Origin of the sequence: Methanosarcina sp. MSH10X1 (assembly GCF_004099695.1) — an archaeon.
Lineage (GTDB): Archaea > Halobacteriota > Methanosarcinia > Methanosarcinales > Methanosarcinaceae > Methanosarcina.
Genome location: NZ_SCHL01000012.1, coordinates 1 through 83959, shown reverse-complemented (window position 1 = coordinate 83959; position 83959 = coordinate 1). Strand labels below are relative to the sequence as shown.

General features: G+C 41.8%; 66 protein-coding genes and 1 tRNA gene. 27 read left to right on the top strand and 40 right to left on the bottom strand.

Features of this window, described 5'->3' with window-relative positions:
- Positions 1-82: 82 nt before the first annotated feature.
- Positions 83-289, bottom strand: a complete 207-nt coding sequence (locus EQO05_RS10630) for a TRAM domain-containing protein (RefSeq protein WP_128506359.1) — start codon at positions 287-289, stop codon at positions 83-85.
- A 528-nt stretch (positions 290-817) separates the two neighbouring features.
- On the opposite strand from EQO05_RS10630, the gene EQO05_RS10625 reads away from it, so the two are divergent.
- A tRNA-Lys gene (locus EQO05_RS10625) sits at positions 818-891 on the top strand.
- 289 nt (positions 892-1180) lie between these two features.
- Positions 1181-1351, top strand: coding sequence for a type II toxin-antitoxin system ParD family antitoxin (locus EQO05_RS10620; RefSeq protein WP_128506349.1), 171 nt, complete (start codon positions 1181-1183; stop codon positions 1349-1351).
- 244 nt (positions 1352-1595) lie between these two features.
- Here the strand turns inward: EQO05_RS10620 and EQO05_RS10615 are convergent, their stop codons facing one another.
- From EQO05_RS10615 to EQO05_RS10585, 7 genes are all read right to left on the bottom strand, one after another.
- A complete protein-coding gene (locus EQO05_RS10615) occupies positions 1596-2630 on the bottom strand; it encodes a methionine synthase (RefSeq protein WP_128506346.1) in 1035 nt (344 codons plus the stop codon).
- A gap of 292 nt (positions 2631-2922) precedes the next feature.
- Entirely contained in the window at positions 2923-3969 is a 1047-nt protein-coding gene (locus EQO05_RS10610) for a methionine synthase (RefSeq protein ID WP_128506344.1), read from the bottom strand.
- A 145-nt stretch (positions 3970-4114) separates the two neighbouring features.
- Positions 4115-4525 carry a hypothetical protein gene (locus EQO05_RS10605; RefSeq protein ID WP_128506342.1) on the bottom strand — a complete coding sequence of 137 codons (411 nt, stop codon included), beginning with the start codon at positions 4523-4525 and terminating at the stop codon, positions 4115-4117.
- A 243-nt stretch (positions 4526-4768) separates the two neighbouring features.
- Complete coding sequence (gene argS, locus EQO05_RS10600; RefSeq protein ID WP_128506340.1) at positions 4769-6478, bottom strand: arginine--tRNA ligase; 1710 nt, start codon at positions 6476-6478, stop codon at positions 4769-4771.
- A 239-nt stretch (positions 6479-6717) separates the two neighbouring features.
- Positions 6718-7965 carry a peptide chain release factor aRF-1 gene (gene prf1 / locus EQO05_RS10595; RefSeq protein ID WP_128506338.1) on the bottom strand — a complete coding sequence of 416 codons (1248 nt, stop codon included), beginning with the start codon at positions 7963-7965 and terminating at the stop codon, positions 6718-6720.
- Positions 7966-8736: 771 nt separating this feature from the next.
- Positions 8737-9765: a 4-demethylwyosine synthase TYW1 gene (twy1, locus tag EQO05_RS10590; protein WP_128506336.1), complete on the bottom strand. Its 1029-nt coding sequence runs from the start codon at positions 9763-9765 to the stop codon at positions 8737-8739.
- Between the two features lie 106 nt (positions 9766-9871).
- A complete protein-coding gene (locus EQO05_RS10585; protein ID WP_128506334.1) occupies positions 9872-11950 on the bottom strand; it encodes a DNA-directed DNA polymerase II small subunit in 2079 nt (692 codons plus the stop codon).
- Between the two features lie 542 nt (positions 11951-12492).
- On the opposite strand from EQO05_RS10585, the gene EQO05_RS10580 reads away from it, so the two are divergent.
- From EQO05_RS10580 to porB, 6 genes are all read left to right on the top strand, one after another.
- Positions 12493-13050: a signal peptidase I gene (locus EQO05_RS10580; RefSeq protein WP_128506332.1), complete on the top strand. Its 558-nt coding sequence runs from the start codon at positions 12493-12495 to the stop codon at positions 13048-13050.
- A gap of 540 nt (positions 13051-13590) precedes the next feature.
- The gene (gene dusB, locus EQO05_RS10575) at positions 13591-14559 is read left to right on the top strand and encodes a tRNA dihydrouridine synthase DusB (protein ID WP_128506330.1); all 969 of its coding nucleotides are present in this window, start codon (positions 13591-13593) and stop codon (positions 14557-14559) included.
- Between the two features lie 556 nt (positions 14560-15115).
- Positions 15116-15670 carry a pyruvate ferredoxin oxidoreductase subunit gamma gene (locus EQO05_RS10570; protein ID WP_128506329.1) on the top strand — a complete coding sequence of 185 codons (555 nt, stop codon included), beginning with the start codon at positions 15116-15118 and terminating at the stop codon, positions 15668-15670.
- Positions 15671-15707: 37 nt separating this feature from the next.
- Complete coding sequence (gene porD / locus EQO05_RS10565; RefSeq protein ID WP_205793783.1) at positions 15708-15998, top strand: pyruvate synthase subunit PorD; 291 nt, start codon at positions 15708-15710, stop codon at positions 15996-15998.
- Positions 15998-17206, top strand: coding sequence for a pyruvate synthase subunit PorA (porA, locus tag EQO05_RS10560; protein WP_128506325.1), 1209 nt, complete (start codon positions 15998-16000; stop codon positions 17204-17206). Before porD ends, porA begins: the two co-directional genes overlap by 1 nt.
- A complete protein-coding gene (porB, locus tag EQO05_RS10555) occupies positions 17203-18093 on the top strand; it encodes a pyruvate synthase subunit PorB (RefSeq protein ID WP_128506323.1) in 891 nt (296 codons plus the stop codon). Before porA ends, porB begins: the two co-directional genes overlap by 4 nt.
- Before the next feature lie 79 nt (positions 18094-18172).
- Here the strand turns inward: porB and EQO05_RS10550 are convergent, their stop codons facing one another.
- From EQO05_RS10550 to EQO05_RS10505, 10 genes are all read right to left on the bottom strand, one after another.
- Positions 18173-18925, bottom strand: a complete 753-nt coding sequence (locus EQO05_RS10550) for a nuclease-related domain-containing protein (protein WP_164888531.1) — start codon at positions 18923-18925, stop codon at positions 18173-18175.
- Positions 18926-20077: 1152 nt separating this feature from the next.
- Positions 20078-20533 (bottom strand): hypothetical protein, encoded by a 456-nt coding sequence (locus tag EQO05_RS10545; protein ID WP_128506319.1) that lies wholly within the window; start codon positions 20531-20533, stop codon positions 20078-20080.
- A gap of 570 nt (positions 20534-21103) precedes the next feature.
- Positions 21104-21940, bottom strand: a complete 837-nt coding sequence (locus EQO05_RS10540) for a metal ABC transporter permease (RefSeq protein ID WP_128506317.1) — start codon at positions 21938-21940, stop codon at positions 21104-21106.
- Between the two features lie 38 nt (positions 21941-21978).
- Positions 21979-22743: a metal ABC transporter ATP-binding protein gene (locus EQO05_RS10535; RefSeq protein ID WP_128506315.1), complete on the bottom strand. Its 765-nt coding sequence runs from the start codon at positions 22741-22743 to the stop codon at positions 21979-21981.
- Between the two features lie 88 nt (positions 22744-22831).
- Positions 22832-23845: a metal ABC transporter solute-binding protein, Zn/Mn family gene (locus EQO05_RS10530; protein WP_128506313.1), complete on the bottom strand. Its 1014-nt coding sequence runs from the start codon at positions 23843-23845 to the stop codon at positions 22832-22834.
- 198 nt (positions 23846-24043) lie between these two features.
- On the bottom strand, positions 24044-24505 hold the full coding sequence (locus EQO05_RS10525; RefSeq protein WP_128506311.1) for a metal-dependent transcriptional regulator: 462 nt from the start codon (positions 24503-24505) through the stop codon (positions 24044-24046).
- A gap of 167 nt (positions 24506-24672) precedes the next feature.
- Positions 24673-26052 (bottom strand): GntP family permease, encoded by a 1380-nt coding sequence (locus EQO05_RS10520; RefSeq protein WP_240664573.1) that lies wholly within the window; start codon positions 26050-26052, stop codon positions 24673-24675.
- The gene (locus EQO05_RS10515) at positions 26009-26521 is read right to left on the bottom strand and encodes a chemotaxis protein CheW (protein ID WP_128506308.1); all 513 of its coding nucleotides are present in this window, start codon (positions 26519-26521) and stop codon (positions 26009-26011) included. The genes EQO05_RS10520 and EQO05_RS10515 overlap by 44 nt, the downstream gene beginning before the upstream one ends.
- Before the next feature lie 28 nt (positions 26522-26549).
- Positions 26550-28619: a methyl-accepting chemotaxis protein gene (locus tag EQO05_RS10510; protein WP_128506357.1), complete on the bottom strand. Its 2070-nt coding sequence runs from the start codon at positions 28617-28619 to the stop codon at positions 26550-26552.
- 375 nt (positions 28620-28994) lie between these two features.
- The gene (locus EQO05_RS10505; RefSeq protein WP_128506306.1) at positions 28995-29369 is read right to left on the bottom strand and encodes a response regulator; all 375 of its coding nucleotides are present in this window, start codon (positions 29367-29369) and stop codon (positions 28995-28997) included.
- Between the two features lie 1014 nt (positions 29370-30383).
- On the opposite strand from EQO05_RS10505, the gene EQO05_RS10500 reads away from it, so the two are divergent.
- The 7 genes from EQO05_RS10500 to fhcD all read left to right on the top strand — a co-directional run bounded on the left by EQO05_RS10500 (position 30384) and on the right by fhcD (position 37981).
- Positions 30384-30749, top strand: a complete 366-nt coding sequence (locus tag EQO05_RS10500; RefSeq protein WP_128506304.1) for a response regulator — start codon at positions 30384-30386, stop codon at positions 30747-30749.
- 300 nt (positions 30750-31049) lie between these two features.
- The gene (locus EQO05_RS10495) at positions 31050-32135 is read left to right on the top strand and encodes a chemotaxis response regulator protein-glutamate methylesterase (protein ID WP_128506302.1); all 1086 of its coding nucleotides are present in this window, start codon (positions 31050-31052) and stop codon (positions 32133-32135) included.
- A gap of 68 nt (positions 32136-32203) precedes the next feature.
- Positions 32204-34060 carry a chemotaxis protein CheA gene (locus EQO05_RS10490; protein ID WP_128506300.1) on the top strand — a complete coding sequence of 619 codons (1857 nt, stop codon included), beginning with the start codon at positions 32204-32206 and terminating at the stop codon, positions 34058-34060.
- A gap of 156 nt (positions 34061-34216) precedes the next feature.
- Entirely contained in the window at positions 34217-35167 is a 951-nt protein-coding gene (locus EQO05_RS10485) for a protein-glutamate O-methyltransferase CheR (protein ID WP_128506298.1), read from the top strand.
- Entirely contained in the window at positions 35154-35792 is a 639-nt protein-coding gene (locus EQO05_RS10480) for a chemotaxis protein CheC (RefSeq protein WP_128506296.1), read from the top strand. Before EQO05_RS10485 ends, EQO05_RS10480 begins: the two co-directional genes overlap by 14 nt.
- Before the next feature lie 98 nt (positions 35793-35890).
- Positions 35891-36370 carry a chemotaxis protein CheD gene (locus tag EQO05_RS10475; RefSeq protein ID WP_128506294.1) on the top strand — a complete coding sequence of 160 codons (480 nt, stop codon included), beginning with the start codon at positions 35891-35893 and terminating at the stop codon, positions 36368-36370.
- A 717-nt stretch (positions 36371-37087) separates the two neighbouring features.
- Positions 37088-37981, top strand: coding sequence for a formylmethanofuran--tetrahydromethanopterin N-formyltransferase (gene fhcD / locus EQO05_RS10470; protein WP_128506292.1), 894 nt, complete (start codon positions 37088-37090; stop codon positions 37979-37981).
- Between the two features lie 919 nt (positions 37982-38900).
- Here fhcD and EQO05_RS10460 read toward each other — a convergent pair.
- From EQO05_RS10460 to EQO05_RS10445, 4 genes are all read right to left on the bottom strand, one after another.
- Entirely contained in the window at positions 38901-40436 is a 1536-nt protein-coding gene (locus EQO05_RS10460) for a TraB/GumN family protein (protein ID WP_128506290.1), read from the bottom strand.
- Between the two features lie 639 nt (positions 40437-41075).
- Complete coding sequence (locus EQO05_RS10455; protein WP_128506288.1) at positions 41076-42170, bottom strand: CBS domain-containing protein; 1095 nt, start codon at positions 42168-42170, stop codon at positions 41076-41078.
- A gap of 707 nt (positions 42171-42877) precedes the next feature.
- Positions 42878-44080 (bottom strand): tyrosine decarboxylase MfnA, encoded by a 1203-nt coding sequence (mfnA, locus tag EQO05_RS10450; protein ID WP_128506286.1) that lies wholly within the window; start codon positions 44078-44080, stop codon positions 42878-42880.
- Positions 44081-45589: 1509 nt separating this feature from the next.
- Positions 45590-45787 carry a hypothetical protein gene (locus EQO05_RS10445; protein ID WP_128506284.1) on the bottom strand — a complete coding sequence of 66 codons (198 nt, stop codon included), beginning with the start codon at positions 45785-45787 and terminating at the stop codon, positions 45590-45592.
- Positions 45788-46903: 1116 nt separating this feature from the next.
- Here EQO05_RS10445 and EQO05_RS10440 point away from each other — a divergent pair.
- The 4 genes from EQO05_RS10440 (at position 46904) to EQO05_RS10425 (ending at position 50877) form a co-directional block, all read left to right on the top strand.
- Complete coding sequence (locus tag EQO05_RS10440; RefSeq protein ID WP_128506282.1) at positions 46904-48148, top strand: ORC1-type DNA replication protein; 1245 nt, start codon at positions 46904-46906, stop codon at positions 48146-48148.
- Between the two features lie 654 nt (positions 48149-48802).
- Positions 48803-49360 (top strand): dephospho-CoA kinase, encoded by a 558-nt coding sequence (locus tag EQO05_RS10435; RefSeq protein WP_128506280.1) that lies wholly within the window; start codon positions 48803-48805, stop codon positions 49358-49360.
- Positions 49361-49477: 117 nt separating this feature from the next.
- Complete coding sequence (locus EQO05_RS10430) at positions 49478-49957, top strand: RNA-binding domain-containing protein (protein ID WP_128506278.1); 480 nt, start codon at positions 49478-49480, stop codon at positions 49955-49957.
- A 146-nt stretch (positions 49958-50103) separates the two neighbouring features.
- Positions 50104-50877 (top strand): sugar phosphate isomerase/epimerase family protein, encoded by a 774-nt coding sequence (locus tag EQO05_RS10425; RefSeq protein ID WP_128506276.1) that lies wholly within the window; start codon positions 50104-50106, stop codon positions 50875-50877.
- Between the two features lie 98 nt (positions 50878-50975).
- On the opposite strand, the gene EQO05_RS10420 is transcribed toward EQO05_RS10425, so the two are convergent.
- The 3 genes from EQO05_RS10420 to EQO05_RS10410 all read right to left on the bottom strand — a co-directional run bounded on the left by EQO05_RS10420 (position 50976) and on the right by EQO05_RS10410 (position 54150).
- Positions 50976-51509 carry a gamma-glutamylcyclotransferase gene (locus EQO05_RS10420; RefSeq protein ID WP_128506274.1) on the bottom strand — a complete coding sequence of 178 codons (534 nt, stop codon included), beginning with the start codon at positions 51507-51509 and terminating at the stop codon, positions 50976-50978.
- A 58-nt stretch (positions 51510-51567) separates the two neighbouring features.
- Positions 51568-52638 (bottom strand): elongation factor Tu, encoded by a 1071-nt coding sequence (locus tag EQO05_RS10415; RefSeq protein WP_128506272.1) that lies wholly within the window; start codon positions 52636-52638, stop codon positions 51568-51570.
- A 339-nt stretch (positions 52639-52977) separates the two neighbouring features.
- Entirely contained in the window at positions 52978-54150 is a 1173-nt protein-coding gene (locus EQO05_RS10410; protein ID WP_128506270.1) for an RNA ligase, read from the bottom strand.
- Between the two features lie 225 nt (positions 54151-54375).
- On the opposite strand from EQO05_RS10410, the gene EQO05_RS10405 reads away from it, so the two are divergent.
- Positions 54376-55167 carry a TIGR00266 family protein gene (locus tag EQO05_RS10405; RefSeq protein WP_128506268.1) on the top strand — a complete coding sequence of 264 codons (792 nt, stop codon included), beginning with the start codon at positions 54376-54378 and terminating at the stop codon, positions 55165-55167.
- A gap of 175 nt (positions 55168-55342) precedes the next feature.
- Here EQO05_RS10405 and EQO05_RS10400 read toward each other — a convergent pair whose 3' ends face one another.
- The 6 genes from EQO05_RS10400 to EQO05_RS10375 all read right to left on the bottom strand — a co-directional run bounded on the left by EQO05_RS10400 (position 55343) and on the right by EQO05_RS10375 (position 63241).
- A complete protein-coding gene (locus tag EQO05_RS10400) occupies positions 55343-56119 on the bottom strand; it encodes a CBS domain-containing protein (protein ID WP_205793779.1) in 777 nt (258 codons plus the stop codon).
- A 170-nt stretch (positions 56120-56289) separates the two neighbouring features.
- The gene (locus EQO05_RS10395; protein ID WP_128506264.1) at positions 56290-57135 is read right to left on the bottom strand and encodes a CBS domain-containing protein; all 846 of its coding nucleotides are present in this window, start codon (positions 57133-57135) and stop codon (positions 56290-56292) included.
- Positions 57136-57575: 440 nt separating this feature from the next.
- Positions 57576-58571 (bottom strand): CBS domain-containing protein, encoded by a 996-nt coding sequence (locus EQO05_RS10390; protein ID WP_128506355.1) that lies wholly within the window; start codon positions 58569-58571, stop codon positions 57576-57578.
- Positions 58572-58912: 341 nt separating this feature from the next.
- Positions 58913-59728, bottom strand: a complete 816-nt coding sequence (locus tag EQO05_RS10385) for an HPP family protein (RefSeq protein ID WP_128506262.1) — start codon at positions 59726-59728, stop codon at positions 58913-58915.
- Positions 59729-59792: 64 nt separating this feature from the next.
- Positions 59793-61061 (bottom strand): cyclic nucleotide-binding/CBS domain-containing protein, encoded by a 1269-nt coding sequence (locus EQO05_RS15980; protein WP_240664569.1) that lies wholly within the window; start codon positions 61059-61061, stop codon positions 59793-59795.
- A 725-nt stretch (positions 61062-61786) separates the two neighbouring features.
- A complete protein-coding gene (locus EQO05_RS10375; protein ID WP_128506260.1) occupies positions 61787-63241 on the bottom strand; it encodes an OB-fold nucleic acid binding domain-containing protein in 1455 nt (484 codons plus the stop codon).
- A gap of 1187 nt (positions 63242-64428) precedes the next feature.
- Here EQO05_RS10375 and EQO05_RS10370 point away from each other — a divergent pair.
- A complete protein-coding gene (locus EQO05_RS10370) occupies positions 64429-65052 on the top strand; it encodes an RNA 2'-phosphotransferase (RefSeq protein ID WP_128506353.1) in 624 nt (207 codons plus the stop codon).
- Positions 65053-65114: 62 nt separating this feature from the next.
- Here EQO05_RS10370 and rtcA read toward each other — a convergent pair whose 3' ends face one another.
- Together rtcA and EQO05_RS10360 are read right to left on the bottom strand one after the other, a co-directional pair.
- A complete protein-coding gene (rtcA, locus tag EQO05_RS10365) occupies positions 65115-66110 on the bottom strand; it encodes an RNA 3'-terminal phosphate cyclase (RefSeq protein ID WP_128506258.1) in 996 nt (331 codons plus the stop codon).
- Between the two features lie 32 nt (positions 66111-66142).
- A complete protein-coding gene (locus EQO05_RS10360) occupies positions 66143-67627 on the bottom strand; it encodes an NAD(P)/FAD-dependent oxidoreductase (protein WP_128506256.1) in 1485 nt (494 codons plus the stop codon).
- 1503 nt (positions 67628-69130) lie between these two features.
- Here EQO05_RS10360 and dnaG point away from each other — a divergent pair.
- Positions 69131-70675, top strand: a complete 1545-nt coding sequence (gene dnaG, locus EQO05_RS10355) for a DNA primase DnaG (RefSeq protein ID WP_128506254.1) — start codon at positions 69131-69133, stop codon at positions 70673-70675.
- A gap of 404 nt (positions 70676-71079) precedes the next feature.
- The gene (locus EQO05_RS10350) at positions 71080-71358 is read left to right on the top strand and encodes a UPF0058 family protein (protein ID WP_128506252.1); all 279 of its coding nucleotides are present in this window, start codon (positions 71080-71082) and stop codon (positions 71356-71358) included.
- Here the strand turns inward: EQO05_RS10350 and rimI are convergent.
- Together rimI and arcS are read right to left on the bottom strand one after the other, a co-directional pair.
- Complete coding sequence (gene rimI / locus EQO05_RS10345) at positions 71342-71872, bottom strand: ribosomal protein S18-alanine N-acetyltransferase (protein WP_128506250.1); 531 nt, start codon at positions 71870-71872, stop codon at positions 71342-71344. The genes EQO05_RS10350 and rimI overlap by 17 nt on opposite strands.
- A 122-nt stretch (positions 71873-71994) precedes the next feature.
- The gene (gene arcS, locus EQO05_RS10340) at positions 71995-73869 is read right to left on the bottom strand and encodes an archaeosine synthase subunit alpha (RefSeq protein ID WP_128506248.1); all 1875 of its coding nucleotides are present in this window, start codon (positions 73867-73869) and stop codon (positions 71995-71997) included.
- Positions 73870-74142: 273 nt separating this feature from the next.
- Here arcS and EQO05_RS10335 point away from each other — a divergent pair, with 273 nt between their 5' ends.
- Positions 74143-75513 carry an FAD-binding oxidoreductase gene (locus EQO05_RS10335; protein WP_128506246.1) on the top strand — a complete coding sequence of 457 codons (1371 nt, stop codon included), beginning with the start codon at positions 74143-74145 and terminating at the stop codon, positions 75511-75513.
- Positions 75510-76670, top strand: a complete 1161-nt coding sequence (locus tag EQO05_RS10330; protein ID WP_128506244.1) for a (Fe-S)-binding protein — start codon at positions 75510-75512, stop codon at positions 76668-76670. Before EQO05_RS10335 ends, EQO05_RS10330 begins: the two co-directional genes overlap by 4 nt.
- A gap of 109 nt (positions 76671-76779) precedes the next feature.
- Here the strand turns inward: EQO05_RS10330 and EQO05_RS15570 are convergent, their stop codons facing one another.
- Positions 76780-76920, bottom strand: coding sequence for a hypothetical protein (locus EQO05_RS15570; protein WP_164888530.1), 141 nt, complete (start codon positions 76918-76920; stop codon positions 76780-76782).
- Between the two features lie 83 nt (positions 76921-77003).
- On the opposite strand from EQO05_RS15570, the gene EQO05_RS10325 reads away from it, so the two are divergent.
- Together EQO05_RS10325 and EQO05_RS10320 are read left to right on the top strand one after the other, a co-directional pair.
- Entirely contained in the window at positions 77004-77261 is a 258-nt protein-coding gene (locus EQO05_RS10325; protein ID WP_128506242.1) for a hypothetical protein, read from the top strand.
- Between the two features lie 29 nt (positions 77262-77290).
- Positions 77291-77572 (top strand): hypothetical protein, encoded by a 282-nt coding sequence (locus EQO05_RS10320; RefSeq protein WP_128506240.1) that lies wholly within the window; start codon positions 77291-77293, stop codon positions 77570-77572.
- A gap of 91 nt (positions 77573-77663) precedes the next feature.
- On the opposite strand, the gene EQO05_RS10315 is transcribed toward EQO05_RS10320, so the two are convergent.
- The 4 genes from EQO05_RS10315 to EQO05_RS10300 form a co-directional block, all read right to left on the bottom strand.
- On the bottom strand, positions 77664-79553 hold the full coding sequence (locus tag EQO05_RS10315) for a YgiQ family radical SAM protein (protein WP_128506351.1): 1890 nt from the start codon (positions 79551-79553) through the stop codon (positions 77664-77666).
- 473 nt (positions 79554-80026) lie between these two features.
- Entirely contained in the window at positions 80027-80668 is a 642-nt protein-coding gene (locus EQO05_RS10310) for an MBL fold metallo-hydrolase (RefSeq protein ID WP_128506238.1), read from the bottom strand.
- A gap of 125 nt (positions 80669-80793) precedes the next feature.
- The gene (locus tag EQO05_RS10305) at positions 80794-81552 is read right to left on the bottom strand and encodes a TatD family hydrolase (protein ID WP_240664567.1); all 759 of its coding nucleotides are present in this window, start codon (positions 81550-81552) and stop codon (positions 80794-80796) included.
- 163 nt (positions 81553-81715) lie between these two features.
- Complete coding sequence (locus EQO05_RS10300; RefSeq protein ID WP_128506234.1) at positions 81716-83224, bottom strand: 2-isopropylmalate synthase; 1509 nt, start codon at positions 83222-83224, stop codon at positions 81716-81718.
- Positions 83225-83959: the final 735 nt, after the last annotated feature.

Genomic DNA, 83959 nt, shown 5'->3' with positions numbered 1-83959 from the left:
GACTGAGCGACTTTCTTCTCTGAACATGAAAACCATTCCTTTAATTTACTTAATTTAACGTGATTATTTTATTTCCCCGCATTTACTCGACAACGCTTGCAAATGCAAATTTGGGAAGTACTCTTTCGATCTTAATCTGGACTTCATCGCCAACACTCGTATTCGGGACAAAAACTACAAAACCTTCGATACGGGCAATGCCGTCTCCCTGGCGAGCAATATCCTGAATTGTTACATCGTAAGTTTCGCCCTCTTCAATGGGCACAGAAGTACGTTCGTCTCTAAACATTACATTCATTCCTTTAACTTCTATTAATCAGCTTAGGAAAGCTCTATCGACAGAAAAGAGTAAAAACAGTACTTAACAAGCCAAACTTGAGAACCCAAATTCAGGAAGTACACATTCTACTTAATCTATTTGATTAATTGATCCCCAACAGAGCTTCGGATAAGTCAATTAATGGTCATACTCATATTCGCTTGTATATAACGTTTTGCTTTAATGTCTATAAAAAAAAGAAAAATAATGAAGTTAGGAGAAGATTCAATGTCCGGTTTTCAGACTTCTGATTTCTAATTTTAAAGATACTTAAATAAGGTCAATTCATTTAAAAAATAAAATTAACCCAAATAAAAATATATTTCTCTATTAAAGTAAAGATTTATGAGAGGCAACTTTCCTGAAAGAGCTTAGTAATTTCTATAGGACTCTGGTTTAATTTCGCAAATTTCAGGAAGATAATCGCCTGTGCCGAAACTTATAAATATTTAAAGATACATTGTGAGAGTCGCTCATTCAATGAGAATAACGATGCGTGGGCCCGTAGCTTAGTCAGGCAGAGCGATGGACTCTTAATCCATAGGCCGGGGGTTCAAATCCCTTCGGGCCCGCTACGTCATCTTTTTTATGAATTTTTCCGCTTTAAAAGCCTGCATTTTATTAAGTTTTTTCTCAATGAGATAACGCAAGTATCCTAACATCATATCGCCTGGTGCAGGCAAAATATTAAATGGTATAGATTACCAGCGATAAATCTGCTCATTCCGATAGTCGAATTTTCAATTCAATAACTCATTAAACAGGTTTATTCAATCTTATCTCATTAAAAGAGCAATACATTTAGAAATAAATTATTGATTAATAAACTTTAGTATATAAAGTCTGAATGGGTGAGCTCTAATGCCAAAAGTAAGCGTTGAAATCCCTCAGGAGCTTCTGGATGACCTTAACAGGCATGTGGGAGATAACAAAAAATTTGTCAGTCAGTCTGATGCTATCCGAACTGCCATTCGAAAGATGCTGGATATGATGGATGACATCGATAGAAGGCACGGGAGACTCGATAAATGATTAGAAAAGACAAGTAAAAACGAATAAAAACCCGGGGAAAAATAATTATAAAAATAAATGATAAAAATTACCCCTTTGTTTCCACTGTGCTTTGCCATCTATCGGCTATTTTTTAAGAAAACCTGTACTTCTGTGTAGTTTCCACTGGAAAGAAAAATGAAGGCTGATCTCTCAGGCTGCGAACCTTTCAGGTCAGGAATTCCCGAAATAAATTTCATATAAAAGCTAATTAAAGAGTTCAGGGTTAGAGAGATTCCCTGAAATCCGTTATGCCCTGAGCTACATTGGAAAGCAGGATAAAGGCTATCCTCTGGTTAGGCCAGGATCCGAGCCCGCAGTCAGGACCTACATATTTTATCAGGTTGCCGAACCGCCTGTAATACACCCTGAGCCTTTTGGTTATGGTAGCCGGGGTCTCAAGCTGGCTAACAATTTCCGGAAGGTATTCCTGGTTTTTCCAGACGTTGGTACAGTATTTCTCGTTAAGGATTCCTGCCAGGGTGAAAATATCAGTTCTTGCAATTCCGAGCCTCAGGAAAGAATCCGTATCTTCCAGAATTTTCCTGTCTATCAATTCCAGATAGGAAGGCGTACCTGCGGACTCTACTCCTATAACATTTATTGTAGGGGTCTCACATGCAAGATTATAGTAAAGAGGGGAATGAAGATGAATCTCTACATCGGCTCCCCACTTGCTTGCAGCTTTTGAGGCGTCTGTAAAGGCAGAGATAATATCATTCTCATCAAAAGTTATCTCAGGGTTCAACCCTATGCTTGGCTCATCAATAGAAACCGTAGTGATCTTGAAATTTTTTGCAGATCTCATGGAATTTCTAACGAAATTATTCACGCTTTTTGCAAAAAGAGAATAGATATCCGTATACCGTGTACCTCCAAATTCTCTCAAATAGAGTTCGGTGGGACCGGTTACACAGATCCGGACCTTCAGAGTTTCCCCGAATTGCTCCTTATAGGCTTTTGCAACCTTCTCTATAGCTTCAAGTTCCTCGATTCTGGCGCACTCAAGCTTTACTTCAAAAGGATTGTCACAGCAATTAGAATCGCGAATAACCTTCAGGAATTGCTCATTCATATCCTGATACTGGGGATAGGTAGGAACATCCACACCTGCATCTACTTTCTGCTGAAAGGCATCATTGATTATCGTAAAGAGTTTCTCATCTTCTTCTCTCGTTTTAAAGGCGTTTTGGATCCATTCCTTACTGACTCCGTCAGGAAGGGGATAACTTCCAATATCGTCAAAGATGATTTCTTCCATATCCTCTTAGTAGACCTTTAAGGATTTAGCGTTATTGGAAGACGGAAAAAATAAAAATATAGAAAAAATGCTGGAAAAGCAAAAAACAAAAAAAGGAGAAAACGGGATAAACAAAAAAGGAGAAGATGAGATAAACAAAAAATAGAAAAAACGGGATAAACAAAAAAAGGAGAAGATGAGATAAACAAAAAATAAAAAAACGGGATACAAAAAATAGAAAAAATAGGACAAACAAATGAAAAATTAGAATGAACTAAGTTCTCATCCGGCTGTCCAACCATTAAGGAAAGGATTATTCTTCCGGTCTCATCTTTTCGGCGTTAAATTCATTGATGCCTTTTGCGGTATTCTCAAGCAATTTAAAAGCAAGTTCCTGATCCGGCCAGAAAGCGAGCCCGCAATCCGGGCTTGCATACTTTATCCGATCTCCAAGCACGGAATAAGCCGTTTCAAGCCTCTTTTTCACAGTTTCGGGAGTCTCAAGGTCGGTAACGATTTTCTGCATATATTCTTTTTCCTTCCAGGCATTGACCCCGTACGTTTCATTGACAATGCCTATAAGACCGGAGATGTCGGTTCTCGAAACTCCGAGCCTGATGAAGGTGTTTGAATTCTCAAGCACTTCCTTATTCAGGAGGCTCAGGTAGGAAGGACTTGCCGCATACTCGAAACCTATAACATTGATTGGTGTCTCGCAGATAAGCTTGTATTTTAAAGGGGAATGAAGGTGAATCTCCATATCTGCACCCTGTTTCCTGGCATAGGCAGACGCAACGGTGAGAGCAGAGACAATATCGGAGTCCGAAAACTGAATCCTGTCATTTATCCCGAGGCTTGGCTCGTCAAGGGCTATAACCTTTATTTTGAAATTTTTGGCAGCCTCAAAAGCCTGTTTTATGAAGTCTTCAATATCCAGTGCAAGGACATGATATGCATCCACATAATCCGTTGCCCCGAAGGTCTGGAGGTACAGATCGGTCGGGCCTGCAATACACACCCTGACTTCAAGCGTTTCTCCGGTCTCTTCCCTGTACTGCTTTGCAACCTCGTCAATTATCTCCAGCTCAAGAATCTTTGCATTTTCCTCTTTGAGTACATAAGGCTCATAACAGTTCTTTTCATTTTTAATAATGTCCAGAAACTGCCCTATCATATCTCTAAACTGGGGATAAGTGGGGACGTGCACCCCCACATCGATTTTCCTCCGGAAAGCCTCCCGTACTAAGGAAAAAAGTTTCTCGTCCTCATCCCGGTTCTCAGCCGCAGTCTTTACCCATTCCCTCGTAATACCCTCAGGCGTGGGAAGGCTGCCTCCATCAATAAAAATAATGTCTTGCATACCTGATATGTAAGACAGTATCAAGTATTATAAGTATTGGAATTAACTTAAATGAAATAACTTATCTTAAAATGTGATTGATTTGATCAGCCGGATAGTTTGTCGTTATAAAAACAGCTAAAGCAAAAGAATTTTGTTAAAATACTTAAAATCTTTTCTTGTATCTCCTGAGAACCTCACTGTTTACTTCAAAGGCTTTCTCGTCAATAAAACCTTTCTCCTGAACCCATTCAAAGAACTTTGCAAGGATCCTGGCAGCTGTTCCGACAAACTTCTTGCCTCCTCCGACCTCAACTACATAATTATCGAGAAAGTCCTTAATTCCTGAAGGAGTGAGATGTTCAGGGCCGAAAATATCGCAGTAACTTTTATTTTCGTGTTCTTGCCGGGCATTGTAAAGTTCCCTGTCTTCCTCAGAAAAAGAATCTTCTGCACTGAATTCCAGAAATTCCTCGTAGAGAAGGATTGCGTCTTCAAAGTCCAGGAAGACATCAGGCTTCAAACTGGCTTCCTGTTCATCCAGGAACATCCGAAAAGCTTCATTTATCGTGGTCATAATATCCAGCAGTAGCATTAATAAACTATTATTTTACTGTAAAGGATTTTATATTTTTCTCAGACCCCTCTATACGGGAGGGTATATGAGGTCTTTCACCGGCAAGTGGTCCGAACGACACCACTGTCTGAACCATACTTAAACGGTAGAGCAAAAACGGAAATTAAAGACAAATAAGAAGAAAAGAAAAAAGGGAAAAGGAATCTTCAGCCCTTTTTTTGTTTTTTATGCGGAATTTATCCTTTACATGGAATCGGGAGCTGAAATTCCAAGTGTATCAAGCGAGTTTGCAAGCACGATCCTTGCGCAGTCCACAAGAGCCAGTCTTGCAGCCCTGACTTTTTCGTCCTCGGCAGCAATTACTGGGACAAAGCGGTAGAACTGATTAAAAGCATCAGCGAGTTCACGGGCGTAGATCGCAAGCACATGCGGTTTGAGTTCGCGGGCTCCAAGGTCGATTATGCTGTCAAACATTGCCATCTTCTTGATAAGATCAATTTCAGTATCCTCGACGAGAAGAGCAGGCTCAACTTCTGCGGAGGGATTCCATGCTGCCTCTTCTTTTGCTTTCTCAAGAATACTGCAAGCGCGGGCGTGAGAATACTGGATGTAGGGAGCTCCCTGTTTTTCGAAATCAAGAGCCTCTTTCCAGTTAAAGACCGTGGATTTTTCCGGGGAGACCCTTACTATATCGTATCTTACCGCACCCATTCCTACCATTTCCGCAACCTGCTTTTTGAACTCAGAGGAGGTCTCAGGACGGCGGGTTTCGACCTGTTCAAGGGCAGCTTCTATAATTCTGTCAAAGAGCTCATCTGCACTTATGAATTGCCCGCGGCGGGTGCTCATTGAGCCTTCAGGAAGGGAGACAAACTCGAAGATGACGACCTCAGGCTCCTTGATCCCAATTGCGTTCAGGGTGGCTCTGAGCTGGCCTGAAATCAACTTGTGGTCAGCTCCGAAAACATCAATTATGCGGTCTGCCTGTCCGGCTTTCCATTCATGGTAGGCAAGATCCCTGGTTGTATAAAGGGAGGTTCCGTTTGAGCGCTGGATAACAAGGGTTTTTTCAAACCCGTAATCCGAAAGGTCTACCACAAGAGCTCCTTTATCGGTCTTTGTCCTTCCTGTCGCTTTGATACGCTCGACAATGTCATGTACTGCTCCGGATTTAAGAAAAGTGGATTCACTGACAAACCTGTCGTGGGCAACGTTCAGGCGAAGCAGGGTCTCCTTAATTCCGGAAACCGCCAGAGAAACTGCTTTATCAAAACTATCGATCGTCCTGATATCCCCGGCTTCTACCTTTTCCATGAGAGCATCGATTTCCTTTACGTAGTCCGGGTTCTTATCCAGGTCGATATTGGCTTTAATATACACATCAGCAATGGCAGAATCGGGTTTCCTGGAAAGGTCAAGCTCGAAACGTTCGCATGCCCAGGAAACTACCGCAATCTGGCGGCCCATATCATTGACATAATATTGTACTTCCACATCGTATCCTGCTCGCCTGAGAATGCGGGCAAGGGTATCTCCGATAATGGAATTTCGGATGTGCCCCACGTGCAGCGGACCGTTCGGGTTTGCTGAGGTATGCTCAAGTAAGATTTTATCTTTTGGAGCTCCGCAGCCAAATTTCTCTTTCTCTTCCAGAACCGCAGTAACTGTGCGGTCCAGATAGTGCCTGCCTGCATGGAAGTTAATGTAAGGGCCTGAGGCACTTACCTCCCCTATATAAGAACCATCCGGAATTTCGACCGCAGAAACGATACGGGATGCAAGCTCTTTGGGGTTTTGCCTGTAAAGGCTTGCCAGCTTGAAAGCAGCCCTGCTTGCAAGATCAGCATGAGCAGAGGTCTCGAAATAAAGTTCGGAGTCTTCGATTTCAAGTCCGACCTTTCGGATAGCATCTTTTAGGATTGATATAGCCTGAGCTTTAAATTCCAGGAACAAGATAAATCACCTGTAAAAACTATGAAAACAATGTGATAATTTCGATTTACGGATTCTGATTTACAGTTTTAAGCTACAGTTTTAAGTTACAGTTCAGTTTTCAGCTACAGTTTTAATTTACAGTTTTAAGCTACTAATTTGATCAGTGATCTAAGGACGGTCTAATTAAAAAAGTATTGGATAAAAAGTATTGGATAAAAAGTATTGGATAAAAAGTATTGGTAGGAGTCTGGAAGAGATCAGACCCCGGTACTGTACCTTAGAATTGCAGCAATGCCACCGAAAGCATTCATGAGCTGCGAACCTTCGTCAAAGTCCGTGGATACGAAAGTGACTTTCGCATTGCTCTTGTCGGCAAGTGCTGAGAGTTCGTCCACAACATCGGTAATATCCGTAACCTCAAGGGAAGCTCCACAATTCGGACAGTTCCCGACTGTAGGAGCATGTTCGCCTGGCTTCCAACGCCGTGTCCATTTATTTTCATAGCCGCAAACAGTGCATTTCGTGGTCACCCTTTCAGCCCGCAGATCTTCGGAAAGCAGAAGCACGTCCACAGCATTAATCTCAAGGTTTGCCCGGACCTGAGTCTCCCCATAAGCTACTTTGCCTGAATCAGCAATCAGTTCTTTGAAGAAAGCCCTGACAGCGTTCTTCTGCCCCATGAGCTCAAGGTCTTGAAGCTTATCTCCGGCATTATTTACCAGTTCTGAAAGCCCGGATTCGTCCGTATATGCCGTATCAAAGAGCCCAAGAATCTTTTTCATAAGCTCATGGTGCAGGAACTCCCCGGCATGGAATTCTTCTTTTGTGGGGGAAGGCCCTCCTATCAGGATACCTTTGAGATCTTTAGGATCAACGGCAAGGAAAATCTCACTTGCAGCATCTCCTACCCGCTTGTAGAAATCATGGATAGCAATGAGCCTGAGCTGCTGGAAACGATGAGCACTCTGACCACCTTTTCTCTGCTTGCCCGGAACTGTTGAGGTCAGGTTGCGGAAAGCCTGAATTCGCTTTCCGACCAGAAGCCCTACTGTAGCTTCTCTGCGGTCAAGGACAAGAAGCCCGAAGGTACCTTTGTCCTTGAGCATATCCTCAAGAGGCTCAAGATAGAAAGAGGAATCGCAATGATATTTATAAACAGTAATGGGTTCCGGAGGGACAATTACTTCGCTTTCCATGCTTGTCTTGTTGGCCCCGATATCCACGGCTCCTGTGAAATATACGATTCCATTTTCAGGAACCTTGTCAAGGTATCTGAGCCTTGAAAGAAGGGACTCAATGGCTCCCTGTACATTCGTCCTGGTGAGCTTGGACTTGATGTTTGCAGCCTGACCATGCTCGTCTTTCAACTGGTTTGTAACGTCAAAAATCTGCTTGTCAGCAGGAATATAAAGAGAGATTAGCTCGGTACTTCTTCCCTTTTTATCCCTCAAGCTTTCAAGCTTCTTTTTAAATTCGTATTTTTCGTGTGCAGATTGTTCAGTCATTTTAAAGGTTCCCCGTAAAGAAAGTACAAAATTTTGATATTTCTGGTGAATTTGAGGTTGAATCCGTTATTGAGTTTGAAATTATATCTCTTCGATTGAAATTGGTAAATTTAAGGCGAATTAAGCTAGCTTTCTAATTATTTAGAACTATGAATTATTTGAATTATGAGTCAATTTAAGTTATAGAATTAACTTAAACTGCTGAACCTGTTTGAAGTTGTCAATGGGATCATTGAGCCTTCCTGAGATCCTCGGATTTGAAAGCATATTTGAGAGTTTCAACTTTACATTCTTAAGGTAAGATCTTAGTAAGTTTTATTGTTCAGTCTACCATCCGTTTAGCTTTTCGGTTAGCTTAACAAGGGTTAACAGAGGATTTGATAACAACAAATCACACAGCGAGTTCCTGTCTCAACCGAAAGCTGAATGTAAAAACCGTTCCGAACACGAAAAACCGAAAGTAAGAGTACGCCTGCCAGAAAAGCCGACACCGCGAAATTCCGGTAAAAAGCCAGCTCTCGTAATGCGTAACCTGATCTGTTTCGTGCTCTGTTGATATCACTAGATGTGAGACATAATTTTACTCAAACTGTATCTAATTAGTTTAAAATTGGACTAATCCCTGCTGGAATGTATCCTAATTGAAATCTGAGTTTATATTTGTTTCTATCCCCTAACTTAGTTTATATATTCATATACATATAAAAATCTTCCTGTGTCTAACTACATTGAAATTACTGGTTATCAAGGTGGGAGATAGTTAAGAGCGGATTAATCAGGGCAGGAAAACTTTTTAGCCGGAGATTTTTTTCCGTCCTTTGAGAGCAGGACTACCCTGCTGATTTCGGATTCGTCTGCAATTTTATATCCAAGATGATTTGCAAGTTCCTTTGAAAATTCGAGAACTTCCTCATGGGTCGGCATTGAGGAACGGTCAAGCCTGAGCCGTGAGAAACCCAGGTGCATGTACGCTTTTATCTCTACAAAATCGGGAGAGGCTTTTTCTATAAGCCTGGCATAAGCCTCGGGCTTGGACATATTTTCACCTTTGACCAGAGTGGTCCGGATGACTGTCCTTGATTTTTTCTGATTCAGGATGGACAGGGATTCATTGATTTTTTTCCAGAGTGCAGGCGATCTGGGCTGGCAGACCTTCAGGTAGGTCTCAAGATCCGGCGCATCAAGACTCATGTAGAGCTGAGAAGGGGAAATTTTTGCAAGCATATCCGGGATTGTGCCGTTTGTGACGAGAAAAGTTGTAAAACCCCTTTTTTCGTACTCCTCAATAAGCTGTGGAAGATAAGGGTAAAAGGTCGGCTCTCCGGACAGGGAGATTGCAACATTGTTCGGCTCATTGCCCTCAAGCCAGCGCTCTTTAAGTGCATTAGGAGAACCGCCAAACCCGGTAATTAATTTCCGCTGGCAGGCAATGCTTTCTTCCACTATCTTCTCAGGCGAATCCCATTCCTCAGGCGCAGGAACAGCGACCTCAGTAGGGCGCCAGCAGAAAAGGCAGCGTTGATTGCATATAAGCGTTGGAGTCATCTGAAGGCAGCGGTGAGACTGAACTCCGTAAAACTTTGATTTATAACAGAAACCCTGGCCATTCATAGCGTGTCTGAGCCAGAGACAGGTCTTAACAGCCGAGTGACGGCCTGCCAGAGCATAGCCCTGTTTTTTCAGGAGAGTTTGGAAATCGGGGATATCAAAGGGAAGGGTAGCAGACTCTCTATCCCGGCTTTCTTCCTGAACTTCCGGAAAATCTTCCCCGGCTTTTTCTTTTCTTTCTTCAAGAGGCATTTTCCGAATATTAAATCATTGTGGTATATATAAGAATCGGAAAATAATTTTGGAGATAGCTTCAGTAACCCAATATAAACGCGCCATAACCTGTAATGATCTGTATTCAGTCAAACGCAAGGATCTTTACGTCCAGATCCTCAAGATCGACAATCGGCACTCTGGCAGGCACAGGTATTAGATTTACACGTTTCTGGAATTCGGTCTGGTCCTGCCAGGTTCCGGAATTGACCAGGAGGACATTTTTATAACGCTGGACTCCGAGGGTGTGGACGTGGCCCGTATGGATGATATCAGGCACTGGATCGATTACAAAATAATCTTTTTTCTCGGGAGATATAGAAACTCTGCTTCCATAGGTTGGAGCAAGGTGCCTGCGCTTTAACATCTCAAGGACTGCCCCTGCAGGTTCCTGATACGAGACCCCCGGGATACTCGCCACAAGATCATCAATCGACCTGCCGTGATAGATAAGAACCCGAATACCGTCAAGTTCCACAAGAGCAGGATTACCAACGAAAACAACATTTTGAGGGAAATCAGCCTGAATATTATCCGGCAGGGCGGGCTGGGGTTCTGCCTGGCGAACTGCATCGTGGTTGCCCGGACTTATGATTACGCGAATATGCTCGGGAATTTCCCTGAAGTACTCGGCGGCTTTCCTGTACTGTTCATAGACATTCAGGATATTCAGTTCCGTTTCCTGGTCAGGATAGATTCCTATCCCATCAACAAGGTCTCCTGCGACAACAAGATAACGGATGCTGGCAGCAAGTTCCCTCATATCTTCCGAATCCGACTCTCCTTTTAAAAAATCCAGAAAATCCAGCCAGGCGTCTTCCAGAAACTGAGAGCTGCCCACATGCACGTCCGAAATAAGGACAGCTTTCCCGTGGTTTCCGGTTCTGCGCTGGACGTTATTCGGGGCATCGGGTTGTATTAGTTTTGTAGCAATCATAAGGTTACCGTCATTGGTTACCGAACCCGTTACACCTATGACCTCATCAAGAAGAATTCTTGAAGCCAGTTCAAAAAGCTCTTTATCTGCATTCCTTATAAGTACTGAAAAAGAACCTGTAGGATCCTCCAGAGACAGAATTTTATGGCCGTTGGTAGTGCTGCTGAAATCGGAAACCATGCCTATAATCGAGATTTCTTCAGAACTTCCGTCCCCTCCCCTGCGGAAACTTCTCCTTTTTAAACTCTCGATTGGACGCGCATTAATCCTTCCCCGGATAATTTCCGAAAGCCTGCTATATCTATCTCTGAAGTACTGCACAAATTGTGTATATTCTCCAACGCAGGTGGAATGCCCTGTTATATCCGAAATTACCGTTACAGGGTTTTTACCCGGATAATGTTTGTATTCATCTCTGGAGACGGAAAATAGCCCGTTACCAGAAACGGATGAGGTAGGCTCTGCTCTGAACATCCGATTTGAAGAAGGCGAGGGAAGAGAACTCCCCTGCCCGAAGAAAGAAGAGGCTGACCTGTTTATATTCTGGGAAGAATGAGAGGGAAAAGTAGGAGGCACTGCCTTTACTGAAAAAGTGGAGTTTGAGGCGAAATAAGAGTCCGGAGCTTTCTCAGATGAAAAAGTATCTGGTTCAATATCCGGAGCGGGTTCATAAGCTGTGTCTTGATTTATATCCGGAGCAATATCCGGAACTGAGATAGCATCAGAGACCGGGACTTGAGACGATTTTATAACCGGGTCAGGAGTTGCAATAACAGTATCCGGCTCTGAGGGGGCAATAGGCTCGGAAGGAAAAGCAGGTTCTAAAAACGAGTCCGGATTAAAAGAAGGGTCAGCCTTTAAAGAAAGTTCCGGCTCCGGAGACAGGTTGCATGACCCGGGCGAGGGTATGGAAGTTCCTGAAAGAAACTTACTTTCTTCCGGATAAGAGACCTGTAGCTTATCAGAAGGCGGCTCTCCTGAAGAAGTTTCGGGTCCAGGTTTTTTTTCATTTCCTGCGTAAATCGGCTTTGAAACCTTTCCGGAAACGACAAAACCTTCAAGATCTATATCCTCGATCCCTATGACAATAACAGAGTTGTTTACAGTTGAGAGGACATATTTGAGCAGGTCTTCGGGAGAATCACTGGAGAGGATGAGTTCCACAGCTTCAGGGCTAATCTGATACGCTTTTTCCATAACAGCCCTGATAATGTTACTTTTTTCCATAATTCCGACCTGACCTTTCCGAACTATCTGAGATCTTCCGGGTTTTCGTGCCTGTTGCTGGCATCAGAAGGATTTCACTTTGGACCTGGAAGGCTAAAGCAAAAGCCTGCTTAAAATATAAAAATTGATAAGATCCGAAATAATATGCTAAATTTAATTCGTTACTATAAAGAAGAATCTTATGAAACTTTTATATGTTCCGATAGAATACTATAGTTATTAATTCCGATCTATTCCAGTAACCAGGTTAATTGAAAATTAATATAGAATAAAAACAAATCTTGAGTGAACTTGAGTAAATTTACCGGGAGAGCTAAATAAACTAATTTTTGACTAACTTTATATAAGTCAGAACAGTAGAGTATAGAACTGTAAACGGTCTGCGGCTGCATTAGAAGCCAGACGATCGTGTTATACCTGAGGTCACATAGCAGATTAATCAAACGGATTTCAGCCGGACAATACCGGATGAAAAACAAGACCTAACTAATACATATGGTGCAGCGCCCTAAAGAATAAAACCAAAAGAATAAAGGCTGATTATGAGCGAAATTAATAAGGAAAACAGTGTCCAGGAACAGGAAAACCCCTGGGTTTCCCTTGGAAAGGATTTGCTGTCTGTTGTAGCTGTCCTGATCATTTTCATGGTCCTTTCCAAGCTGGCATTCGGGCTTTGGACTCCTATGGTCGCGGTGGAATCGGGGAGTATGGAGCCGCATATGCAGGTAGGAGATATTATTTTCATTAAGAGCGTCGATCGAGTAAATGTTATCACAAACGAGGAAGGACAAAACATTGGTTATACGTCTTTCGAAAATTACGGGGACGTGATTCTCTATCGACCATATGGAGAGGAAGGGGTAACTCCGATAATTCACAGGGCTATGTACAGGGTGGAAACGGGAGAGCCGATGTGGGAAAACGGTCCCATTGCTCCGTATTCCGGCTATATTACTAAAGGAGATAACGTTATAACCAATACCCATTTCGACCAGGAAGGGCAGATAAGCTACGAAATGCCTGTAAGAGATGAATGGATTATAGGAATTGCACAGTACAGGATTCCTTATCTGGGATATATCAGGCTGTTCTTTTCATGAGCAGGTTATAGACTGCTCGACCTATTTTTAACATCCTGAACCGTCTTCTTTACCAGACGGCTGAAGTATCGTTTTTCTTTATAAGCTTTATATCCGTGTTCAGGCTCACGATTCATATTTTGCCTTAAATTATAATTTCCAGTAATTTGACTTACGGTATAATCTACCATAATTCGCCTTCTTTTATAATTTCCAGTAATTTCCTTAACTTATATTTTTTATAATAATGCTTTTAACCAATTGTGCGGATTTTGCTAGAAATGTGCGAATTCTTCAGTTCCAGCAAATCAGGGTAGAACTCTCAATAAATAACATCAGCACTTAGAAAATCATAACTTGCCTCAAAAAAGAAACCTCAAAAACAAAAATGGGCCAAGAGAATCGAAAGAACCTTGAAAGTCAGAAATAGAGCTCATAAATTAGAGAAAAACTGGTAACTGTAATTTCTGAAAAAGGGAGCAATTCCAAAACAGATAAATAAAGGAAAGGAATGAGAAAGCAGTCAAAGCCAATAAAAAACAGTTAAAAACCGTCGGAAAAATGAAACTCAATAAATTAAAAATCGGAAAGACCCAAACTCCTGGAAACCTTCTTCTTGCGCCTATGGCAGACGTGACAAACCTGGCTTTCAGGCTGCTCTGCAGGCAGAATGGAGCTGACCTTACCTACACTGAAATGATCAGTGCAGATGCGTTGCTCAATGAAAACCGGAAATCGCATCTCAAAGGACTGAGTTCCCCTGAAGACCGGCCTTTTGGGATTCAGCTTTTAGGGAATTCCCCTGAAAAGCTGAGGGAAGCTGCGCTCTTTATTGAGGATGAATATAGGCCTGAACTCATTGACGTGAATATGGGCTGTCCCGCACAGCGCATTACAGGAACAGGATGCGGTTCGGCTCTTCTCAATTCCGGAAAGCTTGTATACGGAATAATCTCAGAGCTGACCGATGCCCTGAAAACCCCTATAACTGCAAAAATCCGCATTCTAGAAAGGGAAGAAGAAACCCTTGAGATTGCGCACCTTATAGAAAAGGCTGGAGCTTCCGCCCTGACCGTACATGGCAGGAGGGCAGAGCAGATGTACTCCGGAAGTTCGGACTTTAAAACGATCAAAGCGGTGAAACAGGAACTCTCCATTCCTGTGATCGCAAACGGTGATATAAGGGACGAAGAGTCCGCCGAATCAGCCCTTGACTTTACAGGCTGTGACGGGCTTATGATAGGGCGTGCAGCAATGGGGAATCCTTTTGTTTTTAAAAGAATAAGGCACTATCTGGAAACCGGGGAAAAGCTGGAAATTGACATGCAGGCCCGGCAACTAGAGGATTTCAAGAACTATGTTGCCTTACTTGAGGAATATGGTCTTTGCTCATCCACAAACCTGAGAACGCATGCTCACTGGTTTACAAAAGGGCTGCGTGGCTCGCGGCAGATCAGGGAAAAGGTTAATAATCTGAAGGATGGAAAGGCGTTAATTGAGTTAATAAACAATTCCTATCAGGTGAAATAATAAAATATCCCATATTTTTTTATGGGACTTTCGTTTACAGCGATAGTGCGACAAACCATGTACATAAGGCAAGTTAACCTGAAAAATAATAAATATACTACGCTTAAAAAATAATTATCGATCAGAAATATATATAAAGAATTTCTTTGTTTCACCGAAAACCTAATAATATTCTACACTATTATCCATGAACTATCAGGCATAAAACGGCGTGAACTCGGAATTGAGGATAGACGCTCTCAATATCAACTATAGCTCAATGAATTAAAAAAAATGCAGGTTAACAATTAGCCACCCAGGTTTTTGGATTCCTGAACCTGCATGTGTATTACTACCAGTATATTATAATAGCCGTGCCTGAAGAAAGGGTCAGATGCCTGCCGCGTCTGACAAGTTAATAAATTGAATAATATCAGGTTAATTCGATCAACATTCAATTACTAGCAGTGTGCTAGACAGCCAATAAAGACTTGCCAAACAGACTGCCGAGAATAGCAAAAAATCGAAAAACATTAGAAAAACGATAAATAAAACCGCATTAAAAAGGAGAATCCAGATGAAGGAAATCAGAATACACGGTCGAGGAGGCCAGGGTTCTGTTACCGCGGCTGAACTGCTTTCCGTTGCAGCTTTTGAAGATGGAAAGTTCAGCCAGGCCTTCCCCGCTTTTGGGGTAGAGCGTAGAGGTGCCCCAGTGCAGGCATTCACAAGGATTAGCAATAATCCTATCAGGCTTCGAAGCCAGATTTACACTCCGGATTATGTTATTGTCCAGGATGCAACCCTGCTTGAAACCGTTGACGTTGCAAGCGGAATACAGGACGACGGGATAATTATTGTTAACACAACCGAAACGCCGGAAAGCCTGAAACTCAATACAAAAGCCAGGGTCATGACCGTGGACGCTACAAAGGTGGCAATGGATATTATAGGTATCCCCATTGTAAACACCGTCCTCCTTGGTGCTTTTGCGGGTGCAACCGGAGAAATCAATGTCGAATCCATACAGCATGCAATAAGAGCTCGTTTCCCAGGAAAGGTCGGAGAAAAGAATGCAAACGCAATCCAGAAGGCCTATAAGCTTATAAGGGGGGAAGAAAAGCATGAGTAATGGATCTGAACAAGACCGCAAGATACGTCCTGAAGTTCTGAAAACCGAGACAGAGAAAGAGGCAGGTCTAAATATTACACACTGCAGAGTCTGTAAACCTGGTTCAACCCTTAAAAACAAGACAGGGGGCTGGAGAAACTTCCGTCCTGTTTATATTTACGAGAAGTGCACCAAGTGCGGGATCTGTGAGATTGTCTGCCCTGATATGTCTGTCAAACCCAGGGAAGATGGCTTTTTTGAATATGATTACGATTACTGCAAAGGTTGCGGCATCTGTGCAAACGAGTGCCCTGCAGATGCAATTGAAATGATTCTGGAGGAGAAATAATGATTGATCCGGCTTATAAGAAAAAAATGGTGGTTGTGGAAGGTTCCTATGCAGTAGCCCATTCCGCGAAAATCTGCCGCCCAAATGTAATTTCAGCCTACCCGATTACTCCCCAGACCCACATTGTTGAAGATCTATCTCAGTTCATGGCAGATGGGGAAATTCCCAACTGTGAGTATATTAATGTGGAATCCGAGTTCTCAGCAATCTCTGCACTGATAGGAGCATCAGCAGTTGGCGCAAGAACCTATTCAGCAACAACCTCCCAGGGACTTTTGCTAATGCACGAGGCGCTTTTTAACACCTCAGGTATGAGGCTCCCGATTATAATGACCGTGGCTAACAGGGCAGTAGGCGCACCGATCAATATCTGGAACGATCACCAGGACGCAATTGCGCAGAGGGATACAGGCTGGCTCCAGCTCTATGTAGAAGACGTTCAGGAAGCAGCTGACACCCTTCCCCAGATCTATAAAATTGCAGAAGACAATGAAATCATGCTTCCGGGTATGGTCTGCATGGACGGCTTTATCCTGTCTCATGTTTACGAGCCTGTTGTCCTGCTTGAACAGGAACTAACCGATGCTTTCCTTCCTGCTTTCCAGCCCGAAAACATTCTTGACCCTCTAGATCCCAAGACTTTTGGAGCCTTTGCAGCCCCGGATACCTATGAAGAGTTCAGGTATCTACAGGAACAGGCAATGCAGAAAGCTCTTCCGAAGATCGAGGCTGTCGCGAAGGAATTCGAGGAAGTCTTTGGCAGGTTCCATGGAGGGCTTATTGATGGGTACATGCTTGATGATGCTGAAATTATTGTCATGTCTATGGGCTCTATCCTCGGAACTGTCAAGGACGTTGTTGACGAGTACAGGGCAAGAGGAGAAAAAATCGGTGTCTTAAAGGTAAGATCCTTCAGGCCGTTCCCGAAGGAACAGGTTAAAGAAGCCATTAAGAATGCACACGCTGTTGTCGTACTTGACAAAAACATCTCAATAGGTACAAATGAAGGAGCTCTCTTTACCGAGACTAAGTCCTGCCTCTACAACAGCAATGTCCGCGTACCCGTAACCGGTTACACAGTCGGACATGGAGGTAGAGACATTCGCGCCGAAAGCATTGCAAAGGTTATTGAAGAAACCAAAAAAGTTGCAAAGTCCGGAATTGCAGTTGAAAGCAGATTCCTGGACCTTAAGGAGGAGTTGCTATGAGCAAAACCGCACCAAAAACATATATCAGCTCCGGACACAGCGGCTGCGCAGGCTGTTGTGATGCCTTTGCTGCAAAATTCACACTCATGGGCTCAGGCCCGGACACTATAATAGTTAACCCGACAGGCTGCCTTGAAGTAATGTCTACACCTTTCCCGAATTCTTCCTGGCAGGTTCCGTGGATCCACTCCCTCTTTGAAAACGCAGGCGCAGTTGCCTCTGGAGTGGAAGCTGCGTTAAAAGCTCTTGGCAAAAAGAACAACACCAAGGTTATAGCAATCGGAGGCGACGGTTCGACCATGGACATTGGAATAGGTGCCCTTTCAGGCGCTTTCGAGCGGGGTCACGACTTTACCTATGTCTGTATGGACAACGAAGCCTATATGAACACCGGAATTCAGCGCAGCAGCGGAACGCCTTATGACGCCAGCACCACAACAAGTCCGGCAGGAAAAGTCTCCTTTGGAAACCCACGCCCCAAAAAGGATATGCCTGCAATTATGGCAGCCCATGGCTCACCGTATGTAGCCACAACCTCTATAGGTTTCCCCAGGGACATGATGCGTAAGGTTAAGAAAGCCACCGAGATCGTAGGTCCGACCTACATTCATGCCCACGCCCCCTGTACAACTGGCTGGGGCTTTGATACCTCCAAGACCCTTGAAATCGCCAAGCTCGCAGTCGAAACCTGCCTCTGGCCCATGTATGAGATGGAAAACGGAGAAATTACCCAGGTCAGGAAGGTTAAGGATCCGAGACCTGTCGAAGAGTACCTCAAGACCCAGAAAAGGTTCAAGCATCTCTTCACCATGGAAGGCGGAGACGAAGAAATAAAGAAAATCCAGGCTGCTGCAGACTGGAACATAAAACACTTCGGGCTTCAGTGAAAACTGAAGTTCTGTTTTTTAACTTTATTTTCACCTTAAAGTTTCAAGTTTATCTCCTTTATTTTAGAGATTACGGGAATTATAGAACTCGAGAGCTTAATTTTTCGGCAATCTCACGGGCTTCCTCGGAAGAAAGACTTTGAGAGCCTTTTTTGATGTAGTCGCTTAATTCGTTTGAACGCACCACAGCCGTATGTTTCTCTTTTATATAAGGAATATCTGCGCCTGTGACAGCGATTATTGACTTTACCCTTATCTCGCCTTTTGCAAGTCGGAAGTATATTTTCTGAAACGTATTTCCATATTTAAGGCTGTTGAGGTACCTGTAAATGAGGTAACTGCTTCTCTGAATTTGATCATAAGGCGTATAAGAGCTCTCATTGAATACTTTCTGAACGTACTCATAACTCCAGTTCTTCACCTCAATAATATAAACTCCAGTCGGACCCACAACCAGGTGATCTATCTGTGCTGATCTCAGTCTTGAACCCTGGAAGTTTATATACTCATTAAGCTCCAGGAATAAATCGTTGAGAAGGAAATAATCTTGAGGTAAATTCTCAAGGTTTTTGATTGCCGCTAACTCTCCTACTGCACCTTTATACTCATTGGTTTTTTTAATTTTCTTTATATTCTCGAGATTTTCAGGAAGCGGATGCAGGCGCCTTTTTATCTCTTCATTTTTATTGTTATTTAAATACACATATTTATTATTCAAGTTTTGAAAATCAGAGTGCTCCCTTGTCAATAATCTATCAATCTCTTTTTGAGGGCTGAGTTTCAAATCCTGAATGAGCCTTGTCTTATTGTATAAAGTTAATTTAGCTCTCAAATATGAAAATAAAGAACCCAGACTAAATTTGATATTTTCGAGTTCGTAGATTTCCCTCTCGAGATTTTTGATCCTCAGGTTAATATCGCTCTTAATTTCGAATGATTTCGATTCTATTACTCTTTCAAGATTACCTATTTCAACTTCCAGATCTTTTATTTCAGTTTCAACCCTGTTGCATTCAGCCGGATATCTCAGCGTGTACTGGTTTTTAAGATATTTTTCCTCTTTAGATATGTCATCAAGGCATCCAAATTGAAATCCGAACTGTCCGGTAATCTTGATTAAACTTTTCTCAGCACCCGAATGCCCTAAAACTTGAACGATAAAGACTCCACCTTACAATGTTCTTATAGAATAAGTTTAAAATTAGACAACCTATCTATTTAAGCTATAGTTTTTTAGAGCCGATCTATCTGTATAAATAGTCGTTTAGGCTCTCAAATAGTAAGAGCATTAGCTGTATAATGTGTAGTATCGAGAGAACATTACGTAGGACTTTCCAGAATCAACCTGAGAATATGCTTAGGTTGGCTCTTGAGAATATTAAACACTAAAATGAGAAGTGCAAAGTAGAGAGAAAAGAATTGCTGAGTCAAATTAGAAAGGTCCAATGACTGTTGAGACAATAAGAATAAGTTCAATATTAAACATAAATAGGCATCTGTTTTTAAATGCCGTTTTTGTATCGTTTTTTGAGCCACTTTCAAAAAATACCGTTTTTCGTAGACCGTTTTTTAAGAAATCCGTTTTTCGAAATCCGTTTTTTAAGATACCGTTTTTTAAGATACCGTTTTTCGAATGTCGTTTTTTAAGATACCTTTTTTCAAGGACACCGTTTTTTACAGATGCCTTGCAATCCAGATATCTTTTTGTAATATAAAACTACGGATGTACTGAAAATCAAATATAAGATTCCGGAAGTACTGTAAAATATATAATGAGTTGAGGCATAAGCAGGGAAGAAATTCTTCTTGCACTGGGTTTAAGCCGAAGTTTGAGAACATCCTGACCTGCTTAAAAGATTAGAGTTTTTAGAATTCTTAGGATCTTTTATGGCTTTCACGGTATTTTTAAAACCGGAACTAAAACTCGGCTTCAGATGTTAGTAAAAGAGATAGTTTTATAGAAAAAAAGTAAGTTACCGGATGATTACAGATCAACTAACGGTAACTGTCTTCTAAGATCAGGCAAATAGCCTTCTCTGTGCAGGGCGATTTTATAATCGCTTATCGCTCTGCATAATTTGTGCGTATATTTTATACAGTCGGTACCAACATCCCCCTTGAACAGCAATTTTTCGGTTTTTTCTATAAATTCGGGGTAAGTAAATACCAGTTCTTCTTTGGTGTGCAGGAACAGAGCTGCAAAGTCCCTATGGATTCCCATACTTCTTTTAAGCAATTCGACGTTCAGGTGATCTTCAGACAGATAGGGGTTGAATTTCACAAAGGTGTGAAAATCTGCGATATTCTGGTTTAAAGAGTTCAGGATTGAATACAGCACGTTATCAGTCTCCGGAAGGGGGATGTCCGGAAGGCCGAGGTATTCTCCATCGAAGTTTTCGTTTTCTTTTATATTTTGATCCCGGGTTGTATCACGATCCATTTTATCACCCTGGTGGCATTTTGTTTTAATAAACAATCTGGTGGTTCCCGTTCTTATGTAACAGGTTCAGTCATTGCTTAGAGGTGGCTTTCAGATACACTTAATGGATCTGGCTTGGGTGGCTCCAGGTAGATCCAGTGTGTTTAGCTCGCCGGCGTATCCGTCACTTCCCCACTCGAAGCAGTTGTACGCACACGGGTTAGATGCTTCAGATTCCGTTTTTTCTTTACGAATCCATCTGAGAGGTTTAGTCCCCGGATTCTATAAAATGAAATCAATTAAACGATTAGGCTCTTGCATCTCACCATATATAAAATTTTGTCTTAATAAAACAGAGTAAATATAATTAAGAAAGGAATCATTACTCAATTCCGCTAAAGTTTGCACTTATAATAATCAGGCACGAAATGGGAAGGCATCATATATGATATCAGGGAAGATATCAGGATATCAGAAAGGATATCGAGATATCAGAACGGGTATGAGATATCAGGGAAGATATCGGGATATCAGAGAAGATATCGGGATATCAGGGAAGACAGAATGTACCGTAGCCTGGCACAATAGAGATCAGGATTCCTTTAAGTCGCCTGAACTTCTTCTATTTTCAAGCATCTCCATCCCGAAGGCTACAAGCCCATATACAAAGCTCAACACGAGAATGATCGTTGCACCGGATGGGACATCGAGAGCATATGAAAGACCTATTCCAGTCACGCTGATCACAGTTCCGAAAGCTATGGAAATCAACATCATTTGCTTCAGGTTATAAGTGAATTTGCGGCTCAGAGAAGCAGGAATAGTAAGAAGGGCAATTACAAGGATAATACCCACGACTTTAATAAGAACTACAATTGTCAGCGCGATAATACAGAGCAGGAAAAGGTAAAGCTTCTCTGTGGGAAGACCCTGCACGGTTGTGAATTCTTCGTCAAAACAGAGAGCAAGGAATTCCTTATAAAATAAGTAAACTGCACCTATTATCACGATATCAAGTACCAGCATGAAATAAAGGTCGAAACGGGGTACTGTGAGAATATTACCGAAAAGATATGTCATAAGATCAGGGGCGTATCCAGGGGTCAGGTAGACAAAAATTATCCCAAGCGCCATTCCAAGAGACCAGAGTATACCTATAGCACTGTCTTCCGGGATCTTAGACTTCTTGCTTACGGTCCCCATTACAAGAGCAGAGATCAGGCTAAAGGGAAGGACGCCGAGCATAGGATTGACTCCCAGGTAATAACCCAGCCCAATACCTCCAAATGAAGCATGGGCTATCCCTCCGCTGATAAAGACTATTTTCTTGACGACAACATAGACCCCAATAATCCCGCAGGCTATGCTTGCCAGGACTGCGGCTACAAGGGCATTCTGGATAAAATTGTATTGCAGAAGATCAAACATTTTTATTTCTCCCTCGTTTTTCGAACTAATTTTGATCTTCAGCGGTTCCCCTCATGGCTACTCAATACCCTGTGGGGTATTCCATGGGCAATCAGCTCGACAGGACACTGGTAGGTAGCTTCCAGGTCTTCAATCGGGATTTCCCTGGAGTTATGGTAATGGAGGGTGCGGTTTAAGCAGGCTATTTTATCAACATAAACCGAAACCGCACTGAGATCGTGGGTAACCATGATAATCGCCATTTCATGTTTGAGCCTGTCCAGAAGGCGGTATAGTTCATCCTGCATATGGGGATCAAGCCCGGAGTTTGGTTCGTCCAGAAGCAGGAGTTTGGGGTTAGTGGCAAGAGCTCGTGCAATAAGGACTCTCTGCCGCTGACCGCCCGAAAGCTGACCGATCTGCCTGTCCCTATACTGGAACATCTCTACCGTCTTCAGGGCTTCTTCGGCAGCTTTTCTGTCTTCTTCCCGATACTTTCTCAGGAAACCCGTATGGCTTATCCTGCCTGTAAGCACAACTTCCCAGACGCTGATGGGAAAATCAAAATCAAAACCTCTGTATTGAGGGACATAGCCTACGAGCTCTCTACTCTTTTCGGGAGGTCTCCCAAAAAGTCTCACACTGCCCCTGTAAGGTTTCAAAAGCCCGAGAAGCAATTTAAGAAATGTGGTTTTTCCTCCTCCGTTTGGTCCGATTATCCCAAGCAGTCCATGGGGCTCTTTAAGTTCCAGATTTATTGCCTCAAGAATTATCTGATTTCCGTAACGAACCCAGATATCCTTTAATTCTATAACCTTTTCCATTGCCTTCCCTTCAGATATCGTTTTTACTTTATTGGATTACGTTCTTCTGGTATTTAGCTATGAAACTCGAATAAGGACCTTTTCGGTTTCATACAAGGTTTCTGGCAAAAGCATCGGATACTCTATCCATGTTTGCAATGTAATCCTTTGCAAGGGGGTCAACAGCTATGACTTCACCGTCTATTCCCTCAGCTACAGCCTGAGCATTTCTCGTACTGAACTGAGGTTGAACAAAGATTACTTTAACCTGCTTTTCTTTTGCCAGATCTATAAGTTCAGCAAGGTCCTTAGCACTCGGCTCTTTTCCTTCAATTTCAACAGGGATCATAGTAAGGTTGTAATCTGCTGCAAAATAGCCCCACGAAGGATGATAAACCATGAAATTCCTTTCTTTCTTCCCTTCGAGTCTTTCCCGAATTTTCGCGTCCAGGGCATCCAGTTCTACCAGGTAAGCATTCTTATTCTGGGCATAATACTCTTTGTTTTCAGGGTCGATTACCACAAGCCCTTCATAGATATTTTCGACCATTAACTTTGCATTTGAAGGAGATGTCCAGATGTGTGGGTCCAGTTCGGATTCATCGTGACCGTCATCATTGTTTCCGTGATCGGCTTCGCTCTCATTTGCATGATCGATTTCAAGTTCTCCTGCATGTTCTTCTCCCGTTTCTTCGTGATCATGGGCAGCCAGCTCTTTAAGCTGGATTCCATTCGAAGAATTCACTATTAGAGTCTCGCTGCTGGTGCTTCTGAACCTCTCGATCCAGACTTCTTCAAAGGGCATTCCACTCCCGACTGTTGCATACATACTGGCTTCGCTCACGTCCTCCAGTTCCCGTGGAGAAGGCTCGTAAGTGTGAGGATCTGATCCAGGAGGAATGACGATAACGGTTTTTACTTTATCTCCGCCCACTTTTTCTACAAATTCAGCCTGGGGGGGCACACTTACGGCTACGATTATAGGCTCATCCGACTCTACTGCTTCTACTTCCTGTCCTGTATTTCCATTAGTCCGGGAATCGTCTGGACCTGTACAGCCGCTGGCGAAAAGGCTCAGACCTATGGTCAAGAGCACTAATAAAGGTAGAATTTTCAGATTCATACTTGAGATCCCGCTTTCTTCACTTTTGCTTTTTATTGGTTCCTGAATTGACTTCTGGATTAGATGAGACCGATGTCAGGGAAAATAAATCTGGGGCATCCAGAGTTTATTATTGCGTCAGGAGTCCGTAATATCCAGAATTTGGGTATGCCCCAAACTTTTGAGATACAAGGAAATTTTTTTGGTGTAACCCCAAATTTATTTCGGCATTGAATGATGGTTTTCCTCATGCAGGCATTTTTCATGACTTATTTCACCACATACCCCGAACATAGGATGGCCCATCGAGCTGCAGATTTTATTTACAGCCCCCCTGGAGACGAATGCTTCAAAGCGCGAAACTTCATCACATGCTTCCTCCGAGGACAGGCCGTAGTGAGTTAAAAGAAGACTGAGAATCCTGTGCCTTCGGACGAGAAATTGCGTATATGCCTTCCCCAGCTCCGTCAGGTTCACACCCCTGTAGGGAACATGGTTCAGATAGCCGGCACTTGCAAGCTCGTTTAAGGTTTTGCTTGTAGTTGAAGGATCGACCTGCATGCCTGAGGAAATCTCGGTGGTTTTTGCAGTGCCTCCTCTTTCAAGAATGAACTTAAGATAGTCTACCTTTCTCGGGGAGAGTTCAAGGCCTGTAAACTCAGGATAACTCTGCTCATTCATATACAGGAATATAAAAAACCGGTATATATTGTTTGCCACACACCAAATTATAAAACTATAGTTGTGCTTCAGGCAAATCAGAAAAAATAGAAGATCCGGAAGAAAGAAGACTGGAAGAATAAGGATCATATCCGAGTAAGAGAAGGTTTCCAGTGAAAGAAAAATTCTCAATAAAAGAGCACATAAGCAGCAGATACAAGCAGGAGACTCACTGCACCCATAAGGGCATTCCCAAGAGTATTTGATCTGAAAACTTCGGAGGGCTCCAGTTCTGCAAGCTCTCCGAAAATCCAGAAGAAAGGATCGTTGACATGGGAAAATACAAAAGTGCCAGAAGCCATTGAGAGAATAAGGATTTCCGGAGGAAGCCCGAGTTCAGGAACAAGAGGCAATATCAGGGAAGGTGCAATGAGCATGGTTACAACCCTTGATCCCTGTACGGTTTGAAGGGCTGCGGCTACAAGAAAAGGTATAAGAATATGAGGAAGGCTCAATTGCAGGAAAAGCTGGCCTAACGCTTCACCTGCTCCTGTCATGGCAAGGGTTGCACCGAGCGCTCCTCCTCCGCAAAGATCGAGAAGGACAACTCCACTTCTCCTCACAGCTTTTTCGATCAGTTCACTCAGCACGGAAAATCCGAGCCTTCTGCCGGAAGATATGGACAGAATAACTCCTGTAAGAAGCGCAATATTAGGATCTCCCAGGAATTCAAGCACAGGATACGAATGCTCAAAACCTGCCTGAAAGAAAATCAGGAGTAAAGGGAAAAAAATAGGAGAGTAAGCCTCAAGCCTTCCGGGTTCTTCGGCAGTGGTTTTATAAATTTTTATGTTTTCATTCCCTATTTCCACTTTCTTTTTTACGGTTCTGGTTGTTTCGGATCCAGTCATTCCCAGCCTTCTGGCATAAAGGTAACCTGTTACGGAAACCGGAATTGCGATAAGAAATCCAAGGATAAAAAGCCTGTCCTCACTGGCTGAAAGTTCTTCTGCTGCCGAGATTATTACAGGTGAAGGATAGACAAGATTAAATGAGGCAACAGCTCCAAGTGCAAGGGCCGTTGCAGTGGAAATAGAGGGGTTATCGAGTCTGGCAGCTAACTCTTTAGCTATTGGAATAAAGATAACATAGGCAAGAATGTAACACATCAGGGGTACAGAACAGAGAAACCCGATAAGATTCAGGGCAAGTAAAGGGTTTTTGAAAAAACGTATAATATCAGAAGCTATTAACGACATTCCTCCCGTGCTCTGGAGTAGAATTCCTATGACGCTTCCACAGGTAATAATAATAGCAAAACGGGAAAAAACGCTGCCCAATCCTTCAGTTATTGCTTCAACCGTAGCCAGGGGCTCCCCTGCAAGGGCGCCTGTAAAAACGGATACAAGAACAAGGCTAAGAAAAGGGTGCAGCCTGAGTCTGGCTGTAAAAAATAGAATAAGGATAAGGGCAAAAAGGAATATAAACACAGGATGCATGATTTTAAAATTTGCTATCAAGTTTTTAACTATTCGCCTCAGGAGAGGATAGCTTATTGAATTCTTCAATCTCTTCTTCTCCAATTACCCTTGCCAGGTTCAGGAGAATAAGAAGCCTGTTCCCTGTCTTTCCTACACCTGTTAGATATTCTGCATTAATTTTCGATTTAATCATCTCAGGGGTTGGTTCAATTGAAGAGAGAGGCAGGCGCATGACTTCCTTTACGGAATTTACAAGCATTCCAATGACCGTATCTTTGACCTCCACTATGATAATCCTGGACAGGCTGTCAGTTTCTTTCGACGGGAAACCAAGCCGCCTGTTAAGGTCTATCACTACGAGGATTTTTCCCCGCAGGTTAATGAGTCCTTTTATGCATGCCGGGGCCTGGGGAACGCGGGTAATTCTCGGAACCGGAAGAACTTCGGAAACCTGCATGATGTCTACTCCGAAATCTTCGCCTGAAAGCTCAAAGGTCACTAAATGAAGATTTTTTTCCGGGAGACTCGAACCTCCTTCTAACGCTTCTTCAAACATTTGAATTCCTCAAACTAATTCCAGGTTTTTAACTGACCTTATTTTCCGGCCCTTCTCTTGAGTTGCCAAGCCTAAATTTCTCCGTAGCCTTTCTCATCTTTTCCCCGAGCAAAGAAAGGTCGCTGGCCATATTGGCAAGTTCTGACATTGAAGCACTCTGTTCCTCAAGAGCTGCAGCAGTCTCCTGGGTTCCTGCGGCGGATTGTTCTGAGATTGAGGAAATATCCTCCAGCGTAGAAGTTATCTCTTCAATGGATGCGGACTGTTCTTCTGTAGCGGCTGCAACGTCTTCTATCATATTAGTAATTTCATTGATTGTAGAAACAATCCCTGCAACCATTTCAACCGCGCTGTTAACGGACTGTGAACCGACCTGCACATCTTTTTTACTGGCTTCTATGCTTTCCACGGTTTCGCCGATGCTACTTCTTATCTCATCAATTAGTTTAGAAATGTTATTTGCAGCACGACCGGATTCATCGGCAAGTTTTCGGACTTCATCGGCTACGACAGAGAAACCCCGGCCATGTTCGCCAGCCCGGGCGGCCTCGATTGCAGCATTCAGTGCAAGCATATTTGTCTGGTCCGCAATCCTGGTAATAAGAGTTATAATCTCATTAATTTGCTGAGATTTGGAGTCCAGTTCCATTATTACTTGCTCGGTCTCATCAACTGAAGAACGAATAAGGTCCATTTTTAATAGGATTTCTCTTGAAGCATCTCCAATATCACTTACAGTGTTATTGACAACATTGGTATTTTTGGAAACTTTTTGAGTATTTTCTGCAATTTCCTGGATATTATGTGTCATATCCTGCATTGCATGAGTTATATCCACTATTTTTATGCTCTGCACTTCTGTCCCGTTTGAAATTTCAGCTGCAGTATCGGAAATTTTTCTTGATGCTGACGCTACTTCCTCGGAGGAAGCAGACATCTCCTCCGAAAGTGTAGAAAGGTGAAGTGAACTTTCCTGAATCTCTTTAATTAAACCACGAAGGTTCTCAACCATCGATCTAAAAGCCTGTGAGAGTTGGGAGATTTCACTCCTTGAGTTCCCTTTTATCTGAACATTCAGGTCTCCTTCCGAGATCCTGTCAGCCGCCTCAAGCAATTCATAAATGGGCTTCCTATAAAGGTTCAGAATTACGAAAACGAGTAAAGCCCCGATAAGCATTGAAAGAAGTGTAACGAGAAGGATCTTATTTACAGAGTCTGTTATCAAAAGGTTGAGCCTTTCTCTCTGGTCCGCACTGGCATCCTGAGCAATCCCTTCAACCCTCGCAGCTATAATTCCCATGTTTTGAACTTCAACTGCCTTTCTCTCTTTAAGAGTTTCCAGCCGGTCAAAATGAGTCCGGATCTCTCTGGCACTGGAAATTATTGTATTTCCACGCTCAAGATTTTCAGGTCTAGCCAGCTGTTCGTCCAGATTATCGGTAACTTCGATTATGTCCCCCATCAGGCGATCGAAATTTTCCGCATACTGGTCTTCGGGGTCAATAATGTAATTCTGATATTCGTTTCGGGCTTCCATCGCAAGTAGGCTGATCCTCTGGGCTTCCTGAGCATTGGCTAATTTTCGCTGGAGGGTTTCGCTCGAAGAGCCATTCTCAAGATATTGCTGATATTGGAGCATCTGGTCCTTATAGATTTCATCCGCTTCCTGCAAAATAAGCTCGCCTTTTGAGACAATGTCGGCTCTCAGGATAATTTCTTCATTATTTGCTTCAACATAACTGTCAAAATTGTCTCTAAACTCATCGGAAGTTTTCAGAATAGAATCCATTCGGCCCTGATTAACAGGATCAAGATAGCCAAGATATATTTCTTTGGATATGGTTGCCTGCGTGGGTACGAGATTAAGATTTTTATAAGTTTCTTCCTTATAGACAGGGTCACCATAGATAACATAATTTTCCTGAGCTGCTAGGGCTCCCTGCATGTTATTCATGATAGAGGTCATGTTTTGAATGGCTCGGCTCTTTTTTTCAACATCGTTAATACCCTGATAGCCTGTATACCCAACAAAAAAAATTAAAATTAGAAGAATAGCAAAACCTATGACTATATGACCTATTTTTGTGTTTTTATACATTTCTCTCACCCGTACCTCCAGCTTCTCCGCCTCTGTACCCTTTCGACCTGTAACTGAACTAAACCTATCAGCGGCATTGCTGAGGGGGGTAAACGGGCGGAAATATCTCTATAGAAAACTGCCTGATCTTCCCAACCAGATATTTTATACAGACTATTATTTTATACAGACTATTTGAATTGATAAATTTTCTGATTCATTAAAAAGTCGAAACCAGACTAAAATATTCATTAAGTAAGTTTCTTAACTATAATCTTAAGTGTCAATTTTTAATCGGTAACTTTCCAGCAATTAATTTTTTTATCGACAGATCTTGATAAATTTACTTTTCTGTTTTCGCACCTGCTCTTTTGTCTTAATGTCTACTTTCTATATTCAGGAGTCTGCCGTTGCAAGGAATTTCGTGACCTGTGAACCAAAATCACCAAAGTTTATGGGTTTGGCAAGAACGGCATAACACCCGGCTTTAAGGAACTTTTCTTTATTCTCGGGGTCGGAGTGACCTGTAACTGCGACGACCTTTATACCCCTGGTTTCAGGATTAAGTTTAATTTTTTGAAGCAGTTCGAGACCGTGCATTTTCGGGAGCTCCATATCGAGCAATATCAGATCAAATTTCAATTCGCTTAGAATCTCGAGAGCTTCAAAGCCATCTTTCGCCTTCTTCGGTTCATATCCAAAGGACTTAAGTAAGTCTGCTTCGACCGTCAGGTTAAGTAAATTATCTTCAACAATCAGGATTTCAGGCACTAAAATCTACTCCTGGAGGACAACTTGGAGATTTTGTAAAAGGAATCTCTATAAGAGAAGCTTTTTATAAGCTAATTTTGTCAAGGGAATTTTATAGTAATTTTCAAGGGAATTTTATAGTAATTTTCAAGGGAGCTTTATAGTAATTTTTAAGGGAGCTTTATAGTAAGTTTCAAAGGAGCTTTATAGTAATTTTCAAGGAAGTTTTATAAGCTGATTTGTCAAGGATTTTGTAAACAAGTTTCTTGCAAATGAAATCCTTTTAAAGAAACATTGAATTCGAATCTTCCCTGATCTGATATAAGAGAGTATAAAATGAAATCTTCTCATCTATATCTTCAGCAAGTCTTAGACCTGCAAATTACATCGAGAGTAATTCCTCAATTTACTTAGTAATATATGAAGTCCGAGAGGATATAAATTTATTTGCTAAACTTAGAGTCATATTTTCAATATATAAACAACAATAAAAGTTATTTATTTAAACTACAGTATCATTTCCGGTGTTATTATTTCATAAAAAGATTGGAAATTAGGCTAAATTAGTTTTAAAACAATTATAGTAGCATTTTTATTTATAAAGTGTTATCATTAATATTTTTATTTAAATTTATAAATCAAAGTCAACATTCGGATGAAAAGTCGGAGAGGAACTACAAATTTTAGGATAGTTTGTTAACGTGCCAGTTCTCGGGCTCTTCCGGACAAATTTTTAACTCTAGATTTGCTAAAGATAATTAAAAAAGTTTAATATAGCAGGTCTCGTATATATTTTTCTACATAATTAGGATAGATCTGCCTTAATAAGAAAAACATTCGCTGGTTACATTTGTTAACCGCGAGTAGTTATTCAACTGAGGTCCTTTGATTCATAGCATTGATTTATGAAGAATCTACAGGCAAGAGGCGAGATTCGGCACACACGGGAATAAGGTGTCGGAACATTCCAGAAAATAGGAGTGTGAAATATTATCCGATATTGTCGCTTGTTCAAGATTGAAAGAAGGGAGATGCATGGCCAGAGTTATGATCGTGGACGATGCCGAATTTATGCGAATGGTAATTAGAGACATTCTTCTGATGCACGGACATGAAGTGGTCGCTGAGGTCAGTGATGGAGAAGAGGCAATTCAGACGTATCTTGAGGTAAAGCCCGATATTGTGCTAATGGATATAATTATGCCGGATATGGATGGAAAAGAGGCATTGCAAAAACTTCTTACTATGGATCCGGAGGCAAAGATAGTAATGTGCTCCTCCCTTGGGCAGCAGGCGCTCATTACTGAATCAATGAAGATAGGCGCTATGGGGTTTATTGTAAAGCCCTTTGAGGCTGATGGAATGCTGGATGTAATTCGAAAAATTGCCGAGCCAAATTAGACCTATTTGAGACTCCGTTAAATCAGACCATTATTAAAAGTACTTTAAGTAAAGTCAGATATCAAGCTACATCAAAAGTAAATAAAATTATCAAGTATATAAAGTTATCAAATATATAAAATTATTAAATATAAATAAAATTATTAAATATATAAAGTTATCAAATATATAAAACTAGTAGATATAAGTAAAATTATCAAATTTAAATAAAATTATCAAATCCTGGTAACTTCAAATAAATATTGGCAGTTAGAGTATTAAGAAGGATTAAATATTGCATTTAACGAAAAAGTGCTTGAGATGACTATCCGCGCACTCATAGTTGATGATTCTGCTTTAATTCGCAAGCTCCTTTCCGATATTTTAAGTAAAGACCCAAAAATCAGGGTCGTAGGAACTGCAATCAATGGAAAGGACGGACTTGAAAAGATTGGCAAGCTAACACCTGATATCGTTCTTTTAGACAATGTTATGCCTGTTCTTGACGGTCTCAAGACACTTGCTAGGATTATGAAAGAATTCCCGACTCCTGTTGTGATAATTTCAGCCCTTGGGGAGAGAGCTGAAGAAATTACGCTTACAGCTTTTGAATACGGAGCAGTGGATGTTATCCAGAAGCCTGAAGGAATTCTCAGTCAGAGCATGCCGGACATGGCAGAAGAGATTTGCAGAAAAATCCGGGCAGCTACAAAAGCTAACCTTGAAAATCTGGAATGCATGCGAGAGCAGGAATCAGAAAAGCCGGAAGCAAACGGAAAGAGAGAGAGAAAAGAAGAGAGCAGGTTTCGGAGAGAGATAGGTTCCGTTAGAAACGTGCTTGCAATAGGTGCATCCACTGGGGGCCCAAGAGCCCTGGAGAAACTCATAGGCTCTCTTCCTGCTAACATTCCTGCCGCAGTCCTGGTAGTACAGCATATGCCTCCCGGTTTTACGGCGTCGCTGTGTAAGAGGCTCGATTCGAAAACGGCTCTTAAGGTAAAAGAGGCGCAGGAGGGGGATGTGGTAGAAGAAGGGACTGTACTTATAGCTCCCGGAGGCTATCATATGGAAATAGTACAGAAGACCGTAAACAATCGGAAAAAAGAAATCGTGCATCTCTCATGCGGCCCGAAAGAGCTGGGATCAAGACCTTCAGTAAATGCTCTTTTCAGATCTATTGCTCCTGTTTACGGCTCTAGGGTGATTTCCCTGATTCTGACAGGAATGAATTGCGATGGAGCGGATGGAGCTGAAGAAGTAAAAAGAATGGGAGGAAAAGTAATTGCTGAGGCACAGAGTTCATGCGTAATTTACGGGATGCCAAAAGAAATTGTGAAACGAAAACTGGCAGATTCTGTGCTACCTCTGGATAAAATGGCTGAAGAAATTATAAAAATAGTAACTTGATGTCTATAAAGAAAACTGGCTAACTTATAAGAAAAAAGTTGATATTTGAAACCGAGGCAGGGAAAAATATGGATATGTCGAAATATATGGACATTTTCAGAGCAGAATCTGAAAAATATATTAAAGAAATGAGCGATTCCCTGCTTGCACTTGAGAAAGACCCCGATAATTCGGAACAGATGAATACCCTGTTCCGTGCAGCCCATACATTCAAAGGTATGGCTTCAACTATGGGCTTCAAACATATTGTCGAGTTAGCTCATGAAATGGAGAGTCTGATAGATAGGCTTCGAACGCAGCAACTTATTCTTGATTCTTTTTTGATTGATATTCTCTTAGCGTGTGTGGACTCTCTTGAAAAGCTTGTGGAAAGCGTCTTTGAGATTAATGGGGATAGATCCGGAAAAAGAGAGAAAAAGACGGAAAATAGATATGAACCCCATTCTGACATTGGCGAGTTGCTGAGAACACTAAGGAATATAAATCAATCTTCTGGAAAGGCATCACTAAAAAAATTTGAAAATAAGCCGCTAGATGAAAACATGCCATTATTTATAGAAGAATATGACAATCAAAATCAGAATGCTTTAAGTAATGAAGAAATAGGATTGACTGAAAGAGCTTCAGAACCTCTTCATCAAATTGAGAGAAGTACTGATAAAACTGAAAAAGAATCTCGCAGGACTGAAGAGGAAGTTTGCAAAACTGGGAAAGGAGTTTATCAAGTAGAAAAGGAGGAAAAGAATCTTGCTTCTCCTGTACCAGATCTTAAGCCAAAAACTATCCAGAGTTCAAGAATCAGTGCCGAACAGCTCGATAAATTAATGAATCTTGTAGGTGAGCTCATAATTAATCGGAGCAGAATAAACGAGCTTACAGGCGACTTGAGATCCAAGGAGCTCAAGGTTGCACTTTCAGATTTCTATAAACTGACAAGAGAACTTCAAGATGAGGTTATCGAGGCAAGAATGGTGCCTCTGGACCATGTAACCTATATCTATTCCAGAATGGTGAGAGACCTTGCACGAGCCCAGAATAAAAAAATCGATCTTATAATCAAAGGAAAAGAAATCAAGCTCGACAGGACTATTCTTGAAGAAATTGGAGATTCCCTGGTGCACCTGTTAAGAAATGCAGTTGATCACGGAATCGAAATTCCGGAAAGGCGGGCAGAACTTGGGAAAAAAGAAACTGGCACGATACTGATTACAGCTTCAAGGCAGGAGAATTTTGCCCTTATCAAAATTGAGGACGATGGACGCGGAATAGATATCGACGAAATCAGAAGCGTTGCATTAAAAAAAGGAATTATCTCAGGAGAAAGCGCGGAACAGCTTCAGAAAAAAGAGGTAATGCAGCTGATCTTTACTCCGGGTTTCAGTACTTCCGGCAACGTTACCGACATCTCAGGAAGGGGGATTGGAATGGACGTTGTAAAAAACAGAGTTGAACGCCTTGGAGGTTCCGTAAAAATCGAGTCAGAACCTGGTTCTGGTTCCAGATTCGAATTAAGACTGCCTCTAACCATTGCGGTTTACCAGGCTATGCTGATAAGAGTGGGGAAGGAAAGATACGCAATTCCCTTTACAAATATTGTAAAAAACATCAAAGTCAACTCTCAGGAAATCAAGCATATCAAGGGGCAGGAAGTCATTTTAGTAGATAATAAAATTCTTCCGCTTCTGAGATTGAGAAGGCTGTTTCAGCTGCCTGATATGGACGGGACTGATAATATTTTCGCAGTTCTGGTTGAAAGACGCGGGCAACATATTGGAATAATCGTGGATGAACTGCTTGGAAAACAGGAGGTAATAGTTAAGAGCTTCAAAAGCAAGCTTCTCGAGAACACCAGAGGATTTGCAGGAGCAACAATCCTGGGTGATGGAAACGTTATTTTAATAATTGATGTTAACTCTCTGGTTTAAAATATTAAGAGACAAAACGACTCCAGAGCAGGCAGAAGACTGTAATGGACAGAAATTTGTAAAAAGAAAGAATTCTGCAAATCATGAAAAATTCATAAAACGAAAAAATGTCATAATAGACAAAAATGCCTGTGTAAAAAAGCTGTCGGTGAAGAAATGGGTAACGATCCGGTTAGAAAAGCAGACAAGGGTAACGATCCGGTTAGAAAAGCAGACAATAATGAAATAAAGAGAGAGATGAACAGAGGATCAGAAACAGGTCGGAACCTGGAAGAAGATCTGGGGTTTGAGCTGTTAAAGAAAATTATTACTGGAAACACAGGCTTTAACTGTGAGCACTATAAGGAAGCTCATTTCAGGCGAAGAATTAACGTACGCGTTCGAGCCACCAATTCCGAGAGTTACGGAGCTTACTTGAAACTTTTGAAGAGAAATCCTCAGGAATATGAGTTTCTTGTTGACACTCTTACTGTAAATGTCAGTGAATTTTTCCGAAATCCCGAAACCTTCAGGATAATCGAAAAAGAGATCATTCCCTTTATTATTAAATGCAAACCCGAGTCATTAGTCCGATCAATCCGTATCTGGAGTGCTGGCTGTGCAGCGGGAGAAGAAGCCTATTCCCTTGCTATCCTGCTGCACAGAGTCCTTAATTCCGATTTTAATAAGTATAGAATAAGAATTACAGGTACGGATATTGATACTCAAAGTCTGGAGAAAGCCAGGAGAGGTGTTTATAATGAAAATTCACTTAAAAATCTTGATCCGAACATAAGAGAGCGCTATTTTTTGAAACAGGGAGATGCGTATCAGGTAATAGACGAGCTGAAAAATATAACACATTTTAAACATCACGACCTGATTTCAGGCACAAGAATTGATCGGTTTGATATTATTGTCTGCCGAAATGTGATGATATATTTTAAAAAGGAAATTCAGGAACGATTGCAGCTTAATTTCTACCAGGCTCTCGAAAAAGGAGGATTTTTTGTAATAGGGAAGTCCGAAACCCTGCTTGGGTCTGCATCCAGTTTATTTAGACCTTATAATGCAAGAGAGCGCCTTTACATAAAAGAAATCTCAAGGGATATTTATGGAAGAGGGTAAGAACCTAAAGAATTTACGTGAATATGAATATGGGGCTCTGAGAGAGCTTGAAAATATCGGAATAGGGAATTCGGCGACTTCCCTCTATAAGCTAACAAATAACCTGGTTCAGACAAGGGTTCTGGGCGCAAAATTTGAGCTAATTGAAAATATTCCTAAGATAACAGGCATTTCGGAATTCCCGGTTCTGGGGTCATTTATGCATATTGAAAAAGATCTGAGCGGATATATCCTGATCTTCTTTCCTGAAAAGAGCGTAAAAAACCTTTCTATAATTCTTTCGGGCGAGGATAGAGGAATAGATTCGGTTGATACCATAAGCAGGTCTTTGATAGAAGAAGTCAGCCACATCCTGGCAGGAACTTATGTAACTGCGCTTTCGACGTTTCTGGGCCTCAATATTCTGATTTCCACACCCTATACGGTGTATGATATGTTCGGCTCTATCCTGAATTCTGTGCTTACGGAAATGAGCTGTAAGACAGATTTTGCCCTTCTGCTTGATGCAGAGTTCCTGATAAAAGAAGAGAAGATTTACGGAAATGTTTTGACTCTGTTTGATCCTGCTTCCCTGGAATACATTTTAAAAAGAATTGATGAAATATTTCCACGGAAATCTGCCTGATCGGAGATCGGAGTTGCTTAAATATTTATCAAGAAGGGCCGTTTTTAACCAGGAGATCTTAAACTCGGAAGTTTTCGAAATCAGGAGGCTTTTTCAAGGTGACCGACTCAAAATTAATTATAGTGGGAATAGGAGCCTATGCATTAGCCAGGAGCCCGGTGAAAATTAAAACCTACGGATTAGGCTCATGTGTGGGTATAGCACTCTATGATAGGCGGGAAAGGATAGGAGGGCTTGTCCATGCAATGCTTCCGAGTATAAGTAACGCACGAATAAAAGAAAATCCTTTGAAATATACGGATTCCGGGATAGAATATCTTGCAGGTGAGATCGTGAAAAAAGGCTCATCCAGAAAAAGGCTTGAAGCGAAGCTTGTGGGAGGAGCGCATATGTTTGAAAATCGGAATATGAATATAGGTGAGAGAAATATTGAATTGGCCAGAAAGACCCTGGAAAGGCTTGAAATATCAATTGTAGCTGAGGATACCGGGAAAAATTATGGACGCACAGTAACCCTTGATACCTCCACTGGTGACCTCCTGATAAGAACAATTTTGAGAGGGGATAAGATAATTTGAAATGTTAGTCTGCTTTTGACTTAGTCTGTCTTTGAGTTTGATCTGTTTTACTTAATCCGTTTTTATTTAATCTATTTTACTTAATGAATTTCTACTTGCCTGGATATTATCGAAGTTTTATTGAGAATATTTTGGAAACTATTAATTAAATCACTTTTATTCCTTTATCTTTTCTGTCAAAAATTATATATTTGACATAAATATTATAATTGACCATTATAATTCCCATTATTAGCCCCCTGAGTAAGCAGAAGAAATAAAAGTATTATAAAACATTAAATGCATGTCTGAGGCTAATTCTGAGGCTAAATAGCACTTTAGGTAATATTGTGAGTATATTTTAGGTACATTTTGAGCGCACTCTAGTATAATTCCATCAATACTTTGAGCACACTTTAAATGCACTCCAGGTATTAATCTAAGTGCACTCTGCTGCCTTCAAATATACATTAAATATACCTTGAATAGCACTCTGAACAGCATTCTGGAATTCTCGGAGTAAAACTCTGAACAGCATTCTGGAATTCTCGGAGCAAAACTCTGAACAGCACTATAAAGCTCTTTGAGCAGAACTCTGAGTAAATGCTATATTCTATGTTATTCTGTAAGGTATCTGGAAAGTTCTGAGAGCTTAATAAGTGATTAAGCAGGGAAAAATCAAACCTGCCTATTTACAAACCGGCTTCAAATGTAATAATAAGTAAACGAGGGATCTTTATGGAAATCAATGGAGTAGAAATTGAAGATACTTATGCAGAAGCGTTTCCGATCAAGATTGCAAGGGTGCTCATAACAGCTGCTACAAAGCGCTGGGCTCTTGTGGCAGCTACTGAAGCTACAGGCTTTGCTACATCTGTTATAATGTGTCCCGCAGAAGCAGGAATCGAGAGATTAGCAAGTCCCAGCGAAACCCCTGATGGGAGACCTGGAGTTTATATCCAGATCTGCACTTTCAAATACGAAGCTCTTGAAGAGCAGTTACTAGAAAGAATTGGACAGTGTGTACTTACAGCCCCTACAACTGCAGTCTTCAATGCGCTTCCTGAAGCTGAAAAACAGTTTAATGTAGGCTTTAAACTTAAGTTCTTCGCAGATGGCATGGAGTCCGAGACCGACATTGCAGGCCGCAAGATATATAAAGTTCCAATCATGGAAGGGGATTTCCTGACCGAGGATAATATAGGCGCTGTTGCTGGAATTGCAGGCGGGAACTTCTTCATCTTCGGGGATTCCCAGATGAGCGCCCTAACTGCAGCCGAAGCTGCTGTTGACGCAATTACAGAACTTGAAGGCACAATTACTCCCTTCCCTGGCGGAATTGTAGCCAGCGGATCCAAATCCGGCGCAAACAAATATAAATTCCTGAAAGCTACTGCTAATGAGAAATTCTGCCCCTCCATAAAGGACAAAGTCGAGAACACCGAAGTCCCTTCAGACGTCAATGCTATTTATGAAATCGTTATCAACGGGCTTGATGAGGAAAGTATAAAAGCCTCCATGAAAGCAGGAATCAAAGCTGCTGTAACTGTCCCGGGCATTAAGAAAATTTCCGCAGGAAACTACGGTGGAAAGCTTGGGAAATATCAGTTTAAATTGCACGAGCTCTTCTGAGCTCAATCATTTTTATTTATTTTGCATTATTTTTCCATTTTATCTCTTTAATCAGCTCAATGTTCCTTCACTTTCAGTTTACCTGGCTTTTTTCACCATCATTTTTGATTAGTGACATTTTTTCGCATTCAAGCTTATTCTTTCTCATATTCAAGCTTGTTTTTTCCTTTTTATATTCAACATTCAACTGTTCTTTTAACAAAACTTTTTATTTTCTGGATGAAATTAATTTCTAAAAACAATTTGTTTAAAGAAAGATCTGCCTTAAAAATCAAGTCGCTTAGAGATCAAGTGACGGGAAGCAAATTTATTTAACTTTACACTCAGAGGAGCCAATTTCCCAAATTATACGGAGATAAACTGGGAGTGAAACTCTGAACCGAACAGGAACCAATTATTTATAGATCTCATTCTGACAACTCTCTTCTTTGTAGTTGCAGGCACAACTGGCAGTGGATCGTACACACTACCAGATGCTTTTTTAGAAAATGAAAAATGCTATTCGTAAAGAAAAAATAGTAATGAAAAGGCTCGAAAGAAGGTAGGGGGAGTATAATAAAAGAAGAAGGAAAAAACAAAATAAAGAATGAATGAAAGTAAAGAATGAATGGAATAAATAAAGTGAAGAATGAATGGAATAAATAAAGTGAAGAATGAATGGAATAAATAAAATGAAGAATGAATGGAATAAATAAAGTGAAGAATGAATGGAATAAATAAAATGAAGAAATGAATGGAATAAATAAAGTGAAGAAATGAATGGAAAAAATAAAATAAAGAATGAACGGAAAAAAGGAACCTGGTCCAGAAGGATTCTCAAAAAACAAAGGTTACTGGAACCTTTAAAGTCTAATAAAACCTTTGAAATTTTACTGAATTTCCAGAATTTTATTGATTTCTAAAGCCTTATAGAAACCCTTCAAAGTCCAATTGCATTTAACCCGGCATGGAAAGCATCGAGAATAACATCCATTGGGGCAAATTTATCCATCATTAAATAAGCTGCAACGAAAGTTCCTGTCATACTTCCTATATTTGCAAAGCTTGCGACAAGAAGAACTCGCATAAACCTGTTTTTGAACATCTCACTGAAAGTTTCTATTCCTGCCAGGGCTTTTATGTCTGCAGTGGTAGGATTTCGCTGTCTTGCTTCTACTAGGCCAGCAAACCAGCCTGCGGCAATTAGAGGGTGCAGAGTTGTCAGCCAGGCAACCGAAAAGGCAGTCAAAACTGAGTAAGGATGCCCTCCTGCAAGCAGAGTTCCCGCTGCGCTCAGGGTTCCGGTAATAATGAACCACCACCCGAAAGCTATCAAAAGAGTATTCAGATCAATGCCGGAAAGAAGCAGCAGGAAAAAGAATCCGACTATAAGGCCGACAAAAGCAAAGCCAAGAACTTTTCCAACGCCTACGCGCTTCTTTGGAATTTGCATAAGGCTATCCTGAGGAGGAACACTTTTCGGATTCCTGAGATAATTAAGTACCCCGGATTTGTGCCCGGCTCCGATTACCACCACGATCGTTTTGTTTCCACCTGCCGCAACCCTCAAGATGCTTCCTGCGAGATATGCGTCCCGCTCATCAATGAGGACTTCAGCTGCAGTTGGGGCAAAACCTCTGAGCTCACTTACAAGGGCAGTCACGACGTCATTTTCTGTGATTTGATCGATATCGATCTCGGTTCCTTTTCCTACACCTATCAGACCGCCCAGGAGGGAGCCAACCATCTTAATTTTTTCCAGGAATTTCATTTTTCCCCAGAAACGCTGAAGAGTTACCTGGATATCCCGATCAATTAATGCGACTTTAGCCCCTACGGACTCTGCCTCCTCGATCGCGGAAAGCATCTCGGCTCCGGGTTTTACACCCATGTCGTCACCGATCTTTTTCTGCACATAGGCAAGCAGCCAGTGAATGATATAATAGTAAACCTTGCCTTCAGTGAGAATTTCCTTTATAGGAACCTGCTTTTCCTGCACATTACCCTTCAGGGCATCGTACCGTCCCCTGCAAAGTTCGACAGCTACAATGTCGGGTTTCAGATTCCTTATAGCAGCCTTGACCTCAGCAACACTCTTTTCCGAAACGTGGGCTGTCCCTATAAGCACGATTTTTGACGGTTGGTATTCAGCCTGAAGACCGTCTGGTAACCGGGAAGGCGAAGAAACTGAAACTTTAGATACCGAATCAGGAATGGGTTCTGCAATGAGTTCGGAACTTATGTCAAGCTTTGTTTCAAGTTCTCCAGCTTCGATTCCAGGTGCCGGTACAGAAATTTCGTCTTCCTCCGGCACATTAATTGAATAATCAGAAATTTTAGACTTTCCTACAGAAATGGAGTTTTCTGCGGATTCTGTCACAAGTTTGTCCATAGAATATATTGACTCCTGAGATGAACTATGAAAATTGTAGTCAGGGTCCTTGTCCTGAGAATCTGTAATTTCAGGTTTGTTCATTGTTAATCTCTCTGCTGCGACGAGTTAAAAGTGGTGCGTGAGAATACATTACTGAAGGATTGCATTTAATCGCATGAATAATTAAGCTCTTCACATAAAATTATCAAGCTATAATTTTCACGTAAAATAACCAGGCTATCGTTCACATAAAACAACCAGGCTATAAGACAACTTAGCGATAAGCAGATAATTAACTGGTTGTAATTATCTGTAAGGGATTTATATTTTGTTGCCTTCAGGTTTTACCCCATATTCTATAATCCTTATTTTATATAATTTTTTATAAATCACGTTATTCTATAGTCTTTATTTTATATAATTCTTTATAAATTACGTAATACTTTATTTATATATTTCTGGCAAGCCCGGTTTATAAATAACTTAAGAAAGTAGTATCTTTTAATAAAAATAACTTTTGATGGAAATCAGTTTTAATAATTTGAATCCATTTTAATAATTTTAACCCGTTTTAATAATTTTACTCTATTTTAATAATTTTCTTTCCTATTCGTAACTCTTCTGAAAGAAAGACTTTTTGATAGGTCAGAATGATGATCCTTTTGATGAATTCATTTTTGATGTCTTCCCTTATAATAAATTCACCTTAAGAACCATCTTTAATTCAGAGACTTTATGATATTACTCTGACCGGAGTCTCAAGATCCGTACCAGATCCGTTCTTGAAAGAATGCCTACGACTGATCCATTGTCAATGACCATGACCCTTCCGATATTTTTAGATGTAACCAGTCTCAGAACATCGCTTGCCTGTGCGTCCGGAGGTACCGAGATAATATTTCTGCTCATGATATCCGAGACCTGGGATACTGGGCGATCGACGTACGGGACCTTCTGGATATCGGTAAATGTTACTACTCCTTTTAAGCTGTCCCCTTCCATCACAGGGTATCCCATATGTTTCTTTTCAAACATGAATTTGACCAGGTCTTCAACATTCATGGAAGGACTGACTGATACCACATCTCTGGTCATAATATCCCTGACAAAGATATTTTCGAGCGTTACCTCAGCCCGTGTAGAACGTTCCTCTTCGGATGCGCCGACATAGATAAAGAGCGCAATAAGAGGGAACCAGAGATTGCCTATGAGAATCCCGAAAATTGCCATAAGAATAGCAAAGAATTTCCCCACGGATGCTGCACTCTGAGTAGCTTTTACATAGGACATTCTTCTTGCGTAGAATGAACGAAGCACTCTACCCCCGTCCATTGGAAAAGCAGGCAGCAGATTGAAGATTCCGAGTACAAGGTTCATAACCCCAAGAATCCAGATAGTGAGGTATACCGGATTTTGAGAAAGTGCCGGGTTAGGGGAAATCAGGTTTCCATATATAAACAGGCAAACAAAACCTATTACAAGGCTTGTAAGAGGACCCGCAGAAGCCATCTTCGCCTCCTCCCCTGGTTTCCTGGGCATCTCTTCCATAGCTGATACACCCCCAAATAGGAAGAGAGTGATGCTCTCAATCTTGACCCCATAGCGCATTGCCATGTATGAGTGCGCGAGCTCATGTAAGACGATTGAAGCAAAAAGCAGGATAGCGGTCAGGACTGAAAGTGAATACTTTGTGATAGCCGGCTCAACTCCCCTAAAACCGAAAGGCTGTGGGTTGATTGCAAACACATAAGCGAATATGGGCAGTATGAGAAGAAAAGTTATGTGCAGCTTGATAGGTATACCCATCACACTTCCGATTTTCAATGACGATTTCATGAAATAAATACCCCCATTTTTATTTATATAAAATTGAATTTACGGTTAAGCGCTGAATGTGAATCAATTCTAAATGGCTTCAAGAAACTTTGGCCTATTATATCTTTATTAAGTTATGAATTTATATATTATAAATCTTGACCTCAAACTGGAACTTAGATATCAATTCCAAAGTCTAGCAGAAGGCATAACTTACAGGAAATCGAAATTTGTCGGTAGTTCTGCTAACAGATTACCCTAATTCTGTTCATAAATTCTTCTGATTCTTATCTCAAATTTTCATGCTAAATATTCTTAATAGAGTCCCTGATAAATGTTCCTGATAAAGCCGCTTTGTAACCTTCACTCATGAGGTCTCTTTGTATATGTTCCCTCATAAAATAGTTACATCACTATTGTTTGACAACAATATCCATCTATTATTTGGAGATAATATTATACATATTTGCTTGTACGTGATTATTAAATTAGTCGGGAATTAGTATAAGTAAGTAAATAAATATTAAAGAAAAATAAGTAAATCGAGATTTAGGAAAATAAGTAAATCGAGATTTAGGAAAATAAGTAAATCGAGATTTAGGAAAATAAGTAAATCAAGATTTAGGGAAAGTAAGTAAATCAAGATTTAGGAAAATAAGTAAGTAAGTATTTAAATATTAAGGAAGAGAAGCGAATTTAAGGGAAATGAGACAAAAGAAAGTAAGATTTTAAAATTCTGCCGTTACTTTTTCCAGATCTTGTAGAAACTCTCCAACGTCCTGAGGGGTGTTGTGGGGCATTAGAACAAGACGGAGAGATCTGGGGTTACGGGTTATTGAAACATTCCAGCCGAATTTTCTCAGGAGTCGCTCTCGCACAAGGTCAGGGCTTGGAACTCTCAGGGCAACTACATTCATTACGGGTTCGATTAGAGGTTCGAACCCGAGTTTTCGAGCTTCTTCAACCAGTTTTGATGTAAGCTGCATGCAATACTGTACATTTTTTCGATATCCTTCACGGCCCAGGTGTTTCATAACAGCATATGTGGCAGCAGCTGAAGCCCCGCTCCGGGTACCTGTAAGAGTAAACTGTGCCTTTGTTGTAAGGTACGGAGTGTTTACCTTGAGGGAATCCAGAAAAGAAGGAGATCTGAATAATAGGGCACCTGACGGAATTGTGGAAAGTCCCATCTTATGAGGGTCTATTGCAATGGAAGTAACGCCCGGAACTTTGAAATCGAAAGGTTGCGGGTTTTCAAGGAATGGGATCACAAACCCTCCAAAAGCTGCATCAATGTGAAGGAAAAGCTCATTATCAAGAGCAAGCTTTGCAAGTTCCTCAATAGGATCTATCTGACCGAATTCTGTATTGCCTGCTATCCCTACGAGTCCGATGGTATTTGCATCTATCAGACTTTCCACAGATGCGGTATCCACTTTAAATTCGGAATCCAGAAGAGCTCTTTTAACCTCAATGCCCATCATATTTGCAACCTTGTCAAATGAGAAATGAGCTGATTCGGGAATAACTATATTGGGAATTTCCCCTGAGTTTTTCCCGCCAGCTTCTACAAGGTTTTTCATACCCCTGACAGCCTGGATATTGGATTCCGTACCTCCTGTTGTGAGATAGCCGCAGACTGTATTCTCACAGGATTCTCCGGAAGGAATTTTAACAGACTGAGTATCAACAGATTGAGCATGAAGAAGTTCTCCAAGCATTCCGACTACTTCTCTTTCCAGCCTGTGAGCACCAGCAAAGAGTCCCAGGTCACCCAGGTTAGCTTCAATAAAAAGTCTGTGAGCCTCAACCGCGATCTTATGCGGGTGAGTGCACATCGAACTCAGAACCTTATAGTAATCCGTATCTTCTGACTTTACATTTTCCAGATAGGAAAATATCTCGTTCTCAGAAAGACCCTGCTCATTCATATGGATAAAGTAAAACCAATTTTATTTAAAAGACTTATGGATTATAACTGCTAAATTACCGGATAACCGTCTTAATGGCATTTCAGAAGAGTCCAGAAGCACCGACTTATTATGAATGATTTAACAGTTAAGAAAATGCCCACAAAAGAGATATGTGAGTAATACTGGGATCGGGAAGTACGTGAGATTAATGCTGAAGAGAATGATATTGTTGATACTATCAACCAGTAAAAGGAGCATGAAAAGAAAGCCAAACATAAAAAAGAGAATTAAAAGAGAATTAAAAGAGAATTAAAAGAGAATTAAAAGAGAATTAAAAGAGAATTAAAAGAGAATTAAAAGAGGATTAAAAGAGAATAAACTGATGAAGGTAAAGGTAAATTAAAGAAAGATTTAGTGTTTAGAGAAGAGTAAGTGAAATAGAGAGTGGAAGGAAAGGAAATTAAAATAAAGTAAGAATTATCGTAAAAAGAAAGAAATGCAAGAAAAAAGAGAAATAAAAAAAATAAGTAAGATCTTATGCAAAACAAAAAAAGAATGAAATAAAAAAGGAAATAAAAAAGAGGGAAATATAAAAGAATGAAATAAAAAAGGAAATAGAAAAGGAAATAAAAAAGAAAAGTTATCGTATCTACTGGATAAATAATTAGTAAAAATGAGGAGCGATAAGTTACTTTAATCATAGAAATGTCTGCTACAGAGGGGGACCCCTATATTTCTACTGGAAACATTTCCACGATGATAAGGGAAGCGAATAGAGAAGTAAATTCTAATGAATTTAGGAATATTAAAAAGAATTTATTTTAGGGAATGAATCATTTTATTTTGGAGAATGAGAATTTTTTCTACAATGTGCTTTAAATTTTAAAATCCAGTTTTCAGTCTGTACTTATAATAACCTATATATACTAATAGTTTTATAACTAAACAACATTATTTTGTTGCTTCACAAAATAAAACCTTTTTTTATTTTGTTGCTCTGAACCCTAACCCCTCTCTAGTGGAAATCATGGGGTCCGGGGGTTATATAAACCTTCCAGTGGAAATAAAGGGGTCTTTTCCTATAGTTACTTTAATTTCTCCTTTATCATTGTTCTCATTTTCTTTATTTTCCCCTTTTTCCCCTATTTTCTTTATTTTTTATTTCCCCTTTTTCCCCTATTTTCTTTATTTTTTATTTCCCCTTTTTCCCCTTTTTCCCCTATCTTCCTTATTTCCTTTATTTCTCCTATTTTCTTTGTTTCCCTTACTTCCCCTATTTTATCTATCTTCCCTTACTTCCCTTATTTTATCTATCTTCCCTTACTTCCCTTATTTTCTTTGTTTCCCTTACTTCCCCTATTTTATCTATCTTCCTTTATTTTCCCCATTTCCTTAATTCTTCTCTTTTGGTTATATTCTTCTCTTGTATGCTCAATTCCCCTATTCTTTTTTACTACAAGCAGGATAATTCATGTATAAGTGTGATTTTATCTTAAATTTTTTATTCTTTAAATTTAAGATAAAAAATCAAAAATTTTCATAACTTCTTCCATCTGAAAAGAAGGATTTAAATTCAACCTCGATTGGTTCTGGAATCCGGAATCTTTTTTTTAAAACATAATGTGCTTCATGATAACGATTTCTGTTATGGATATTTAAGGTAAAACGCTTTCCAGTGGAAACAAACGGGTCTTTACCATAACAATTAATAACGTGTACTTCCATTGCATCTACTGCAAATATAGCTAAAAATTACTTGCTTATATACCAGTTTCACCTAAAGTTTTGTTAAAAGAAGATCCTGAATGTAGATTTTCTCTGGGTTTGAAGTGCGCTTTATTAAGGAAGACTTGCCCGACAATTTAGCAGCAATTAGCAAAAAATGAATATTTCAGGCATTAACTATAAGAAACATGTATCTTCTATCCCTTTCTCCTTATGAACAGGATTCAGAGGGGTTTTCATAAAAAGCGCAAAGAATCATAAGTGAAAATCCAGAGTACATAAAGTAAAGTTTAGTTCCTGATTGCGGGAATAAAGATTTTGTAATTAAAGATCTGAAGTTAAAGGTCTGAAGTTAAAGGTTTGAAATTAAAGGTTTGAAATTAAAGGTTTGAAGTTAAAGGTTTGAAGTTAAAGGTTTGAAATTAAAAGTTTGAAATTTGAAACCAACCCCCCTTCAAATATTCCATTTAAGAAATTCAATTTACAATACTTTGAAGTTTTCTGGTAATCATTACAATAATTATCTTAAAATGGCTCAATGGCTATTGTATCAGCAATATAAAACTTATCCCTAAGTTGAAGTTATAATTCTAGTTACTTAAAATATTTTCTTAGAAAAATATATAACAGTAACTCCAAGAAAACAGTTCTCAGGAGATAACTCTAAGGAGCTAACTTCAGGAGATAATATAAGACACAAATGTCCAACAGTTGAGTCAAAGAATAAAACTTGGCGCAACCTTTAAGAATTTCTCCCGTTTCAGGCAACAGTAAAACCTTAAAGGTGAATTTAAAAAAGTATTAAAAAGAGTAAACCTGGCTATTAAATTCGCAGGCCTATATTCAAGCTAAAAAATTTAAAACTGCGTAGCAGAATCCTCCAAAAATATATTCTGTGAATAAAGTCTCAACTATTACGGTTTACTCTAGCCAATAAAACAAATGAAAGTAGTGCAAAGAAAAAGTTAGCACATTGTGTACCCACCGTATTAATAAATTGCATACACATTATGACTTTATTAATTTATTATATATATTAATTATTCGCATTAAAGGTGTATCTATTATCTAACCCCTTAAGCGCTTGATATCATCAATTTTTATAGAGGGTCATTCATGATAAAAGCTCAATCACTAGACGGCTTATTCGAAAAATTACTTGACGGAAAATCAATTTTCAAAAACAAAGAAGTACTTCGGCCTTCTTACACGCCTGACCTTTTGCTGCACAGGAATGAGCAAATTAATAGTCTTGCAACAATTCTGGTTTCCGCACTCCGAGGAGAAACCCCTTCGAATGTCCTCATTTACGGAAAAACAGGAACAGGAAAAACTGCTGTTACCCGCTACGTTGGTAAAGAGCTTGAGAGGGTCAGCGAAGACAAATCACTTTTCTGCTCGGTTGTTTATATCAATTGTGAGGTAATCGATACCCAGTACAGGCTCCTTGCAAATCTTGCCAGACATTTTGAAGAAGAAGTTCCTATGACCGGTTGGCCTACCGACCAGGTCTTCATGAAATTTAAAGAGGCTATTGATTCCAGAGAACAGGTTATTATTATAATTCTGGACGAAATCGATAAGCTGATTAAAAAAGGTGACGATGTCCTTTACAACCTCTCAAGAATTAATACAGACCTGCGGAGAGCCAAAGTCAGTATGATCGGTGTTTCAAATGATCTGAAATTCACTGAATTTCTGGATCCCAGAGTTAAAAGTTCCCTGGGCGAAGAAGAACTCATTTTCCCTCCTTATGACGCTGAACAGATCAGCGATATTCTGAAACAAAGGGCAAAAATGGCCTACACTGATGGAGTTCTTGGTGAAATGGTAATACCCTTATGCGCTGCCTTTGCAGCTCAGGAACATGGCGATGCAAGGCGCGCACTTGACCTCCTGCGGGTATCAGGGGAAATTGCAGAAAGGGAAAACCAGCCTCAGGTTCTTGAAGAGCATGTGAGACGTGCTCAGGAAAAAATCGAAATTGATCGTGTGGTTGAAGTGGTAAGAACCCTTCCTACTCAGTCCAAACTTGTACTCTACAGTATTATTCTCCTGCGGAACCGGGGAAGAGAAGGTAAGAATGTCACAACGGGCGAGATGTATAATGTCTATCGCCAGCTTTGTCATCACATTGATGTTGACATCCTCACACAGCGCAGGGTTACTGACCTTATGTCCGAGCTTGATATGCTAGGTATAGTCAATGCTGTCGTTGTAAGCAAAGGCCGCTACGGCAGGACTAAAGAAATTTCCCTGAGTGTTCCGGTGGAAAACACCCGTAAAGTACTTCTTGAAGATTACAGGCTCAAACCTCTGGTGGATTTTAAAACGTCAGTTTTCAACAAGATGTTCTCATGAGGTGTACCCTCATATTTTCCATCCTCATATTTTCCTGCTTTTATTTTTTCTTGACCTAATAACCTTCTTTAATTGCATGTTCTTCCGTTTCTTTCATATTCTTCCGTTTCTTTCATATTCTTCCGTTTCTTTCATATTCTTCCGTTTCTTTCATATTCTTCAGCCTCTTTTAGCCCCGACTATCTTCCCATTACCCAGGCGTCAGTTTTTCAGGAAATAATATATATGATCCTGCGGTTTGACTAGAATTATATCATCTACACGGTACCATCTCATGGTTAACGTCAGGTATCATTATTCAGACCATTCAGTTATAATTCAATCTACTCCGTCAGAAATCAAATTTAATAATAACCAGGCTTTTATGCATTTCTAACGATCCAATAATTCAATCAATGACTCAATAATTCAAATTTAGCGGTTTAATGGTTCAAATCTAATAGTTCAAGTGAATAACTCAGATTTAATAGTTCAAGTGAATAACCCAGATCTAACAGCTCAAGTGAATAACTCAGATTTAATAGTTCAAGTGAATAACTCAGATTTAATAGTTCAAGTGAATAACCCAGATCTAACAGCTCAAGTAATGATAAGGTCTAACAGCTCAAGTTAATAATTCAGGTCTAATAATTCAAGTTTAAAGGGTAATTTTTGATGAAAATAATAGCATTCGTAGGCATGCCAGCATCTGGAAAATCGGAAGCTGCCAGAATTGCTGCTGAAATGGGCATTCCCGTTGTTAACATGGGTGACGTAATTCGGAAGGAAGTTTTGAGACGCGGGCTTGAGCCCAATGATTCCAATACCGGAATGGTTGCAACACAGCTTCGCAAATGCGAGGGTATGGACGCGGTTGCCATACGCTGTATTTCTCAAATTAAGGAGGCTGGTTCTGACCTTATTGTTGTGGACGGGGTACGCGGGATTGCCGAAGTGGAATGCTTCAGGCAAGAATTCGGAGAAGGATTCATCCTGATTTCTATCTATGCTCCTATCGAAGTTCGCTTTTCCAGAGTCAAGAAACGAGGCCGAAGCGATGATATGAACAATATAGAAGGGCTTCGCAGCCGGGATGAACGGGAACTCAGCTGGGGCATGGGAGACGCTATAGAGGCATCCAATGTAGAAATCGAAAATAATTCCACTCTGGAAACTTTCAAAAAGGATGTCGTTGAAGTTTTGAGCAATTACCTGGGAAGCTCCACAGAATAAATCTTAAAAACAGGAATAAAAGAATAATTTTTCTGAACAGGTATGAAATTAATTTACGTTAAAAAATATGCAACAAATCTCTGAGACAATCTACTTTAAATTTAGTGGAGCAAACTTATGATACATGTTAAGGTTTCAGCAGCTGTATATCCTACAGAAGATCCGGAAAAAGTTATCAAAGCAATCTCGTCCCTTTTCACTGATATTGAACTCAAAAAAGACACTATTGAGGGCACAGAATCTGAAACAGGAGTTTCCCCCTCTTTTTTCTTCTCTGCAGAAGGGGAAATTGACATTTTACAAACCTTGCATGGGCTAATTCGCAGAGAAGAAATCATAGATACCGTTCGCAACAAAGCCTTCGGTAAAGGCTTATCTCGCGACGGGCTTTCAGTCCGCTTTTCTCTCAATAAGCAGGCTGCTTTTGTCGGAATTCCCAGTGTTCCTGCACAGGAAGAACCTCTCGGATCTATCGAAGTTATTATCAATGCTGACTCTGAGAAGGAAATGGAAAGACTCTTTGAGTGGCTTTTACCCCTTACGGAAGAAGGAAAACCTATTGTTGAAGTAGAAATGGACTATGTGGAAAGGGATTAAGAAAATTTAGGGTTTAGCAGTTTATTCAGTTAAATACTCCAATTAAATACTCCAATTAAATACTCCAATTAAATGATTCAGTTAAATATATCTTAATTCGCATCCACAGATCTATATCGATAAATTAAAAGGAATGAACTCTCGCCATGCAGTTGCAGAGAATTAGCTATTCGTCACGTGCAGTCGTTGAAGACCCTTTCAAATGGGCTTACACGCTCGAGGATCACGGGTATACCGGTTGGGAGATCGTACAGGAAGGATCTCAGTGCTTGAACAGCAAGAACATCCAGAACTTAAAAAATATCAGTGAAACCACAGGTCTTGAGCTAACTCTGCACCTGCCTTTCTCGGACATGAATCTGGCAGGTCTGAATGACTCAATCAGGGCAGAAGTGCTCAGGCAGATGAAACATTACCTTACTCTCGCATCTAACTATGTTAATCTGGCTGTAATTCACCCTGGATATCTTTCCCCTTATGGCGTGCAGGTTCCACAGGAAGCTTATTTTACCAATCTTGCTTCTCTTCAGGAAATCTGTGATTTCGCAGCAGATTTCGGAATCCTGGTTGCAGTTGAAAATATGCCCGACCTGCCGAAGATCTTCGGAAAATATCCCGATGAAATGCTCGAAATGCTAGAATCTATCGGAAGCCATAATGTGGGTTTTACTTTCGATGTTGGGCATGCAAACACAGTTGGGCTTATTGATGACTTCCTTGACCTTCTTGTAGAAAAAATCTCCCATATACACATCCATGATAATATGGGCAAAAAGGATGAACACCTTCCACTGGGTAAAGGTACAATAGACTGGAAACGAGTAATGGGAAAACTTTCAGATTATAAGGGAATCTTTGTTACCGAAGTGAGTTCGGTAGAAGAAGGGATCGAGAGTCTTGAGTTTTTAAAGAACCTGTGATTTTAGGTCCCTATCTTTAAGAAATGTATAATTTTTAGATTTCTATTTTCGATACTTCTACTTCCATTTTTCCTTATTTTTTGTCTCTTTAATTCAGATTACTGTCCTTGTTGTAACCCTTTTTCTTCCAGGTACCTTGCCCAGTCGCCATGCTCGATCTCTTCTGACTCAGGCTTTTCATCGTAAACGTAAATAAAGCCTCTGAGCTTCTGCTCACCAATTTCGAGATCCACGTATTCCCTGTGGTAGCCTCCGAAGAGTTCCATATAATCAATTGACCTGGCGACTTCAAGCTGCTGCTTTCCTGAAAACCTGCGTACTTCGGCTATAATGAAAGAATCTTCAGAAGGATAAACGCATGGGTAGGGTCCTAGAGAGTAAAGGGCGTATCCTCTTACTTGTGTTGTGCCAAGCAGTTCTGACCTGTTTTGCAGGTCAAGTCGCCGACTGTTGTAAAGGCCGTTTCTGAGGCTGCCGTACAATGCCATAATAAGCTCCTCACCTTCCGGTCTCTCATAGGAACGCTGCCAGCAGACATTTCTATGGAAGACATGCCCATAAAGAGTTTTGTCCCTTACCTTATCTTCCCCGTTTTTGTTTATGATTCCATTTTTTCCTGAATCGTTTTCCATACTATTACCCTTATACCCTCAAAAACCCTTATATCCTCAAAAAATATTTTAAGGAAAGTTATTTAGGAAATCCATAACCTGCAAACCGCTGGGGCAGGTCAAGATTTGCCAGCAGGAAACGGTCCTCTTTGCTGTAAGCTACTTTTTTATTGCCTGAAAGTTCCATCACACAGGTACTGCCGGGCTTTACTTCTTTAACTTCCTGCCCATCAACCAGAATCTTCTCCACACGCACAGGTTCGGATTGCAGACCAGCGAAGAGATGAAGTACACTTGAGGTTTCAACTGCTCGTGTGAATTTCGAGATGGTACACTCAAGGGTATAGTCAGTACTTACGATTTCTTTGTCGGAAATAATAAATCCCCTTTCGATATCTTTAGCCTGCACGTTTTTAAGACGCATGCCTACCCTGGTGCCTGTGGGCGCGCTGTCAATATCCACATCATGGCTCTGAATGGACCGGATTTCAATATCCCTGTCCAGTGGGAAAATTTTGGTCTTGTCCTTGTCTTTTGAAATCCCCTGTTTGACAACTCCAAGGACAACACAGCCTTTTCCGGTCACATTAAAAGCATGGTCTATAAACACCCTTGCAGGCAGGCCATTTAACTCAGCCTGTTCAGCTTCGATTTTTTCTGAAATTTCGTTAATTCTGGCTTTGAGATCTTCCACACCTTCAAAAGGATTTTTTGCACCCTTATTGGTGTTCAGAGAGATACACTCCCAGTCCTGGAGAGAAGTGCCCGCAGTCATTAGTTTTATTTTCTTTTTTAGCTCGTCGATTGCATGCATATGGGTACTGTCGGATTTTGTCAGGGCAATTATTCCGTGCTTGAAGCCGAGCAGGTCCAGGGCAACAATGCATTCTCCTGTGTGAACACTTACAGGATTATCTCTGTTCAGGCCATCAGGAGGGATGCAGAGGATTGCCATATCCGTAATGTTCAGTACTGTAACCAGAGGCTTTATGGCTTTAGGATAGCCGTGAGGGTCTATAAAGACCATTTTCCGGCTTTCTTTGTCGTTATTATACATGGCTATGTCGGAGGATGTCCCCTTTTTCCCGAGATTTGCGGCAAGGGAAGTCCTTCCACTCTTTTCCGTCCCGATAATTGCAAGATTTGTCATACTGGATCCCTTTCAATTCCTTCTCTGTCATTTCTTCTAAACTAAGTTAAGGCTTTTTAAATGCGAGTTCTGATGCAGATTATTCTGGATAAAATAATTTTAATCTTATAATGCTTCCGAATCTGGATATTTTCTGAACCTGGATATTTTCCGACTCTGGATATTCTCCGGGTTCCGATACTTTTCGGACTTTATAACTTATAACTGCTTTTCCTATAATTGGTTTTTAACTCTTAAACCCGCATCTGGTATAATTATACTGTAATATATTTCTTTTCGAAACATTTTGAAAAGGGTTCTTAAAGCTTCAAAACCGAGAAAAAGTCTCGGAAGAAAAGATTACCAGGTCTCGCCCTGCAAGATTGCCTGAGTTTTGTCGTTGGTGCTTTTATTGATTTTTCTTATAATTATCAGATATTCTTCTTCGATTGGTTGAGGCTCTTCAAAAACGGCATCAACCCCTAGTCTTTTAAGGTAATCTTCAAATTCGGCTGCAGTTTTTAAATCCCTTACCTTTATCCTGGCTTCCTCATACAATCTCTGACCATTTTTTACACTTTCAATGGATCTCCTCAGAGGGTTCAATATGCTTTCTCCCAGTTGCATGCAGCGTTTTCCAAACTCGATTTCGTCTTCATCCCATTCAACGGTCTGGAAACCCTCTCTGACAATCCGGGAAAGCATGTAATCTCTGCCGGTTTCATTGTAAAACTTAAAGGCGTGCCTGAGGTCCGAGCAATTACTCTGGGAAGAAGTATATTTTAACGGGGAAAGAACCATGTCTGGATCTTTTATTACAACGCCTTCATGCTCTTCTTCCCCCAGTTTCCGGATAATTTTTATAACTTCTTCAGCAGCAGTTTCCAGCGGAAATTCATTGAAAAACCTTACCTGAAAGAAACCGTATTTTTCCAGGATTTCCTGCTTCCTGTTTATCGGAAGAGGCTTCCCGCTGTTTTTCTCCCGAATGTCGAAAATATAAAATTCTACTGACTCGATATCATAGATCTCTTTAGAGACATAAGGATTGTCAGGACCTATCATTTCTCCATAAAGTACAAGCCCGGGGAAATCGTCAAAAAATTTCAAGTTCAATTTTTCTTTTGCCTTTTGAGTCGTATAAGGGCAAATATATCCGCTCCGTGTAATTGCAAGGATTTCGTTGTTTGCAATCGCTATGCGGACATTATATCCATTCATTTTTTCTTCTACGGCTACCTTTTCAAGGCCGCTGAAGTGTCTTTTTATTGTGGGATCCAGCACCATAGCTCGCCGGATTTTCGGAAAGCCCATAATGGTTTCAAAAGAAGCAGCTTTCTCATAAAGCACTGTTCCCCTTTCGATATGGGAGATTTCCTTATCGAAACGGAGCAAATATTCATATTTTCCCCAGTTTCGGGCGAGATAATTCTTCTCAAAAAGGTGCTGAACCCTTTCCTTATCAAATCCCAGGTAACTTGCAAGCCGAGCCACAAATTCAGGATCTATTTCCTCGTTCCCCTCTCTACGCATGCTTATTTATCTGTTTTCAGCCCTGAAATAAATTTTCATTCTCAGGCAGATTTTCGGAACAGGTCTTCAGATGCAGGCATATTCTGCAATAGCCAGTTTTTCTGGAAATTAACCCGGAAATACTGAGAAGTAGTTCAGTACATTAAAAATCTTTTTAAGCATTTGATTCTAATCTGTTCTTAATCTTATTACATTTAAACTTACAAAAGACACTGGAGATCATAAATGGCAGATGAAATCGACTACAAAGTCATGGGCGACGATATGCAAATCGTTGAAATCGAGCTTGATCCTGAAGAAGCTGTCCAGGCAGAAGCCGGGGCTATGGCATATATGGGACCCGGAATCCAGATGCAGACTAGCACGGGTAATGAAGGAGGCGGATTATTCGGAGGCTTGAAAAAAGGACTTAAAAGGATGCTTACAGGAGAAAGTTTCTTTATTACAAGCTTTATTCACAAAGGTTCCGGAAAAGGGCATGTAGCTTTTGCGGCTCCTTATCCGGGAAAGATCATTCCCCTTGATCTGAAAAAATTCGGAGGCAGTCTTCTCTGCCAGAAAGACTCATTTCTCTGTGCCGCTCGCGGAGTAGAAGTGGAAGTTGCTTTCACCCGCAAACTTGGAGCAGGGTTCTTTGGTGGCGAAGGTTTTATCCTGCAGAGATTGAAAGGCGACGGCCTGGCTTTTCTGCATATAGGAGGCACCGTAATAAGAAAGGACCTGGCGCCTGGCGAGACATATCGCATCGATACGGGCTGCGTGGCAGCTTTTACCGAAACCGTGACCTATGATATAACCTGGTCAAGGAATTTCAAAAATGCTCTCTTTGGCGGTGAAGGAGTTGTCCTTGCAACCCTTACAGGTCCGGGCACAGTGTATATACAGAGCCTGCCTTTCTCACGTCTCGCTGACAGAATCTTTGCAGCCTCTGCTTACGGCCGTAACCGGGAAGAACAGAACGGCATTCTTGGGAGTGATGTCCTTGGAGGTCTGATTGGTGGAGACAAGGCATTTTAAAAAGGCAAATCGTTATAAAACAAAACCCTTTCAAAATTGAGAAATCAATCGGAAGAAAAATTAGAAAAAAGGCCTGTGTTAAAAGAGCAGGCCTTCACTTAATTATTTGCTTTTAGTATTTTAAATAAGTTTTTTCTGGTTAGCCTTTTCTGGTTAGCCTTCTCTGGATTTGAACTTATTCCTCAATTGTGTTTATTATGTTTCTGCGTGCCAGGAAACCAACAAGTTCCTCCTCCAGGTTAAGTACCGGAACACCTCCGACATCATGTTCTATCATGGTCTGAACAGCTTCTGCAAGAGGGGTGTTGGTATAGACACTCACTACACTGCGGGTCATAATATCCCCTACCAGCAGGTTCCTTATCCTTGAATCCTGCTGGTTGTCAGCTACCAGATCCCTGAAAGAGCGCATTGCAAAGGCAATATCATCTTCAGCAATAATACCTACGAGTTTTCCATTCTCAATTACTGGCAGCCTTCCCACGTTTTTATCGAGGATAAGCCGTCTGGCGTGGCTCACCCTGTCGGATGGGCTGACAATGATAGGGCTTTTTTCCATTACTTCCCCGGCAAAACCTGTGAAGTGGTTTATTTTCATGAATTCCTGGGGTGTTACCCAGCCCAGGGCGTTTCCATTATCAGTGACAATAACTACGCCGCCTTTCTTTTTCATCAGGGTAAGGGCATCCCTGGTATCGGTATCAGGCAGAACCTTTACAAAGTTGTCGGATACGGCTGTTGCAACATGCAGAGAGGATGCAGGTTTGCTCAGTTTCTTGCGAGTTCCGAGCTGTTCTGTCAGACTTCTCATTGTAAGTACACCGAGTACCTGATCGCCGTGGACTACTAGCAGGCGCTTTGAATCCTTCTTTTCCATAAGGTCCAGGGCGTGAGATATGGTGTCTGACTTGTCAATTCTGTATGGCTGTACCATTATGTCTTTAACTTGCATGCAATTCACCTCATGCGTATCCAGAATTTTGAATTATATTTTTCGCAATTATTTGCGTGTTTTCTTCATCCGTTTTCCTGTGCTTTAAATTCGCATCCTTCTCTCATTTTTTGCTGTTTTATCGATTTTTATACCGGCATTTTTGGTATGTACCTTCGCACCGCACTGTTTCAGAGGATGGCTTTCATAATGTCGGTTCTGCTTAATATGCCCACTATATCTTCTCCATCACTGACAGGCAGTGCAGTCAATCCTTCTTCAATCAATTTTTTTGCGGCTGCACTTACATTTTCATTTACGTCAATGGAAGTTATTGGAGAAACCATAATGTCTTCTGCGGTCAAAGGCACCTCTTTTACGTATCTGTAGGTCTTCTGGCCTGCAGGGGAAGACTTACGAGTCATTTTGATATTTTTTGTGGAAAGTTCGCCCTGGAAGTCAGTTAAGAGGTTCAATGCAAGGCTTTTACTGGAAATAATCCCTACAGGTTTTCCTGCATCGTCTTTAACGATTACCCTTTCGATCTCATTTCTGTTCATCTCATCAATTACATGATTGATAGTATGATGCCTGTGAACAGAAATGATATCCTCGGTCATTAATTTGGGGATTTTCGTTTTCATTTCCTCGTCATTTTCCGCAACATAACGCACAAGATCTGTCCTGGTGACAATACCTACAATATCGTTCTTTACCACCGGAATGTTATGCACTCCGTTCTCAAGCATTAAGGCGACTGCCTGGGAAATAGAGGCTTCAGGATAGATGGTAATAACCGATTCAGTCATCAATAACTTGATAGGAACCTGGTCTATCGGCCTTCTCCTCCAGAGGGGTTCGGCTTGAGCCAGCCGGTTAGTGATGTCTGATTTTGTGACGATTCCCACCATCTTGCCCTCGTTGAGGACAAGCAACGTACTGATTCTATGCCTTAACATCAGTTTTCTCGCATGTGACACGGGCTCATCTGTGTTTATAACATACACAGGTGAACTCATGATGTCCGCCACATTCATGAAGTACCTCCTTCACTTTTACAATATATAAGTATCAATAATTATAGTTTTTGAATCGGTTGCGAACTTTACAATTTTTAGCTACAGGCACTAAAGTTTTAGAGGAGTAATGGTATTTTTTGTTGAAGTGAGAGTTAACTTGAAAAGTCTACTCAAAATGAGCTACACTTCAGAATTCTGAATATACAGAGTACAGGTTACCTCTCGATCTATCCAGCCAGAGAATCTTCCTTTTCTCCTACACCCCTGAAAAACTTAAACTCCCGGAAACTTAAGCCCGAAAAGCTTTTCGGGCTTACTTTGGCTACAGTTTTAGCACTCCAATTCTCACTAAATTTCTCCGATTTCCGGGACGTCCTGAGTCAGTTTAAGCCAGTTCAAACCGGTCTAACCAGCAAATTAGCACGTACCATTTCTTATTAATTGATGGTTTCCAGGATTCACTCAAGGGATCTCAGAAAATCCCTTTCGGTAATGATGCCACGGAGCATTCCCTCTTCCAGAATCGGGAGTGAACCTATCTTTTTCTCAAGCATTATTTCCATTGCCTTTCCCAGGTCAGTACCCGGGCCGGTCCATATCAGTTCTTTTGAGACAATAGAACCTACAGGCTGATCAAGCGCCTCATGAATATTTCCTGTTGTCAGCTTGCTGAAAGCGTCTCCTCTGCCAAGAAAATGAACAATATCAGAGGCAGTGACAATTCCCGCAAAGATCCCATCCTTGACCACAGGAAGCCTTCGGAGCCTGTTATTTACCATTACTTTTGCTGCCTGTCCAATGGGTGTGTCGGTTGACACCATCTTGACATTCTCGGTCATATATTCATCAACAGTTCGGTTTGTCACAAGCCCGCCCATCAGCTCAACTGCATTCCTCTCGGTAAAGATTGCAACAACCTGCATTTCATTGTTTACAATTGGCAAACCGCCTGTCCTTCTCTCAAGCATCATTGAAACCGCATCTTTAAAGTCTGCCTGGTCATGGAGGTAAGGAATATCCGTTTCCATGATTTGCCTTACTTCTGCGTTGATTGCCGCCAGAAGGTTACCTTTAAAGCGATTTTCAACGAGCAGGTTCTTTCTGCCACCCCCCAGGAAATCAATAATATCCACGGTAGTAACTACCCCTTCCAGCCTTCTCGTTCCGGCGTCTGTAATAGGAATGCGCCTGAACCTCCTCTCAGTCATAATCCGGATTGCTTCCATGATCGTTGAGGTAGGAGGAAGGGTTATTACGTTCCTTGTTGCCAGGGCCAGGATCTTTCCTTCATGTTCCGAAATGCGGGATTTAAACTCAGGACCTATTCGCATAGTGCCCATGCTACTAGTCGTATGCGGGTCTTTGTGCTGCGCTTTCTTGGATTTGCTCACACCTGGCTGAACTTTCATCTTATCGACGGGCGAAAATGTACCATTTCTGTTCAATAGGATCACCGAATTCGAGTTGCAGTTAATTGCTTTTTTCATATTGCGTTTCTTTTTCCTGCTATTTTGCAGAAATTTCCCTGGAGCCCATGGTTTATTTCTCAGCGGGCCCGGGCTTGCTCCTGGAAAAAATAAAACCTGAAAGCAATTTCTCCCGAATCTTTCCGAAAGGTTTCCTTTACTTGTGAATCTATAATTATTATTAATGATGATCTTTGACGTTATAATCTTTTTGCATGAAAATATGCAACTGCTTTTTCATATTAATTTTCTGTCAGTTATCGCCTGTAAGTGCGTATTCTTATACTGGAAATTTCACCATATAGATTTCTTCCAGGCTGGCTTTTCTTTCAAAAGCGATTTTCGAAGAGCTTTTCAGGCCATACTTTAACAATAGATTCCAGGAGATCCTGTCTATCTACAATTCCGCATACCCTGTCCTTCTCATTTACTATGGTAACCCTTCCAATATCATAATGGAGAATCATCTTTATTGCACTTTGAATGGAATCATTTTCAGAAAGTGTATAGGTAGGAGTTGACATTACTTTCTCAACTTTCGGGCTGTCATTGGGCCTTGTGCGTCTTTCATCTTCAACTTCGAATCGGACGGAACCTGATTTAATTATATCTCTTCTGGTTATCATTCCAATGGGTTCGCCTCTCTTTGAAACTACAGGAATGCCCGTATAATCTGTCTCAAGCATGTGTCCCCAGACCGTGTTGATTTTATCTTCTGTCGAGCAGGTTTTGACCTTTTTTGTCATAACAGCTTCCAGTGCTCCGGGAACATTTTTTGGCACTTCCACGTTTCTGAGAATATCCACACTACTGAGGACTCCAACCACGGTACGGTCTGTAGTTGATTTAACGACCGGAACTCGATTCTGCCTCGATTGCACCATTAACTTCGCAGCCTTCATCATGTCCATATCCGGAGTGACCGTAGGCGATTGTCTTGCATATCCCCCCACTGTGACATTCGAGCGCGTCGATGTAACCCTCATGATATCCTGGTCGCTCAGCATTCCCACAAGCCTGTCCTCTTCGTCAATAACAACGAGGCTTCGAAAAAGGTAGTCTCGCATCATCTGACGGGCACGAGTAACAAAATCCCCTTCTTTGATGCTGACAGGCTCTTCTGACATAATCTCGCTAACGTTCATTGCGTACCTTCCTATACTCCCTTTAGAAAAGAATAGCTGGAAATAAATATCTCAAGCTTATAAGTTACTCGTAATTTTCCCCTACTTCTTCCCGACATCTTCCACATAGGTACTGTCCATTCACTGATCTAAGGTCATATGAGAAAGTATAACAGGATTCACATATACCCGAGTGAAAATCTTCTGACTCTGAAATCTCTTCAATTGATGGGATAGAGAGTAGAGCTTCTCTGTTCATATCAATAAGATCTTTAAGGATGGTGTTAAGTCCAGGTGTTACCATCAGGATATCAGTATTCGAAATCACTCCTATTACTGTTCTGTCTTCCAGGACGGGCAGCCTTTTAATATTTGCTTTTAACATGATTTCGGAAGCTTCTACAATACTTTTTTCGGGCTCTATGGTTATAAGGGGACTTGAGAGGATTTCACCTGCGTCTACTTCGTCTGGTTTTCTATCCTCCGAAATAATATCCTTCACAAGATCTCTCTCAGTTATTATCCCCATAGCCAGGCCATTCTCTGTGATGATAACACTTCCTGCATCACGACTGACCATTTCTCTTGCAATAGCAGGAACATCTGAATCGATATCCATCAGTATGAGTGCCTTATTCATTACTTCTGCAACCGAGATGTCTCTAGCGATGTCTCTACTGCGAATACCAGCATGTTTTCCCATGTCAGCATCCATGTCCTTTTCATGCCGACAGTTTCCACATAAGTATCTTCCATCTATGTACTTTGTGTCAATGGAAGTAGAATCACATGATTCACATACATTTATTCTAGAATTCTCTAAATTTGGAATCTCATCTCTCGAGGGAATGGAGAAAAGAGCCTCTCGATTCATATCAATAAGATCTTTGAGGATAGTACTAAGTCCGGGTGTTACCATCAGGATATCAGTATTCGAGATCACTCCTATTACTGTTTTGTCTTCCAGGATGGGCAGCCTTTTAATATTTGCTTTTAACATGATTTCGGAAGCTTCTATTATATTAGTTTCAGGCTCTACGGTTATAAGAGGGCTTGAGAGAACTTCCTTCGCTTTCACTTCACCTGGTTTTATATTTTCTGTAACAATACCTTTCACGAGATCTCTCTCAGTTATGATCCCCATAGCCAGGCCACTCTCAGTGATGATAACACTTCCTGCATCACGACTGACCATTTCTCTTGCAATAGTAGGAACATCTGAGTCGATATCCATTACTATTACTACTTTATTCATAACCTCAGCAACTGAGAGCTCTCTTTCAATCTCTCTATTGTGAATACCAGCATATTTTCCCCTATCAGCATCTGTATCCCTTTCAGGTCCATCTGCCATTTACTGCCGTTCCCCCTTTAGCTCCGTACTTCGGCAATTCAATATAAAATTCACGATATAAAAGCTCTTCAGTTTCCAGTTCCTGTGGAAAAACATTCCAGACTGCTTTAGTTTCCCTCCGGTTCATGCCCTGGAATCATTGGCTTTCTAGAGACAATGTTCCGATGAAACCGGAATCTCCTGGTTTATTTTTTTGTCCGTCCCCTCTAAAAAGTATTCCCCATACTTTTAGGACGTTTTTGTAACACTTATTATATACGAGTCAATGGTACATAACGATAACGGCATTTGCTTTTTCTGCAGAGAATAGAAGTTTGCGCGAAGTTGGGAGAGCATTCTTTTTAAGATTCGTGCCACTTATTCGTAACAAAAAGTTTGCGACAGTGTTGCAGGAAATTTTTCACAACCCCTTCGTTTCCACTGGAGGTTTTTGCTGAGAATGAAAAATGTCCGATTATCCGAAAACAGTATAAGGAAAGAGTGCAGCAGAGAAGGATATTTTAGAAAGAAGGCTTACATAGCTTAGAAAAAGCTCGAATTATATTTTCAATGCTTTCTACTTTTCTCACAGGAAATTTTTAACACCCCTTTATTTCGACTGGAATACACTCCATAAGTTTTTACCTCGGAACACATTCCATAAGCTTTTACCTCATAAGTTTCTACCTTGAAAAGCAAGGGTATAATGAGTAAATGAGAAAATAGAAGCTAAAGGGGGAGAATGATCAAAGTATAATCACTCTACTTCGATTCCCAATACTCAGCTCGATTTCCTCGTTAAGACCATACTTCGCATAAGCGTTAATAATCTGGATTTCGGAATCAATATCAAGATCTTCAATTACATATGCCTGTTCTCCCCAGAGAGTCAGCCTGATGCTGCCAGTTTCGTCTTTAAGTCGAAGGTTTGCAACCACATTCTCGGTTCCGTCTTCCCTTTCAAACTCCCTGAGTTCCCCTATTTCGGAAATTTTTCCCTGGACTGAATAGCTCTCCCCGGGGACAATACCAGCGATGTCCGTAAACTTTTCCGTGTACTCAATCTCCTTTTCACTCTTCCGGATTATCCCTCTGCCTCCCAGGTTCAATTCCACCTGCTGGCTGAAGGCATTTTCCCGGGAATAAGCATGGAGTACCTCTATGGTTTCGTCAAAGTCAACTTCATCCAGAATATCAGTTTTCTCATCCCAGAGAGTCAGTCTGATTTTGCCTGTGGAATCGCCAAGAAGGAGATTTCCCACTCTTCCGGCGGACCCGTCTTTTTTCTCAAAGGTGCGGATTTCCCCAGTATCGAGTATCCTTCCGGAAACGTTAATGTCACTCATATCAGCCCTGATATCCGCAATGGGGGTAAATTTCTCTTCATACTCGATCTTTTTCTCACTCTTGCGGATTATACTTCGGCTTCCTACTTGCAGCTCAACTTTCTGACTGAAGGCGTTCTCCCGAGCATAAGCATTGATCAGTTCCACAGTGTCTCCGTGCTCTATCTGGTTCAGAAATTCGGTCTTTTCGTCCCACAGAGTTACTCTAATTGTACCTGTATCATCCCCGAGAAGCAAGCTTCCAACCCTTCCACTGTTGCCGTCTTTTCGCTGGAAGGTCTTTATTTCTGAGATTTCCAGGACTTTTCCTGTCAAATTCAGATCTCCCATGCCGTCCTTTACATCTTTAATCTTCTGGCTGCTTGCGGCCACATCGATCTCCTCTTCACTTTCGGCAAGGACACCATTGTTTCCTACATTGACTTCCACGCCTGAGTATCCCTGTTTTACATAGCCGCTGATCTGGAGGGTTTGCCCTGCTTTGATTTTTTCAGCCTTGATTAGATCTGCCATATTGTCCCAGAGAGTAACCTTAATTTTTCCGGTTTCATCCCCGACAATTAGATTTCCAACCCTGCCTATCGTCCCATCGTTTCGAGTAAATTCTTTGGTGTCGAAAACGGACACAACTCTTGCAATGAAGTTAACTTGCCCGCTCTCGGCATTAATGTTCTCAATTTTAACACTGTCCCGACCTACATCTGAAAATCCGAGTTCGTTGGCAACCAGCATGGCAGCCATAGGCTCATCGCAAAGGTCTCCCAGGCTTTCGACCTTTTCCTGAACACGCTGCAGGAAATTTTCTTTACTGATGACATGGCTGAGCTTTTTATATATCGATTCAATATCTGTCATATTATCCCCTTAATGTGCAATTCTTATTTTCAGCATTTATTATTTGCCTGAGTTCCTGTGGCAATAGTGTTAGTGAAGTTATTGCTTTGGATCCTGTTCAGGCATCGGCATAAAATTTAAAACTGTTTAAAAGATTAGGCGACCAGCAAATCTCAATCTTTTCACAAAAGTTTAATCTTCGGTTAAGTCTCAGGCAGGTTTCAGGTGGATTTTTAGTATTATCTTTCACTTATACCTTTAGTAAACCTATCATAAGAAAGATCATAGTTAAATATTTTTCAAAGTCTATTTCATTCTTTTTGATTTTAAGCTTCCGCTGTTTTAAATCTTACTTTTCTAAATCTTATGTTTTAAGTCTTATTGCCTAAGTAATATTTTATCTTTTTTTTGGCATTGCCGCAGCGACTATTTTACAGGCAGTTCAGCAGGCTTTGTACTATAAGGGTTTTGGATCAAGGTCCGGCATTGTATTGACATTATATTTGAAGTCAAGTATAGAAATGCGCTCAAAGAGTTATTGATCCGGGCTCCACCTTACATCGAAAGTGCGAATTTGCCATCGGCGCGGGCTTAAATAGCGCTTGAATGCGGTAGTCGGTAAGAAGCTTTAAACATCGCGCTACGTATGCAAGCCGTTGTACTAAAGAGTGCCGTGTGTACAATGAAAGTATTTCTCAAGAAAGCGGGAACGATATTAATAAATTATACCCGTGCTCCTCTAGTGCTGATCGCTTGATACAGGTATATAAGATCCAGTTTCTCTAAAATATAGCAAACTGTTCTCCATAATTTTCATTCATTGTATATGCTCTATCCTATCTTTACATCATACTCAGCATATTTCTTGTTGCTTGCGCCTGGGCTCTTCTATAATAGGTTCTACCCGCCAGGTTGTCGAACTGAATCCGGATAAAGCGACTGCAACAGGTCTTATCAATTCAATGACCGAGGCTGCGTAAGTTGCAGGGCTCGCCTGGGGGGATTTCTTTCCAGCTTTTCGGTTTCAGGGAAACAGCAATAGGGACTGCTTTTCTGGCTGCTCTGGATTTCCTGTTCTATAAAATCTGGAGATAATGCTGAGGCTCAGAATAGCTAAGAATTGGAGAATCTTAACTTCCAGCTTTGTCAGGACAAAACCTTAAAACAAAACCTTATTTATGGTAAAGTTTCATTATGTACGTGATATCATGATTCGAAAATGCACTGAGCACGGCTATTTTAGAGGAGGCAGCTGTCTGCAGTGTAAACGCCCCGGCAGATACCTGCTGGATGACAGCAAGGAGGAAAAACTTGGCAGGTTTGTTTCAGGCGCTCTCAGGCATTTCCCGGCATCTGCGGGAGTTGAAATGGACAGGTTTGGCTGGGTGAATCTGAATGCTTTCTGTGATGTTATGAGAAAGCGTTACAACTGGATGAGGAAGGAATACCTTTATGCCCTGGTGGAATCCGATGAAAAAGGAAGGTATGAGATCCGTAATTCAAGAATCAGGGCACGTTACGGGCACTCTGTCAATATTGACCTGGACTACAGGGAAAGTGATTCTCAGTACCTGTATTACGGGGCAAGTCCCGAAGAAGTCGATGTTTTACTGGAGAACGGGATTTTCCCGATAAAACAGAGACATGTCCACCTCAGCACCTCATACGAGAAAGCAGTAAAGGTGGCCCTCATTCATACCGAAAACCCTGTCATCCTTCAAATCGATGCATTTAAAGCTCAGGCAGACGGGATTTCTCTCAAACATGCAACTGACGACATCGTACTTACTGAAAAAATACCTCCTGAATACCTTTTTGTCGTTGAGAACTAATTTAAAAATTTTGCTATCAAGTTCTTCTCAGGATTTTTTCCTTCTTTTCCTCTTTCTCCTTTTCAGCTCACCGATACTTCAAAAAGGCCTTCTTTTTCCTCTATGCTGAATTTGACATCAAGGAACTGTTCAGTAACCCAGATATTTGTCGCAGCATGGAGAGAAAGTTCCCTGACCGTATAGGAACTGCTTCCTGCAAGAGCCATATAAGGTATTAGCTGGTCTGCCAGGTGGGTGTCTACAGAAGCTCCTGATCTAAGTTCAGGAATAATTTCGTCTGCAGCATGTTTGCCCACTTCTTCTGCGGGAAGCCCCCTTTCCCCAAGGGCACTCCCACCTGTATAACCTGTCCAGAGAGTTATCCCGCTTCCGGTGGAAAAGGCTTCAAAAGATTGAGTTTCGATCCGGGAGGAATATCCGGCTTCCATTAATCTCGCGGCAGCAGCTTCAGCCTGGCGTAAAGGTACATGAGTCGGAAGATTCGAAGCATGAGAAACCCCCTTTATTTCCTCTTCTTCTTTTAAAAAGTGAAATCTTTTTAGTCTGCACGGTTTAAAAAAAGCTAAAATTTTTCCTCCCCCTTTAGGATAGTAACCGTGTTCCTTCAGGGTTACGCTGCCTGAATAGCCAAGCCTTTCCAGAGCCTTTAAGGTCACATGCTGCAGGTAATCCATTGTTGGCGACCAGGCCACATCAGTTCCTCCTCTTACCGTGAGTTCGACTTCCCCTTTAGCAAACGGCAGGGCGGGCATAATGCACTGGAGAAGCAGAGTTATGCTTCCTGCGGTCCCAATATCGATATCATACTTACCCCCCTTTATTTCCACTGGAGCAAAAGAAAGTTCAGTAGAGCCTGGGAAAAGCCCCGAAATCCGGGCTTCACAGATCCTGGCTGCAGTTTCCAGAGCCTTTAAATGCTGCTGTTTAAGGCCTGGATTTGGCCTGTTTTTCCTGATATTCGTAACCTTGATTTCTTTCCCCGTAACTGCGGAAAGAGCAACAGCTGTTCTGACCATCTGTCCTCCCCCTTCACCATAAGAGCCATCGATTTCTAACATTTCCTTCCCCACATTCCTGCCCTGATTCGATCTTATCTTATTTCACTGCCTTCTTTTTCTTTTTTTTCCTTTATTTTTCGGACTGCAGCTTTTACAGCGGGTCTTAGAGGGTCTACAAGCATGGAGACCGGTGGTGCGTAGCAGGTTTCCAGATCAAGGAAATCTCTGATAGTTGTTTTCTTTCGGACTGCGAGGGAAAGGGCATCAATTCTTTCTTTTATTCCCTCTCCACCTGCAAGCTGAGCCCCCACGAGAACCTCATCTTTGAACAGGAGTTTAATGTACAGATCTTTCCGATCCGGATAATAGGAAGCTCTTGTACGCCCCCTGGAGAATCCTGTGATTACGTTTATTCCGCGGCTTTCAGCCTCTCTTGAAGTAATGCCCACTCCACCAAATTGCAAATCTCCTGCCACAGCTACCCAGGGGCTGGCAAGCGGCCTGAAAGTAGTATATTTTCCTGTGATATTGTTGGCGATTATATCAGCCATATATCGGGCTGTTGTGCCCAGTTGACTTAATCTGGCTTCCCCTGTTATAAGGTCAGTTACTTCTACACATTCCCCACCTGCATACGCACAGGGAAGAAATTCTTTTCCTGCCTTAACCTGGAGCATCTCATTTACAATTATCCCTCCGGCTTTTCCGATTTCGATCCCTGCCTCCAGGGCAAGGGAAATTTCAGGCCTGACACCACTCGCAAAAAGTACAAGGTCTGCAGGGAGCTGCCTATCCTCTAAATACAGGATTTTTTCTTTCCAGAAACTTTCCGGAAAAGCCACAGTAGCCCTGGTAATAACTTCAATTCCGAGATTTTCCAGATGCTCTCGTATAATCTCAGAGATGTCAGGATCAAGTTGTCTGGAAAGAAGGTTTTTGCTTCTGCTTATGAGGCAACATTTTATTCCCCTTCTCGCAAGCGCAACTGCACACTCTATCCCTATCGTCCCTGCACCGATTATACAGACTTTATTAACAGTTTCCAGGGCTTTTTCAAAAAGCATTCCATCAGCAAGGCTTCTCAGGGTAAAAATGCCGTAAGGGAGGATATTTGCGCTGCCTGCTCTAGGTATAAAGGGCATGCTGCCTGTGGCAATCACGAGTTTGTCAAAAGGATAAATTCCTTCCCCTGTCCGGACAATTTTTAAATCCAGGTCTATTAAACTGGCGCACTCATTTAGCCGGACATTTATCCCGTTTTTTCGGAAGAAATCCTGGGGCTTTACTATCAGTTTTTCAAAACTCTCAATTTCCCTGCCCAGAACAAAAGGAATTCCGCAATGGCTGTAAGCAGTATGGGAATCTCTTGACAGTACGGTGATCTCAGAATCACTCTGTCTTCGAACTTTGGTGGCAACTGCCATGCCACAGGCTCCCCCTCCTATAATAACCACTCTTTCAGAACTTTTTTTTTCAGGGTTCTGTGTGGATATTGTTCTATGAAATTTTCCCTTAACTCCGGCTGCTTTCTGGATACCATTATATACAGCCCTCTCTGCGGCAAAATCGCTTCCCATACTGCTAATAATTGCATTTCACGCCTATTATAAGTTTTTAAATGCCCGAAAAGTTTCCAGGCTATTGAATACGGGAATTTTTATAACTGTCTTATCAGGCTTTCTTAAAAACAGGTTCTTTTCAACATTTGAGCTTATATGGAAAACAGATTCTGGTGTCTCTGATATATTTGCAAAAACTGAAAAAATGCTTCTTCACTCCAGTGGGGGTCGAACGAGCGAGTTTGGGAGTGGGGGGTTAGTACATAAAAAAGTTTCTATGTCTCGCCCGTTCAACTTTTTACAAGTCCTTTGTTTTATATAAACTTTTCTAAATTTTTCCAGTTTATTATTTTTAATATTTTTTAAATCTCTTTTGAAGTGGTTCCAAAATAACTCTTCCGAGATTGTTTTGAAAGTTAGTATTTTCAACAATATCAGGCACGAAAAAACGATCCCGACTTGATAGAACTTTTTAAATAACCACAAAGTTCTTAAAGCCTGCGGGCATTAAATACATGAATTTAAAATATGTGACGCACAGGATACCTCTTTCGCTGAACTTCCTTTAGAGGTGGGCGAGAGCGTTCTGTCAGGTCATGTCATTGATTAACAGCTTCATCTATTCATCATTGCTAAATTCGTAAAGATATCCAATGTAACTAATCCATATGCAAATATAATAAAAACTTCAGATTTACTGCATTATCACTCAGGGCTAAAATAACCATTCAATGCAAAACTGAATTCATACATTATCACCCATGAAGTAAAAGTCAAAAAGTGCTCTCAATAAACCTGATACGCATTTAACTTTCCGCTTACCAATTATCACTACGCAGCTCCTTAATTTACGGGATAGGGCGTCTTGCATATTTTGGCTGCTCATGCCCGGATTGCCCGCATTCAGGGGCATTTCTTGAAAACTTGAGTTATCAGGCTCATTGAAATGTGAACACTTGTTTTGACTACAGGCTCTGAAATCGTATCAGCGCCATAATAAAAACTTATGTTAGGGCGAGGGCTTGCGGGCAGATGTGGAAAGCCTCAGGAACAACACAGGTATTATTGTCTGCCCAGCTTGAAACTCAGAGCATCTCTGCCTAAGAGAGCCTTAAGCCAGGCTAAATACAGACCTGGGAACTAAAGGTTCTCGTAAGTAAGTGCTTTCAGCAGATCGCGTATATTTCTGGCATTCTGCCGGATCAGATCTCTGGCATAAGTATAATGGAAATTCCAGGCAGGTCCGGAGACTTATTTCCGGCGACAATTGTCATTAATTCTTAATCTGCCTCTTCAAGGGTGTTTTATCCCTGGTCCGACATAAATCTGATTTTTACTATTTTTGCATGTGCAGACTTTACGAGTTTTCGGAGTATAGAGAATAGTTTGTATTATCAGGAAACTCGATGGATTGTAATCCAGAAAATCAACCAGTCAAAACTGTTAGGAATAAATTCCTAGTGTATATAATTTGAAATAACTATCACGATAAATCATTCACAATATCTCAGGAGAATTCATATGCAAAATACAGATACTACAAAGTACATCATCCATTCTAAAATCAACGCTGATGGGGTAATTGAACGTCCTGATATCGTAGGTGCGATCTTCGGGCAAACTGAGGGGCTACTTGGAGCTGATCTTGACCTACGTGACCTGCAAAAAACTGGCAGGATTGGAAGGATTGAAGTAATGGTTACGGCTAAAGGGGGAAAAACCAAAGGAAATATCTTTGTTCCCTCAAGCCTTGATAAGGTTGAAACTTCAATTCTTGCCGCATCTCTGGAAACCATAGACAGGGTAGGACCCTGCAGTGCCAAAATCGAGGTTTTCCAGGTAGAAGATGTAAGGGCTGTAAAGCGCAAGAAAATTATCGAAAGGGCAAAACTCATTTTTACCAAAATGTTTGATGAGACCGTGCCCGAATCCCAGGAGCTGGCTGATGAAGTCCGTCAGTCCGTAAGAGTTGACGAACTTACTTACTATGGGAAATCCAGGATTCCCTGCGGGCCGAACGTACTTAACTCAGACGCAATAATCATTGTCGAAGGGAGAGCTGACATTCTCAACCTGCTCCGTTATGGTATCAAGAATACCATCTGTGTGGGAGGAACAAACATCCCTCCTGAAGTTGCGGAGCTTACTAAAAAGAAAACTGTTACGGCTTTTACTGACGGGGATCGTGGCGGAGAACTCATAATACGTGAGCTTCTGCAGGTGGCAGACATTGACTATGTTTCCCGTGCTCCCGATGGAAAATGCGTGGAGGATCTTGTCCAGAAAGAGGTTATAAGAGCTCTGCGCCGGAAAGTACCTGTAGAACAGATCATTGAGAAGTACGGAATCCAGGAAAGGGAAGGCGACGAAAGTGCCTGCAGAGTGGAGAGAGGCACAAAGAGAAAAATGAGGACACCTGAGATTGTCCCCCGGATTGCTGAGAAGAAGCTGCACAAGCGTATTAAGGTTCACAGGGTATCTCCAAAGCCGGACCTTTATGGAGAGGAACTCTCCGAAGAAGAAGCAAGGCAGGGCGAACCTGAAAAGGCTTTCGAAAAGGTGGCTGAAAAAGTCCAGGAAACAGCTTCTGTGACTGCAGAGAAAGTCAAAGCAAGACCTGTTGTCGCAAAACCCCATATTTCTGCAAGGGCGGTTCCTGCTGCCGCCAGAGTTTCCAGAGAAAAACCTGCCGAGAAGGTTTCGGCTGCCGTCAAAGTTCCCGGAGGTGAGGCAGTCAGGGTATCCCCTGCCCCGGTAAAAACGGCTACCGTTTCTCCTGAGGCCGCCAGGTTCAGGCCCCATGTCGACGCTCTGAAAGGAACTCTAACTGCCAGAATTCTTGACTCCCAGGATAAGGTAATAGAAGAAATTGCAGTCCGGGACCTTGCCAGCAGGCTAAAAACCTATAAAGACAACATCCAGAGTATAGTTTTTGATGGTGTAATTACTCAGAGGCTCGTTGACATCGCTTCGAGTAACGCAATTAAGAACCTTGTAGGTGTAAAAATAGGCAACATTGCTAAGGTTCCAGCTGATATGGAAGTTCTGACCTCAAGCATGCTTTGAGAGATCTTTCCTCTCTCAATTTTTCATTTCCCTATCACTCTTTTTTGTTTGGAATGTTTTTATAATAACATATCTTTCTTCCAGAAGTTATCGATTTTCTCCTTCTCGATTCCCTAAAGTCAATACTTAATAACCTAAAATTTTTTATAGGACTAATTTTCTATGGATTATTATTTTATGTCTAATCTTTATGTACGGGAATCTTGGTTTCACTACGATTTGGCATTATTTCACACTATGGTGCTAAACTTCACACTTTCTGCCATAATCCTTCATTATTTATCATACACATTATATGAAAAACTTTATCATAGAAAACTAGGAACTACATTTCCTCGGATAATTCTTTTATCCGATTCAAGATAATATTAAATTGATCTTGTAAAATTGTAGGTCTGTTCGCTATGCACAAGGAAGAGCTCATACAACTGCACACATATATGGCCCAAATGAAGAGGTACTTCGAAAGGCACGGAGTAACGCACGAATTCGATGATTACAAGGCTTTGTCCATAAGCCCTGTACACATTCACCGGAGTAAAGCGGATCACAAGCGCGCGATTTTTATTTTAGGAGGCGAGCTTGCAACTCTAATGTCCCGGGATGACCCTATCTTTGAGGAAACATCAACCCAGATGAGGGATTCACTGAATTCCGTCATCAAGCTTATGGGTAATAACTGATAGGGCCTTTGAAAGTGACAAAGAATTTGTTGTCTGAAAGTATAGGTTCCATATATTTTTGTTTTGAGATAAGAAGACGGTAAGGGTGAAGATGCATTTTCATCACCATGCCATCCTCTCCATCTGAATAATATTTTTTTTCAGTCCAGCAGGGTACGAATCCTATCGATCTGTATAATTTCTGCGCTCCTGTGTTACTATTTCTCACTTCGAGCCTCGCATATCGAAGCCCGTTTGCAACAAAAATATCACAGATAGCATGAATAAGCTCTTTACCTATTCCTCTCCCCCTATATTCTTGTCTGACGCCTACAGAAAAAATATGCCCCTCGTTTTCTGCGGAACGGTAACCTACCACATACCCTACGACCTTGCAGTCCTGCTCCGCGACAAGGAAACCATCTCCCACGGTTTCGTAAAAGCTCATATATAAAAGGGAGTTGTGCTCCGAAAAGGCCTCGCTCTCAATTTCAACTACTTCACGGAAGTCCTCAGGTGCAAAACGCCTTATCATAATATCTAATATATTCCTGCCATTTTATTATTTCTTCGAGAGGGAGAATTCTTTCTCAAGTCCTGCAGTCAGGCTTCGTAAAACTTGTTTTAAAGCATTTATTTTGAAATCAGCATACAGGCTCAGAGTTTCCTGACATGCCTGACATCTACTGCGACTCCTCTACTGGACTTTACCATTTCCTCTCCGCCCATTACAGCCCGCCCTACGCAGAGCGCTTTTTTTCCAAGTACAATTACCTCGTCATTGGGCCGTATTCCAGGGTCCGCCTGAATAACCCCCGGGGCAAGAATGGAACCGCGCGGGAGAAAATCATCAATTTTTACAAGGTATTTTTCACTTTTTAACATCAGCTCAGCCCCCTCAAGGGAAAGCGCAAGCATTCCATATTGCGGAACCAGAGTTGCAAGTTGTTTTTTCCCGACAAAGAGCTGGTACTTGGGGAACCTGCCTTTGACCGCAAGCTTTCCTGCTTCTTCAGAGAAAAGAGGTGCGGCCTCTCCTCCGAACTGATATTCTGCAATTGCTCTCAGGAAATTCTTTTTCTCCTCCTCGGCATTCAGGCTTTTCTTGCTGAAGTTTTCGGCTGTACAGATAGATTCAACGGTGTTCCTGAGACTTGAAAGAGCCTCTGCGGATACAAGATTTCCAGTAGCAGTGTAAGTTATTTCAATACCGAGCTTGCTTGCCGCCCGTTCACAGATTTCCCTGTATGCGCCTTCTACGTGAGCTACCACAGCCTTATATCTGTACATTGAGAGATAAGTCTCAAGGCAGCCGGAAACCCAGGCTTTTTCTTCTTCATCCCAATGCCCTGTAACCGCAGTATCGTAATGGGAGGCAGGGTATGTTAGTTCCAGTTCCCTGGGCACTATCCCAAGAGGTGAGGTTAAAACCACTTCATGGACAAACTTTCGGTATTTGCCAAGCGCCAGAATAAATTTTTGATGGGACTGTGAGGTTGAATAAGGTTTCCTTGCCGAGCAGGGGAAAAGCACAAGAATCTCAAGTTCAGGAGGTGTATACCTTTCCTTTACGCGCCGTGCAAATCTTGCCACCTCGATTCGGGACAGAGCTTCGGAAGTATCCGCAAGAAGCTGGTTTTGCCGAAAAGCAGGAATTCTCTCCTCCAGATAGGAATATTCGAAATCGCCAAGTCTTAACAGGGCTGTGAGCCAGGGCCTGACCCTGCACTGGCCTTCTATATACTCTCTTAATGTTCCGGCCCTGATCTTTTCCCGCACAAGGGAAAGTTCCGCTTCGAGGGCATCCTTATTGTGGACTGAAAGAAACCTGGCTCTCTCGGTTTTCGGGAGCTTTCTGAGCTCCTCGGGCGTACTTGAGGCACATACCCTGCACCTGCAGGGAAACTCTGTCAGGGAATCGAGATAAAAGTTGCCTGCTGCTGTCAGGTAGATATCCGAATAGGCTGCAATTTCCGCCCTCGTGTCGTCCAGAATATCAATTCCGAGATAGACCAGCATGGCTACGTTTTCAGGAAGCGCCAGATTAGGGGCGTAAAAAGCTGTATCGGGAGGAATCTGGTTTTTAAGCTCTATTACAGTGCCAAGAAACCTTCTTGCATTATTTTCCAGGGTACCTGCCCCTTCCATTATATACAGGTCGGTTTTTTCAGGCTTTTCTCCTACTCTCAGGAGAGAGCCTGTCGGGCCTTCAATGTTTTCACTACTGCTGGCAGTAAATCTTTCGATTATTCCCAGGGATTCAGCTGGAATGGCAGGCGGATAAGCTTGATGCGGCAGAATTATTAGGGTTCCCTTTCCTGCTTTTTCCCGGATTTGTTTTATATGCCCCTCAAGCTCTTCATCGGATTTTACAGCCCAGAAACTTCCCGCATCAACAACAGGGCCAGGGCTTTCAAGCTTTCCGAGTTCTGCCGTACTCAAAATGCAGGGCGTACGAAGCTCGGGAGACAGCAGAAGTTTTCCAATCCTTGCTGCTCCATCTCTCTGTTCTATCTCAAAGTACTGTGTCATATCTGTCCTCTTATCTCTATCAGGATGTAAAGGTTTGTCCTGCACTTTTTCCTGAACGCTCCTTTTATTGCCTGCTTTTCTGAACCTGAAGAATGCTCAGCTTTACGTTTTATTCTTTATAGCTTTTCAGGAGGAAGGAGGATGGTATATTCTTATATATTATTAATCGTGATTATCTGCTGCAACTCATCTTAACTCATCTTTCATTTGTCTGTCCCTAACCATGACAAAAATTCTATTTTTTCACATAGGAATTTCAATTTGAGGTTTAGAATGGATATAACTGCAGAACTTAAAAAAATCGTTGGTGGACGACTTTCAGTTTCGCCATCGGAACTTTATTGTTATTCTTCTGACGCATCCCAGGTCAAGGGGATGCCTGATTACGTGGTACGCCCGAAAAGCACAGATGAAGTAAGCCGGATTGTCAGGCTTGCCTATGAGAACGAGATTCCTGTGACTGCAAGGGGAGCAGGCACCGGACTTGCAGGCGGGGCAGTCCCTGTCGGAGGGGGTATTGTACTCGATATGTCGGGTATGAACCGGATTCTTGAAATCGATATTGATAATATCCAGGTTGTCGTGGAGCCTGGAATTATTCAGGACGCTTTAAATAGCGCGCTAAAACCGTATGGTTTTTTCTTTCCTCCCAATCCAGGCAGTTCAGCCATGTGCACTATAGGGGGTATGATAGCTTACAATGCAAGCGGTATGCGCTGCGTTAAATACGGCACTACCAGAAATTATGTGCGCGACCTTGAAGTGGTGCTTGCGGACGGGACAGTTATCCATACAGGTTCGAAAATGCTGAAATCCGCTGCAGGATATGATTTAACCCAGCTTATTATAGGTTCGGAGGGTACTCTCGGCATTGTCACGAAAGCCAGCCTGAAGATCGCTCCTCTCCCGAAAACCCGAAAACTGGTCATCGCATCCTTTGAAAATGCGGAAATTGCAGGGCAGGCCGTTGTAAAGACTTTCTCAAACGGGGTTATACCTTCAGCCTGCGAGATCCTGGATAGAGTTTCCCTGCAGGTGCTCAAACGTTACGACCCTAACCTTGTGCTCCCTGCGGAAGGCGACGTGCTTCTCTTCGAGGTTGACGGCACTGAAAGTTCGGCACGTGAAGCCGCAGAACAGATAATGAAAGTCTGTGCTCCCCTGACGCTTTCAATAAGGCTTGCAGAAAGTGAACATGAAATGGCAGATATCTGGGCAGCCAGAAAGCTTGTAGGGGCTGCGGTTTCCCGTCTGGATCCGACCAAGACCCGTATCTATGTCGGAGAAGACGTGGGAGTTCCCATAAAGCAGATTCCTGAACTGTTAAAGCGAGCGCAGGAAATCTCGGAGAAATTTAACCTGCCTGCTATGAAGTACGGGCATATAGGAGACGGAAACCTGCATCTTGCCCTCTTCATCGATGTCTTGAATAAAGATGATTGGGACCGCCTGAACAGGGCTGCGGATCTGATCCACAGGACAGCAATTGAACTCGGAGGCACGGTCAGTTCCGAGCATGGAGTAGGTGCGGCAAGGGCGGAGTACATGGAAGCCCAGTGGGGTCCTGCTCTTGAGGTAATGCGTGCAATCAAAAAGGTCCTTGACCCGAAAGGTATACTGAATCCGGGGAAGCTTGGGCTGTGAAAAACATGAAAAACGAAGAAAAAAAAGAAATTGAACAGGTGAAAGAGCCGGATAAAACCGAAATTACCGGTAAAGAGTGTGGAAAACAGGCTTTTGAAGTTGACCGCCGGTCGGTTTACAAATGCGTGCAGTGTGGAACCTGCCGTTCGGTTTGCCCTGTATTTGATGTGGTAGGGTGGGAATCTGCCAATACACGCGGCAGAATGCTCATTATTAAAAGCTTAATCGAAGGCAGGTCTCCTTCCGAAGATGTTTTATCTAGCCTGGCTTCCTGCACAACCTGCGGAATCTGCGCTTCCAAATGCCCTGCAGGAGCAAATCCACCTGAAGTTGTGGAAGCTGCCCGTACCCAGCTTGTGAAATGCGGCATCACAACAGGAGCACAGGATAAACTGAAATCGGGAGTCCTGACTCACGGGAACTCTTTCGGGGAAACGAAATCCCGCAAACACTGGCTTTCCAAATCTGAACTTTCAAAGCTGCCTGAAAAGTCCGATTACGTTTATTTCGTGGGATGTTTCGATTCCTACCGCTATCCGGAGTTTGCCAGAAAGACGTTTGGAGTCCTGCAGCGCTTTGGAGTCACCCTCCTGCCTGATGAGCAATGCTGTGCTTCTCCTCTCCTGCGCACAGGATTTAGAGAGGACGCAGAAAAGGTCATGGAGCGCAACCTAGAGCAGATCAGGAAAGTGGGAGCGCACACGATTATTACAAGCTGTGCAGGCTGTTATACAACCCTCAAGAACAATTACCCTGAAGAACTCAGGGTTATCAGCCTTCCTGAGTTTCTTGCCGAACACCTGGAACAACTCAATTTGAAGAAACTTGACCTTGTAGTCACCTATCACGACCCCTGCCATCTGGGCAGGCACAATAAGGTTTATGACGCTCCCAGGAAAGTTATCCAGGCAATCTCTACCCTGAAGGAGATGAAAAATATTAAAGAAAACGCACGTTGCTGTGGCGGCGGAGGCGGGGTAAGAATAGGATATCCTGATATCTCACTTGAACTTGCGAAAAACAGGCTTCAGGACGTGCCGGAAGGTGTGGATTACATTGTCACTTCCTGTCCACTCTGTGTAAGAAACCTCAGGGATGCGGGCGGAGATATCGAGGTTATTGACATTGTAGAACTCGTGGCAATGGCAATGGAATAATAATCTGGCTACTTCTGAGTCTGGATATTTTAAGTTTAACTGCCTGCCTATGATTAACTTCACTAAGAGTCGGCTTTATCGGCTCACCCTTTCTTTTTTCTGTTTCTGGTCAATTAATCTTGTCTTCAATCTTCATTTTTCCGGACTGAACCTTCGTAGCAATTATTTTATCTCTTTTCGAGTTTTCTCTTATTTTTTCCGAGTCTTCTGTAGATGCTCTCTGGTCTCCATTAACAACATATAACACCATATTTTTATTTCAGGAAAACGACTCTTGTTTACCGGATTTTACGGCAGAATATGAGCTTTAGAAATAGGTTAGGAGAACAGATAATGAGTTGTAGACCTATAAAATTTCGTAATGTTTCACCTGATACATTTTCCTGCATGAAGAAAAAGCTTCAGAACGCTGGCATCCATGTTCCGCCAGGAAATAGAGGGGAACTATCTGGCAAAGGGATTACTGCGGATTTCGAATGGGATGGGCAGTCCAATCTCATCGTTACAATTACGGAAAAACCTTTTATAGTCAGTTGTGAAGTCGCAGCCATGAAAATAAAAGGCTTCGTAAGAGAGTGTCATAGTTCGTAAAGGAAATCCGGAATAGTCTGGGATGAAGCATGAGTGAAAGAAAGATTGATACTGAAGGCTGCCAGGGAATCAAATTCAAAAATGTAACCCCTGAAGTATTTTCCTGCATGAAGAAAAAGCTTCAGAATTATGGGATGAAAGTTCCATGCGGAACTTCCGGGATGTTTGAAGGAAATGGAATTATTGCCCACTTTAGCTGGGATGGTGAGGCAAACCTGGTAATTGAGATCAAGGAAAGGTCTCTGAATACTTACTGCGGGCAGGTAAGCGGGAAATTCAGGGCTTTCTTCCGTGAGTGCCAGGGACTGTAATATTGCTACGTACCAGCATGTCGTGTTTGATTCACAATTCTCAGGTAAAGAACGATTAATCGATTCATTCAAATTTTTATGCAAAGAACCTTTACCTTTGCCGCTTCTCTTTCCTTCTTATCAGACACTTTTGGGCGTTTCCAACAAGATCAAGTCTTCCTGCTTTTTCTAGAGCCTCATATACAAGCTCGTAGTTTGCAGGGCTCCTGTAGTGCATAAGGGCTCTCTGCATGGCTTTCTCTTTCTTGCCTCTTGCAACATACACTTCTTTACCTGTGAAAGGGTCCAATCCTGTGTAATACATGCATGTCGATACGGTCATAGGCGTTGGAGTGAAGTCCTGCACCTGTTCGGTATAGCCTCCATGTTCCCTCACATACTCTGCCATCTCTATCATATCTTCAAGGGTACAGCCCGGATGCCCTGACATCAGGTAGTTTACTATATACTGTTCTTTACCGCATTTCCGGTTGAGAACTGTAAATTTCTGGGCAAACTTTTCGTAGACTTCCCTGCCCGGCTTGCACATTGCATTCGTAACCTGCCTTGAAAAGTGTTCGGGTGCGACCCGCAATTGTCCGCTAATGTGATAAGTGCAAAGTTCTTCGAGATACTCTTCATCCTTAAGAGCCAGGTCATAGCGTACGCCATAGCCTGTAAAGACCTGCCTGACCCCTGGAAGCTCGCGCAGGCGGCGCAAGAGTTCTAGCAGTTTTTTGTGGCTGGTATCAAGTGCAGGGCAAATGCGAGGATAAAGGCAGGACTTGTCCAGACAGGCTCCTTTTTTCTCCCAGGTTCCGCACTCCATTCCGTACATGTTTGCACTTGGGCCGCCCACTCCGTTTATGATGCCCTTGAAATCCGGTTTTTCTGTGAGTTTTTTAGCCTCATGCAGGACGGACTCGATGCTGCGACTTGCAATCATGCGCCCCTGATGCTGAGTAATTGCGCAGAAGGCACAGCCTCCGAAGCAACCCCTGTGAGTTGTCAGGGAGAATTTTACCATTTCCAGGGCAGGAACAGGTTCGGTATAGGATGGATGGGTTTCGCCAGTAAACGGCAGTTCGTATACATGATCCATCTCAGCTTCTGTCAGGAGGCGCATTGGTCTGTTCTGCACGATTACAGTTTTTGGGTGAGGCTGGATAACCCCTTTTCCATTAACTGGGTTCTGTTCCTCGAAATACATGCGAAAAGCTTTTGCAAAAGCTGCTTTATCCTGGGAAACCTCTGAAAAGGAAGGAATTCCGATATATTCGTTTAAAAATTCGGCTGCATTTCCGGCTATTTTCCCATATTTTTGTCCGGACTTGTTCTCTTTCAGTTCATGTTTGTCCGATCTCTTTTCCGGCTTCTCAACTCCTTCTTTTAGTTCTTTCCAGGCTTTAACTTCCATTTTCCAGACTGTACCCGGAATATCTCTGATATTTTTTATGTCTTCGCCGGCTTGCAGTCGTTTTGCGATTTCCACAATCTGGAGCTCTCCCATACCGTAGATTATGAGATCAGCTGGTGCATCAGCCAGGATGGACTGCCTGACTTTATCCGAAAGATAATCGTAATGGGCAAAACGCCGTAAAGAAGCTTCAATTCCTCCCAGCACTATAGGCACTTCAGGGAAAGCTTCCTTTATTCTGTTCGAGTAGATGATTACCGCGCGGTTCGGGCGAAGCCCTGCTCTGCCTCCGGGAGAGTAAGCATCCTTGTCTCGTGGCTTCAGGCCTGGAGTAAGGTTGCTGACCATAGAGTCAGTATTTCCTGCGCTTACAGAGAAGAAAAGCCTGGGCTTTCCGAGTTTCTTAAAATCTTCAGGACTGTCCCATTGCGGTTGGGCAATTATTCCTACTCTGAAACCGGCATCTTCGAGGACTCTTCCTATTATTGCCGTGCCGAAACTGGAATGATCCACATAGGCATCCCCTGTAACCAGAATAATGTCAAGTTCTTTCCAGCCGCGAGCTTTCATCTCCTCAGGGCTCATTGGAAGGAATTTCGATACAGGTATGCGGGAAGAAACGGATTTCTCTTTTTTTCTGCTTTTACTCCGTTTAGTTCCGGATCCTTTTCCCGATCCTTTCTCTGCTTCTGTGGGAGATTTTATCTCTGGAGGCTTTTTTTCTGCTTCTGCCGGATGTTTTACTTCTGAAGGTCTTACTCCCTTTTCCCCTTTTTCCGGCTTTATCCCAGGCTTTGTTCCTGATTCATCCCGCTTTATTGGTTTCTCCACTTCAACTCTTTTGGGAATGAAAGAACCTGTTTTTCTCCCCGAGCCCTCTTTATTCGGCTTTTCTGAGCTCAAACTCTTATTCTTCCTTGAAATTGCTCTCTCTCCGGTCATAATTTATTTTAAGACTCCTTACTTTCTTTGATCTGGTTAAAAGGCTATTTGGGCTGTTCTATATTCGGACTGTTTTATATCTGGACTATACTTATGGAGCCTCTTGTATACTGATTTCATTCGCCCATCATCATTTTTAGCATTCTGTACGAAGCCATAATCTGGTTGTTCCCGTCCCTGTCCGCAGGAGCTCCATGTCCTGAGTACAGGGTTTTTACATCCAGCTTTGTGAGCTTTTCTATCGAGCCAGCCATCTTTTCAGGTTCTGAACCTTCAAAATCCATTCTTCCGAAGCCCCCGCCTGGAAAAACAGTATCTCCGGAAAAAAGGCTTTTTGAAACTGGCTCATAGAGGCATATACTCCCTTTAGAGTGACCCGGTGTATGGATAACTTCCAGATATTCCCCATTCCCTATGTCAATTTTATCCCCTTCTTCATATGTAACTGTGGGCTTGACCGCAGGAGCCCGTTCCCCGAAAAGTACGGACACGCTGAGATATTCGTCACTTACACCTTCCAAGTCAGCTTTGTGTATTCCGACTTTCGCACCGCTCTTTTCTGCAATTGCTGCCGCTGCCGCAGTATGATCATAGTGGCAATGGGTCAGGATTATAAGTTCCAGGTCTGTAAGCTTTATATATTTCTCCAGTTGCTTGATAATCAGGTCGCTGTTCATTCCTGCATCAATCAGGACTTTTCCGTTTACCAGATATACGCTGGAATCGTAAGCTGTGGGGCAAATGTACCGGACTTCCATGTTTTTTCCTCCTTTGTTCCTTTTTTCTTTTTCCTTGCTTTTCCCTTACTCTTTCTCTTGCTCTTTTCCTTGAGCTCTTTGCACTATTTCCCAGGTTCACTTCTGGCTTTTTAAAGTCTCAGATTTCAGATATTAAAAGCCCTGCGTGCATTTTCAGTAGTCGATTTTGCGATCTCTGCCGGGTCCATACCTTTAAGTTGCGCTATCACAGGGATTGAGTCTACTATGAAGGCAGGCTCGTTTCTGCCTTTGCGGGAAGAAAGGAAGGGACTGTCGGTTTCCAGAAGCAGGTTTTCAAGGGGTACGGCTTCTGCAAGAGCCTGGTGATGTTCGGAAAAGCAGACAAGAGTTGCCAGAGAAATATAGTATCCCTTATCCACGATTTCCTGCATTGTCTCAGCAGGACCGCTATAGCAATGATAGATAACCGTATCTATATCTCTGACAAGCTTCAGCACTTCGGCTTCAGCCAGCCGGGCATGCACTACAAGTGGTTTGTCCAGCTCTTTTGCAAGCTCGATCACTTTTTTAAATGCCGCGGTCTGCCTCTCACGCTCCTCATTTGTTTTACAGTCCTGAAAGTCCAGGCCTGCTTCCCCAATACCCACTGCTTTTCCCGCATTTGCTTCAATCTGGGCAAGAATATCATTTATCTCTTCATCCGCCCCTCCCCTGCCAATATCAGGACTCAGGCCAAGTGTGGCATGAATATCTTCGTGCTTTTCCGAGAGTTCAAGGCTTATTTGGTTGCCCTTCAGGGTAATTCCGGAATTTATCATTCCAACAATTCCTGCTTCCCTGGCTCGGAGAATAGTCTCTTCCCTATCGCGGTTAAATTTAGGAAAATCAAGATGGCAGTGAGAATCAATAATTGGATAAGACATGGATCTGTATTCCATTTCATTTTATTTTACTTTTTATACACGATTTATGGAACACAGACCCGAAAAAAGAATAGCAGTTCTTATCCGAGTTTTTCGTCTTTTAATTTTATCCTTTAACTAACATCCGGCTTCTTTCGGTCAGTTCTAATCTGATCCGATCGGCTTAGCTTTTTTCTTCTTTTTTGTAAAGGAGGTTCATTGCATTTATAAGGGCTTCTACCGAAGCCATGACTATGTCCGGGTTTGCGGATCTTGCAGTTACGATCCTGCCCCTCTCATTTTCAAGCCCTATGTATACGTCTGCAAGGGCATCTGCTCCGCCTGTAATTGCATCGATCCTGAATTCCTGGAGTTTGAAATGATTACTTTCTCCCAGGATATCTCTTACAGCATTGAGAGCTGCATCCACAGGCCCAACCCCTGTCTTTGCCGAAATAGTTTCCCTGCCTTCAATGTCTGCCTTGACTACAGCAGTGGGTGTCAGGATATTTCCTGTCATTACGGAGACTTCTTTGAGTTTAATCAGTTCTTCTTCAGAACTTGCTTTCCCGAGTACGGCAGAAGCAACCGCATAGAGGTCCGCATCCGTAATCTGTTTTCCCTTATTTGCAATTTCCTTAATCCGGGATACGATCTCATCGAGCTGCTTATCATTGGTAATTATGCCTGCAGATTCGAGAGATTGTTTGACTGCGTGTTTGCCGGTGTGTTTTCCAAGTACAATACGCCGTTTATGTCCTACCATTTCCGGGGTCATTATTCCGGGCTCGAAAGTATCGGATTTCTCAAGTACCCCCTGGCTGTGGATTCCCGATTCATGGGAAAAGGCATTCTGACCTACAACAGGTGTATTCGGAGGAAGTCTGACTCCAGTATAGTTTTCAATCAGTTTTGAAGTCTCTACAAGGTATTCGGTCCGGATATTCGTTTTTGCCCCATACATTGCAATCAGGCTCATGACTGTCTGGGAAAGATCGGCATTTCCTGCCCTTTCTCCGATGCCATTTATTGTAACCTGAACCTGGGACGCGCCTGCTTCGACTGCCATAAGACTGTTTGCTACGGCAAGCCCGAAATCATTGTGGCAATGCACGTCAATGGGAATGCTTATTTCGGCTGCGATATCTTTTATCTGCCTGTACATTGCAGATGGAACCATAACACCTACGGTGTCTGGCACGTTAATAATATCGCAACCTGCTTCCTGGACCGCCTTGAAAACCTCTATCAGATATTCGGGTTCGGTCCTCGTAGCATCCATTGCAGAAAACATGCACTTACTCCCGTGATCTTTGATATACTGGACAGCTTCCACAGCCAGTTGAATTACTTCTTCCTGGCTCTTTTTGATAGTATATGTCCGCTGTACTTCAGAAGTAGGGACGAAAGTATGCACAAGTCCGACATCGCTTTCAAAACAGGCATCGATATCTTTTTTCAACACACGGGCAAGTCCGCAGACTTTAGCATCCAGCCCGGCATTAGAAATCGATTTTACGGATTCTTTATCTCCTTCTGATGAGATCGGAAATCCGGCTTCTATTATGTCTACCCCGAGTTTGTCGAGTTGATGGGCAATTTCCAGCTTCTGGGCAGAAGTCAGGGATACCCCAGGGGTTTGTTCTCCGTCGCGCAGTGTAGTGTCAAAAACAGTTATCGTTTTATTCTGCATGGGTTCGATGTAAAAATCGATCCCTTCTTTCAGTTCTTACATTCATGGTAATCATCTACTTGAATGTAGATTTCTGGTATATAAATCCGACGTAAGTTTTTTGGAGTTTGAATTTAGGTTTTACTTTTTGGCTTTCCGACAGAAAATTATTTATAGTAGATACACCCTTCTAGGGTTGCTTCTCAGGATGTCACACGACAACCCGGAGAAGGAAAAACGGAATCTGAAAAACGGGACTTGAAAAACGAACCTTAAAGGTACCAGAAAAACGGAACCTGAAAAATGGTGACAGAAGGTGCCTTGAGATGTTGTTCTCGGAACAATGGCTCATAAAAACGGATAAAGTTAGGGATTCAAAAGTACAACTCTTTTGAAATCTTTCAACTATTTCTCATTTCCCTCTTTCAAATTTGTTCAAGCTCCTTTGCAGGAGAAGATTTATATACAAGGCGTTCCTTGTATATAGTCCTCACACAAATCAAATGTGTTGAGGGGAATGATACAAAGCTTTATATACAAGAAATGCCTTGTATGAATCCCTCTTACAGCACGATTGTGTTGAAGGGAATAACACAAAGCTTTATATACAAGAAATACCTTGTATATGATCCTGCGCAAGTTGATTGCGTGGGTCAAATCACATATCTCTTTCATCTTTTAATGGAGTCAGGAGTTATTTCCTGACTGACGAGGATTTTGTCGGTTCGGTTAATTCTGGGCGGTGAGAGTTTTTCA

Bases quoted from the DNA above. Each gene is read 5' to 3' on its own strand.
- EQO05_RS10350 (WP_128506252.1), top strand. From the start codon at position 71,080: ATGCACAAGGAAGAGCTCATACAACTGCACACATATATGGCCCAAATG.
- EQO05_RS10325 (WP_128506242.1), top strand. From the start codon at position 77,004: ATGAGTTGTAGACCTATAAAATTTCGTAATGTTTCACCTGATACATTT.
- EQO05_RS10495 (WP_128506302.1), top strand. From the start codon at position 31,050: ATGACTATCCGCGCACTCATAGTTGATGATTCTGCTTTAATTCGCAAG.
- EQO05_RS10335 (WP_128506246.1), top strand. From the start codon at position 74,143: ATGGATATAACTGCAGAACTTAAAAAAATCGTTGGTGGACGACTTTCA.
- EQO05_RS10485 (WP_128506298.1), top strand. From the start codon at position 34,217: ATGGGTAACGATCCGGTTAGAAAAGCAGACAAGGGTAACGATCCGGTT.
- EQO05_RS10510 (WP_128506357.1), bottom strand. From the start codon at position 28,619: ATGTATAAAAACACAAAAATAGGTCATATAGTCATAGGTTTTGCTATT.
- EQO05_RS10395 (WP_128506264.1), bottom strand. From the start codon at position 57,135: ATGAATGTGGCGGACATCATGAGTTCACCTGTGTATGTTATAAACACA.
- EQO05_RS10500 (WP_128506304.1), top strand. From the start codon at position 30,384: ATGGCCAGAGTTATGATCGTGGACGATGCCGAATTTATGCGAATGGTA.
- EQO05_RS10410 (WP_128506270.1), bottom strand. From the start codon at position 54,150: ATGCGTAGAGAGGGGAACGAGGAAATAGATCCTGAATTTGTGGCTCGG.
- EQO05_RS10530 (WP_128506313.1), bottom strand. From the start codon at position 23,845: ATGAATCTGAAAATTCTACCTTTATTAGTGCTCTTGACCATAGGTCTG.
- EQO05_RS10420 (WP_128506274.1), bottom strand. From the start codon at position 51,509: ATGGAAAACGATTCAGGAAAAAATGGAATCATAAACAAAAACGGGGAA.
- EQO05_RS10375 (WP_128506260.1), bottom strand. From the start codon at position 63,241: ATGACAGATATTGAATCGATATATAAAAAGCTCAGCCATGTCATCAGT.
- EQO05_RS10570 (WP_128506329.1), top strand. From the start codon at position 15,116: ATGAAGGAAATCAGAATACACGGTCGAGGAGGCCAGGGTTCTGTTACC.
- EQO05_RS10515 (WP_128506308.1), bottom strand. From the start codon at position 26,521: ATGTTTGAAGAAGCGTTAGAAGGAGGTTCGAGTCTCCCGGAAAAAAAT.
- EQO05_RS10315 (WP_128506351.1), bottom strand. From the start codon at position 79,553: ATGAGCCCTGAGGAGATGAAAGCTCGCGGCTGGAAAGAACTTGACATT.
- EQO05_RS10305 (WP_240664567.1), bottom strand. From the start codon at position 81,552: ATGTCTTATCCAATTATTGATTCTCACTGCCATCTTGATTTTCCTAAA.
- EQO05_RS10615 (WP_128506346.1), bottom strand. From the start codon at position 2,630: ATGGAAGAAATCATCTTTGACGATATTGGAAGTTATCCCCTTCCTGAC.
- rimI (WP_128506250.1), bottom strand. From the start codon at position 71,872: ATGATAAGGCGTTTTGCACCTGAGGACTTCCGTGAAGTAGTTGAAATT.
- dusB (WP_128506330.1), top strand. From the start codon at position 13,591: ATGAAACTCAATAAATTAAAAATCGGAAAGACCCAAACTCCTGGAAAC.
- EQO05_RS15980 (WP_240664569.1), bottom strand. From the start codon at position 61,061: ATGGCAGATGGACCTGAAAGGGATACAGATGCTGATAGGGGAAAATAT.
- EQO05_RS10440 (WP_128506282.1), top strand. From the start codon at position 46,904: ATGATAAAAGCTCAATCACTAGACGGCTTATTCGAAAAATTACTTGAC.
- EQO05_RS10585 (WP_128506334.1), bottom strand. From the start codon at position 11,950: ATGGAAAAAAGTAACATTATCAGGGCTGTTATGGAAAAAGCGTATCAG.
- EQO05_RS10580 (WP_128506332.1), top strand. From the start codon at position 12,493: ATGAGCGAAATTAATAAGGAAAACAGTGTCCAGGAACAGGAAAACCCC.
- EQO05_RS10620 (WP_128506349.1), top strand. From the start codon at position 1,181: ATGCCAAAAGTAAGCGTTGAAATCCCTCAGGAGCTTCTGGATGACCTT.
- EQO05_RS10360 (WP_128506256.1), bottom strand. From the start codon at position 67,627: ATGGGAAGCGATTTTGCCGCAGAGAGGGCTGTATATAATGGTATCCAG.
- mfnA (WP_128506286.1), bottom strand. From the start codon at position 44,080: ATGAATGAGCAGGGTCTTTCTGAGAACGAGATATTTTCCTATCTGGAA.
- EQO05_RS10545 (WP_128506319.1), bottom strand. From the start codon at position 20,533: ATGGATCGTGATACAACCCGGGATCAAAATATAAAAGAAAACGAAAAC.
- EQO05_RS10385 (WP_128506262.1), bottom strand. From the start codon at position 59,728: ATGAACGTTAGCGAGATTATGTCAGAAGAGCCTGTCAGCATCAAAGAA.
- EQO05_RS10460 (WP_128506290.1), bottom strand. From the start codon at position 40,436: ATGAACAAACCTGAAATTACAGATTCTCAGGACAAGGACCCTGACTAC.
- EQO05_RS10535 (WP_128506315.1), bottom strand. From the start codon at position 22,743: ATGGAAAAGGTTATAGAATTAAAGGATATCTGGGTTCGTTACGGAAAT.
- EQO05_RS15570 (WP_164888530.1), bottom strand. From the start codon at position 76,920: ATGGTGTTATATGTTGTTAATGGAGACCAGAGAGCATCTACAGAAGAC.
- EQO05_RS10480 (WP_128506296.1), top strand. From the start codon at position 35,154: ATGGAAGAGGGTAAGAACCTAAAGAATTTACGTGAATATGAATATGGG.
- porA (WP_128506325.1), top strand. From the start codon at position 15,998: ATGATTGATCCGGCTTATAAGAAAAAAATGGTGGTTGTGGAAGGTTCC.
- EQO05_RS10430 (WP_128506278.1), top strand. From the start codon at position 49,478: ATGATACATGTTAAGGTTTCAGCAGCTGTATATCCTACAGAAGATCCG.
- EQO05_RS10310 (WP_128506238.1), bottom strand. From the start codon at position 80,668: ATGGAAGTCCGGTACATTTGCCCCACAGCTTACGATTCCAGCGTATAT.
- fhcD (WP_128506292.1), top strand. From the start codon at position 37,088: ATGGAAATCAATGGAGTAGAAATTGAAGATACTTATGCAGAAGCGTTT.
- EQO05_RS10300 (WP_128506234.1), bottom strand. From the start codon at position 83,224: ATGCAGAATAAAACGATAACTGTTTTTGACACTACACTGCGCGACGGA.
- EQO05_RS10370 (WP_128506353.1), top strand. From the start codon at position 64,429: ATGATTCGAAAATGCACTGAGCACGGCTATTTTAGAGGAGGCAGCTGT.
- EQO05_RS10415 (WP_128506272.1), bottom strand. From the start codon at position 52,638: ATGACAAATCTTGCAATTATCGGGACGGAAAAGAGTGGAAGGACTTCC.
- EQO05_RS10405 (WP_128506268.1), top strand. From the start codon at position 54,376: ATGGCAGATGAAATCGACTACAAAGTCATGGGCGACGATATGCAAATC.
- EQO05_RS10445 (WP_128506284.1), bottom strand. From the start codon at position 45,787: ATGGAAGTACACGTTATTAATTGTTATGGTAAAGACCCGTTTGTTTCC.
- rtcA (WP_128506258.1), bottom strand. From the start codon at position 66,110: ATGTTAGAAATCGATGGCTCTTATGGTGAAGGGGGAGGACAGATGGTC.
- porB (WP_128506323.1), top strand. From the start codon at position 17,203: ATGAGCAAAACCGCACCAAAAACATATATCAGCTCCGGACACAGCGGC.
- EQO05_RS10610 (WP_128506344.1), bottom strand. From the start codon at position 3,969: ATGCAAGACATTATTTTTATTGATGGAGGCAGCCTTCCCACGCCTGAG.
- EQO05_RS10490 (WP_128506300.1), top strand. From the start codon at position 32,204: ATGGATATGTCGAAATATATGGACATTTTCAGAGCAGAATCTGAAAAA.
- dnaG (WP_128506254.1), top strand. From the start codon at position 69,131: ATGCAAAATACAGATACTACAAAGTACATCATCCATTCTAAAATCAAC.
- EQO05_RS10455 (WP_128506288.1), bottom strand. From the start codon at position 42,170: ATGAAATCGTCATTGAAAATCGGAAGTGTGATGGGTATACCTATCAAG.
- EQO05_RS10630 (WP_128506359.1), bottom strand. From the start codon at position 289: ATGTTTAGAGACGAACGTACTTCTGTGCCCATTGAAGAGGGCGAAACT.
- EQO05_RS10540 (WP_128506317.1), bottom strand. From the start codon at position 21,940: ATGTTTGATCTTCTGCAATACAATTTTATCCAGAATGCCCTTGTAGCC.
- EQO05_RS10525 (WP_128506311.1), bottom strand. From the start codon at position 24,505: ATGAATGAGCAGAGTTATCCTGAGTTTACAGGCCTTGAACTCTCCCCG.
- EQO05_RS10425 (WP_128506276.1), top strand. From the start codon at position 50,104: ATGCAGTTGCAGAGAATTAGCTATTCGTCACGTGCAGTCGTTGAAGAC.
- prf1 (WP_128506338.1), bottom strand. From the start codon at position 7,965: ATGACTGAACAATCTGCACACGAAAAATACGAATTTAAAAAGAAGCTT.
- twy1 (WP_128506336.1), bottom strand. From the start codon at position 9,765: ATGCCTCTTGAAGAAAGAAAAGAAAAAGCCGGGGAAGATTTTCCGGAA.
- EQO05_RS10320 (WP_128506240.1), top strand. From the start codon at position 77,291: ATGAGTGAAAGAAAGATTGATACTGAAGGCTGCCAGGGAATCAAATTC.
- arcS (WP_128506248.1), bottom strand. From the start codon at position 73,869: ATGACACAGTACTTTGAGATAGAACAGAGAGATGGAGCAGCAAGGATT.
- EQO05_RS10400 (WP_205793779.1), bottom strand. From the start codon at position 56,119: ATGCAAGTTAAAGACATAATGGTACAGCCATACAGAATTGACAAGTCA.
- EQO05_RS10435 (WP_128506280.1), top strand. From the start codon at position 48,803: ATGAAAATAATAGCATTCGTAGGCATGCCAGCATCTGGAAAATCGGAA.
- EQO05_RS10605 (WP_128506342.1), bottom strand. From the start codon at position 4,525: ATGACCACGATAAATGAAGCTTTTCGGATGTTCCTGGATGAACAGGAA.